Annotated in this window: 96 protein-coding genes, 1 pseudogene and 1 riboswitch (1 of these 98 running past the window's edge); of the genes and pseudogenes, 52 read left to right on the top strand and 45 right to left on the bottom strand. The window is 60.5% G+C overall.

Annotated features, from left to right (window positions below):
* Both bioF and bioB read right to left on the bottom strand, forming a co-directional pair.
* On the bottom strand, positions 1-183 hold the start of the coding sequence (gene bioF / locus ABIE16_RS25855; RefSeq protein WP_429522195.1) for an 8-amino-7-oxononanoate synthase. Its footprint begins 996 nt before the window's first position; 183 of the gene's 1,179 nt are visible here — the first part of the coding sequence; the start codon lies at positions 181-183; its stop codon lies off the left edge, out of view.
* 174 nt (positions 184-357) lie between these two features.
* On the bottom strand, positions 358-1,413 hold the full coding sequence (gene bioB / locus ABIE16_RS25850; RefSeq protein WP_057713026.1) for a biotin synthase BioB: 1,056 nt from the start codon (positions 1,411-1,413) through the stop codon (positions 358-360).
* A 93-nt stretch (positions 1,414-1,506) separates the two neighbouring features.
* Between bioB and ABIE16_RS25845 the strand changes: the two genes are divergently transcribed.
* From ABIE16_RS25845 to rarD, 5 genes are all read left to right on the top strand, one after another.
* Positions 1,507-2,247 carry a ComF family protein gene (locus tag ABIE16_RS25845; protein WP_218494745.1) on the top strand — a complete coding sequence of 247 codons (741 nt, stop codon included), beginning with the start codon at positions 1,507-1,509 and terminating at the stop codon, positions 2,245-2,247.
* Positions 2,248-2,310: 63 nt separating this feature from the next.
* The gene (locus tag ABIE16_RS25840; RefSeq protein WP_429522194.1) at positions 2,311-3,075 is read left to right on the top strand and encodes a TOBE domain-containing protein; all 765 of its coding nucleotides are present in this window, start codon (positions 2,311-2,313) and stop codon (positions 3,073-3,075) included.
* Between the two features lie 67 nt (positions 3,076-3,142).
* A complete protein-coding gene (locus ABIE16_RS25835) occupies positions 3,143-5,044 on the top strand; it encodes a PhoX family protein (RefSeq protein WP_429522193.1) in 1,902 nt (633 codons plus the stop codon).
* A gap of 196 nt (positions 5,045-5,240) precedes the next feature.
* A complete protein-coding gene (locus tag ABIE16_RS25830; protein ID WP_057713022.1) occupies positions 5,241-6,215 on the top strand; it encodes a serine/threonine protein kinase in 975 nt (324 codons plus the stop codon).
* Positions 6,216-6,422: 207 nt separating this feature from the next.
* Positions 6,423-7,310 carry an EamA family transporter RarD gene (gene rarD, locus ABIE16_RS25825; protein ID WP_218494742.1) on the top strand — a complete coding sequence of 296 codons (888 nt, stop codon included), beginning with the start codon at positions 6,423-6,425 and terminating at the stop codon, positions 7,308-7,310.
* A gap of 215 nt (positions 7,311-7,525) precedes the next feature.
* Here rarD and ABIE16_RS25820 read toward each other — a convergent pair whose 3' ends face one another.
* Positions 7,526-8,044, bottom strand: coding sequence for a glycine cleavage system protein R (locus ABIE16_RS25820; RefSeq protein WP_057713020.1), 519 nt, complete (start codon positions 8,042-8,044; stop codon positions 7,526-7,528).
* A 583-nt stretch (positions 8,045-8,627) separates the two neighbouring features.
* Between ABIE16_RS25820 and ABIE16_RS25815 the strand changes: the two genes are divergently transcribed.
* Positions 8,628-10,805, top strand: coding sequence for a malate synthase G (locus ABIE16_RS25815; protein ID WP_429522192.1), 2,178 nt, complete (start codon positions 8,628-8,630; stop codon positions 10,803-10,805).
* Positions 10,806-10,915: 110 nt separating this feature from the next.
* Here ABIE16_RS25815 and ABIE16_RS25810 read toward each other — a convergent pair whose 3' ends face one another.
* Complete coding sequence (locus tag ABIE16_RS25810; RefSeq protein ID WP_429522191.1) at positions 10,916-11,362, bottom strand: response regulator; 447 nt, start codon at positions 11,360-11,362, stop codon at positions 10,916-10,918.
* A gap of 253 nt (positions 11,363-11,615) precedes the next feature.
* Here ABIE16_RS25810 and ABIE16_RS25805 point away from each other — a divergent pair, with 253 nt between their 5' ends.
* The 8 genes from ABIE16_RS25805 to ABIE16_RS25770 all read left to right on the top strand — a co-directional run bounded on the left by ABIE16_RS25805 (position 11,616) and on the right by ABIE16_RS25770 (position 20,899).
* Positions 11,616-13,556 (top strand): putative nucleotidyltransferase substrate binding domain-containing protein, encoded by a 1,941-nt coding sequence (locus tag ABIE16_RS25805; RefSeq protein WP_057713017.1) that lies wholly within the window; start codon positions 11,616-11,618, stop codon positions 13,554-13,556.
* Complete coding sequence (locus ABIE16_RS25800) at positions 13,553-14,260, top strand: 3'-5' exonuclease (RefSeq protein ID WP_218494739.1); 708 nt, start codon at positions 13,553-13,555, stop codon at positions 14,258-14,260. Before ABIE16_RS25805 ends, ABIE16_RS25800 begins: the two co-directional genes overlap by 4 nt.
* Before the next feature lie 226 nt (positions 14,261-14,486).
* Positions 14,487-15,005, top strand: coding sequence for an RNA polymerase sigma factor (locus ABIE16_RS25795; RefSeq protein ID WP_090451802.1), 519 nt, complete (start codon positions 14,487-14,489; stop codon positions 15,003-15,005).
* Complete coding sequence (locus ABIE16_RS25790) at positions 15,002-15,976, top strand: FecR domain-containing protein (RefSeq protein ID WP_429522190.1); 975 nt, start codon at positions 15,002-15,004, stop codon at positions 15,974-15,976. The genes ABIE16_RS25795 and ABIE16_RS25790 overlap by 4 nt, the downstream gene beginning before the upstream one ends.
* 287 nt (positions 15,977-16,263) lie before the next feature.
* A complete protein-coding gene (locus ABIE16_RS25785; RefSeq protein ID WP_429522189.1) occupies positions 16,264-18,699 on the top strand; it encodes a TonB-dependent siderophore receptor in 2,436 nt (811 codons plus the stop codon).
* A gap of 72 nt (positions 18,700-18,771) precedes the next feature.
* Positions 18,772-19,902 carry a PepSY-associated TM helix domain-containing protein gene (locus ABIE16_RS25780; RefSeq protein WP_057716549.1) on the top strand — a complete coding sequence of 377 codons (1,131 nt, stop codon included), beginning with the start codon at positions 18,772-18,774 and terminating at the stop codon, positions 19,900-19,902.
* Complete coding sequence (locus ABIE16_RS25775; protein ID WP_085716476.1) at positions 19,899-20,078, top strand: hypothetical protein; 180 nt, start codon at positions 19,899-19,901, stop codon at positions 20,076-20,078. Before ABIE16_RS25780 ends, ABIE16_RS25775 begins: the two co-directional genes overlap by 4 nt.
* 191 nt (positions 20,079-20,269) lie before the next feature.
* Positions 20,270-20,899: a glutathione S-transferase family protein gene (locus ABIE16_RS25770; RefSeq protein WP_057716548.1), complete on the top strand. Its 630-nt coding sequence runs from the start codon at positions 20,270-20,272 to the stop codon at positions 20,897-20,899.
* A 181-nt stretch (positions 20,900-21,080) separates the two neighbouring features.
* Here ABIE16_RS25770 and creD read toward each other — a convergent pair whose 3' ends face one another.
* The 3 genes from creD to creB form a co-directional block, all read right to left on the bottom strand.
* Complete coding sequence (gene creD / locus ABIE16_RS25765) at positions 21,081-22,451, bottom strand: cell envelope integrity protein CreD (protein WP_429522188.1); 1,371 nt, start codon at positions 22,449-22,451, stop codon at positions 21,081-21,083.
* A 116-nt stretch (positions 22,452-22,567) separates the two neighbouring features.
* Entirely contained in the window at positions 22,568-23,986 is a 1,419-nt protein-coding gene (creC, locus tag ABIE16_RS25760) for a two-component system sensor histidine kinase CreC (RefSeq protein WP_429522187.1), read from the bottom strand.
* Positions 23,986-24,666: a two-component system response regulator CreB gene (creB, locus tag ABIE16_RS25755; RefSeq protein WP_218494818.1), complete on the bottom strand. Its 681-nt coding sequence runs from the start codon at positions 24,664-24,666 to the stop codon at positions 23,986-23,988. The genes creC and creB overlap by 1 nt, the downstream gene beginning before the upstream one ends.
* 200 nt (positions 24,667-24,866) lie before the next feature.
* Here creB and ABIE16_RS25750 point away from each other — a divergent pair.
* Positions 24,867-25,200, top strand: a pseudogene (locus tag ABIE16_RS25750) (RHS repeat-associated core domain-containing protein); the annotation flags it as partial.
* A gap of 448 nt (positions 25,201-25,648) precedes the next feature.
* Here ABIE16_RS25750 and ABIE16_RS25745 read toward each other — a convergent pair.
* The gene (locus tag ABIE16_RS25745) at positions 25,649-26,152 is read right to left on the bottom strand and encodes an ATP-dependent zinc protease family protein (RefSeq protein WP_429522186.1); all 504 of its coding nucleotides are present in this window, start codon (positions 26,150-26,152) and stop codon (positions 25,649-25,651) included.
* A 164-nt stretch (positions 26,153-26,316) separates the two neighbouring features.
* Between ABIE16_RS25745 and ABIE16_RS25740 the strand changes: the two genes are divergently transcribed.
* On the top strand, positions 26,317-27,204 hold the full coding sequence (locus ABIE16_RS25740; protein ID WP_429522185.1) for an acyltransferase: 888 nt from the start codon (positions 26,317-26,319) through the stop codon (positions 27,202-27,204).
* A gap of 1 nt (position 27,205) precedes the next feature.
* Here ABIE16_RS25740 and ABIE16_RS25735 read toward each other — a convergent pair whose 3' ends face one another.
* Complete coding sequence (locus tag ABIE16_RS25735; protein WP_429522184.1) at positions 27,206-27,760, bottom strand: DUF2780 domain-containing protein; 555 nt, start codon at positions 27,758-27,760, stop codon at positions 27,206-27,208.
* Between the two features lie 225 nt (positions 27,761-27,985).
* On the opposite strand from ABIE16_RS25735, the gene ABIE16_RS25730 reads away from it, so the two are divergent.
* Entirely contained in the window at positions 27,986-29,020 is a 1,035-nt protein-coding gene (locus tag ABIE16_RS25730; RefSeq protein ID WP_429522183.1) for an RHS repeat-associated core domain-containing protein, read from the top strand.
* A gap of 66 nt (positions 29,021-29,086) precedes the next feature.
* Here ABIE16_RS25730 and fdhA read toward each other — a convergent pair whose 3' ends face one another.
* The 8 genes from fdhA to ABIE16_RS25690 all read right to left on the bottom strand — a co-directional run bounded on the left by fdhA (position 29,087) and on the right by ABIE16_RS25690 (position 39,222).
* Positions 29,087-30,286: a formaldehyde dehydrogenase, glutathione-independent gene (fdhA, locus tag ABIE16_RS25725; RefSeq protein WP_090451825.1), complete on the bottom strand. Its 1,200-nt coding sequence runs from the start codon at positions 30,284-30,286 to the stop codon at positions 29,087-29,089.
* Positions 30,287-30,489: 203 nt separating this feature from the next.
* A complete protein-coding gene (gene purU / locus ABIE16_RS25720; RefSeq protein WP_007981374.1) occupies positions 30,490-31,347 on the bottom strand; it encodes a formyltetrahydrofolate deformylase in 858 nt (285 codons plus the stop codon).
* Between the two features lie 169 nt (positions 31,348-31,516).
* Positions 31,517-32,149, bottom strand: coding sequence for a sarcosine oxidase subunit gamma (locus tag ABIE16_RS25715; protein ID WP_150813795.1), 633 nt, complete (start codon positions 32,147-32,149; stop codon positions 31,517-31,519).
* A 156-nt stretch (positions 32,150-32,305) separates the two neighbouring features.
* Positions 32,306-35,323 (bottom strand): sarcosine oxidase subunit alpha, encoded by a 3,018-nt coding sequence (locus tag ABIE16_RS25710; RefSeq protein WP_429522182.1) that lies wholly within the window; start codon positions 35,321-35,323, stop codon positions 32,306-32,308.
* A complete protein-coding gene (locus tag ABIE16_RS25705; protein WP_057713000.1) occupies positions 35,320-35,649 on the bottom strand; it encodes a sarcosine oxidase subunit delta in 330 nt (109 codons plus the stop codon). The genes ABIE16_RS25710 and ABIE16_RS25705 overlap by 4 nt, the downstream gene beginning before the upstream one ends.
* Positions 35,650-35,663: 14 nt before the next feature.
* Positions 35,664-36,914 (bottom strand): sarcosine oxidase subunit beta, encoded by a 1,251-nt coding sequence (locus tag ABIE16_RS25700; protein WP_007907561.1) that lies wholly within the window; start codon positions 36,912-36,914, stop codon positions 35,664-35,666.
* A gap of 23 nt (positions 36,915-36,937) precedes the next feature.
* A complete protein-coding gene (gene glyA, locus ABIE16_RS25695) occupies positions 36,938-38,191 on the bottom strand; it encodes a serine hydroxymethyltransferase (protein WP_429522181.1) in 1,254 nt (417 codons plus the stop codon).
* A 314-nt stretch (positions 38,192-38,505) separates the two neighbouring features.
* Entirely contained in the window at positions 38,506-39,222 is a 717-nt protein-coding gene (locus ABIE16_RS25690; RefSeq protein ID WP_429522180.1) for a TraX family protein, read from the bottom strand.
* A 157-nt stretch (positions 39,223-39,379) separates the two neighbouring features.
* On the opposite strand from ABIE16_RS25690, the gene ABIE16_RS25685 reads away from it, so the two are divergent.
* On the top strand, positions 39,380-40,420 hold the full coding sequence (locus ABIE16_RS25685) for a low specificity L-threonine aldolase (RefSeq protein WP_090451829.1): 1,041 nt from the start codon (positions 39,380-39,382) through the stop codon (positions 40,418-40,420).
* Positions 40,421-40,613: 193 nt separating this feature from the next.
* Positions 40,614-41,438 carry an SDR family oxidoreductase gene (locus ABIE16_RS25680; RefSeq protein WP_429522179.1) on the top strand — a complete coding sequence of 275 codons (825 nt, stop codon included), beginning with the start codon at positions 40,614-40,616 and terminating at the stop codon, positions 41,436-41,438.
* A gap of 129 nt (positions 41,439-41,567) precedes the next feature.
* On the opposite strand, the gene gbcB is transcribed toward ABIE16_RS25680, so the two are convergent.
* Positions 41,568-42,668, bottom strand: coding sequence for a glycine-betaine demethylase subunit GbcB (gene gbcB / locus ABIE16_RS25675; protein ID WP_090451831.1), 1,101 nt, complete (start codon positions 42,666-42,668; stop codon positions 41,568-41,570).
* 282 nt (positions 42,669-42,950) lie between these two features.
* On the opposite strand from gbcB, the gene gbcA reads away from it, so the two are divergent.
* Complete coding sequence (gene gbcA / locus ABIE16_RS25670; protein ID WP_057712996.1) at positions 42,951-44,246, top strand: glycine-betaine demethylase subunit GbcA; 1,296 nt, start codon at positions 42,951-42,953, stop codon at positions 44,244-44,246.
* An 806-nt stretch (positions 44,247-45,052) separates the two neighbouring features.
* Here gbcA and ABIE16_RS25665 read toward each other — a convergent pair.
* The 8 genes from ABIE16_RS25665 to ABIE16_RS25630 all read right to left on the bottom strand — a co-directional run bounded on the left by ABIE16_RS25665 (position 45,053) and on the right by ABIE16_RS25630 (position 54,944).
* Positions 45,053-46,273 carry a retroviral-like aspartic protease family protein gene (locus ABIE16_RS25665; protein ID WP_429522178.1) on the bottom strand — a complete coding sequence of 407 codons (1,221 nt, stop codon included), beginning with the start codon at positions 46,271-46,273 and terminating at the stop codon, positions 45,053-45,055.
* Between the two features lie 163 nt (positions 46,274-46,436).
* Positions 46,437-47,003: a GNAT family N-acetyltransferase gene (locus ABIE16_RS25660; protein WP_154909895.1), complete on the bottom strand. Its 567-nt coding sequence runs from the start codon at positions 47,001-47,003 to the stop codon at positions 46,437-46,439.
* A gap of 149 nt (positions 47,004-47,152) precedes the next feature.
* A complete protein-coding gene (locus ABIE16_RS25655) occupies positions 47,153-47,923 on the bottom strand; it encodes an electron transfer flavoprotein subunit beta (RefSeq protein WP_429522177.1) in 771 nt (256 codons plus the stop codon).
* A 15-nt stretch (positions 47,924-47,938) separates the two neighbouring features.
* The gene (locus ABIE16_RS25650) at positions 47,939-49,159 is read right to left on the bottom strand and encodes an electron transfer flavoprotein subunit alpha/FixB family protein (RefSeq protein ID WP_340313376.1); all 1,221 of its coding nucleotides are present in this window, start codon (positions 49,157-49,159) and stop codon (positions 47,939-47,941) included.
* On the bottom strand, positions 49,159-51,108 hold the full coding sequence (gene dgcB / locus ABIE16_RS25645; RefSeq protein ID WP_057712991.1) for a dimethylglycine demethylation protein DgcB: 1,950 nt from the start codon (positions 51,106-51,108) through the stop codon (positions 49,159-49,161). Before dgcB ends, ABIE16_RS25650 begins: the two co-directional genes overlap by 1 nt.
* A 173-nt stretch (positions 51,109-51,281) precedes the next feature.
* Positions 51,282-53,342, bottom strand: coding sequence for a dimethylglycine demethylation protein DgcA (gene dgcA, locus ABIE16_RS25640; protein WP_429522176.1), 2,061 nt, complete (start codon positions 53,340-53,342; stop codon positions 51,282-51,284).
* Between the two features lie 15 nt (positions 53,343-53,357).
* On the bottom strand, positions 53,358-53,888 hold the full coding sequence (locus tag ABIE16_RS25635; protein WP_008048169.1) for a DUF5943 domain-containing protein: 531 nt from the start codon (positions 53,886-53,888) through the stop codon (positions 53,358-53,360).
* Between the two features lie 78 nt (positions 53,889-53,966).
* Entirely contained in the window at positions 53,967-54,944 is a 978-nt protein-coding gene (locus ABIE16_RS25630; RefSeq protein ID WP_032829497.1) for a dipeptidase, read from the bottom strand.
* Positions 54,945-55,180: 236 nt separating this feature from the next.
* On the opposite strand from ABIE16_RS25630, the gene ABIE16_RS25625 reads away from it, so the two are divergent.
* Complete coding sequence (locus ABIE16_RS25625) at positions 55,181-55,582, top strand: lysozyme inhibitor LprI family protein (RefSeq protein ID WP_218494728.1); 402 nt, start codon at positions 55,181-55,183, stop codon at positions 55,580-55,582.
* Positions 55,583-55,643: 61 nt separating this feature from the next.
* Complete coding sequence (locus ABIE16_RS25620) at positions 55,644-56,060, top strand: DUF3010 family protein (RefSeq protein ID WP_429522175.1); 417 nt, start codon at positions 55,644-55,646, stop codon at positions 56,058-56,060.
* Between the two features lie 139 nt (positions 56,061-56,199).
* Here the strand turns inward: ABIE16_RS25620 and ABIE16_RS25615 are convergent, their stop codons facing one another.
* A complete protein-coding gene (locus ABIE16_RS25615; RefSeq protein WP_057712988.1) occupies positions 56,200-57,144 on the bottom strand; it encodes a GlxA family transcriptional regulator in 945 nt (314 codons plus the stop codon).
* A 223-nt stretch (positions 57,145-57,367) separates the two neighbouring features.
* On the opposite strand from ABIE16_RS25615, the gene ABIE16_RS25610 reads away from it, so the two are divergent.
* The 6 genes from ABIE16_RS25610 to ABIE16_RS25585 all read left to right on the top strand — a co-directional run bounded on the left by ABIE16_RS25610 (position 57,368) and on the right by ABIE16_RS25585 (position 62,873).
* Positions 57,368-58,312, top strand: a complete 945-nt coding sequence (locus ABIE16_RS25610; RefSeq protein ID WP_340313386.1) for a choline ABC transporter substrate-binding protein — start codon at positions 57,368-57,370, stop codon at positions 58,310-58,312.
* 96 nt (positions 58,313-58,408) lie between these two features.
* Positions 58,409-59,296: a 3-keto-5-aminohexanoate cleavage protein gene (locus ABIE16_RS25605; protein ID WP_057712986.1), complete on the top strand. Its 888-nt coding sequence runs from the start codon at positions 58,409-58,411 to the stop codon at positions 59,294-59,296.
* Between the two features lie 144 nt (positions 59,297-59,440).
* Positions 59,441-60,406, top strand: coding sequence for an L-carnitine dehydrogenase (locus ABIE16_RS25600; RefSeq protein ID WP_429522174.1), 966 nt, complete (start codon positions 59,441-59,443; stop codon positions 60,404-60,406).
* A gap of 153 nt (positions 60,407-60,559) precedes the next feature.
* The gene (locus ABIE16_RS25595) at positions 60,560-61,036 is read left to right on the top strand and encodes a thioesterase family protein (protein ID WP_057712984.1); all 477 of its coding nucleotides are present in this window, start codon (positions 60,560-60,562) and stop codon (positions 61,034-61,036) included.
* 13 nt (positions 61,037-61,049) lie between these two features.
* Positions 61,050-62,213, top strand: a complete 1,164-nt coding sequence (locus tag ABIE16_RS25590; protein ID WP_340313391.1) for a gamma-butyrobetaine dioxygenase — start codon at positions 61,050-61,052, stop codon at positions 62,211-62,213.
* Between the two features lie 393 nt (positions 62,214-62,606).
* Positions 62,607-62,873, top strand: a complete 267-nt coding sequence (locus ABIE16_RS25585; protein WP_007995656.1) for a hypothetical protein — start codon at positions 62,607-62,609, stop codon at positions 62,871-62,873.
* Between the two features lie 95 nt (positions 62,874-62,968).
* On the opposite strand, the gene ABIE16_RS25580 is transcribed toward ABIE16_RS25585, so the two are convergent.
* Together ABIE16_RS25580 and ABIE16_RS25575 are read right to left on the bottom strand one after the other, a co-directional pair.
* Positions 62,969-64,072 (bottom strand): GlxA family transcriptional regulator, encoded by a 1,104-nt coding sequence (locus ABIE16_RS25580; protein ID WP_007975492.1) that lies wholly within the window; start codon positions 64,070-64,072, stop codon positions 62,969-62,971.
* A 539-nt stretch (positions 64,073-64,611) separates the two neighbouring features.
* Entirely contained in the window at positions 64,612-65,988 is a 1,377-nt protein-coding gene (locus ABIE16_RS25575) for an L-serine ammonia-lyase (RefSeq protein ID WP_429522173.1), read from the bottom strand.
* A 435-nt stretch (positions 65,989-66,423) separates the two neighbouring features.
* On the opposite strand from ABIE16_RS25575, the gene ABIE16_RS25570 reads away from it, so the two are divergent.
* From ABIE16_RS25570 to choV, 3 genes are all read left to right on the top strand, one after another.
* A complete protein-coding gene (locus ABIE16_RS25570) occupies positions 66,424-67,371 on the top strand; it encodes a choline ABC transporter substrate-binding protein (protein ID WP_057712981.1) in 948 nt (315 codons plus the stop codon).
* 66 nt (positions 67,372-67,437) lie between these two features.
* Positions 67,438-68,283, top strand: coding sequence for a choline ABC transporter permease subunit (choW, locus tag ABIE16_RS25565; RefSeq protein ID WP_057716544.1), 846 nt, complete (start codon positions 67,438-67,440; stop codon positions 68,281-68,283).
* Entirely contained in the window at positions 68,280-69,458 is a 1,179-nt protein-coding gene (choV, locus tag ABIE16_RS25560) for a choline ABC transporter ATP-binding protein (protein ID WP_047534342.1), read from the top strand. The genes choW and choV overlap by 4 nt, the downstream gene beginning before the upstream one ends.
* A 259-nt stretch (positions 69,459-69,717) precedes the next feature.
* On the opposite strand, the gene ABIE16_RS25555 is transcribed toward choV, so the two are convergent.
* The gene (locus tag ABIE16_RS25555; protein ID WP_224795436.1) at positions 69,718-71,658 is read right to left on the bottom strand and encodes a BCCT family transporter; all 1,941 of its coding nucleotides are present in this window, start codon (positions 71,656-71,658) and stop codon (positions 69,718-69,720) included.
* Positions 71,659-72,039: 381 nt separating this feature from the next.
* Between ABIE16_RS25555 and betI the strand changes: the two genes are divergently transcribed.
* From betI to yccS, 9 genes are all read left to right on the top strand, one after another.
* Complete coding sequence (betI, locus tag ABIE16_RS25550) at positions 72,040-72,633, top strand: transcriptional regulator BetI (RefSeq protein ID WP_007985937.1); 594 nt, start codon at positions 72,040-72,042, stop codon at positions 72,631-72,633.
* Between the two features lie 62 nt (positions 72,634-72,695).
* Positions 72,696-74,168: a betaine-aldehyde dehydrogenase gene (gene betB, locus ABIE16_RS25545; RefSeq protein WP_057712979.1), complete on the top strand. Its 1,473-nt coding sequence runs from the start codon at positions 72,696-72,698 to the stop codon at positions 74,166-74,168.
* A 204-nt stretch (positions 74,169-74,372) separates the two neighbouring features.
* Positions 74,373-76,073: a choline dehydrogenase gene (gene betA / locus ABIE16_RS25540; protein ID WP_218494726.1), complete on the top strand. Its 1,701-nt coding sequence runs from the start codon at positions 74,373-74,375 to the stop codon at positions 76,071-76,073.
* 284 nt (positions 76,074-76,357) lie between these two features.
* The gene (locus tag ABIE16_RS25535; RefSeq protein ID WP_429522172.1) at positions 76,358-77,800 is read left to right on the top strand and encodes a TldD/PmbA family protein; all 1,443 of its coding nucleotides are present in this window, start codon (positions 76,358-76,360) and stop codon (positions 77,798-77,800) included.
* Positions 77,800-79,137 (top strand): TldD/PmbA family protein, encoded by a 1,338-nt coding sequence (locus ABIE16_RS25530; RefSeq protein WP_429522171.1) that lies wholly within the window; start codon positions 77,800-77,802, stop codon positions 79,135-79,137. Before ABIE16_RS25535 ends, ABIE16_RS25530 begins: the two co-directional genes overlap by 1 nt.
* Before the next feature lie 169 nt (positions 79,138-79,306).
* Positions 79,307-80,734 (top strand): multidrug transporter subunit MdtD, encoded by a 1,428-nt coding sequence (gene mdtD, locus ABIE16_RS25525; RefSeq protein WP_057712975.1) that lies wholly within the window; start codon positions 79,307-79,309, stop codon positions 80,732-80,734.
* Between the two features lie 105 nt (positions 80,735-80,839).
* On the top strand, positions 80,840-82,177 hold the full coding sequence (dbpA, locus tag ABIE16_RS25520) for an ATP-dependent RNA helicase DbpA (RefSeq protein ID WP_235863953.1): 1,338 nt from the start codon (positions 80,840-80,842) through the stop codon (positions 82,175-82,177).
* 150 nt (positions 82,178-82,327) lie between these two features.
* Complete coding sequence (locus tag ABIE16_RS25515; RefSeq protein WP_223500963.1) at positions 82,328-83,506, top strand: NAD(P)/FAD-dependent oxidoreductase; 1,179 nt, start codon at positions 82,328-82,330, stop codon at positions 83,504-83,506.
* A 228-nt stretch (positions 83,507-83,734) separates the two neighbouring features.
* Positions 83,735-85,918, top strand: coding sequence for a YccS family putative transporter (gene yccS, locus ABIE16_RS25510; RefSeq protein ID WP_349736382.1), 2,184 nt, complete (start codon positions 83,735-83,737; stop codon positions 85,916-85,918).
* A 156-nt stretch (positions 85,919-86,074) separates the two neighbouring features.
* Here yccS and ABIE16_RS25505 read toward each other — a convergent pair whose 3' ends face one another.
* Positions 86,075-86,812 carry a substrate-binding periplasmic protein gene (locus ABIE16_RS25505; RefSeq protein ID WP_340312887.1) on the bottom strand — a complete coding sequence of 246 codons (738 nt, stop codon included), beginning with the start codon at positions 86,810-86,812 and terminating at the stop codon, positions 86,075-86,077.
* A 258-nt stretch (positions 86,813-87,070) separates the two neighbouring features.
* Between ABIE16_RS25505 and ABIE16_RS25500 the strand changes: the two genes are divergently transcribed.
* The gene (locus ABIE16_RS25500; RefSeq protein WP_057712970.1) at positions 87,071-87,523 is read left to right on the top strand and encodes a GNAT family N-acetyltransferase; all 453 of its coding nucleotides are present in this window, start codon (positions 87,071-87,073) and stop codon (positions 87,521-87,523) included.
* A gap of 126 nt (positions 87,524-87,649) precedes the next feature.
* Here ABIE16_RS25500 and ABIE16_RS25495 read toward each other — a convergent pair whose 3' ends face one another.
* From ABIE16_RS25495 to ABIE16_RS25485, 3 genes are read right to left on the bottom strand one after another with little or no spacing between them, the layout of a single operon-like run.
* Entirely contained in the window at positions 87,650-87,946 is a 297-nt protein-coding gene (locus ABIE16_RS25495) for a winged helix-turn-helix domain-containing protein (RefSeq protein WP_007894945.1), read from the bottom strand.
* Positions 87,947-87,983: 37 nt separating this feature from the next.
* Positions 87,984-88,472, bottom strand: a complete 489-nt coding sequence (locus tag ABIE16_RS25490; RefSeq protein WP_057712969.1) for a YgjP-like metallopeptidase domain-containing protein — start codon at positions 88,470-88,472, stop codon at positions 87,984-87,986.
* A 45-nt stretch (positions 88,473-88,517) separates the two neighbouring features.
* Entirely contained in the window at positions 88,518-90,641 is a 2,124-nt protein-coding gene (locus ABIE16_RS25485; RefSeq protein WP_429522170.1) for a putative bifunctional diguanylate cyclase/phosphodiesterase, read from the bottom strand.
* 323 nt (positions 90,642-90,964) lie between these two features.
* Between ABIE16_RS25485 and ABIE16_RS25480 the strand changes: the two genes are divergently transcribed.
* On the top strand, positions 90,965-91,633 hold the full coding sequence (locus tag ABIE16_RS25480) for a polysaccharide lyase family 7 protein (RefSeq protein WP_057712967.1): 669 nt from the start codon (positions 90,965-90,967) through the stop codon (positions 91,631-91,633).
* Between the two features lie 193 nt (positions 91,634-91,826).
* Here the strand turns inward: ABIE16_RS25480 and fba are convergent, their stop codons facing one another.
* The 6 genes from fba to tkt form a co-directional block, all read right to left on the bottom strand.
* Complete coding sequence (gene fba, locus ABIE16_RS25475; RefSeq protein WP_007981624.1) at positions 91,827-92,891, bottom strand: class II fructose-bisphosphate aldolase; 1,065 nt, start codon at positions 92,889-92,891, stop codon at positions 91,827-91,829.
* Between the two features lie 262 nt (positions 92,892-93,153).
* A complete protein-coding gene (locus tag ABIE16_RS25470) occupies positions 93,154-93,486 on the bottom strand; it encodes an MliC family protein (RefSeq protein WP_090451874.1) in 333 nt (110 codons plus the stop codon).
* Between the two features lie 56 nt (positions 93,487-93,542).
* On the bottom strand, positions 93,543-93,764 hold the full coding sequence (locus ABIE16_RS25465; protein ID WP_150813772.1) for a hypothetical protein: 222 nt from the start codon (positions 93,762-93,764) through the stop codon (positions 93,543-93,545).
* Positions 93,765-93,799: 35 nt separating this feature from the next.
* Positions 93,800-94,963: a phosphoglycerate kinase gene (locus ABIE16_RS25460; protein ID WP_057712964.1), complete on the bottom strand. Its 1,164-nt coding sequence runs from the start codon at positions 94,961-94,963 to the stop codon at positions 93,800-93,802.
* Positions 94,964-94,975: 12 nt separating this feature from the next.
* The gene (epd, locus tag ABIE16_RS25455) at positions 94,976-96,028 is read right to left on the bottom strand and encodes an erythrose-4-phosphate dehydrogenase (protein ID WP_057716543.1); all 1,053 of its coding nucleotides are present in this window, start codon (positions 96,026-96,028) and stop codon (positions 94,976-94,978) included.
* A gap of 189 nt (positions 96,029-96,217) precedes the next feature.
* Entirely contained in the window at positions 96,218-98,215 is a 1,998-nt protein-coding gene (tkt, locus tag ABIE16_RS25450; RefSeq protein ID WP_090451881.1) for a transketolase, read from the bottom strand.
* Positions 98,216-98,476: 261 nt separating this feature from the next.
* Between tkt and ABIE16_RS25445 the strand changes: the two genes are divergently transcribed.
* The 4 genes from ABIE16_RS25445 (at position 98,477) to ABIE16_RS25430 (ending at position 103,135) form a co-directional block, all read left to right on the top strand.
* Complete coding sequence (locus ABIE16_RS25445; RefSeq protein WP_429522169.1) at positions 98,477-99,472, top strand: ArsR/SmtB family transcription factor; 996 nt, start codon at positions 98,477-98,479, stop codon at positions 99,470-99,472.
* Positions 99,473-99,490: 18 nt separating this feature from the next.
* Positions 99,491-100,681: a methionine adenosyltransferase gene (gene metK, locus ABIE16_RS25440; protein ID WP_007975460.1), complete on the top strand. Its 1,191-nt coding sequence runs from the start codon at positions 99,491-99,493 to the stop codon at positions 100,679-100,681.
* Between the two features lie 283 nt (positions 100,682-100,964).
* The gene (gene ligB, locus ABIE16_RS25435) at positions 100,965-102,644 is read left to right on the top strand and encodes an NAD-dependent DNA ligase LigB (RefSeq protein ID WP_429522168.1); all 1,680 of its coding nucleotides are present in this window, start codon (positions 100,965-100,967) and stop codon (positions 102,642-102,644) included.
* Between the two features lie 95 nt (positions 102,645-102,739).
* A complete protein-coding gene (locus ABIE16_RS25430; protein ID WP_218494718.1) occupies positions 102,740-103,135 on the top strand; it encodes a DUF1090 domain-containing protein in 396 nt (131 codons plus the stop codon).
* Positions 103,136-103,302: 167 nt separating this feature from the next.
* On the opposite strand, the gene ABIE16_RS25425 is transcribed toward ABIE16_RS25430, so the two are convergent.
* Complete coding sequence (locus tag ABIE16_RS25425; RefSeq protein ID WP_057712959.1) at positions 103,303-103,752, bottom strand: c-type cytochrome; 450 nt, start codon at positions 103,750-103,752, stop codon at positions 103,303-103,305.
* 128 nt (positions 103,753-103,880) lie between these two features.
* Here ABIE16_RS25425 and mltA point away from each other — a divergent pair, with 128 nt between their 5' ends.
* On the top strand, positions 103,881-105,065 hold the full coding sequence (mltA, locus tag ABIE16_RS25420; protein WP_218494717.1) for a murein transglycosylase A: 1,185 nt from the start codon (positions 103,881-103,883) through the stop codon (positions 105,063-105,065).
* Positions 105,066-105,181: 116 nt separating this feature from the next.
* On the opposite strand, the gene ABIE16_RS25415 is transcribed toward mltA, so the two are convergent.
* Positions 105,182-105,565 (bottom strand): MAPEG family protein, encoded by a 384-nt coding sequence (locus tag ABIE16_RS25415; RefSeq protein WP_218494716.1) that lies wholly within the window; start codon positions 105,563-105,565, stop codon positions 105,182-105,184.
* A 31-nt stretch (positions 105,566-105,596) separates the two neighbouring features.
* The gene (locus tag ABIE16_RS25410; RefSeq protein ID WP_057712956.1) at positions 105,597-106,430 is read right to left on the bottom strand and encodes an EamA family transporter; all 834 of its coding nucleotides are present in this window, start codon (positions 106,428-106,430) and stop codon (positions 105,597-105,599) included.
* A gap of 317 nt (positions 106,431-106,747) precedes the next feature.
* On the opposite strand from ABIE16_RS25410, the gene ABIE16_RS25405 reads away from it, so the two are divergent.
* Positions 106,748-107,917 carry an MFS transporter gene (locus tag ABIE16_RS25405; RefSeq protein ID WP_218494715.1) on the top strand — a complete coding sequence of 390 codons (1,170 nt, stop codon included), beginning with the start codon at positions 106,748-106,750 and terminating at the stop codon, positions 107,915-107,917.
* Positions 107,918-107,920: 3 nt separating this feature from the next.
* On the opposite strand, the gene ABIE16_RS25400 is transcribed toward ABIE16_RS25405, so the two are convergent.
* Both ABIE16_RS25400 and ABIE16_RS25395 read right to left on the bottom strand, forming a co-directional pair.
* A complete protein-coding gene (locus tag ABIE16_RS25400; protein WP_218494714.1) occupies positions 107,921-108,817 on the bottom strand; it encodes a formate/nitrite transporter family protein in 897 nt (298 codons plus the stop codon).
* 154 nt (positions 108,818-108,971) lie between these two features.
* The gene (locus ABIE16_RS25395) at positions 108,972-109,373 is read right to left on the bottom strand and encodes an acyl-CoA thioesterase (RefSeq protein WP_008019918.1); all 402 of its coding nucleotides are present in this window, start codon (positions 109,371-109,373) and stop codon (positions 108,972-108,974) included.
* Positions 109,374-109,570: 197 nt separating this feature from the next.
* A riboswitch (S-adenosyl-L-homocysteine riboswitch) is annotated at positions 109,571-109,673 on the top strand.
* Positions 109,674-109,696: 23 nt separating this feature from the next.
* Between ABIE16_RS25395 and ahcY the strand changes: the two genes are divergently transcribed.
* The 4 genes from ahcY (at position 109,697) to ABIE16_RS25375 (ending at position 115,210) form a co-directional block, all read left to right on the top strand.
* Positions 109,697-111,106, top strand: coding sequence for an adenosylhomocysteinase (gene ahcY / locus ABIE16_RS25390; RefSeq protein WP_090451894.1), 1,410 nt, complete (start codon positions 109,697-109,699; stop codon positions 111,104-111,106).
* A 158-nt stretch (positions 111,107-111,264) separates the two neighbouring features.
* A complete protein-coding gene (gene metF, locus ABIE16_RS25385) occupies positions 111,265-112,110 on the top strand; it encodes a methylenetetrahydrofolate reductase [NAD(P)H] (RefSeq protein ID WP_150815197.1) in 846 nt (281 codons plus the stop codon).
* A 193-nt stretch (positions 112,111-112,303) separates the two neighbouring features.
* Positions 112,304-113,119, top strand: a complete 816-nt coding sequence (locus ABIE16_RS25380; protein ID WP_218494713.1) for a substrate-binding periplasmic protein — start codon at positions 112,304-112,306, stop codon at positions 113,117-113,119.
* Positions 113,120-113,341: 222 nt separating this feature from the next.
* Positions 113,342-115,210, top strand: coding sequence for a DEAD/DEAH box helicase (locus ABIE16_RS25375; RefSeq protein WP_090451898.1), 1,869 nt, complete (start codon positions 113,342-113,344; stop codon positions 115,208-115,210).
* Positions 115,211-115,343: the final 133 nt, after the last annotated feature.

Here is a 115,343-nt window from a genome sequence, read left to right as displayed (position 1 = left end):
ACGCCAGGCTTCGATCACTTGCGGATGATTGGCCAGGCCCAGGTAGTCGTTGTTACAGAACGCCAGCAACGGCTGGCCATCGACCACCACTTGCGGCCCCTGCGGGGTTTCAAGCAGCGGGCGCTGGCGGTAGAGGTTTTCGGCACGACGGGCGGCAAGGCGTGCGGCGAGATCGAAAGACATGCAGGCCTCGAAGTTCAGATCACAGAAATCAAAATGAATGCGATCCCTGTGGGAGCGAGCTTGCTCGCGATGGCGGCGTCACATTCAACATTGATGTCGACGGACCTGACGCAATCGCGAGCAAGCTCGCTCCCACAGTGTTTTGCATTCCAGCCAGAGAAGTCGGTGGAAGACTCAAACAGCCGCGTTGTAAAACTGCTCGCTGCTCTTCTGCTCCACCAACGCCTGCTCGATAGCTGCCTGATGCACCTCGTCGGCGTGCTCTTCGCGGGCTTCCGGCAGGATGCCCAGGCGCGAGAACAGTTGCATGTCCTTGTCGGCCTGCGGGTTGGCGGTGGTCAGCAGTTTTTCGCCGTAGAAAATCGAGTTGGCACCGGCGAAGAACGCCAGGGCCTGCATCTGCTCGTTCATGGCTTCGCGGCCGGCGGACAGGCGCACGTGGGATTGCGGCATCAGGATGCGCGCGACGGCGAGCATGCGGATGAAGTCGAACGGATCGACGTCGTCGGCATTTTCCAGCGGCGTACCGGCGACTTTCACCAGCATGTTGATCGGCACCGACTCCGGATGCTCAGGCAGGTTGGCCAACTGGATCAGCAGGTTGGCGCGGTCGTCCAGCGACTCGCCCATGCCCAGAATGCCGCCGGAGCAGATCTTCATCCCCGAATCACGCACGTACGCCAGGGTTTGCAGGCGTTCGCTGTAGGTGCGGGTGGTGATGATGCTGCCGTAGAACTCCGGCGAGGTATCGAGGTTGTGGTTGTAGTAGTCGAGGCCGGCCTTGGCCAGCGCTTCGGTCTGCTCCTGATCCAGGCGACCGAGGGTCATGCAGGTTTCCAGGCCCATGGCTTTCACGCCTTCGACCATCTTCAACACGTACGGCATGTCCTTGGCCGACGGATGCTTCCACGCCGCGCCCATGCAGAAGCGGGTCGAACCGATGGCCTTGGCGCGAGCGGCCTCTTCGAGGACCTTCTGCACCTCCATCAGTTTCTCTTTTTCCAGGCCGGTGTTGTAGTGACCGGACTGCGGACAATATTTGCAATCTTCCGGGCAGGCGCCGGTCTTGATCGACAGCAGGGTCGACACCTGGACGCGGTTGGCGTCGAAATGCGCACGGTGCACCGTCTGCGCCTGGAACAACAGGTCATTGAATGGTTGAACGAAGAGTGCTTTGACTTCGGCCAAAGTCCAGTCATGACGCAGGGTGGCAGTGGTGCTGGCGCTCATGGGCGTTTCCTTTGAATTATGCTTTGGCAGTCGGCTGGGTAATGGAGTTTCACAGCCGCTTCACAGATGTTTCGGCATATTTAAGGAAGAGCGATGCGCTGTCAACCACGATACGAAGGACAGGTTTACATCTGGTTAAAAAACAAACAATCATGCCTTTTGTGCGATGAAGCGGCCGACGGCATTCCTCCTGTCTGCACGGCCTGCGAAATCGAGTTGCCCTGGCTCGGTGATCACTGTCTGACCTGCGCCCTGCCGCTCCCGGCCGCGGGACTGACCTGCGGCCATTGCCTGAAGCAGCCACCGGCCTTCGAACAAGTGATTGCGCCCTGGACCTACAGCTTTCCGGTAGACAGCCTGATCACCCGCTTCAAACACAACGCCAAGTGGCCGTTTGGCCGCCTGCTCGCCGAACTTCTCGCTCAATACCTGCAACATCGCTTCGAAGACGATCTGCTGCGACCCCAGGCGCTGATCCCGGTGCCGCTGGCCAATCGGCGCCTGCGCCAGCGCGGGTTCAATCAGGCGGCGATGCTGGCTCACTGGTTGAGTGCGAGTCTCGATATCCCTTGCAACGAACGGTTGCTGCTGCGCACTCAAGACACCGACGCCCAACAGGCATTGAACGCCGAAGCCCGCCTAAGGAACCTGCGCAATGCTTTCGCCCTGGCACCCGGCGCGGTCGTCAAAGGCCGACACCTGGCTCTGGTCGACGACGTACTGACCACCGGAGCCACGGCCCAGGCCCTGGCTCGCCTGTTGATGGACGCCGGGGCGGCGAGGGTCGACGTCTATTGCCTGGCCCGCACGCCCAAACCCGGCGAGACACCCTGACTTGACTCGCGCGGCCCAAGCGACCAACGTCCTCACCATCGTCACCACCCAAAGCGACTTGTCATGTCTTTGCCAACCTTGCTGTCCCAGCACATTGTCCGCCGTCCGCAGCGCATCGCCCTGCTGCAGCACATCGCCGAACAAGGCTCGATCACCCGCGCGGCAAAAAGTGCGGGCCTGAGCTACAAGGCTGCCTGGGATGCGATCGATGAGCTGAACAACCTGGCGCAGAAGCCGCTGGTGGAGCGGGTTGTCGGCGGCAAGGGCGGCGGCGGTGCGCGCCTGTCCAACGAAGGTGAGCGGGTGTTGCGCCTGTATCAGAAGCTGCAAGCCTTGCAGGCCCAAGTGCTGGAAGCAACTGAAGACGCGAGCGATCTGGATCTGCTCGGGCGCCTGATGCTGCGCACCAGCGCGCGCAATCAGTTGCACGGCAAGGTGATTGCGATCGAACCTCAGGGACGCAACGACCTGATTCGCCTCGAAGTCGCCGAAGGCGTGATCGTCGCCGCGCAAATTACCCACGACAGCACCGAGCGCCTGGAACTGCAAATCGGCACTGAAGTCGTGGCATTGATCAAGGCCGGCTGGCTCGACGTGCTGCAAATCGACTCTGTCGAAACGCCTGAAAACAATTGCCTCAGCGGCATCATCGAAAAAATTCTCGACGCCGACGACGGTCCCAGCGAAGTGCGCATCACCCTGCCCAACGGCCTGACTCTATGCGCCTTGGCCGAACCGAGTCATCTGCAAGCATCGGGGCTGACGTGCGGCAAACCGGTGCGCGTGGAGTTTTCGCCGTCCAGGGTACTGCTGGGCACACCACTGTAAGCAGAACTGCAACAAAAGGTTCATGACTCATCATTAAGGTGTCTGCAAAATCCGCAGGGAGCCTGAAATGAGCCTATTAGAAGAAAACCAGTCCACCGACCTCGAAACCATGGTCGGCCTCAGCCGTCGCGGCTTCATCAGCGCAGGTGCCCTGTGCGGCGCGGCGATGTTCCTTGGCGGCAACCTGCTGAGCCGCAGCGTGATGGCCGCCAGTGTCAGTGCCGGCAACAGCCAGTTGCTGGGTTTCGACAGCATTGCCGCCGCCACCAGCGACACCATCACCCTGCCGCTGGGCTACAAGTCCTCGGTGCTGATCAGCTGGGGCCAGCCCCTGCACAAGGACGGTCCGGCGTTCGACCCGAGCGGCAACGGCAGCGCCGAACATCAGGAAGTCCAGTTCGGCGACAACAACGACGGCATGAGCCTGTTCGAGTTTCCGGGCGAAAAAGACCGGGCGCTGATGGCGATCAACAACGAATACACCAACTACCGCTACCTCTACGCCCACGGCGGCATGCCGCAATCGGCGCAAGAAGTGCGCAAGGCTTTGGCCTGCGAAGGTGTGTCGGTGATTGAAGTGCAGCGCAAGAACGGCCAATGGCAGTTCGTCCAGGGCTCACGCTACAACCGCCGCATTCACGGCAACGCACCGATCACCCTGAGCGGCCCGGCCGCCGGACATGCCCTGCTCAAAACCAGTGCCGATCCGCACGGCAAGAACGTCCTGGGCACCTTCCAGAACTGCGCCAACGGCAAGACGCCGTGGGGCACCTATCTGACCTGTGAAGAGAACTTCACCGACTGCTTCGGCAGCAGCAACGCCGAGCAGAAGTTCGACCCGGCGCAAAAACGCTACGGCGTGGTGGCCACCAGCAAAGAAATCAACTGGCACCAGCACGACGAGCGCTTCGACATGGCGAAGAACCCCAACGAGCTCAACCGTCACGGCTGGGTGGTGGAGATCGATCCGTTCGATCCGAAATCGACGCCGGTCAAACGCACGGCCCTGGGCCGCTTCAAGCACGAAAACGCCGCACTGGCCGAAACGGGCGACGGTCATGCCGTGGTGTACATGGGCGACGATGAACGCGGTGAGTTCATCTACAAATTCGTCAGCCGCGACAAGATCGACCACAAGAACCCCAAGGCCAACCGTGACATTCTCGACCACGGCACCCTGTACGTGGCGCGGTTCGATGCCGGCGACGGCAACGTCGATCACCCGAAAGGCCAGGGTGAATGGATCGAACTGACCCACGGCAAAAACGGCATCGACGCCAGCAGCGGTTTTGCCGATCAGGCCGAAGTTTTGATTCACGCGCGTCTCGCCGCCAGTGTGGTGAAAGCCACGCGCATGGACCGCCCGGAATGGATCGTGGTCAGCCCCAAGGATGGCCAGGTCTACTGCACGCTGACCAACAACGCCAAACGCGGCGAAGACGGGCAACCGGCGGGCGGGCCGAACCCGCGCGAGAAGAACGTCTACGGCCAGATCCTGCGCTGGCGCACCGAGCGTGACGATCACGGCTCGAAAACCTTTGCCTGGGACCTGTTCGTCGTCGCCGGTAATCCGGGGGTTCACGCTGGCACACCAAAAGGCGGATCGTCGAACATCACGCCGCAGAACATGTTCAACAGCCCTGACGGTCTGGGCTTCGACAAGGCCGGACGCTTGTGGATTCTCACCGACGGCGATTCGAGCAACGCCGGAGACTTTGCCGGCATGGGCAACAACCAGATGCTCTGTGCCGATCCGGTAACCGGCGAGATTCGTCGCTTCATGGTTGGCCCGGTAGGTTGTGAAGTGACGGGGATCAGCTTCTCGCCGGACCAGAAAACCCTGTTTGTCGGGATTCAGCATCCGGGTGAGAACGGCGGTTCTACCTTCCCCGAGCACCTGCCCAACGGCAAGCCGCGGTCTTCGGTGATGGCGATTTCGCGGGAAGATGGCGGGATCGTCGGCGCCTGACAACCCCTCATCGCGAGCAGGCTCGCTCCCACAGGATTGGCGCGATTTCATATCTGGCGCATGACCTGTGGGAGCGAGCTTGCTCGCGATGGCGTCAGCACATACAACGCACACCTCAAGCCCACCCCCTAAAGCCCCGCCGTCTGCGCTACCATGCCTGGCCGGACGCAGCAGCCTGCTGCGCGCAGGAGTCAGCATGGCCCACCCGTTTGAAACCCTCACACCAGACCTCGTGCTCGATGCCGTCGAAAGCATCGGCTTTCTCAGCGACGCGCGCATCCTGGCGCTCAACAGCTACGAGAACCGTGTCTATCAGGTCGGTATCGAAGACGCCGAGCCGCTGATCGCCAAGTTCTACCGGCCGCAACGCTGGAGCAACGAAGCGATTCTGGAAGAGCACCAGTTCACCGCCGAACTCGCCGACTGCGAGGTGCCGGTCGTGGCGCCGTTGATCCACAACGGTGAAACCCTGCACGAACACAACGGTTTCCGTTTCACCCTGTTCCCCCGCCGTGGCGGCCGAGCACCGGAGCCGGGCAACCTCGACCAACTCTATCGCCTGGGCCAGTTGCTCGGGCGCCTGCATGCGGTCGGCTCGACCCGGCCGTTCGAGCACCGTGAAGCGCTGGCGGTAAAAAACTTCGGCCATGACTCGCTGGCCACATTGCTCGACGGCAACTTCATCCCCCGCAGCCTGCTGCCGGCCTACGAGTCAGTGGCCCGCGATCTGCTCAAGCGTGTGGAAGATGCCTACAGCAACACGCCGCACCAGAACATCCGCATGCACGGTGACTGCCACCCCGGCAACATGATGTGCCGTGACGAGATGTTCCATATCGTCGACCTCGACGACTGCCGCATGGGCCCGGCAGTGCAGGACATCTGGATGATGCTCGCTGGCGATCGCCAGGACTGCCTGAGCCAGTTGTCGGAACTGATGGACGGCTACAACGAATTCCACGACTTCGATCCCCGTGAACTGGCCTTGATCGAACCGTTGCGCGCCCTGCGCCTGCTGCATTACAGCGCCTGGCTCGCCCGCCGCTGGGACGATCCTGCCTTCCCCCGCAGTTTTCCGTGGTTCGGCACCGAGCGTTATTGGGGGGATCAGGTGCTGGCGTTGCGCGAGCAGTTGGCGGCGCTCAATGAAGAACCGCTGAAACTCTTCTAACCCCACCCGAAACCCTGTGGGAGCGAGCTTGCTCGCGATGACGGCAGCAAATTCAACATTGATACAAGCTGATCCACCGCTATCGCGAGCAAGCTCGCTCCCACAGGTTGTCCGTGTTCACAAATGTCCTACCTATTCAGTCAGGACATTCGCAGACAAATCTCCTTACAATCCTCTCTTTGTTAGCTGCCTAAGCAAGGATTCTGCATGCAAGCCGCCAACCCGCGTCGCGGGTACATTCTGGGCCTGAGTGCCTATATCATCTGGGGGCTTTTCCCCCTCTACTTCAAAGCCATCGCCAGCGTGCCCGCAGTGGAAATCATCATCCACCGGGTGCTGTGGTCGGCGCTGTTCGGCGCCTTGTTGCTGATGGTCTGGAAGCATCCCGGCTGGTGGCGCGAGCTGCGGGAGAACCCCAAGCGACTGGCGATCCTGGCCCTGAGCGGCGCGCTGATCGCAGCCAACTGGCTGACCTACGTCTGGTCGGTGAACAACGGCCGCATGCTGGAGGCAAGTCTCGGTTACTACATCAACCCCTTGGTGAACGTGTTGCTGGGCATGCTGATCCTCGGCGAACGGCTGCGGCGCATGCAATGGATTGCCGTCGGCCTGGCGACGGTGGGTGTGGCGCAGCAGGTCTGGCAAGTCGGCAGTCTGCCGTGGGTGTCGTTGGTGCTGGCCCTGACCTTCGGCTTCTATGGCCTGATTCGCAAGCAGGCACCGGTCAAGGCACTGCCGGGGCTCGTGGTGGAAACCTGGATGCTGGTGCCGATTGCCCTTGGCTGGTTGCTGCTCAATCCGACGGCCAGCAGCGCCCAGGCCGAATTCTGGACCACGTCCCAGGCCTGGTGGTTGGTCGCCGCCGGCCCGATCACGCTGGTGCCGCTGGTCTGCTTCAACGCTGCTGCACGGCATTTGCCCTACACGACACTGGGGTTTCTTCAGTACCTGGCGCCAACCCTGGTTCTGCTGCAAGCCGTTCTGCTGTTTGGCGAGCACCTGTCGTCCAGTACCTTGGTAGCGTTCATGTTTATCTGGGCCGGTCTGGCGGTTTACAGCATCGATGCGTGGATAAGTTTGCGCCGCCGAAGCTGATCAAAAAACACACAAAAGCCTACAGGCCACGTCTCCCGTGGCCTGCATCATTCCTTCCCAAGGTTATCCACAGCGTGATCCCCGCCGATTGTGCGCAAGTGGCTGAAACTGCTGGTTTTTTGATCAGATCATGAAGAACCCCGGTCGGCGTGGCCTGGCGGGGTGTCTCTACAGGTTATCCACAGGCCGGTGCACGTTTAACTTGGATAACCTGATCAGGGATCACTGCGCAGCACCAACTCGACCATCAGATCGTCCGCCAGGGTTTCCAGGCGCGATTGCAGCACGTCCAGCGACAACGTCAGCGGGACGGCAAGAATCGCTTCGGCATGGAACAACGGTTCGCTGCTCATCGGGGCCGGGCGCACTTCGGTGACCAGCCGTTCCAGACTCACCCCCTGCTCGCTCAACAAGCGTGTGATGTCACGCACGATCCCCGGACGATCATTGCCCACCAGTTCCATGGCGATCGGCTTCCAGGTGCAGGATTGTTCGATGCTGCTTTCGGCGACCAACACGCGAATGCCCTGGGCGGACAGGCCCTGCAGGGCCGCGACCAATTCATCGTAGGCCTCGGCCGGCACGCCCACCCGCAGAATCCCGGCGAATTGTCCCGCCATGCGCGACATGCGGCTTTCCAGCCAGTTGCCGCCGTGCTCGGCAATGCATTGGGCAATGCGCTCGACTTGCCCGGGCTTGTCCGGAGCAAAAACAGTGAGTACGAGGTGGTCCATGGCGCAGCCCTCCAGTCATGACTTTTGTTATAGAGAACCAAGTATAGGCAAGGGGAACATTGTGGCGAGGGGGCTTGCCCCCGTTCGGCTGCGCAGCAGTCGCAAAATGAGCGGATGTAATTTTTCGTGGTACATGCACGGGAGCGGCTTCGCCACTCAACGGGGGCAAGCCCCCTCGCCACAAAAACAGGCACCCCATAGCAGAGCACCAAAGATAATGTGTACAACTTTTGATATTTAACTGGAACAATCCAATAGTTTTTTGAGAACATCACGCTCCCCGACGTGACCGCAATGCGTCATGGGGTCGCAGAACGACGTAATTAGTCTAATTTTCACAACCGCAATTCATCATGTAGTATGCCGCAGCGCGCACTACATAACGTTGGATCGATGTCTGCCGCAGGCACGTTCGCAACCCTGAAAGCCCTGTCAGCAAGGCCCCAAGCCGTTGATTGGTCCCAACCCAGCCGCCTGTCATGGGCATGTACTGGTAGAGGGGTTTGTGGTTTAAATGGCCAGAGGCTTCATTGTTAAATTGAAGAGCTGAAAAGCGAAATAGCTGAGCAGAGTGAGGCAAGCAATGACTGAACACGTTCAAGTCGGTGGCCTGCAGGTCGCCAAAGTCCTGTTCGACTTCGTGAACAACGAAGCCATTCCCGGTACCGGCCTCACCGCCGATAAGTTCTGGGCCGGTGCCGACAAGGTCATCCATGACCTGGCACCGAAGAACAAAGCCCTACTCGCCAAACGCGATGATTTCCAGGCTCGTATCGATGCCTGGCACCAGGAACGTGCAGGCCAGGCGCACGACGCCGTGGCCTACAAAGCTTTCCTGCAAGACATCGGTTATCTGCTGCCAGAAGCGGCCGATTTCCAGGCAACGACGCAAAACGTCGATGAAGAAATCGCCCGCATGGCCGGTCCACAACTCGTGGTGCCGGTGATGAACGCCCGCTTCGCTCTCAATGCTTCGAACGCCCGCTGGGGTTCGCTGTACGACGCGCTCTACGGCACCGATGCCATCAGCGAAGCTGACGGCGCGGAAAAAGGCAAAGGCTACAACAAGGTTCGCGGCGACAAGGTCATCGCCTTCGCCCGTGCGTTCCTCGATGAAGCCGCGCCATTGGCTGCCGGCACTCACGTAGACTCCACCGGCTACAAGATCGTCGACGGCAAACTGGTGGTCGCCCTCAAAGGCGGCAGCAACACCGGCCTGCGCAACGATGCGCAACTGATCGGCTTCCAGGGCGATGCCGCTGCACCGACCGCGATCCTGCTGAAAAACAACGGCCTGCATTTCGAAATCCAGGTCGACGCCAGCACCCCGGTCGGCCAGACCGACGCGGCCGGCGTCAAAGACATCCTGATGGAAGCCGCGCTGACCACCATCATGGACTGCGAAGACTCGGTTGCCGCGGTCGATGCCGATGACAAAGTGGTGATCTACCGCAACTGGCTCGGCCTGATGAAGGGCGATCTGTCGGAAGAAGTCGCCAAGGGCGGTCAGACCTTTACCCGCACCATGAACGCCGACCGCACCTACACCGCCATCGATGGCAGTGAACTGAGCCTGCACGGTCGTTCGTTGCTGTTCGTGCGCAACGTCGGTCACCTGATGACCATCGATGCGATCCTCGACAAAGACGGTAACGAAGTGCCTGAAGGCATTCTCGATGGCCTGGTGACTTGCCTGGCATCGATGCACAACCTGAACGGCAACACCTCGCGCAAAAACACCCGCACCGGCTCGATCTACATCGTGAAGCCGAAGATGCACGGCCCTGAAGAAGCGGCGTTCACCAACGAGCTGTTCGGTCGCATCGAAGACGTGCTGGGCCTGCCGCGCAACACCCTCAAAGTCGGGATCATGGACGAGGAGCGTCGTACCACGATCAACCTCAAGGCCTGCATCAAGGCGGCGAGCGAGCGCGTGGTGTTCATCAACACCGGTTTCCTCGACCGCACGGGCGATGAAATCCATACCTCCATGGAAGCCGGCCCGATGGTGCGCAAGGCGGACATGAAGGCGGAAAAATGGATCGGCGCCTACGAGAACTCCAACGTCGATATCGGTCTGAGCACCGGCCTGCAAGGTCGCGCACAGATCGGTAAAGGCATGTGGGCCATGCCGGACCTGATGGCGGCGATGCTCGAACAGAAAATCGCTCACCCGATGGCCGGTGCCAACACCGCCTGGGTACCCTCGCCGACCGCTGCTGCGCTGCACGCGCTGCACTACCACAAGGTTGACGTTTTCGCCCGTCAGGCCGAACTGGCCAAACGTGCCCATGCTTCGGTAGACGACATCCTGACCATCCCGCTGGCGGTCAACCCGCAGTGGACCGCCGAACAGATCAAGAACGAACTGGACAACAACAGCCAGGGCATTCTCGGTTACGTGGTGCGCTGGATCGACCAGGGTGTCGGCTGTTCGAAAGTGCCGGATATCAACGACGTCGGCCTGATGGAAGACCGTGCAACGCTGCGTATTTCCAGCCAGCACATCGCCAACTGGCTGCGTCACGGCATCGTCACCGAAGAGCAAGTGATGGAAAGCCTCAAGCGCATGGCGCCGGTGGTTGACCGTCAGAACGCCGGCGACGCGCTGTACCGTCCGCTGGCCCCGAACTTCGACAGCAACATTGCCTTCCAGGCGGCGGTCGAACTGGTGGTCGAAGGCACGAAGCAGCCGAACGGCTACACCGAGCCGGTCCTGCACCGTCGTCGTCGCGAGTTCAAGGCTGCCAATGGCCTGTAACTGAGCGTCTGCGCCGGACATGAAAAAGCCCTGATCGAAAGATCAGGGCTTTTTCTTTTTGGGCTGTCCGCGATCCCCCAGTCGAATAGCGCAGGGTTTACTGGCTGGAACTAAGGGTCCACCCCAAGTTCATGCTTGACCAGTTCCAGCAGCTTGCCGGCATCAATCGGCTTGAGCAGAAAGTCCACCACATTCAAATGCATCGCGGCGATCGCATCTTTCACGTCGGCATCACCCGAGACGATGATGATCGGCAACGCCGCCCGTACCGACTCGCGCACCTGTCGGATCAGGTCCAGGCCGTCGATGAGGCCCATGCGCAGGTCGGTAATCACCAGTCCGATCGAAGGTTTCTCCTCCAGCATCTTGAGTGCTGCTTCGCCACTGGCCGCCGTCATGCAGTGAATACCGTCAAGCGCCAGGATCTCTGACAACAGTTCCCTGGCGTCTTTATCGTCATCGACGATCAGCACCCGTTGTGGCGGCAGGTCAGGTTCCAGCATGACGGCGCTCAAGGCTTCGCGCTCGGCGTCGCTCAAAATATCGTGGTCGGACATGGCTTTCTCTACATGTTCAATTCATTTCCCTAGCACAGTGACGAGACATCGCTAAGCAGGCCTTAAATGTGCGCTTCGTCGGATATTTTTCCAATAGGGGGACGGAGAGGTTTTTCGCACAGTTGCGTAGGATTCTTCCGACATTTCAGCATACCAATCGCCTACCTAGACTTACGTCCAATGGGCACTCCGGCCACAGGGGTCGACCATGTCTGGGTCATCCGACAACAACAATTCAAAAAAGACTGCGGTAATGGTTATGAGTAAAGCGGACGCCTTCACACAGGCAGGGAAAACCGCGGTGTTGCAGAACATCCAGGGCACGTTGCAATTCCTCCAGCGCTTCCCGCCCTTCAATCAGATGGAACACGCTCACCTGGCGTATCTGGTCGAGCAATGTCAGATGCGTTTTTACGCCCCCGGCGAGAGCATCATCAAACCCGCTGACGGCCCGGTCGAGCACTTCTATATCGTCAAGCAAGGCCGGGTCGTGGGCGAGCGTCCGCATACGGTAAACGGTAGCACCGAAACGGTCTTCGAGATCACCACTGGCGAATGTTTCCCTCTCGCGGCGTTGCTGGGTGAACGGGCGACCCGCACCGAGCACCTGGCCGGCGAAGACACCTTCTGCCTGCAACTGAACAAGCCGGCATTCATCCGCCTGTTTTCGCTATCGGACACCTTCCGCAACTTCGCCCTGCGCTGCGTCAGCAGCCTGCTGGATCAAGTCAACCAGCAAGTGCAGCAAAAAGCCGTGGAAACCCTGGGCACCCAATATTCGCTCAATACCCGACTGGGCGAGTTGGCCATGCGCCACCCGGTGACATGCGCCCCGCAGACGCCATTGCGCGAAGCCGTGACGTTGATGCACGAACAACAGGTCGGCAGCATCGTGGTGGTCGATGAACTCAAGGCGCCACTGGGGATTTTCACCCTGCGCGACCTGCGCCAGACCGTGGCCAACGGCAGCAGTGATTTCAACGAGGCCATCGAAGGGTACATGACCCGGGCGCCGTTCTTCCTGTCGCCGGATCAGAGTGCATTCGACGCGGCGATTGCCATGACCGAGCGGCACATCGCCCATGTCTGCCTGGTCAAGGACCAGCGCTTGTGCGGCGTGGTTTCCGAGCGCGATCTGTTTTCCCTGCAACGGGTCGACCTGGTGCACCTGGCGCGCACGATCCGCAATGCCCAGAAAGTGGAAAACCTGATGGCGCTGCGGGGCGAAATCGGTCAACTGGTCGAGCGCATGCTGGCCCACGGCGCGTCTTCGACGCAGATCACCCACATCATCACCTTGCTCAACGACCACACCGTGTGCCGAGTGATCGAACTGACCCTCGCCGAAAAAGGCGACCCCGGCGTGCCGTTCAGCTGGCTGTGTTTCGGCAGCGAAGGCCGTCGCGAGCAGACCCTGCACACCGATCAGGACAACGGCATTCTGTTCGAAGCCAGGGATGCGGCCCATGCCGCCGAGATTCGCGGCAAGCTGCTGCCCATTGCCCAGCAGATCAACCAGAGCCTGGCGCTGTGCGGCTTCACCTTGTGCAAGGGCAATATCATGGCCGGCAACCCTGAGCTGTGCCTGTCCCGGGCCGAATGGGCGCGGCGCTTTGCGGCGTTTATCCGCGAGGCAACCCCGGAGAACCTGCTGGGTTCGAGCATCTATTTCGATTTGCGCGTGGTCTGGGGCAGCGAGCAAGGCTGTGAGCAATTGCGCCGGAGCATTCTCGACCAGGTCGGCGACAACCGCTTGTTCCAGCGCATGATGGCTGAGAATGCGTTGCGCAATCGCCCGCCCGTAGGGCGTTTCCGCGAGTTCGTACTGGCTCGAAAAAATGGCGAGAAGGCCACCCTGGACCTGAAGACTCAGGGTCTGACACCCTTTGTCGACGGCGCCCGGTTGCTGGCCCTGGCCCACGGTATCGAAACAAACAACACGCTGGAGCGTTTTCGCCAGTTGGTCGACAAGGAGGTCATCGATCCCCTGGACGGCGCCGCGTACGAAGAGGCCTATCACTTCATCCAGCAAACCCGCATGCAGCAACATCAACTACAGACCCGAGAGAATTTTCCTTACTCAAATCGGGTCGATCCCGACAGTCTCAATCATCTGGACCGGCGCATCCTGCGTGAGTCCCTGCGCCAGGCACAGCGCCTGCAAAGCAGCCTGACCTTGCGGTATCAGATATGAGCCTGTTTTCATGGCTGCGCCCGGCCGGCCCGAGCTTGTCCGCAGACCTGCAACAACGTCTTCAACGCCTGCCGACGGTCACCGGATTGAGTGAATGCAGCCTGCGCGAGCAGCGCTGGGTAGTGCTCGACCTGGAAACTACCGGGTTGAATATGAACAAGGACCGGGTACTGTCCATCGGCGCCGTGGTGATCGAGGATGGCGCGATCGATTTCAGTCGACAGTTCGAGCGAACCTTGCAATGCGGCGAACTCAAACTCGGCCCCAGTGTGCTGATTCACGGCTTGGGCCCCAGTGCAATTGCTGCCGGCAGCGATCCGGCCGAGGCGCTGCTCGAACTCATGGAGTTTGTCGGCGACAGCCCGGTGCTGGCCTTCCATGCGCCGTTCGACCAGCACATGTTGGCGCGCGCCCTGAAGGATCATCTGGGTTACAAGTTGCAGCATGCCTTTCTGGATGTGGCAGATATTGCGCCACTGCTATGCCCCCAGGCGCACATTCGCGAGGCCGGGCTGGACGATTGGATCGACTGGTTCAAGCTCGAAGTCTTCGAGCGCCACCACGCCAGCGCCGATGCCCTGGCCACCGCCGAACTGGCACTGATCCTGTTCAGCCGTGCGCGGCAGCAGCAGATTCATAGCCCGTTGAATTTGCAACAGCGCTTGAGTCAGTGGAAGCGCCGGCAACAGGCGCCTTCCTTCTGACCTTCAGGCCCCTCCTGTAGGAGCGAGCTTGCTCGCGATGGTCATGAACGGTGACGCGTGCTGTCTGGAAAAATGCGTCGCCTTCAAATTCATCGCGAGCAAGCTCGCTCCTACAGAGGCCTTCGCCAAATCCCCACCCGACCAACGCCAATTGCTTACCTCCCTCGCCTCTGCCACAATCGCGAACAATTCTCGTTAGTTAATACTTCCCAATCGGTGATGCGGCGTGTCGTCAGTCCCAAGCCCTCAAAGTGAGCTCGTCGGTGCGTTATATCGCGACCATCGCGGTTGGCTATTGGCCTGGCTTCGACGCAACGTCGCCTGCCCCCAGCGGGCCGAAGACCTGAGCCAGGACACTTTCGTGCGTTTGCTGGGCCGTGAAGAACTGAAGGCACCGCGCGAGCCGCGGGCATTCCTGGTGGCGATCGCCAAGGGCCTGCTGTTCGATTATTTCCGTCGCGCCGCGCTGGAACAGGCCTACCTCACCGAGTTGATGCTGATTCCCGAAGCCGAACAACCGTCGGCGGAAGAACAGCAAATGATCCTCGAAGACCTGAAAAACATCGACCGCTTGCTTGGCAAGCTTTCCAGCAAGGCCCGGGCGGCATTCCTCTATAACCGCCTCGACGGCCTCGGTCACGCGGAAATTGCCGAGCGCCTCGGTGTGTCGGTGCCGCGGGTGCGCCAGTACCTGGCCCAAGGCATTCGCCAGTGCTATATCGCGCTGTATGGTGAGCCGACATGAACCCGGTCAGTTCCAAACCGGTATCGGCCAGCGTGCTGGACGCGGCGATTGCCTGGCAGCTGTCCATGGACTCCGCCAACCCGGTAGAGCGCGAAGAGTTCGCCAAGTGGCACGCGGCCCATGAAGAACACGCCCGCGCCTGGCGCCAGCTGGGCATGCTCGACCAACGCTTCAGCGTGGCCAGCGGCCCGGCCCGCACTGCCCTGCTGCAATCGCGCGAAGGCATTCGCCGGCGAGTGCGCAAGCTTGGCAATGGTGTCGCCAGTATCGTTGCCGTGATCGGCCTGGCCCTGTTCGCCGGGGATCGTTACCTGCCGATCGACTATTGGCTGGCCGACCAGCGCACCGCCGTTGGCGAGCAGCGCACCCTGCGTCTGGCTGACGGCACGCTGATCAATCTCAACACCCACAGTGCGCTGGATGTGCGTTTCGATGAAAAGCAGCGGCGCATCGTGCTTCAGGAAGGCGAAATACTGGTTGAAACCGGCCATGGCGATCCCCGGCCGTTCATCGTCGAAACCCGCGAAGGCAGCGTGCGTGCGCTGGGTACGCGGTTTCTGGTCAAGCGCGAGGAAGACGGAACGCGCTTGAGCGTATTGCAGTCAGCAGTGGCGGTTCACCCTGAGTCCAACCCTGACGAAAAGATTCTGCGCGAAGGCCAGCAGGTACTGATCCGTAACAACGGCCTGGGCCCGGTTCTGGCCGTCAACCTCGGTACGGATGCCTGGACCCGCGGCATGCTGGTGGTGGACAACACACGGCTGGAAGACCTGGTGCATGAAATCGGCCGCTATCGAAACGGTTACGTCGGGGTCGCGCCGGAAGTGGCCGACCTGCGCATCACCGGCAGTTTCCCGCTGCGCGACACCGACCTGGCACTCAACGCCCTGCTGCCGACCCTGCCGGTGCAGATCGAACAGCACACACAGTGGTGGGTGAAGGTCGTGGCCAAGGCCGATACCAAGCCCTGAATCCGCACACAGAACCCTGTGGCGAGGGGGCTTGTCGGATCGCCGCACCGCCCCGTTGGGTCGCGAAGCGGCCCCCTGCATTTTTCTGACTGACTGTGTTCGCTGACGTCACGACTGCTACGCAGCCGAACGGGGGCAAGCCCCCTCGCCACAAAATGCGCATGCCTGAAGCTCCTCGATGTTTATTGAATAACTGAATCTAAATTATTTTCATCCAGCCCTATCACTTTTTGATTTTCGTACGGCACACAGGCAATTGAGAAATGTTTCCATTCAGGAGCCGCTGTATGCCTCGTTCGCTAGACTTCCTGTTACGCCGCAGTTTGCTGGCGGTTGCCATTGCCCTTTGCACCCCTTTGGCCAGCAGCCAACTGGTCGCCGCTGAACAGGCGTCCAACGTCCGCGCCTACAACCTGCCGACCGCTCCACTGGCCAACACCCTGAACCAGATTGCCAGCCAGGCCGGTCTGGCCCTGTCGTTGAACCCATCCCTGGCGGCGGGCAAGACCTCGGCACCGGTCAGAGGCCAGTTCGACGCAGCCGGCGCCCTGCGCGAAGCACTGCGTGGCACCGGGCTGCAACTGGAACAGAGCAGTGCGGGCACCTACAGCCTGGTGGCCGTGCCCGAGGGCGTGATGGACCTGCCGGTAACCAGCGTGATTGGTGTGCAAGACACTGAAAGCGCCTGGGGCCCGGCACAGGGCTACCTGGCCAAGCGCACCGCCGCTGGCACCAAGACCGACACCGCGCTGGTCGAGGCACCGCGTTCGATTTCGGTCGTCACTCGCGAGCAGATGGACGACCGCAACGCGCACACCCTCGACGATGCCGTGCGCTACTTGCCGGGCATCACCTCCAGCAGCTTCGGCAGCGACACCCGCGCCGACTGGTTGCGCGTGCGCGGTTTCGAGCCGACTCAATTCCTCGACGGCCTGCCACTGCCAAAAGGTGTGTACTCCAACCCTAAACAGGAAACCTGGAACCTCGACCGCCTGGCGCTGCTGCGCGGCCCAGCCTCCTCCGTGTACGGCCAGACCCCGCCGGGCGGCCTGCTGGACATGGTCAGCCGTCGCCCAAGCGCTGAAGCCAGCAGCGAGATCCAGCTGCAATACGGCAGCGACAATCATCGCCAGATCAACTTCGCCAGCACCGGCAAGATCGATGACGAAGGCCAGTTCCTTTACAGCCTCAGCGGCGTCCTGCGCGACGGCGGCACGCCCATCGACCACATCGATGACAAGCGCTACAACATTGCGCCCAGCCTGACCTGGAACATCGACGAAGACACCAAATTCACCCTGCTCACGCAGTTCACCCGTGACGATACCGGTATCACCAGTCAGTTCTATCCGATCCAGGGCACCAAGATCGACATGCCGTTCGGCGATATCTCCCACCACAAGAACCTGGGTGACCCGAACTACGACTTCTACGACCGCACCTACTACGCACTGGGTTATGCCTTTGAACACCGCTTGAACGATGTCTGGCAGTTCCGCCAGAACCTGCGCTACACCAAGTCGGAGCTGTCGTTCCAGGCCGTGACCGTCAATAGCTACGGCCCCTCTTACGGGTCTGTTGTTGACGATCAAGGCAACACCGGCCGTGGCACCACCAATGTCGACGAAGACATCGCCCAATTCGCCGTGGACAACAACTTCCAGGGCGACTTCGTCACCGGCGACGTCAGTCACACCTTGCTGATCGGCCTGGACCACCAGCGCAACACCACCAACTACCTCTCGATCTTCGGCACCGCGCCGGGCATCAACGTCAACGACCCGGTCTATGGCTTGCCGATCGAGCGTCCGGCACGCTCCACAGCCTTCTATGACTACGAACAGAAGACCCAGCAGACCGGCCTGTACATCCAGGACCAGATGGCCCTCGGCCAATGGCGCCTGACCCTCGGCGGTCGTGAAGACTGGGTCCACACCGGTACCACGTTCTTCAACAAGGGCGATGCCACCAACACCGAACGCGACAAGAACTTCAGCGGCAACGCGGCGATCAGCTACGTGTTCGACTCGGGCTTCGTGCCTTACCTGTCCTACGCCGAATCGTTCCAGCCGACCAGCAATGCCGTCGCCTCGCCGACCGAGTCGTTCAAGCCGACCGAAGGCAAGCAATGGGAACTGGGGATCAAGTACCAGCCACCGGGCAGCAACACCCTGCTGACCGCGGCTGTGTATGACCTGACCCAGAAAAACGTTTCCGTCACCAACAACGTGGGCAACGTGACAGTCACCAGCCAGACCGGCGAAGTGAAAGTCAAAGGCCTGGAGCTTGAAGCCGTTTCCGACGTGACCGAAAACCTCAAGGTCACCGCTGCCTACACCCTGGCCAAATCCGAAGTGCAAGAGGGCATCTACAAGGGCAATCGCCTGCAACTGATGCCTAACCAGCAAGCGTCGGTGTGGGGCGACTACACCTGGCACAACGGCGTGCTGGATGGCTTCGGCATCGGCGCCGGCGCGCGCTACACCGGCAATACCTATGGCGACCAGGCCAACACCTGGCTGGGCAAGGCCGACGCCTACACAGTGTTCGACGCCGTGGTTCACTACGACCTCGGTCGCCTGGACAACAGCCTCAAAGGCGCTTCGCTGGCCGTCAACGCAACCAACCTGCTCGACAAGGACTACATCTCGACTTGCGACAGCTACTACTGCTACTACGGCGACCAGCGCAGTGTCGTCGCCAGTGCAACCTACAAGTGGTAACGCTTTGAGCTGACACGCCCAATGACCAGGCCGTCCTTCGTGGGCGGCTTTGGTTTTTCTGAAGGCTATGAAATGAAAAGTAAAACAATTCGCCGCTGGTCCTTCGTCCACACCTGGTCCAGCCTGATCTGCACCGCGTTTCTGCTGATGCTGGCACTGACCGGCCTGCCGTTGATCTTTCACCACGAGATCGACCACTTGCTGGGCGATGCGCCTGAAGTGAAGGTAATGTCGGCGGACACCCCGCACCTGAATTTGCAGCAGTTGGTGGACGCGGCCGAGAAACATCGTCCCGGTGAAGTCATGCAGTACTTCGGCTTCGAGGACGATGAGCCCAACGCAGTGCTGACCATCATGGCCGCGACCGCAGGCACCGAGCCGAACTCGTCCCACACCTTCATGCTCGACGCCCGTACTGGCGAAGCGCTGGAAACGCCATCGGCCAACGGCGGCTTCATGATGGTCATGTTGCGCCTGCACGTGGACATGTTCGCCGGCTTGCCGGGCAAGTTGCTGCTGGCGTTCATGGGAATTGCGTTCGTGGCAGCGATCGTTTCCGGCACGGTGCTGTACTTGCCGTTCATGCGCCGCTTGAAATTCGCCACCGTGCGCCAGGACAAATCCACTCGCCTGCGCTGGCTCGACCTGCATAACCTGATCGGCGTCGTGACGTTGACCTGGGCGCTGGTGGTCGGCGTAACCGGCGTCGTCAGTGCCTGCGCAGACCTACTGATTGCCGCATGGCGCAACGACACACTGGCCGCGATGATCGCGCCGTATCGCGATGCACCTCCGCTGACTCAACTGGCGCCGGCCAACCGTTTGCTCGACATCGCCAAGGAAGTCGCACCAGGCATGCAGCCGGACTTCATCGCCTTCCCCGGCACACGCTTTTCCAGCGAGCACCATTACGCAGTGTTCATGAAGGGCAGCACGCACCTGACTTCGCACCTGCTGACGCCGGTTCTGATCGATGCCAGCACCCTGCAAGTCACCGCAGTGGTCGAACGCCCGTGGTACATGGACGTCATGGGCATGTCACAACCGCTGCACTTCGGTGACTACGGTGGCATGCCGATGCAGATACTCTGGGCGACCCTCGATGTGCTGACCATCATCGTGCTCGGCAGCGGGGTCTACCTGTGGGTGGTGCGGCGCAAGGCTGCCAGGCCTGTGCTGGAAAAAGCGGAGAGCGTGGCATGAAGCCCCGGCAGTCGAACTTCTGGAAAGTGTTTAGCACTCCAATCGTCATCGCCTTGTTCAGCGCGGCAGGGTTGTTTGCCGCGTTGCTCGGTGATGGTGTGTGGGATTCGCTGAGCTGGCTAGGCTTGGGCATCCCCGCCGCTGTTGCCCTGCGAGGCCTCCTGCAACGCCGCTAAAGCGACATCCCCCTGTAGGAGCGAGCTTGCTCGCGATGCACCCGAGAACTCCCCGGGGTGTCAGTCTTCCAACGTCATCGTTGACGACCATCGCGAGCAAGCTCGCTCCCACAAGGGGTCAAGCCATGATGCTTGAGCAATCAGACCAACGCGCTATGCTGCCCGACACTGCCACCGACCGAGACGCTGCCATGTCCGCCCCGAGCATGACCCTGTACCACAACCCGCTTTCCCCCTTCGTTCGCAAAGTCATGGTGCTGCTGCACGAAACCGGACAACAGAACCGCGTGGCGTTACAGACCAGCGTACTGACCCCGGTCAACCCGGACCTGACCCTGATCGATGACAACCCCCTGAGCAAAATCCCGGCCCTGCGCCTGGCCGATGGCAACATCATCCATGACAGCCGGGTCATCCTCGACTACCTCGACCACCAGCACGTCGGTAACCCGCTGATCCCCCGCGAAGGCTCGGCCCGCTGGCGGCGCCTGACCCTCGCTTCACTGGCCGACGGGATCATGGACGCGGCCGTGCTGGTTCGCTACGAAGTCGCCCTGCGTGCCCCGGAGAAACACTGGGACGAATGGCTCGACGGCCAGCGCGACAAGATTCGTCGCGCCCTGGCCTTGCTGGAAAAGGACGCGATTGCCGAATTGACCTGCCACTTCGACGTGGCGGCGATCAGCGTAGCCTGTGCATTGGGTTACCTGGACCTGCGCCATCCGGATCTGGACTGGCGCACAGCGAATCCGCAACTTGCGGCGTGGTATTTCGAGGTGAGCCAGCGGCCTTCGATGATTGCAACGATGCCGAAGGTTTAGAACTTCGCCGGCTGTACTGACCTCTTCGCGAGCAGGCTCGCTCCCACCTTTGACTGCGGTCCCATGTGGGAGCGAGCCTGCTCGCGATGGCACCACAACGGATCTAACGCAAACAACTCGGCAATCAGCGTCGCCAACACCCTCCCCTCCCGCTGATCTTCCCGCAACCCCACCGACCGGCTCATTGCACCGCTCCAATATCGAAGTTCAGCGGTTTCCCCGTTTTCTGCCCAACCCCATACCAATCCAGCTTCCGCGTCAGCACCATAAACACGCCGAGCAAACCGAACAGCAGCAGCGAGCCCATCAACAGCGCGTAATCCTCTGCACTCAACAGCCCGTAGAGCAGCCCATACAACGCCGCCAATCCCACAGAAAAACTCAAGCCGTGGCGCACGCTGCGCAACACGTGGCAAACGTAGAACCCGATCAACAACACACAACCGCTGGCGGACAACAGGTACGCCAGAGCAAAGCCGATGTGCTCGGACAACGACAGCAACAACAGGTAGAAGAACGCCAGCGCCACACCTACCAACGCATATTGCACCGGGTGCACCGCTAGGCTTTTCAGCACTTCGAACAGGAAGAAACCGGCAAAGGTCAGGACGATGAACAGCAGCGCATATTTGATCGCCCGGTCGCTTTTCAGGTACTGGTCCACGGGTTCGATGAAGCTCACGCCGAAGCTGCGACCGAACAACGCCTCACAGCCACCGCGGGACACGCAGCTGTTCAGCGTTTCTTGCAGGTTGGTGGAGAAAAACGAGGTCTGCCAATGGGCGGTAAAACCTTGATCAGTGATCTCGCGCTGGGCAGGCAGGTAGTTGCCGATGAAGCTTGGATGCGGCCAGTTGGCACTCAGCGAAACTTTGCTGGTCTTGCCCACCGGCAGGATTTGTAACTGGCCGGTGCCTTGCAGCTTCAGGTCAAAACCGAAGGCCAACTCCGTGGCCTGCTTTGTTTCCAACGCCGGCAGGGTCACGTGGACGCCTTCACCCAGCCAGCTCACTTGGCTGCCCGGAATGAAGTCCAGGTTCTGGCCGTTGAGTTCAAGCTTCAAAGCGTTTTCGATACCACGAATGTCGCTGATGCCAACAGCGAGGAACGGCTGGTCGAACTGGTAATCGGCAAAATCTTCCTTGATGCCCAGTTGAACCGGCAGGGAAAAGTGGCCGCTGATGCGGTTCTCTGCATGAAACAACCGCGCCTGGTAAATACCTCGGGAACGCAGTTCGGTCTGAACGTCTGCGTCGAGTTCGAAGCGCTCCGGCAGAAAATACAAACGACCGCGCTCTTCACCGATCTCCTGATAACGCTCGTTGGTTTTTTCGTGCGTCTTCCAGGTGCGCACGACTTTACGATACGGCACCACCATCAGCGGGCCGCTCAATTGCTGGCTGTAACTGGAGCTGCGGGCAATGTCTTCGAGCACACCGTCGCGCAGTTGCTGGCGCTCCTGGATCACGCCGTTGATCATCAGCAGTGGAATCAGCAACAACAGAATCAACAGGGCAATTGCCCCGAGTTTTAGGGTCAGGCTACGGTTCATGGGACTCTCCCTGTTTTGGATGGGGAGAGTCTGGATTCGGTATGTGGTGGGGCCATGGGGGGAATGTGGAGATTGTGTGGAGATTCAGCCTGCTCGCGATTGGCCGTAACTCGGTCTTAAGGCAGGTGTAACTTCACCTCCACTCCGCCGTCGACATTACCAATACTCATCGTACCGCCATGCAGCTTGACCACTTCCTCGACAAAGTTGAGCCCGAGCCCGGTGCTTTTGCGCCCACTGTCGGGACGTGGCAACGAGTAAAAACGCTCGCTCAAACGCGGCAGCGCGTAGTCGGGAATCGGCTCTGCCTGATTGAAAAGCTTGAACCCGACCTGCTCGCCTGTCCGTTCAGCGGTGAATCGCAGCACACCTTCAACAGGGGTGAAATCCAGCGCATTGTCCAGCAGATTACCCAACGCCTGACGCAGCAGAAATGGCTCGCCGATCAGCACCAGGTCCGATGGAATCGTTTGCTCTACGCGCAACTGCTTACCTTCGATTCGCGCAGATTGCGCGTTCAGCAGGCCATCCACCAAAGCCGCCAATGGCACCGCCACCCGCTGCTCCAGCCCTTGGCGTTGCTCGACCTGCGCCAGGTTCAAAAGCCGCTCGATCAACTGCTGCATGCGCGCACTTTCACTGTCGATATTGCCGACGAAACGTTGCCGCTGTGCCAGAGGCATATCGTCCTGCAACAGTTCCGCCGCGCCACGAATCGCCGCCAATGGACTCTTCAGCTCATGGGTCAAGGTGTGCACGTAACGTTCGACGTAGGCCTTGCCTTCAAGTTGCGTGCGCATCTGCTCCACTGCCGTGGCCAATTGCTCCAACTCACCGCCGCGATAATGCGGCACTTCAACCCGCCGGCCTTCACTGACGCCTTGGGCGTACGCCGTCAATCTTCGCAGGGCTCGGCTGAGCCACCAGGATAACAATGCACCTAACAGCAGACCGAGGCCGATCAGCCCGGCGCCGTACGCCAGCAACCGGCGTTCCGTGCGATCCACATAGGGCTGCAACGAGCTGTTGGGCTTGGCCACAGTGACCACGCCGATGATCTGGCCGTTGTCGCGAATCGGCGCACCGACGTGCATCACCGAAGACCCCGGATCGTTCGGGTCATTGCGCGTGGAGCGTGCGCCGTATTCGCCACGCAGGGTCAGGTAGACGTCGTTCCAGCGTGAGTAATCCTGCCCCACCGCCGTCCCGCTGGAGTCCAGCACGACGATGCCCTTGGCGTCGGTGACGTAGATGCGGTGGTTGACCTGATTCTTTGGCAAGCCCCAGATTTTCGCTCCGGGCTGTCGCTCACCATAGGCCTTGAGCAGTTCCGGCCAGCGGTTCTGGTTGAGGCTGCCGGCCTTGAAGTCGTCGCGCAGGATCTCGGCCATCAGGTTGGCGGTATCGACCAGGGTTTCTTCGGTGGACTGGCGCACGCCGGGGCGGATCTCCTGCATGACCGTGTTGAGCACAAAGTAGCCGGTCAGGCCGATGAACAGTGCGTAGACCAGGAAAATCCGGATTCCCAGCGGCATCAGCTTTGTCCCGGGTTGTAGCTGTAGCCGAGGCCGCGGTGGGTCTGGATCGGTTCGGCATCAGCCTTCACCAATCGCAACTTGGCGCGCACGCTCTTGATGTGGCTGTCGATGCTGCGCTCGTAACCGGCGTCGGCGGCCACACCCAGGGCATCGAGCAACTGTTCGCGGCTGAAGACTCGCTCGGGCTGCTCCAGCAGGCATTGCAGCAGACGGAATTCATGGCGGGTCAGGGTCAGCAGTTGACCGCGATAACTGATTTGCACACGTTCACTATCGATGCGAAACAACGTCGCCGACGGTTCACTGACCGTGCGGGGCGCCATGCGCTTGAGAATCACCCGGACCCGCGCCGCCACCTCCCGAGGGCTGAAAGGTTTGACCACGTAATCGTCGGCGCCGATTTCCAGGCCCACGACGCGATCGATTTCGCCATCCCGGGCGCTGAGGAACATCACCGGCACTTCGCTGAAGCGCCGCAGTTGCTTGCAGGTTTCGAAGCCGCTGATGTCCGGCAGGCCGATATCGAGAATGATCAGATCCGCCGGGGTCTGGCGCTGGTGCTCCAGCGCCGCCGCGCCCAGGCTCAGCCATGTGGTGGTGAAGCCCTCGCCTTGCAGGGCGAAAACCAGGGTATCGGCAATGGCCGCTTCGTCTTCGACAATCAGGATATGAGGCATGGCGTCCGAGCCCGGCAGTGATGTGGGCGAACGGTGACTCAAGGGGGAATCGGCGTCAATCAGGCTGTGTTAATTGGCGGCGAGGCCTGTGGTACCTAGCAGTTCTGCTAGTAGGCAATGGATGAAAAGAAGCTGATTCTGATAGCCCGTCTTTTTGGTACTGACACGGAGACCAGTCAATGCCTTCGCACTCTCGCAAAACGACTCTGCTGGCAACCGATCATCAGCGCTCGGTAATAAACGCCCTGGACGAGAATCGGCCACACCCCATCGCCTACACACCCTATGGTCATCGCCCAGCCGACATCGGCTTGCTCAGCCTGCTGGGTTTCAACGGCGAACGGCCGGACCCGCTGACCGCGCATTATCATTTGGGTAACGGATATCGGCAGTTCAATCCGGTGTTGATGCGGTTTAACAGCCCGGATAGCTGGAGTCCGTTTGGGGAGGGTGGGTTGAATGCGTATGGGTATTGCGACGGAGATCCCGTGAATCGGGCAGATCCAACGGGGCACGCCTGGGGACTTTTGAAAGCGCTGAGACGGATTAATATCCTCAAGAAGAAAACCAGAATCCCCAAAGAAATGGAAAATTACGCCTTCATCGAAAAACCAAAGACGTCGTTTGATAAAAAAGTAGCTAAACAAATCGATAAAGACTTCAGAAAAGGTAAACCGTCAGCCGAGAAAGTACAAAAACGAGAAGACCGTTATTGGAAAAAGGAAATACAAAAAACCGGTAAAAGACCAGATGAGCTAATTGCTCAAGCTAAGGAGAGGTTTGAAAAAAGTCGCCCACCTGATACCTCTCCCCCCTCCTTGACGCATGTAGTGCTCCCACCCAACTCGAGGGTAAAATCGATCGGTAACATAAACGATCAAAATAAGAAAACCGAACTCATTCGGACGGGCTCAAGTAGCGCTACCAACTAGGCAAGACAGCACTTGCGGTTGATTAGTTGTAGTGATTCGTGAGAAGTGAATCAACAGTCCGGCTTATCCGCCGTAAAACGCCGAGCCGGATTCACCGCCGCACCAAACTCACGCAAGGCCTTGGCGCCGATCAACAACGGGTAGTTGAAACTGCTGCGGTCAGTCAGGTTGACCTCGACCGTGCGCTTGACGTTGCCCAGACACAACTCCAGATCGACCACCGGACGCTTGGTCGGCGCGGCCACGTCTTCATCCTCGTCTTCTTCGGAACGAGTCTTGATCTTGCTGATGCGTGCGATCTTGTGCTCGTAGACCTTGTTGCTCGCATCCTTGGTCGCGAGGCGGAAACGCACCCAGTCTTCACCGTCGCGGGTAAAGGTCTCGATGTCCTTGGCCGACAGCGACGCAGTCAGCGCGCCAGTATCCATCTTGGCCTTTAGCACTTCGCCGCCGATTTCCGGCAGGGCGATGTATTCGTAACGACCATAGAGGGTCGGCTCGGCGGCCATGACCGGCAGGGCGATGAGGGAGAGCGCTGCAAGAAGGGATTTCACGTAATGGGTTTCCATGAGAGTGAGCAGTCGGATTTTAGACCGTCGTGCGCTTGATCGTTCCCACAAGGTTACCGCCCCAAAAGTGAAACATTCGTCAGCACCGATTTGGCCTGTCGCCCGAAGCTGCTTATCATGGCGCGCCCAACCGCTTCCACGAGTGACTTATGCGCCGCCTGCTCACCGGCTGTTTCGTGACCCTGCTGCTCCTGCTCAACACCTTGATCCTGATCGGACCGTTGATGGTGTTTGCCCTGCTCAAACTGATCCTGCCCGGCCGTTTTCGCGATTACGCCTCATGGTCGGTGATGTGGATCGCCGAGACCTGGTCCGAGATCGACAAGCTGATCTTCCGTGTCTGCATCCCTACCCAATGGGACATCCGTGGCGGTGACGATCTGCGTCGCGACACTTCATATCTGGTGATCAGCAACCATCAATCCTGGGTCGACATCCCGGCGCTGATCCAGACGCTGAACCGGCGCACGCCGTTCTTCAAATTCTTCCTCAAGAAAGAGCTGATCTGGGTGCCCTTCCTGGGCCTGGCGTGGTGGGCGCTGGATTACCCGTTCATGAAGCGCTACAGCAAGACGTTCCTGGCGAAATACCCGGAACTGGCCGGCAAGGATCTGGAAATCACCAGACAGGCCTGTGAATTGTTCAAGCGCCAACCAGTGACGGTGGTCAACTACCTCGAAGGCACCCGCTTCACGGCGGCTAAATGTGACCAGCAACAGTCGCCGTTCAATCACCTGCTCAAGCCCAAGGCCGGCGGGGTGGCCTTTGTGCTGGCGGCGATGGGTGAGCAGCTCGACGCGATTCTCGATGTGACAGTGGTTTACCCGCAGCAGACGATTCCGGGGTTCTGGGACTTGATCAGCGGCAACGTTCCGCGGGTCATCATCGACATCAAGACTCGCGAACTCGACCCGGCGCTGTGGCAAGGCGATTACGAAAACGACCCTGCGTTTCGCGAGAAGGTCCAGAATTGGGTCAACCAGCTCTGGATCGAGAAGGACCGGCGCATCGACGCGTTGCGCGCCGGGCGCCGCTGAATCAGCTACCGGTGCCGGTGCCCCAGATGCTGCCCAGGCTGCTCAGCAGCGAACCGCCGACGCCCTGCTGACCGAAGTATTGCAGGAGTACCGGGGCAAACTGGCCGATCATGCCGCTGTCCATGCCCAGGGCGCTGAAGGCGTTGTTCAGGTCGTTGGTGTCCTTGACGTTGCCCAAGGCGTTGTCCAGCCCTGCTGCTTTGCCGCTGGAGCCGAGCAGCCCGGCCAGTGCCCCCAACTCCCCGCCGCCCGAGAGCATGTCGATGCCCGGCACGCTTTTGGCCAGTTCCGAGTAGTCGGTCGAGCTCAACTGGTTCTTCGCCAGCCCCAGCATCGCCCCGGCGCCGCCAACGGCTTGCTCTGGGGTGATGTCCAATTCACTGAGGGTGCTCAGCAGGTTGGCGGTCTGCGGTGTCGGTGCAGCAGTCGCGGCCGCGTCATCGCCCTGCATGCCGGCAATGGCATTGACCGCATCGCCCAGATTGAACTGTGCGAAGACCGGGCTGGCAGTCAGGGTCAGGAGTGATGCCAGTGCAAAACCGCGTGAAATCTTCATTCAGACATCCTCTTGCGTCATGAAAAACGCCCGGCTTACGGGCGCAAAGCTGCCGATTTGACCGGGCAGACGCGGGCATGTTCCTCAGGCTTCCACCCATTTCCTATCCGCTCGTCATAAAGCATCCCTGAAGTCTGCGGCACTATCAGATCTGCTAGTAGGCGGCTCTGTTCGAATGCACCACAGTAAAAACCTGAATCGACACACTCATTCAGGAGGCTGGCCATGCTCCCCGCTCGAGAAACGCTGCTCTGCAGTTACCGCTACGACCCGCTGGATCGTCTGGTTGATTGCACGCCCTCTGCGCAGTCCCCCACCCGACGCTTTTACCTGAAAGATCGTCTGGCCACCGAGATTCAAGACGCGGTGCAGCGTTCGATCATGCAGCACGATGATCAACTGTTGGCGCAGCAACAGCGTCAGAGTGGGGCCGTGGAAGCGCGCTTGCTTGCCACTGATCAACAGCGTTCGGTGTTGAATGTACTTGATGTCGCTCGGCCACATTCCATGGCCTACACGCCTTATGGCCATCGCCCGGCGGAGAACGGTTTGCTCAGCTTGCTCGGCTTCAACGGCGAACGGCCGGATCCGGTGACGGGGTGTTATTTGTTGGGGAATGGTTATCGGGCGTTTAACCCGGTGTTGATGCGCTTTAACAGCCCGGACAGTTGGAGTCCGTTTGGGAGGGGTGGGTTGAATACGTATGCATATTGCGTAGGGGATCCAGTCAATCGGCAAGATTCATCCGGGCACTTCCCTCGATTCCTCAAGGGCTATAACCCTATCAAAGCACTCCAAAACAGGCTCGGACTCAGAATGCCTTCTGGTCAGAACGCACTTCCCAGTCGAGGATCAACCCCGGTGGGGTCAAATAGCTCTTCTACCGCTGAAGCTACTATTTCACAAGAAAGCATGGGCAATACAATCGCCTCCCAGCAAAGAACTATAGAGTCACAGCAAAAAATAATCGCATCCCAACAAAAACATCTTGACTCAGTAGAAATAAAAATAAAACAAGGACTAAGCATAATAAGTGATTACAAGACAACAATAATTCAACAGGAAGAATTAATCGCCGACCTGCAATCCAAAGTAATCAACCTAATGGACGATCTCGCTTTTTCTTTACATATAAATTCCACAGCTACAAAGACAGCAGCAGATGTTGCTGCCGCTTATGGCTCATATACACCACTACAACAACCTGGAACATCACAAATTCATATCCAGCAAAAAAGCACATCGATTCGAAATTCGTAGTTCTCCACATCAAAACAGGACAAAAAAAGGGCCGCCCACTGGCAGCCCTCCTCTAGCCTCGATCACTTACGCCGCACTAAACATCTTATGCGGATCAATCACAAACTTCTTCGGCACGCCCGCATCGAACTCGCCATAACCCTGCGGCGCCTGATCCAGGCTGATCACCTGCACGCCCACCACTTCGGCAATGTTGATACGGTCCCACATGATCGCTTGCATGAGCGCGCGGTTGTACTTCATCACCGGGGTCTGGCCGGTGTGGAAGCTGTGGGATTTGGCCCAGCCCAGGCCGAAGCGGATGCTCAGGCTGCCCATTTTCGCGGCAGCGTCGACAGCACCCGGGTCTTCGGTCACGTAGAGGCCGGGGATGCCGATCTTGCCTGCCACACGCACCACGCCCATCAGCGAGTTGAGCACGGTGGCCGGGGCTTCGTGTTTCACGCCGTCATGGCCATGGCCACGGGCTTCGAAACCAACGGCGTCGATGGCGCAATCCACTTCCGGCTCGCCCAGCAGTGCGGCGATCTGTTCGTGCAGCGGCGTGTCCAGGGACAAGTCGGCGATCTCGAAGCCCTGAGCCTTGGCGTGGGCCAGACGCACGGTGTTGACGTCACCGATGATCACCACCGCCGCGCCCAACAGACGAGCCGAAGCAGCCGCCGCCAAACCGACCGGACCGGCACCCGCGATGTACACGGTGCTGCCCGGGCCGACGCCAGCGGTCACGGCGCCGTGATAGCCGGTCGGCAGGATGTCGGAGAGGCAGGTCAGGTCACGGATTTTTTCCATCGCCCGGTCGCGATCCGGCAGTTTCAGCAGGTTGAAGTCGGCGTACGGCACCATGGCGTATTCGGCCTGGCCACCGGTCCAGTCGCCCATGTCGACGTAACCATAAGCACCGCCCGGACGCGCCGGGTTGACGCTCAGGCAGACGCCTGTGTGCATTTCTTTGCAGGAACGGCAGCGCCCGCAAGCCACGTTGAACGGTACGGACACCAGGTCGCCGATCTGCAGGTTCTCGACGTCGCTGCCCTTTTCGATCACTTCACCGGTGATCTCGTGACCCAGGACCAGACCGGTTTGAGCGGTGGTACGGCCGCGCACCATGTGCTGGTCGGAACCACAGATATTGGTGGAAACCACGCGCAGGATCACGGCGTGGTTAATTTTCCTGCCACGCGGGTCCTGCATTTTCGGATAATCAATACTCTGCACTTCGACCTTGCCAGCGCCGAGATACACCACACCACGATTGCCAGACATGCTTTCACCTCGCTGTTGTTTTTATGGAACCGCGTTGCCCAGGCAGGCAGCGCGTTAAATGCTCGGGTTATTGCCGTTGTCATTTGTGTTGCTTGTAAGGGCCTCATCGCGAGCAAGCTCGCTCCCACAGGTTTTTGTGTCGTTCACAAATCTTGTGTCCGCCCCCGATCCACTGTGGGAGCGAGCTTGCTCGCGATGGAGATTTAAAGAACGACCGTTCTGTTGGCGTTCAAAAACACTCTTCTCTCGATGTGATACCCAACCGCCCTCGCCAAAGTCAGCCCTTCGATATCCCGCCCCTTGGCAATCAGGTCTTCCGGATAATGGCTGTGGTCCACTGCCTCCACACCCTGGGCAATGATCGGGCCTTCATCCAAGTCGTTGTTGATGTAATGCGCGGTGGCGCCCACCAGTTTCACGCCCTTGTTGTAGGCCTGGTGGTAGGGCTTGGCGCCCTTGAAACCGGGCAGCAGGGAGTGGTGGATGTTGATCGCCTTGCCATCGAGCTTGCGGCACAGCTCCGGCGACAGCACTTGCATGTAGCGCGCAAGGATCACCAGTTCCGCACCAGACTCTTCAATGACCTGCCAGACCTGACGTTCCTGGGACGGCTTGTCGTTCGGATCCAGCGGGAAGTGGTAGTACGGAATCTGGTGCCAGTCAGCCAGTGGCTTGAGGTCCGGGTGGTTGGAGACCACGGCGGCCACGTCCATCGACAACTGGCCGATGCGCTGGCGATAGAGCAAATCGTTGAGGCAGTGATCGGCCTTGGAAACCATGATCACCACTTTCGGCCGGTAGTTCGGCGCGGTCAGTTCGAAGATCATGCCGAAGGCTTCACCGCGCTCGGCGAGGCCCGCGCGGAAGGACTGCTCGTCGAAACCGTCAGGCTGGCGGAATTCCACACGAATGAAGAAACGGCCCGAGAGTCGGTCATCGAAGGAATGGTGCTCGGTGACGTAGCAGCCCTGCTCGAACAGAAAGCGGGTCACCGCGTCCACGGTGCCGAGGACGCTGGGGCAGTCGGCGGTCAGAATCCATGTGTCTGGGGCGCGGCTCATGGTGCGGTGACTCCTGTGATATCTAAAGATGACGCGGCATCTTGTGGGAGCGAGCTTGCTCGCGATGGGCGTCAACGATAACGCGTACTTACTGGATCAACGCGTCGCCCTCAAGTCCATCGCGAGCAAGCTCGCTCCCACAAGTGATCGCCTCCATGGCGGGTGGTGATCAGGCCTGAACGCTGAGGCCGAACTCGGCAGAAGCATCCTGCAGCCACAACCACCAGTAATCCGAGAAGCTGCGACGAATCAGCAGTTCCCAGGTGTCTTCGGCGGTGTGACGGATCATCAATTGCGACTTGGCGAACACCGTGCCGACGGCTTTGCCCACCGGGAAGTTGTTCGGGTGCACGTCGTAGCTGGTGGACTTCATCAGTACCTGGCGCACGTTCGGGCCGCTCAGTTCGAGGAGTTGCTGGCCGCCGCTGACATTGACGATTGCAATGTGCAAATCGCCCAGTGCTGCGCGCAGTTTTTGCTCGGCGGCAAGTTCTTCACCGGTCGGCACGATCAGCAGCCACTCATCCGGCCCCATCCATTGCAGACTGGTTTCGCCTTTGACGATGACGCTCAGCGCGCCCGGCAACTCGATGCCCAGGGCCTTGTGCACGCCCGCGGCAAACGCGGCATCGTGGCCATCGCCGCGGATGGTCAGGTGGCCGAGGAGTTTTTTCTCACGCACGGTCACGCCGGCGTTCTTGCGACCCTTGCCCACCAGGCTGGCGAGGTCGGCGTGATGCAGCGACGACTCGGCCTTGGCCCCGGAGGTTGGGCGTTGTTGGTAAACATTGGCTGCGGTCATAAAGCACCTGTTTTGAATTCTGTTGGTTCTGGCCCTTGTGGTGGCTGTTCTATCGCCATCGCGAGCAAGCTCGCTCCCACAGGGGTTAGGCGATCTCCTGTGGGAGCGAGCTTGCTCGCGATGGCGGCAGCTCACACCCCACAGGACCCGAAGCCTTTACACGTTCTGGCGTTCGCCTTTCGGATCAAAGAACACCGAAGAAACGATTTCCGCCTCGATCACGCTGCCGTCCGCCAATGGCGCGAAGACACGCTCGCCCATGCGGTTCAGGCCGCCCTTGACCACGCCCATAGCGAACGAATAGCCCAGGGAGTTGTGCAGGTAACTGGAAGTCACGTGACCCACCATGGTCATCGGGATGGCTTGCTTGGTGTTGAACACCAGTTGCGCACCTTCCGGCAGCCACTTCGTCGGATCGATCGGCTTCAGGCCAACCAGCTGTTTACGCTGATCACGCACGCAGTCTTCACGGTTCATGCCACGCCAGCCGATCCACGAGAACGGTTTGGTGCGACCGACACACCAGCCCATGTTCAGGTCGTCCGGGGTCATCGAGCTGTCAGTGTCCTGACCGACGATGATGAAGCCCTTCTCGGCCCGCAGCACGTGCATGGTTTCGGTGCCGTACGGCGTCAGGTTGTACTTCTTGCCGGCGTCGACGATTTTTTCCAGCACGCCCATGGCGTAGTCGGCTTGCACGTTGACTTCGTACGACAGTTCACCGGTAAACGAAATCCGGAACACCCGCGCCGGCACACCACCGACCAGACCTTCTTTCCAGGTCATGAACGGGAAGGCTTCGCTGCTCAGGTCGATGTCGGTGACTTCAGCGAGCAGCTTGCGGCTGTTCGGCCCGGACAGGGTCATGGTCGCCCAGTGGTCGGTGACGGAGGTGAAGTACACCTTCATGTCCGGCCATTCGGTCTGGTGGTACAGCTCCAGCCACTGCAGCACACGAGCCGCACCGCCGGTGGTGGTGGTCATGACGAAATGGTTGTCGGCCAGGCAAGCCGTCACGCCATCGTCGAAGACCATGCCGTCTTCTTTGCACATCAGGCCGTAACGAGCCTTGCCCACATCGAGCTTGGTCCAGGCGTTGGTGTAGACGCGGTTGAGGAACTCACGCGCATCCGGGCCCTGGATGTCGATCTTGCCCAGGGTCGAAGCATCGAGCAGGCCGACGCTGTCGCGCACGGCTTTGCATTCGCGCTTCACCGCGGCATGCAGGTCTTCACCGGATTTCGGGAAGTACCAAGGACGCTTCCACTGGCCGACGTCTTCGAACTCGGCGCCGTTTTTCAGGTGCCATTGATGCAGTGCGGTGTAACGCACCGGCTCGAAGATGTGCCCACAGTGACGACCGGCCACGGCGCCGAAAGTCACCGGCGTGTAGTTCGGACGGAACATGGTGGTGCCCATCTGCGGGATGGTCACGTTCAGCGAGCGGGCAGCGATGGCCAGGCCGTTGACGTTGCCGAGCTTGCCCTGATCGGTGCCGAAGCCCAGTGCGGTGTAGCGCTTGACGTGCTCGACCGACTCGAAGCCCTCGCGGGTCGCCAGTTCGATGGCGGCGGCGGTGACGTCGTTTTGCAGGTCGACGAATTGCTTCGGCGCCCGTGCGGTGTTCTTTTCATGGGGCACCTGGAACAGCGCCAGAGTCGGCTCTTCGAGACGGCTCAAGGCTTTTGGCAACACACCTTCAACCGACTGGAAGCCAGCTTCGGCAGCAGCGCGAACGCCCCCTTCAAAACCGTCGGCCAGGGAATCGCCGAGGCCGTAGACGCCGTTGATGCCACCGACGCACACGCGTTTCTGCGGTGCTTCGCCCGGTACGAAACCGAGGATGTCTTCACGCCAGATCGGCTTGCCACCCAGGTGCGAAGCCAAGTGAACCACCGGGCTGTAGCCACCGGAGCTGGCGACCACGTCGCAGTCGAGCCATTCGCCAGGGCTGGTCACGGTGTGGGCTTTGACGTCGATGGCGGCCACACGGGCAGCGGTCACGTGCTTGCTGCCACGAGCCTCGATCACGGCACTGCCGGTGAGGATGCGGATGCCTTTCGCGCGGGCTTCTTCCACCAGCGCACCACGCGGATTGCTGCGGGCGTCGGCGATGGCCACCACTTGCAGGCTGGCATCGAGCCAATCCAGGGCAACGCGGTAGGCGTGGTCGTTGTTGGTCGACAGCACCAGCTTCTTGCCCGGTGCCACGCCGTAACGACGCACGTAGGTCGAGATGGCGCCGGCGAGCATGTTGCCCGGCACGTCGTTGTTGCCGTAGACCAATGGACGCTCGTGAGCGCCGGTTGCCAGTACCACGCGATTGGCGCGGACCCGGTGAATGCGCTGACGCACCTGGCCAATCGGTGCGCGGTCGCCGAGATGATCGGTCAGGCGCTCGTGAATGGTCAGGAAGTTGTGGTCGTGGTAGCCGTTGACGGTGGCGCGCGGCAACAGCAGCACGTCCGGGGTGTTCTTCAGCTCGTCGATGACGCTGGCCACCCACTCCATCGCAGGCTTGCCGTCGAGGCTTTCGCGGGAATCGAGCAGGCTGCCGCCGAACTCTTCCTGTTCATCGGCGAGGATCACCCGGGCGCCGCTGCGCGCAGCCGCCAGTGCCGCCGCCAGGCCAGCAGGGCCGGCGCCGACGATCAGCACGTCGCAGTGCTGGTTCATGTAGTCGTAGGTGTCCGGATCGTTCTCGGTCGGCGAACGGCCAAGACCGGCGGCCTTACGAATGTACTTCTCGTAGGTCATCCAGAACGATTGCGGGTACATGAAGGTTTTGTAGTAGAAGCCCGGCGGCATCAGCTTGCCGCCGACCTTGCCGAGAATCCCCATCATGTCGTTGTTCACGCTCGGCCAGCCGTTGGTGCTGGTGGCGACCAGGCCTTGATACAGCGCCTGTTGCGTGGCGCGCACGTTCGGGATCTGCGTGGCTTCGGTGGCGCCGATCTGCAGCACCGCGTTCGGCTCTTCGGCACCGGCGGCGAAGATGCCGCGCGGACGGGAATACTTGAAGCTGCGACCGATGATGTCAACGCCGTTGGCCAGCAGTGCAGCGGCCAGGGAATCGCCTTCGAAGCCTTTGTAGTTCTGGCCGTTGAAGGTGAAGGTCAAGACTTTGTTGCGGTCGATCCGTCCGCCGTTGGACAGGCGATTGATCTGGCTCATACCTTCTCTCCCAGAGCCGTGCTGGCCGCTTTCGGGCTATCGGTCTTGTCGGTGAATTGTGGCTTGGTGCCGATCTTGTAGGTTTCGAGAATCTCGTAGGTCACGGTGTCGCGGGTGACGTTGAAGTACTGACGGCAACCGGCGACGTGATCCCACAGCTCGTGGTGCAGACCACGAGGGTTGTCGCGGAAGAACATGTAGTCGCCCCACTCCTCGTCGGTGCAGCTGCTCGGGTCCAGTGGGCGCGGGATGTGCGCCTGGCCGGATGCATGGAATTCCTCTTCGGAGCGCAGTTCGCCGCAGTGAGGACAGAAGATATGCAACATAGGGATTTCTCCTGTTAGTGGGCGACTGCTGCAGCGCCGTGTTCGTCGATCAACGCACCGCTGTGGAAACGGTCGATGGAGAAAGGTGCGGCCAATGGGTGCATTTCACCCTTGGCCAGGCTTGCGGCAAACACGTTGCCCGAGCCAGGTGTTGCCTTGAAGCCGCCGGTGCCCCAACCGCAGTTGAAGAACATGTTCGGTACCGGGGTTTTCGAAATGATCGGGCAGGCATCCGGCGTGGTGTCGACGATGCCGCCCCACTGACGGTTCATGCGTACGCGCGACAGCACCGGGAACATCTCGACGATGGCCTGGATGGTGTGCTCGATCACCGGGTACGAACCACGCTGGCCGTAGCCGTTGTAGCCGTCGATACCGGCACCGATCACCAGGTCGCCCTTGTCGGACTGGCTGATGTAGCCGTGTACGGCGTTGGACATGATCACGCTGTCGATAATCGGCTTGATCGGCTCGGACACCAGCGCTTGCAGCGGGTGGGATTCGATCGGCAGGCGGAAACCGGCGAGCTTGGCCATGTGCCCGGAGTTACCGGCAGTCACTACGCCGACGCGCTTGGCGCCGATGAAGCCCTTGTTGGTTTCAACGCCGATGCACACGCCGTTTTCCTTGCGGAAACCGATCACTTCGGTCTGCTGGATCAAGTCCACGCCGAGGGCGTCGGCGGCCCGGGCAAAGCCCCAGGCCACGGCATCGTGACGGGCCACGCCGCCGCGACGCTGGACGGTGGCGCCCATCACCGGGTAGCGGGTGTTCTTGGAGCAGTCGAGGTACGGAATCTCGTCGGCAACCTGTTTGGCATCGAGCAGCTCACCGTCCACGCCGTTGAGGCGGTTGGCGCTGACCCGACGCTCGGAATCACGAATGTCCTGCAGGGTGTGGCACAGGTTGTAGACGCCACGCTGGGAGAACATCACGTTGTAGTTGAGGTCCTGGGACAGGCCTTCCCACAGTTTCATCGCGTGTTCGTACAGGTGCGCCGACTCGTCCCACAGGTAGTTGGAGCGAACGATGGTGGTGTTGCGCGCGGTGTTACCGCCGCCCAGCCAGCCTTTCTCGACCACGGCCACGTTGGTGATGCCGTGTTCCTTGGCCAGGTAGTAGGCCGTGGCCAGACCATGCCCGCCACCACCGACGATGACCACGTCGTAGACCTTTTTAGGGGTCGGCGTGCGCCACATTTTCTGCCAGTTTTCATGATGGCTGAGAGAGTGTTTGAAGAGGCCGAAGCCCGAGTAGCGTTGCATAGTCATTTACTCCAAAACCGCACTCAGCGATAAACCGGGAAGTCCGCGCACAGGGCTGCCACTTGCTCGGCGACATTGGCCTCGACATCGGCGTCGCCGAGGTTATCGAGGATGTCGCAGATCCAGCCGGCCAGCGTGACGCACTGGGTCACCTTGAAGCCGCGAGTGGTGACCGCCGGGGTGCCGATGCGCAGGCCGGAGGTCACGAACGGCGACTGTGGATCGTTCGGGACAGCGTTCTTGTTCACAGTGATGTGGGCGCGACCGAGTGCTGCATCCGCCTCTTTGCCGGTGAGGCCCTGACGGATCAGGCTGACCAGGAACAGGTGGTTGTCGGTACCGCCGGACACTACATCGTAGCCGCGTTTGATAAACACGCCGGCCATGGCCTGGGCGTTGTCGATCACTTGTTGCTGGTAAGCCTTGAAGCCAGGCTCCAGCGCTTCCTTGAAGCACACCGCCTTACCGGCGATCACGTGCATCAGCGGGCCGCCCTGGGCACCGGGGAAAACTGCTGCGTTGAGCTTCTTCTCGATTTCTTCGTTGGACTTGGCCAGGATCAGGCCGCCACGCGGACCGCGCAGGGTCTTGTGGGTAGTGGTGGTGACCACATCGGCGTAAGGCAGCGGGTTCGGGTACAGACCAGCGGCAACCAGACCAGCCACGTGGGCCATGTCGACGAACAGCAGTGCACCGACCTTGTCGGCGATCTGGCGGAAGCGCGGGAAGTCGAGGGTCTTGGAGTAGGCCGAGAAGCCGGCAACGATCATTTTCGGCTTGCACTCGACGGCCAGGCGCTCGACTTCGTCGTAATCGATCAGCCCGGTCTTGGTATCGATGCCGTACTGCACGGCGTTGTAAAGCTTGCCCGAGGACGAAACTTTGGCGCCGTGGGTCAGGTGACCGCCGTGGGCCAGGCTCATGCCGAGAATAGTGTCGCCGGCTTGCAGCAGGGCCAGGTATACGGCGCTGTTGGCCGAGGAGCCGGAGTGCGGCTGGACGTTGGCGTAATCGGCACCGAACAGTTGCTTGGCGCGCTCGATGGCCAGCGCCTCAACCTTGTCGACGTGTTCGCAGCCACCGTAGTAGCGCTTGCCCGGATAACCTTCGGCGTATTTGTTGGTCAGGCCACTGCCTTGCGCTTCCATGACGCGTTTGCTGGTGTAGTTCTCTGACGCGATCAGCTCGATGTGATCTTCCTGACGTTGCTCCTCGGCATTCATCGCCGCCAGCAGTGCATCGTCGTAACCCTGGATCTGGTCTTGCTTGCTGAACATCGCGTCTCTCCCAGCGGCGGCGGTGCGCCATTCGTCTCGGTGAGGCACTGGCTTTTCGGCAGTGCCCTTTGGTAGCGATGGTATGACTGGCTTGGAGTCGTCAAATGCCTACGGGCGCCACGCAAAGGTGCGTTTACGACATGGGAAGAAAAGGCTGGCCTGAGGATATCTCTGTGGCGAGGGGGCTTGCCCCCGTTCGGCTGCGAAGCAGTCGCAGTTTCAGCAGGTGCGGTTTATCTGAAAAACTGCCTTTTAAGCGTTTGGGGCCGCTACGCAGCCCAACGGGGGCAAGCCCCTTCGCCACAAAAGCAGGGTCAGGCGATAACCTGTCGCACTGCGAGCAACAGCAGAAAATGCAAGGGATAGAGCGCATACGCCCAGCGCCGCATCGGTGGTGGTTTTACGCCCTTTGCATGTCGCAACAAGAACAGCCCGAGCCATGGCGCAATCAGGCACGTGACGATGGCCGGAATTGCCGCGACATTGCCCAGGCGAGTGGCGTAATACAGCACCTGCCACTGATTGGCCGCCAGGCATACCAACCCCGCCAACAGCGCGAAATACCAGGGCCGTTGCAGTACCGGCAGCATCGCCAGCGGCAACAGAACGCCAAAGAAACCGAACATCAATCGCTGGGAGAAAAACCCTGCCAGCAGCAACGCGCCGACGGCCAGCAGGCGCGACGCAAGCACCGGCTGCTGCCAGCCACGAATCACCAGCAAGCCCAGGGCAAGGGTGGGCAGCACGTTCAAGGTGTCGGGATTGTGAATATACATCCGGTAAGGAATTTCACTCACCGCGCTAAACAGCAACAACCAGCCCAGATAGCGCCATTGCCCACCGTCCACCACAACAGGCTTTCGTGACAGATTGGCCGCCATTGCCAGACAGAACCACGGGAATGCCAGCCGCCCCGGCACATACAACAGATCGGCGGAATAACCGACATATCGCAGGTGATCGAGCACCATGCTTAAAAGCGCCAGCCACTTGAGCAGATCCAGTGCCCCGTCGCGCTGCTTTAAGTGCATGGTCTTGTGCATCGTCACGTGCATAATTGCCCTTCGACTGTGTATGTTCCCGACAGCGACATCCTGTGCACCTCCACCTGACGATCTTGGGTACAGTGCGCACCCTCATTGACCACGGGACGCTTCACCATAGGCATCTCGACCACGGAAGCAGGCCATGACCGACAAGAGCCAACAATTCGCCAGCGACAACTATTCCGGCATCTGCCCTGAAGCCTGGGCCGCCATGGAGCAGGCCAACCACGGCCACCAGCGCGCATACGGCGACGACGAGTGGACCGCCCGCGCCTCCGACGGATTCCGCAAACTGTTCGAAACCGACTGCGAAGTGTTTTTTGCCTTCAACGGCACCGCCGCCAACTCGCTGGCGCTGTCGTCGTTGTGCCAGAGTTACCACAGCGTGATCTGCTCGGAAACAGCTCACGTCGAAACCGATGAATGCGGCGCACCGGAATTCTTCTCCAACGGCTCCAAACTGCTGATCGCCCGTACTGAAAACGGCAAGTTGACCCCGGAATCGATCCGCGAGGTCGCGCTCAAGCGCCAGGACATCCACTACCCGAAACCCCGTGTGGTGACTCTGACCCAGGCCACCGAAGTCGGCAGCGTCTACACCCCGGACGAAATCCGCGCCATCAGCGCCACCTGCAAGGAACTGGGCCTGAACCTGCACATGGACGGCGCACGATTCTCCAACGCCTGCGCCTTCCTCGGCTGCACCCCGGCTGACCTGACCTGGAAGGCCGGCGTCGACGTGCTGTGCTTCGGCGGCACGAAAAACGGCATGGCCGTGGGCGAGGCGATTCTGTTCTTCAACCACAAACTGGCCGAAGACTTCGATTACCGCTGCAAACAGGCCGGGCAGCTTGCTTCAAAAATGCGCTTCCTGTCGGCGCCGTGGGTCGGGATCCTGGAAAACGACGCCTGGCTCAAATACGCCAACCACGCCAACCACTGCGCGCAATTGCTGGCTGAACTGGTCAGCGACATCCCCGGCGTGGAGCTGATGTTCCCGGTACAGGCCAACGGCGTGTTCCTGCAACTGTCGGAACCGGCCATCGCCGCACTGACCGCCAAGGGCTGGCGTTTCTACACCTTCATCGGCAATGGCGGCGCACGCTTCATGTGCTCGTGGGACACCGAGCAAGAGCGCGTGCGTGAATTGGCGAAGGACATTCGCGAAGTGATGTCTCACTAACACTCTAAACCCTGTGGCAGCGAGCTTGCTCGCGATGAGGTCAGCACATCCAGCATTGATGTCGACTGACACTCCGCTATCGCGAGCAAGCTCGCTCCCACAGGGTGTACCCACCTCTACGTCCGCACCTGAAGACTTCGTCTACATTGTTTGTCGAGCCTTTGCTCACATAACAACAATCAGGAGCGTACGCATGTCATTGCAAGGCAAAACCCTGTTCATCACCGGCGCCAGCCGCGGCATTGGTCGCGAGATTGCGCTGCGGGCCGCACGCGACGGGGCCAACATTGTGATCGCCGCCAAAAGCGCCGCCCCCCACCCCAAGCTGCCCGGCACGATTTTCAGCGTGGCCCAGGAGGTCGAAGCCGCAGGTGGCAAGGCACTGGCCCTGCAAGTGGATGTGCGCGATGAAGATGCCGTGCATCAGGCCCTGGACCAGGCCAACGAACATTTCGGTGGCATCGATGCACTGATCAACAATGCCGGGGCGATCAAGCTCACCGGGGTTCAACACCTCGAACTCAAGCGTTTTGACCTGATGCACCAGATCAACACCCGCGCCGTATTGCTGTGCAGCCAGGCAGCGTTGCCGTACCTGAAGAAGTCCAGCGGCCATATCCTCAACCTCTCGCCGCCGCTGAACCTGGCCGCCAAGTGGTTCGCCCAATACAGCCCCTATACCGTGACCAAGTACGGCATGAGCATGCTGACCCTGGGCATGAGCGAGGAATTCAGGAATTACGGGATCAGCGTCAACTCGCTATGGCCACAGACGATGATCGCCACCGCTGCCATCGAGTTTCAGTTGGGGTCGAGGGAATCGTTCAAGCATGCGCGCCTGCCTGCGATCATGGCGGATGCGGCGCATGTGATTCTGAGCAGCGCAAACCGCAGCCTGACCGGGCGCTTGCTGATTGATGAGGAGATTCTGCGGGAAAGCGGTGTGACGGAGTTCGAACACTATCGGTTCGCGCCGGACAGCAACGACAAGCTGATGACCGACTTGTTTATCGACTAAACACCCTCCCCTGTAGGAGCGAGCCTGCTCGCGATGAACCTGAGAACACCGCGGGGGGTCAGGTTGTCAGCGTTATCGTTGACGTCCATCGCGAGCAGGCTCGCTCCTACAGGGACTATTGCGCAACCATTAGAATTCGATGCGCACGTCGCCTTTAGGCACGCTGCAGCACGAAAGAATGAACCCTTCTGCTTCATCTTCCTCGGTGATCCCGCCGTTGTGGTCCATTTCCACTTCACCACCCAGCTTCAACACCTTGCAGGTGCCGCAGATACCCATGCCGCACGCTTTCGGAATCATCAGGCCGACCTTGGCCGCCGCCGCATGCACGGTCTCGCCCGGGGCCACACGAATGCTCTTGCCGGACGCCGTGAACTCCACCTGGTGCAGATCCGCCACGTCGACTTCCGGTGCCTCGGCCGCTTGCTCGGCGTGTTCCACGGCGTCGGCGCGCGCCTCTGGCGGGGTCGCACCGAAGGATTCTTCGTGATAACGCGACATGTCGAAGCCAGCGGCTTCCAGCAAGCGCTTGACCGCATTCATATACGGTGTCGGGCCGCAGCAGAACACTTCGCGCTCAAGGAAGTCCGGCGCCATCAATTCAAGCATTCTGTGGTTCAGGTAACCGCGATAACCGGCCCAGGGCTCACCCATACCGTGCTTCTCGCAGATCAGGTGCAGGCTGAAGTTGTCGATCCGCGACGCCATGTGTTCCAGCTCACGGTGGTAAATGATGTCCTTGGGCGAACGGGCGCTGTGGATAAACACCATGTCGACATTGCCGTTGGTGTCGTAGAACCAGCGCGCCATGGACATGACCGGCGTGATACCGACGCCGCCGCTGAGGTAAAGCACCTTTGGCGCGGTGAAGTCCATGGCATTGAACAGCCCGACCGGTCCGTGCACCGCCAGCTCCTGGCCTTCGTGCAGAGTGTCGTGCAGCCAGTTGGAGACCTTGCCACCCGGTACGCGCTTGATGGTCACCGAAAAGCTGTACGGCACCGATGGCGAGCTGGAAATGGTGTACGAACGCATGATCGGCTGGCCTTCAATCTCCAGCTCCAGGGTGACAAACTGCCCCGGTTTGAAGAAGAACATGATCGGCTGATCGGCCATGAAGCAGAAGGTGCGCACATCCCAGGTTTCCTGGATGACTTTGACGCAACGGACGATGTGCCGACCATTGGCCCAGGTCTGGGTGGTTACCGGATTCAGGAAACTATTGGACATGCTGATCTCCACGGCCGACTGCCGGCCTTCATGTTGGCGATTCTGCGTATAGCGCAGATCACCCATTTACCTATCTGCGACATTGACATGCTTATCGCGACCAGCCCCCAACGACTGGGGCTTGCGCGTCGGGAACAGATTGCACCATGTCGCCCATGGATAAGGTTCTGGCCTGCGCCGGCCCCACACTCGCCCCATACCAAGACACATTCTTTACACCTTGCGTAGCAACCCTGATCAGCCACTTTCGCGGCCACGCAGATGGCCTTGAGGAAATACACGATGGACGTCACTACTACCCTGAGCCTGGGCGATCCGCTGGAACCCGCACGCAAGGCCACCGCGCAGATGCTGCAGGAGCGCGAGCGCACGTTCTCGCTGCCGCAGCCGTTTTACTCCGACGAGCGCCTGTTTGATATCGACATGCAGGAAATCTTTCAGAAAGAGTGGTTGATCGCCGGCATGACCTGCGAGATCCCTACCAAGGGCAACTACCTGACCCTGCAGATCGGCAAGAACCCGATCATCGTGATCCGTGGCGCCGAAGGCGTGGTGCACGCGTTCCATAACGTCTGCCGCCACCGTGGCTCGCGCCTGTGCACCAGCGACAAGGGCAAGGTCGCCAAGCTGGTTTGCCACTATCACCAGTGGACCTACGAACTCGACGGCCGCCTGCTGTTCGCCGGCACCGAAATGGGTGCCGACTTCGACATGAACCAGTACGGCCTCAAGCCGGTGAACGTGAAGACCGCCGGCGGCTACATCTTCATCAGCCTGGCGGAGAACCCGCCGGCCATCGATGACTTCCTGTCGACGCTCAACCACTACATGGAACCGTACGACATGGAGAACACCAAGGTGGCGGTGCAAACCACCTTGATGGAAAAGGCCAACTGGAAACTGGTGCTGGAAAACAACCGCGAGTGCTACCACTGCAACGCGTCGCACCCGGAACTGTTGAAAACCCTGCTGGAGTGGGACGACGTCACCGACCCGCGCGCCGACCAGGCCTTCAAGGACCACGTAGCCGCCTCCGCCGCTGCCTGGGAAGCCGAGAAAATCCCTTACGCCCACGCCAGCTTCGGCCTGCGCAACCGCATCGTGCGCATGCCGCTGCTCAAGGGCACCGTGTCGATGACCATGGACGGCAAGCAGGGCTGCGCCAAGCTGATGGGTCGCATCAAGAACCCGGACCTGGGCTCGATGCGCATCCTGCACCTGCCGCACTCCTGGAACCACTGCATGGGCGACCACATCATCGTGTTCACCGTTTGGCCGATCAGCGCTCAGGAAACCATGGTCACCACCAAGTGGATCGTGCACAAGGACGCGGTCGAAGGCGTGGACTACGACGTGGAGCGCATGCGCCAGGTCTGGGACGCCACCAACGACCAGGACCGTCGCCTGGCCGAAGAAAACCAGCGCGGCATCAACTCCACCGCGTACCAGCCTGGTCCGTACTCCAAGACCTATGAGTTCGGTGTGGTGAACTTTGTGGACTGGTACAGCGAGCGCCTGCTGAGCAACTTGGGTGCCGAGCCTGCGCCTTACCTCAAAGGGGTTCCGGTTCAAGGCTGAAGCATGCCCCTGTAGGAGCGAGCTTGCTCGCGAAAAATCCAGGGGCACCGCTGGTCATCTGTCTTTTCGCGTCATCGTTCACGACCATCGCGAGCAAGCTCGCTCCTACAAGGGGCTTGCTCGCAACAGGTTTTCTCCCCGCTACACATTCCTCTAACTTTAGAACTGTACGAAATATGATCTATTTCGTTCAGAGCTATGCTGCGCACGCCTCCCAGCCTTCCGCAAACAAGTTATCCACATCTCCACCCACAGCTATTGGGGACAACTGTGGAAAGACTGCAAAATCTCTTCACAAAAACCAAAGAAAAAACGTGACTTATCCAGAAGCATGCTTCCACTGGCGCACTGGTCATTTTTTAACCAGAAGCCTGAAAGTCACGGACTGCAAGGCTTTCAGAGGATGGCAAACACCTTATCCACAGAAGCGCCAACAGACTTTGGGGTTAACTTCGCAGGGGCTGTGGAAAACCGCTAAAACCCGCAGGAACTCGGCGTTTGCGCGGAGGCTCACGACGCCAAACGGGCTTTTGATCATTTTATGATCAAAAGCCTACACGTCGCTGTTTATAAGGCCTGCAGCCGATAGCAAACATCTTATCCACAGAAGCGCCAACAGAGATTGGGGGCAAGTCTGCATCAGCAGCAGCACATATCCCCTTGAAAAAGCATGGAAAAACCACGAGCCAGGCTGGGTGTTTTTTGATCGACACCATGCAAGGCTTGATTTGTATGGGGTGTAGCGAGGGGCGAACATGTTATCCACAGAACCACCAACAGGGATTGTGGGTAACCGTCCAAGCTGTTCAGACTCTATTGAGGCATGAGCGACCTGAATCGAGATCCAGGTTCAATTCAAAGTCTTTGAAGGCACGCCATCCGAGTAATATCGACGGCACGTATTGTCCGTCCACCAACGACGGCGGGATGGTAAAGCCCGGGTAGTATTTGTAGCTGACCACCAAGGTGTCGCCTTGCAGGGCCAATACGCCGGTGAAGCGTTGAAAGTGCTTATTGTCGCCGTTGTAAACGTTCGAGCCTCCCGGTGTCAGCGCCTGCGCCACGCTGACGTGCCTGCCGGGCGACGCGGCCGTCAGGTAGTCGACATTTCCCGTATCGATGATGGCTTGCGTTGTCCGACGATCCAGCTGTGCGGCAACTACCAGCCGTTGGTTGAGATCCAGGCGGTTCAAGACAATTGGCGCATCACAGCGCCGGGCAGGTGGCGGATTAAGCTCCAGTGTTCTCCTGGTTATCTTCAAGCGCCCCAGCTTGCTGATCAGATCCAGCCCCAACAAATTATCCCGGTCGCTGACAAAGACCAGGACGTTCCTGAACTCACGGGTGCCGACTCTCAATGACCCGAGAATTCCCAACCTCGCGGCCAGGCCCCTTTCGCCATAAAACGTGCTGTAGCGATAATGAGCATCGGGCAACATCCTGATCCCCATCTGTTTCGCAGTTTCAATGTTGACCCGGGTTTGCGGTGCCCCCGTGTCCAGTACAAAACGCGCCGAGACACCGTTGGCCGTTCCGACCTCGATAAATGGCAGCGATTGTTCAGCGATGTAGAAGTCATTGGCATACGGATGGAGCTGCAGCACCTCATGTCGCGCAGATCCCTTGACCGAGAAATTGCCAGCCCCCGTCAGAATAGCCAGTGATTCGCTGCCAAACATGGAGAACAGGGCATTCAGGTCGGCATCGACCGCAATCGCCCGGGCATGCTTGCCCTTGATGGCCAGATAGTATTCAGGGATTTGGTTGGCGGCCTTGGCTTCAAGCATTCTGGCCAGGACCGTCACTGAACAGCTGAGGTGCTTATCGGCATCCAGTACCTTGTCGCACTGCTGCCGTAGCTGCGCCAGGGACGCGTCGCGCCCCTGCCCGGTCTCCAGCCATTGATAAAAGTCCTGATCAGCCACGGGCACGTTTGCCGGGACAGCAGACAGCAAGCCGGTGGATATCCACAGGGTCGATGCAAAAAGCGCCAGAAGAGCGAAAGTCTTCATGTTCAGGCCAGTCATAAAAACCGGATTTCATGAGTCAGCGCTGAACGTCTGAAAACTCCCGAAAGCGTGTCGCACTCTTGATCAGCGCATAGAAAACTGTAGCTCACCGCCCTCGTCAACGTGGGACGAGGGCGCGTGGCGTTGTGGATAACCTTCGCTGGTTAGAACCCCCGCAGATTCAGGGCCTGTGCATAAGATAGGCGTCACCGGTGACGCGGATCATGGGATGAGGGGTGACCTGGCAGGTCTTGATGATCTCGAAACCGTGCCGCTCGTAAAAGCGCCGGGCGCCAGTGTTGGCGGCATAGTCGATCAGGCTCAGGCCATTGAGCCCCAGTTGGTCGGCACGTTCTTGAGCATGGGCGAGAAACTGCACGCCCAGGCCCCGGTTGCGCCAGCCCTCGTGAAGGGCAAGGCTGGAGATATAGAGCGTGTCGGGCACTTCCATGTCGGCGTAAGGCGCCAGTACCGGGTCGGTCGTCGGCACCGCCAGTGGATCGTGGCGCATCACGTAGCTGTGCATCATGCCAATGACCTGGCCACCGGCCTCGGCAATCAGGCAGTTCTGGTAGGAGAAATCCACGTCGTCCCGGGCATACCGAATGGTGCCGACGTCCAACAGATCCTGGCCGGGCTCTGCGATCTGGCTCCAGATGTAGTCTGAAGCGCCTTCGGATGAAATCTGGAACAACCGCGCAATCTCACGCGCATCCGCGCGGACTGCCGAACGAAATTCAACAGCCATCGTTTCCTCACAATCTGGGGGGTTAACACAACCCAATGTGGGAGCGGGCTTGCTCGCGAAAGCGGTGTGTCAGGTAATCAGAATCTCGACTGACACGACGCCTTCGCGAGCAAGCCCGCTCCCACAGTGGACTTGCGGTGACTATGTGATTAGCGGACCACACCCTCTTCAATCAGCAGCTTGAGGATCGCTTCTGCCCCCGCTTGCGCCGTAACGCCCTTGAGCACTTGCCCACCGCCACCGCTGGCCTTGGCCGTCGCGGCTTTCATGCGATCGGCGCCGCTCTTGGCCTTGATTACCTTAAGGCGCTTGGGCCGTGGCTTGGCCGGCTGCAGGGTGGCGACCGCGAGCAGTTCATCGTCGATGACCTCGACGTCCTGTGCTTGCAGCACGCCGCGTCGGGCCGGGCCGTAGGCACTCTGCCGTGGCTTGGGCGCGGCGTTATCCACAGTTGCCAGGAACGGCAAGCGAACCTTCAAGCGACGACGCTGACCACGCGGCAACGCTTGCAGCACCAGCGCCGAACCGCCATCGATGGACTCGACTTGCGCCAACCCCACCACCAGCGGCCAGCCCAGGCTTTCAGCGAGGAGGAATGGCAACATGCCCGATCCTTCGCCGGTTTCCGCCTGGCTGCCGGTCAACACCACCTGGGCCCCGGCATCGCGCAGATAATCGGTCAGCGCCGGCAGCGCGTCGCCGCCTTGTGGTTGTTCCAGCACGTGCAGTTGTTCCAGGCCCATGCCCAGATACGCACGCAATGCAGGCTCGGTGATGTCGCCGGCATGCAGCACCTGCAAGTTATCCCCAGCCAATTGCAGGCCCAGTTCCACCGCCCGCGCATCCTGTTCCGCGCGACGCGGCCGACCGGACGTCGGGTGGGCGCCGATGGACACCAGGCTGATGATTTTCGTGCTCATAACCCTTTCCTTCCCTTAAGCCGCATCGCGCTTGGCGTCGTTGCGGTAAGCCGCTACCGCATCGATCAAGGCTTGAAGAATCTCGGCACTTTCGCCAATCACCGACAGGTCGGCCCGTTTGATCATGTCGCAGCCAGGGTCGAGGTTGATCGCCACCACCTTGTCGCAGGCACCAATACCTTGCAGGTGCTGGATCGCCCCGGAAATCCCCACCGCCACATAGACCCGTGCGGTGACCCAGGTGCCGGACGCCCCGACCTGACGGTCGCGGGCCATGAAGCCGTCGTCCACCGCCACCCGCGATGCGCCTTCGGTCGCGCCGAGGGCTTCGGCGGTCCTGTGGAAAAGTCCCCAGTCCTTGACCCCGTTGCCGCCGGAGAAAATGAACTCGGCTTCGGCCATGGGGATTGCCGCCGGATCGACGGCCACTGCGCCCAGATCTTCGATTCGCGACAGGCTGCGTGCCACGGTTGTGGATAACTCCACGGGCAGCGCTTCGTGACGGGTTTCGCTGACCGGCTCGGCGCACTCGGCAGCCGCCAGAATCAGTCGCGCCAGCGGACGGGCAAGGTCTTGCAGGCCAGCACCGGCGCGGCCGATGCACTCCTGATCCTTGACTTGCCAGACCCGCGTGGCCGGGCGCTCGCCCAGTGCTGCGGCAAAACGTCGGCCGAGTTCGCCACCACCACTGCGGCTGTCCGGCAGCAACCAGTGATGCGGGCTGAACTGGTTATCCACAGCCCGCAGGCCCTGGACCCGTTGTTCCGGTGCATAACCACTGAATTCTTCGCCTTCCAGCACCAGCAGGCGGTCGACGCCCGCCGTGGCGAAAGCGGTTTCCTTGTGTTCGCCGAACACCACGGCCAGCACAGCACCGTCCTTGCCGGCCAGTTGATGAGCCAGGCCCAGCAGGTCGCGGTCGTGGCTGCTCAAGCGGCCGCCGACCATGTCCGGCACCACGCTGATATAGAACGCAGGTGCAGCCACTTGATGCAGCGGCAATTGCACTTCAACCGCGGCCGAGCGTTTAGTCGCCCCGCCCTGCTGAGCGCCACTGCGGTCGATCCGTTTGATCCCATTGGGACCGATAAAACCGATCCCGTGAGGATTCTTGCGGATGACGCCGTTAGGCCCCATCCAGCTGTGTTGCGCTGGCTGCATGGCCGCGTGCAGCGGGTGCAGACGGTTGCGGGCGATCCATTCGGCGCGAGGGTCGCGGCGGATAATGTCACTCATCAATGCACCTCCGCAGGTTCACGTTTGGCCGGTGCCGAAGGCTTTCCCGGCGCGGCGTCTTCGAGCAACGCATCAGCCACTAGTTCGGCGATGTCCTTGATCAGCGGACGTGGTTCGACCACGCCTTCAAGCATCGCCGTGCACTGTGGACAACCCACGGCCACCAGTTCGGCGCCGGTTTCGCGGATGTCTTCCATGCGCATGTCGGGAATGCGCTGCTTGCCGGGAATGTCGGTGATCGGCGCGCCGCCACCACCGCCGCAGCAGCGGGAGCGGAAGCCGGAGCGCTGCATTTCTTTCACTTCAATCCCGAGAGCGCGCAGAACCTGGCGCGGTGCCTCGTATTCGCCGTTGTAACGGCCGAGGTAGCACGGATCGTGATAGGTCACGCTGTCGCCTTTGTGCTGGCCAAGATTGAGCGCGCCAGCATCGATGATTTCCGCCATGTAGGTGCTGTGGTGCTGCACCAGGTAGTTACCATCGAAGGCGCCGTACTCGTTTTTCAGCACGTGGAAACTGTGCGGATCGCAGGTGACGATACGGTTGAAACTGTATTTGGCCAGAGTCTGGATGTTGCGCTTGGCCAACAGCTGGAAGGTTGCTTCGTCGCCCAGGCGCCGGGCCACGTCACCGCTGTCGCGCTCTTCGAGGCCGAGCACGGCGAAGTCGATTTTCGCTGCCTTGAGCACTTTGACGAAGGCGCGCAGGGTGCGCTGGTTACGCATGTCGAAGGCGCCGTCGCCGACCCAGAACAGCACGTCGGTGGATTTCTTTTCGCTGAGCAGGTTGAGGTTCAGGTCCGCTGCCCAGTTCATCCGCCCGCCCGGCGCGAAACCGCCAGGGTTGTCGGTGGCGATCAGGTTTTCCAGGACTTCGGCACCTTTGTTCGGGGTCGCGCCTTTTTCCAGGGTCAGATGACGGCGCATGTCGACGATGGCATCGACGTGCTCGATCATCATCGGGCATTCCTCGACGCAAGCGCGGCAGGTGGTGCACGACCACAGCGTCTCGGCATCTACCAAACCGTTGACGATCGGCTGATGCGGATTGCCCGCGTGTTCGCCAATGGCTTTGCCTGGATACGGGCTGCCGGCGAACTTGGCATCGGTGCCACCGGCCAGGCCGACGACCATGTCCTGAATCAGTTTTTTCGGGTTCAGCGGCTGACCGGCGGCGAAGGCCGGGCACGCTGCTTCGCATTTACCGCACTGCACGCAGGCGTCGAAGCCGAGCAACTGGTTCCAGGTGAAATCCTTGGGTTTTTCCACACCCAGTGGCGCGGTCAGGTCGCTAAGATCCAGCGGTTTCAACCCCGTGGAACGACCACCACCAAAACGTTCGGCGCGGCGGTGCCAAGCCAGGTGCAAGGCACCGGCAAAGGCGTGTTTCATCGGCCCGCCCCAGGTCATGCCGAAGAACAGTTCCGACACGCCCCACAACACGCCAACCCCGAGAATCGCCGCCAACAGCCAGCCACCGAAATTTTCCGGCAGGATGCCCGCCACCGGCAGGGTCAACAGGAAGAACGAGGCCGAAAACGCCAGCAGGCTTTTCGGCAGGCGCATCCACGGGCCTTTCGACAGGCGCGACGGCGGATTGCGCCGACGCAGGTAAACGAAGATCGCACCAACGAACATCACCGCCGACATCAGCAGCAACGCATAGCCGAGGAAGCGGTTATGCAGGCCGAAACCATGCACCAGAATCGCCAGCACGATGGACGCCACCGCACCGCCAGCCGTGGCGACGTGGGTGTTGGCAATGTATTTGTCCCGCGCTACCACATGGTGCAAGTCGACCATGTAGCGCTTGGGCATGGCGAACAGGCCGCCGATCAGGTCGACCTTGGAGGCTCGGCCCCGGCGCCACATGGCCACCCGCCGCAACGCGCCCAGGACACCAAGGCCCAGGGCGGCGAACAACAGGATTGGAAGAAGGGTGTTCAACATGGTGAAGCTCCCAAAGACCTCGGGCTTAACTACCTGGATGCCTTGCTCGACTCCCCGTAGGAGCGAGCTTGCTCGCGAAAAACCTGAGAACGTCGCGTTAAATCAAACTCCCCGCGTCATCGTTCACGTCCATCGCGAGCAGGCTCGCTCCTACAGGGGTTATCCACAAGCTCTTAGAAATCCTTGCACAGCCGCAGCGCGTCGTAGATCGCCGCGTGCACGTTACGCTGGGCCACGCAGTCGCCGATGCGGAACAGCAGGTAGCCGTCGCCGCTCTGTTCCAGGCAAGGTTGCGGCTTGATCGCGAACAAGGCTTCGACGTCGATCTGGCCTTTGTTGCGCGAGCCTTCCTTCAGCGCGTAGTAGATTTCTTCGTCCGGACGCACGCCGTTTTCCACGACCACCTGGTCAACCACCCGCTCCTCTTTGGCGCCGGTGTATTCGTTTTCCAGTACCGCTACGAGCTTGTCGCCTTCGCGGTAGACCTTCTCCAGCATCATGTCGCCGGTCATGATCACTTCTTTCGGATACATGCTGCGGTAGTAAGTCGGGAACGACGTACCGCCAATCGCCACACCAGGCTTGATGTCGTCGGTCACGATCTCGACCTGGCTGCCCTTGTCGGCGAGGAAGTCGGCGGTCGACATGCCGGTGAACTCGCAAATGGTGTCGTAGACCAGCACGCTCTTGCCCGGTGCCACCTTGCCATCGAGGATGTCCCAGCTGCTGACCACCAGGCCTTCAGCCGCGCCCCAGTGTTCGTTCTGCTCGATGAACGGATGACCGCCGACGGCCAGCACCACCACGTCCGGACGCAGGTCCATGATGGTTGGCGCGTCAGCCGCGGTGCCCAGGCGCAGGTCGACTTTCAACCGCGCCAGTTCCAGTTGATACCAGCGGGTGATACCGGCGATCTGGTCCCGTTGCGGGGCTTTCGATGCGGTGGTGATCTGCCCGCCGATGAATTCCTTTTTCTCGAACAGGGTCACATCGTGGCCACGCTCGGCGGCCACGCGGGCGGCTTCCATCCCGGCAGGACCGGCGCCGACCACCACCACCTTGCGTTTCACGCCAGTGGTTTTTTCGATGATGTGCGGCAAACCCATGTATTCACGAGAAGTCGCGGCGTTCTGAATGCACAGCACATCCAGACCCTGATACTGACGGTCGATGCAGTAGTTGGCACCGACGCATTGTTTGATCTGGTCGATCTGCCCCATTTTGATCTTGGCGATCAGGTGCGGGTCGGCGATGTGCGCGCGGGTCATGCCGACCATGTCGACGTAACCGCCTTCCAGGATACGTGTGGCCTGGTTAGGGTCCTTGATGTTCTGCGCGTGCAGCACTGGAACCTTGACCACTTCCTTGATACCGGCAGCCAGATGCAGGAACGGTTCCGGCGGATAACTCATGTTCGGAATCACGTTGGCCAGGGTGTTGTGGGTGTCGCAACCCGAACCCACGACGCCGATGAAGTCGAGCATGCCGGTATCGTCGTAATACTTGGCGATCTGCTTCATGTCTTCGTGGGATAGACCATCCGGGTGGAACTCGTCACCGCAGATGCGCATGCCCACGCAGAAATCGTCACCGACCTCGGCGCGTACGGCTTTCAAGACTTCCAGACCGAACTTCATCCGGCCTTCGAAGGTGCCGCCCCATTCGTCGGTACGCTTGTTGACCCGTGGGCTCCAGAACTGGTCGATCATGTGCTGGTGCACGGCCGACAGTTCGACGCCGTCCAGGCCACCGGCCTTGGCGCGGCGGGCCGCTTGAGCGTAGTTACCGATCACCCGCCAGATCTCTTCCGGCTCGATGGTTTTGCAAGTGGCACGGTGCACCGGCTCGCGCACGCCCGACGGCGACATCAACGTCGGCCAGTTGAAGCCGTCCCAACGCGAGCGACGGCCCATGTGGGTAATCTGGATCATGATCTTGGCGCCGTGCTTGTGCATGGCGTCGGCAAGATTCTGGAAGTGCGGAATGATGCGGTCGGTGGACAGGTTCACCGAACTCCACCATTCCTGCGGGCTGTCGATGGCCACCACGGACGAACCGCCGCAAATCGCCAGGCCGATACCGCCCTTGGCTTTCTCTTCGTAATACTTGACGTACCGGTCGGTGGTCATGCCGCCGTCGGTGGCATAGACCTCGGCGTGCGCGGTGCTGAGCACGCGGTTGCGGATGGTCAGTTTGCCGATCTGGATCGGCTGGAACATTGCTTCGAAAGCCATGGCGGGTTCCTCGACTTACAACGGCTTGACGGTGAACAAGCCGTCTTCGTGGCCCTCTTCGGAGCCACCGTAGACTTGTTCGGCCACGGTGCGGATCTTGCTGCCGCGAGCGGCGAGGATCTGATCCATGGCCCCTGCAAACCAGCCAGTGAACATGTAGTCGACCTTGCGCCCGACCTTGCCGTACACGTAGACGAATGCCGAGTGTTCGAGCTTGACGCTGGCGGTGCCTTTGTCGAGGTCGATGTCCTGGATCTTGAACAGGCCCCAGCCGCGCTGCGACAGGCGCTTCATGTAGTGTTCGAACACCGCTACGCCTTCCAGACCGTGGCATTCGGCTTCTTTTTCACACCAGTGCCAGGCGGACTTGTAGCCGGCCTTGTAGAGGATTTCGGCATAGGCTTCAGCGCCCAGCACTTCCTCGATGCCCATGTGGTTGTTAACGAAGAAATGGCGCGGCACATACAGCATCGGCAGGGCGTCGGAGGTCCAGACACCGGTTTCGCTGTCGACTTCGATTGGCAATTGCGGGGCGATCTTGGCCATGGAAACTTAACTCCAGAAAAATTTTGGTGTTGCCCCCGGCGCGGGCGGCCGGGGGAAAGGATTCAGAGGTGCGGCGGCTTATTCGCCCCAGACATCTTTCAAGACGTTGACCCAGTTCTCGCCCATGATCTTGCGTACCACGCGCTCGGAGTGGCCGCGCTTGAGCAGGGTCTCGGTCAGGTTCGGGAACTCGCCCACGGTGCGGATGCCCAGCGGGTTGATGATCTTGCCGAAACTGGTCAGGCGGCGGGCGTAGCCCTTGTCGTGGGTCAGGTATTCGAAGAAGTCCTGGCCATGGCCCTGGGTGAAGTCGGTGCCGATGCCGATGGCGTCTTCGCCGACGATGTTCATCACGTACTCGATGGCTTCGGCGTAGTCGTCGATGGTCGAATCGATGCCCTTGGCCAGGAACGGCGCGAACATGGTCACGCCGACAAAGCCGCCGTGGTCGGCGATGAACTTCAGTTCTTCATCGGACTTGTTGCGCGGGTGCTCTTTGAGCCCCGATGGCAGGCAGTGGGAGTAGCAGACCGGTTTCTTCGACTCGAGGATGACTTCTTCGGAAGTCTTGGAACCGACGTGGGACAGGTCGCACATCACACCAACGCGGTTCATCTCGGCGACGATTTCGCGACCGAAACCCGACAGGCCGCCGTCACGCTCGTAGCAACCGGTGCCCACCAGGTTCTGGGTGTTGTAGCACATCTGCACAATGCCGACGCCCAGTTGCTTGAACACCTCGACATAGCCGATCTGGTCTTCGAAGGCGTGAGCGTTCTGGAAGCCGAACAGGATGCCGGTCTTGCCCTGCTCCTTGGCTTTACGGATGTCGGCGGTGGTGCGCACCGGGATCACCAGGTCGCTGTTCTCGCGAATCAGCTTCTGGCTCGCGGCGATGTTGTTGACGGTGGCCTGAAAGCCCTCCCACACCGACACGGTGCAGTTAGCCGCCGTCAGACCGCCCTTGCGCATGTCTTCGAACAGTTCACGGTTCCACTTGGCGATAATCAGCCCGTCGATAACGATGCTGTCGGCGTGCAATTCGGCTGGGCTCATCAGGCTGTCCCCTTGTTAGCGATTCATGCGCCGAATCGTGTGCCGGCGCTTTGGGGCCAGCATATGCCTCGGTGCAGGGGCAGCCGGGTGCAAAAACGACAGGGGGTTTGCCGAAAGCGTCAATCCGCGACAAAGGGTCGTCGCCAGGCACAATCATCGACCTGTTCAAGGCCCCTGGCTTGGGCCAGAATTCGCCGCATCACTGGATGCTTCACTGGACAAGAGCGGCGACGATAATGAAATCGATCATTCTGGCAATGGCACTGATTGCGACCGGCGTACACGCAGCGGAGGTGGCCGACGACAACCCGTGCGACAAAGTCGAAAACGACATCCAGACCCTCGAGTGCTCGGCCTTCAGCAAAACCTCCGCCGAAGACCTGCTCAAGGAAAACCTCCAGGGCCTGACCGAGCGCATGCAGTCGCAGTACGGCAAAAACCCGTCGCAACTGGCCGACATCACCGCCAAGATCAAAGCCGCCCAACAGCAATGGCTGAAGACCCGCGACGCAGACTGCGCCGTCGAAGCCTTCCCGGCCACCAACGGCAGCAAGGCGCTCACCATTGCCCAGAACGATTGCATTGCACGGATGAGCGACGAGCGGTCGGAGTTTTTGGAGTCGATTGGGCAGGAGTGATCCGTTCCCCAGCCAGCTTGAGCTGTAAGCTGCACACCCTCTGTCACTAATGGGATTGAACATGAAAGTCTGCGGCATCGAAATCAAGGGCAGTGAAGCGATCATTGCCGTGGCCACGCTGGACGGTCAGGCGCTGGGCCATGTCGCGCTCGCCACCAAGAAAATTGCCCTGGACGATGATGACGAAGCCGCCAACGTCAAAGTGTTTGCCGCTCAGGTCGCATCGTTTGTCCGTGAGAATTCCATCGACCGCATTGCGATCAAGAAACGCAGCAAGAAAGGCGAGTTCGCTGGCGGGCCAACGACCTTCAAGATCGAGGGGGTTTTCCAGTTGCTGGAGAATTGCGAGGTGACCTTGCTGTCGCCGCAGACCATCAATGCCCAAGCCAAAAAGCACAATTTCGAGCTGCCGGGGACGCTGAACAAGTATCAGCATGAGGCTTACAAGGCTGCGTGTTCGGCATTGGTGAAGAAGTAAATAAACTTCCGGAACACCAATAACCTGTGGGAGCGAGCTTGCTCGCGAAGGTCGTGAACGATAACGCTTAAAACCAGATACCCAGCGTCGTCCATAAGTTTTTCGCGAGCGAGCTCGCTCCCACAGGTTTCTCGGGTGATTATGCCTTGGCGGTGCGCCGATCCTCCCGCGGGCACCGCTCATACTTCGCCCGATAACTGCGGGTGAAATACGACGGCGATTCAAACCCGCAGGCAATGCTCACTTCCAGCACGCTCATGTCGGTCTGGCGTAGCAACTGCCGGGCCTTTTCCAGCCTTAATCGCAGATAGAAATTGCTCGGCGTGTCGTTCAGATGCAGGCGAAACAGGCGCTCCAGCTGCCGTCGCGTCACCTTGATCGATTCCGCCAGTTCCAGCGTGCTCAGCGGCGGTTCGCTGTGCTGCTCCATCTCGCCGATCACGTGAACCAGCTTCTTGTTGCTGATGCCATAACGGGTGGCGACTTCCATGCGCTGATGGTCTTTGCGCGGGCGGATGCGGCCAAGCACGAATTGCTCGCTGACCTGGATCGCCAGCTCTGGGCCATGGGCCTGGGCGATCAGATCCAGCATTAAATCAATAGAGGCGGTGCCGCCAGCAGAGGTGATGCGACGGCGGTCGATCTCGAACAGTTCCTGGGTGACGCTGAGCTGTGGATAAGATTCCTTGAACGCGTCGATAGCTTCCCAGTGCAGGGTCAGGCGATGGCCGTCGAGCAAACCCGCCTCGGCGAGGATGAAGCTGCCGGTGTCGATGCCGCCGAGAGTCACGCCTTCGTGGTCCAGGCGGCGCAGCCAGTGTTCCAGCGCCGGGGTGGTGAACTTCAGGGGCTCGAACCCGGCGACCACCAGCAGCGTCACGCCTTTTTTCAACGGTTCCAGCGCCGCATCGGCGTTGACCGACATGCCGTTGCTCGCCAGCACCGCCCCGCCATCGGCGCTCAGCACATGCCAGCGATACAGCTCGCCACGAAAGCGATTGGCCACCCGCAACGGCTCGATGGCCGAGATAAATCCGATGGCCGAGAAACCCGGCATCAACAAGAAGTAGAAATCCTGGGACATGGAGCGCACTCGCTTAGCAGGTAACAAGAGGCCAGGTAACGAGAGGGCGGGCAGCGTAGGGATGTTGATACGCCAGTTGCGAGCGGCATTCAAGAGCACAGGTCGCTGCAGTGCAAGAGCTGGTCGCCGCAGTGCGCTTTCATCGGTGCTTTGCTGCGTAACTTGGCATCACCGGCGCATCAGACACCGGAACTCACAATAACGAACTGCCGAGGAACCTGAGATGAAACGACTGATCAGCAGCTGTGTTCTTGCACTCAGTGGTACCGCGTTACTGAGCGCCAGTGTCATGGCCGCCGAACCCGCCGCGTGCCAGAACGTGCGCATGGGTGTAGTGAACTGGACCGACGTGATCGCCACCAGTGCCATGACCCAGGTATTGCTCGACGGCCTCGGCTACAGCACCAAACAAACCAGCGCCTCCCAGCAAATCATCTTCGCCGGGATCCGCGACCAGCGTCTGGACCTGTTCCTCGGTTACTGGAACCCGCTGATGACCCAGACCATCACCCCGTTCGTCGACGCCAAGCAGGTCAAGGTGCTTGATGCGCCAAGCCTGCAGGACGCCCGCGCGACCCTCGCCGTGCCGACCTACCTCGCCGACAAGGGCCTGAAAACCTTCGCTGACATCGCCAAATTCGAAAAAGAACTGGGCGGCAAGATCTACGGCATCGAGCCTGGCTCGGGCGCCAACACCCAGATCAAGGCCATGATTTCCAAGAACCAGTTCGGCCTCGGCAAGTTCCAGCTGGTCGAATCCAGCGAAGCCGGCATGCTCGCCGCCGTGGATCGCGCCGTGCGTCGCAACGAAGCCGTGGTGTTCTTCGGCTGGGCGCCGCATCCGATGAACGTCAACGTGAAAATGACCTACCTCACCGGCAGCGAAAACGCCCTCGGCCCGAACGAAGGCAAGGCCACCGTGTGGACCGTCACCGCACCGACATACGCCGAACAATGCCCGAACATCGGTCGCCTGCTGAGCAACCTGACGTTCACCGCCGAAGACGAGAGCCGGATGATGCAGCCGCTGCTGGATCACAAGGACGCTTTCGAGTCGGCCAAACAATGGCTCAAGGATCACCCGCAGGACAAAAAACGCTGGCTTGAAGGCGTCACCACCTTCGATGGCAAACCGGCGGCTGAAAACCTGAAACTGACCAGTAAATAAACCCGATAGAACCACCGGCTCGCAGCCCCCAACGGGCTGCGAACGGGATCACCACGCCCGGCCAAAACCAAAAACTCGCCTGTAAGGAACCGCCAAATGAACCACGACGTCATCATCACCTGCGCACTCACCGGTGCTGGCGACACGACCGCCAAGAGCCCACACGTGCCGGTCACCCCGAAACAAATCGCGGCTGCCGCCGTGGAAGCCGCCAAGGCCGGTGCCACCGTGGTTCACTGCCATGTGCGCGACCCGCAAACCGGCAAGTTCAGCCGTGATGTGGCGCTGTATCGCGAAGTGATGGAGCGCATCCGCGAGGCGGACGTGGACATCATCGTCAACCTCACCGCCGGCATGGGCGGCGACCTGGAAATCGGCGCTGGCGAGAACCCGATGGAATTCGGCCCGAATACCGACCTGGTCGGCCCGCTGACCCGCCTGGCCCACGTCGAAGAACTGCTGCCGGAAATCTGCACCCTCGACTGCGGCACCCTGAACTTCGGCGACGGCGACACCATTTACGTCTCCACCCCGGCCCAACTGCGCGCTGGCGCCAAACGCATCCAGGAACTGGGCGTTAAAGCCGAGCTGGAAATCTTCGACACCGGCCACCTGTGGTTCGCCAAGCAGATGATCAAGGAAGGCCTGCTCGACAACCCGTTGTTCCAGCTGTGCCTGGGCATCCCTTGGGGCGCGCCGGCGGACACCACCACCATGAAAGCCATGGTCGACAACCTGCCGGCCGACGCGGTCTGGGCCGGTTTCGGTATCGGTCGCATGCAGATGCCGATGGCGGCACAAGCAGTGTTGCTCGGCGGCAACGTGCGAGTCGGACTGGAAGACAACCTGTGGCTGGACAAGGGCGTGCTGGCGACCAACGGCCAACTGGTCGAGCGCGCCTCGGAAATCCTCAGCCGCCTCGGTGCCCGCGTCCTGACCCCGGCTGAAGGCCGAGCAAAAATGGGCCTGACCAAGCGCGGTTGACCCTTACACACTTTCCCCCTGTGGGAGCGAGCCTGCTCGCGATGACGTCGGTACATCCGAAGCATCATCTGCGGCAGGAATACCGCCATCGCGAGCAGGCTCGCTCCCACAGTTTTTTTTCCGAGCCAAATTCAGGAAATCGCCATGAGCTTTATCACCGAAATCAAAACCTTCGCAGCGTTAGGCAGCGGTGTCATTGGCAGCGGTTGGGTATCCCGCGCCCTCGCCCATGGCCTGGATGTAGTGGCCTGGGACCCGGCCCCCGGTGCCGAAGCGGCCCTGCGCAAGCGTGTCGCCAACGCTTGGGGCGCGCTGGAAAAACAAGGTTTGGCACCGGGTGCATCGCAGGATCGCCTGCGTTTTGTCGCGACCATCGAAGAGTGCGTGCGCGATGCCGATTTCATCCAGGAGAGCGCCCCGGAACGGCTGGAGCTGAAACTGGACCTGCACAGCAAAATCAGTGCGGCAGCCAAGCCCAATGCGTTGATCGGCTCCAGCACCTCTGGCCTGTTGCCGAGCGAGTTCTACGAGAGTTCGACGCACCCGGAACGCTGTGTGGTCGGTCACCCGTTCAACCCGGTTTACCTGCTGCCACTGGTGGAAGTGGTCGGCGGTAAAAACACCGCCCCTGAAGCTGTGCAAGCGGCCATGAAGGTCTATGAATCCCTGGGGATGCGCCCGCTGCACGTGCGCAAGGAAGTGCCGGGGTTCATCGCCGACCGCCTGCTCGAAGCACTGTGGCGTGAGGCGCTGCACCTGGTCAACGACGGCGTGGCGACCACCGGTGAAGTCGACGATGCAATCCGCTTCGGCGCCGGCTTGCGTTGGTCGTTCATGGGCACGTTCCTGACTTACACCCTGGCCGGCGGCGATGCCGGCATGCGTCACTTCATGGCGCAGTTCGGCCCGGCGTTGCAATTGCCGTGGACCTACCTGCCGGCGCCGGAGCTGACCGACAAACTGATCGATGATGTGGTCGATGGCACCAGCGATCAACTGGGCAAACACAGCATTTCGGCGCTGGAGCGCTATCGTGATGACTGCCTGCTGGCGGTGCTGGAGGCGGTGAAGACCACCAAAGAGAAGCATGGGATGGCCTTCAGCGAGTAAGCCCAAGCTTTGGGGCCAGCAGTGCTGACCCCATCGCGAGCAAGCTCGCTCCCACATTTGATCGCAGGTGTCTGATACAACTCCGTCACCTGTGGGAGCGAGCTTGTTCGCGATAGCGGCAGTCCGGTCACCACACAAATTGGATCAGAAACCATGCCCACCCTCACCACCTACCAAACCACCATCATCCCCGACTGGGTCGACTACAACGGCCACCTGCGCGACGCCTTCTACCTGCTGATTTTCAGCTACGCCACCGATGCCCTGATGGATCGCCTGGGCCTGGACAGCAACAGCCGCGAGGCCAGCGGCAACTCGCTGTTCACCCTCGAACTGCACCTCAATTACCTGCACGAGGTGAAGCTCGACGCCCAGGTCGAAGTGCACACCCAAATCATCGCCCACGACAACAAGCGCGTGCACCTCTATCACAGCCTGCATCTGGTGGGTGATGCCCGGGAACTGGCTGGCAATGAACAGATGCTGCTGCACGTGGACCTCGCCGGGCCGCGTTCGGCGCCGTTCAGCGAGCAGTCCTTGAGCCAGCTGCAAGCCATCGTCGCCGAACAGGCGGACCTGCCAGCGCCCGAGTACATTGGCCGAGTGATCGCATTACCCCCAAAAAAATAACAAGGAGATCGCCATGAACACCGCCGCTGCCTTTGCCGACTTTCGTACCTATCCGTTGATCAGCGCGCTGACTGCCGTGCAGACCCTGGCGGACCGTGTTCTGGTGAAGTGGGCCGACAATCGCGTCAGCCCCTTCCACCATCAATGGCTGAGAGACAATTGCCCGTGCCCCCAGTGCGTGTACACCGTGACCCGCGAGCAAGTGCTGGAAATCGTCGATACAGCTCAAGACTTGATCCCTGAGCAAGTGCACATCGACACCGAAGGTTGCCTGTCGGTTGATTGGCAGGACGGCCACAGCAGCCGCTTCGACCCCGGCTGGCTGCGCGCCCACGCCTATGACGACGAGTCCCGCGCCGAGCGCCAGGCACGCAAGCCAAAAGCCAGGCTTTGGCACAGTAATTTGCAGTTGCCGGTATTCGAGTATCAGGCGCTGATGAACGACTCCGACGCCTTGTTGCAATGGTTGTTGGCGGTACGGGATGTCGGATTGACCCAAGTCCGTGGCGTGCCCACCGAACCCGGCTCTCTGAAGCTGATCGCCCAACGGATTTCCTTCATCCGCGAGAGCAATTTCGGCGTGCTGTTCAACGTGCAATCCAAGGCCGACGCCGACAGCAACGCCTACACCGCGTTCAACCTGCCGCTGCACAGCGATTTGCCAACCCGGGAGTTGCAACCGGGGCTGCAATTCCTGCATTGCCTGGTCAATGACGCCGAGGGTGGCGAGAGCATTTTTGTCGATGGGTTTGCCATTGCCGACGCCTTGCGCCGGGAAGACCCCGAATCTTTCAAAAGCCTCTGCGAAATCCCCGTGGAGTTTCGCAACAAGGACCGTCACAGCGACTACCGCTGCCTGGCACCGATCATTGCCCTGGATACGTTGGGGCAGGTGTCGGAAATCCGCATGGCCAACTTTCTGCGCGGCCCCTTCGATGCATCGGTGGAGCAGATGCCCAAGTTGTATCAGGCCTACCGGCGCTTTATCGCGATGACCCGCGAGCCTCGATTCAGGTTGATGCAGCGGCTCAATCCCGGTGAGCTGTGGTGCTTCGACAACCGCCGCACCTTGCATGCGCGCAACGCCTTCGATCCCGCGACCGGCGCCCGGCATTTCCAGGGCTGCTATGTCGACCGGGATGAGTTGTTGTCGCGCATCCTCGTGTTACAGCGCTAGACCGCGTCATCGTTCATCGCGGGCAAGCCACGCTCCCACAGGTTTGGCGTCGTTCACCAAATCTGTGGTAACCCCGATCCTGTGGGAGCGTGGCTTGCCCGCGATGGCGCCAGTCCAGACACCGAATATTTCCCGGATTCACAAGTAAAAAAAACCCCGATCAAGCCGTGACAGGATCGAGGCAGAGGGTACTGTTGAGGAGCTGCCGTGCGAGGGTGACCAAACCTTCGTGAAGCGAGCTGAGTCCAGTGTGCCCCCTCCTTTGGCCGGCAAGTTGCCCGAAAACGACCTGTTCATAGCCAATGCTGCCATTGCGACAATTCGCCCTTGCCGACACCCGGCACCCCTACCAGAATCGAACCAAGACACCGTTCCCTGAAGAAGGATTGCGTCATGATGCACGCCGATTTGATAGACCAGGAAGACCTGTTGGGCCAGCTCAAGTCGTTGGGCTTCGAGGTGCCCACCGGCGCCACCGCCGAGCAAGCCTGCGAGTGTGCGGTACGAGGTTTGAACGATGTGCGGGCGATGACCCTGCGGACCATGGTCAAACAGATGTACACCAGCAGCGCGACCATCTTGCCGGCGGTGCGCCAGGCGATCGACAAGCAGTTGTTGCCGGCGCTGGCGGAGTATCAGCAGAGCCACACAGGCCGATAAACAGCCTTCGCGAGCAAGCTCGCTCCCACATTAGATCTGTGTCGTTCACAAAACCAATGTGGGAGCGAGCTTGCTCGCGATGAAGGCGCCTCGGTCTAGAGCCTTACACTGGCAAACGTAGACTCATTACGCGCCTGGCTCAGCGCCGACAACGGCCCGGACAACGGCGACAGCACCAGCGCTTGCGGCAACGGCATCATCGCCACTTGCTGGGTGGTGTTGGACCCTACGCGCTCGTCACGCGGCGGAATGCCGAAGTATTCGCGGTAGCACTTGGAGAAGTGCGGCGTGGACACAAACCCGCACACCGAAGCCACTTCGATGATCGACATCGGCGTTTGCTTGAGTAGCTGGCGCGCGCGGATCAGGCGCAGCTTGAGGTAGTAACGCGACGGCGAGCAGTGCAGGTACTTCTGGAACAGGCGTTCGAGCTGACGACGGGACACCGCGACATACACCGCCAGTTCGTCCAGGTCGATCGGCTCTTCAAGATTGGCCTCCATCAACGCGACGATTTCCTGCAACTTCGGCTGGTTGGTGCCGAGCATGTGCTTGAGCGGTACACGCTGGTGATCCTGTTCGTTGCGGATGCGCTCGTAGACAAACATTTCCGAGATCGCGGCGGACAGTTCACGCCCGTGATCACGGCTGATCAGGTGCAGCATCATGTCCAGCGGCGCGGTGCCGCCGGAGCTGGTGAAGCGATTACGGTCGAGGGTGAACAGGCGGGTGCTCATCGCTACACGCGGGAAAGCTTCCTGCATCGCCGCCAGGCATTCCCAGTGCACGCTGCAATCGAAACCATCGAGCAGGCCGGCGCAAGCCAGGGCCCAGCTGCCGGTGCACACCGCGCCGAGGCGGCGGGACTGGCGAGCCTGGCTTTGCAGCCATGACACGTGTTCCCGGGTAACGGTGCGCTGGATGCCGATGCCGCCGCACACGATGACGGTGTCCATCGGCGGGGCTTTGTGCATGGAAGCGTCGGGGGTGATTTGCAGACCGTCACTGGCCCAGACCTGGCCGCCATCGACGGTGAGGGTGGTCCAGCGATAAAGCTCGCGACCGGACAACTGGTTGGCCATGCGCAGCGGTTCCACTGCGGAGGCCAGAGAAATCAGCGTGAAATTGTCCAGCAGCAGAAAGCCGATGGATTGAGGCGCACGGTTCTGGGGTTGGGCCCCGGAGTTGAACGTCGTCATCGCGGTATCTCCTCACACAAAGCGGGTGATGGCCTCAGGCGGAGGCTCTTTTTATTGCCATCGTTCTCGCGTGGGAGACGGGCTTTGTAATGACAGAGCAATTGCCATGCCTAAATTTGAATGCGCGTTCAATAACTCCTAAAAACGACGTCGGAATGTGTCTATGTATGTCTTGCAAGGCGTGGGGATTTAAATGGCCATCAGGACTGGCAAGCGCCCCGGCCCACAAGCTGTGAGCAATTCGGTAGCACTTGTGGGAACGGCGTTTCGCCGCATCGCAGAGGAGTGTCACCGCAAGCACGGGTGACGGGCGGTCGAAGGCTGGCTGACCCTCGATCAGTGGCAAGACGATTTATCTGTAAGCGACGCACTAAAAGATGGCGCGACTTCGAGCGGGTGTTCACTTGGCGCGCAGTTTTGACTGGTCTACTGTGGCGAGGGGGCTTGCCCCCGTTCGGCTGCGTAGCAGTCGTAAAAGTTTTAGGGCCGCTACGCGACCCAACGGGGGCAAGCCCCCTCGCCACAGGGTCAACGCGGTCTCAACACTCCACCGCACTCACCGCCAACCCACCCCGCGATGTCTCCTTATATTTGTCATGCATGTCGGCACCGGTATCGCGCATGGTGCGGATCACCCGATCCAGCGAAATGAAGTGCTGACCATCACCGCGCAATGCCATTTGCGCGGCGTTGATCGCCTTCACCGCGGCAATTGCGTTGCGCTCGATGCACGGCACCTGGACCAGCCCACCCACCGGGTCGCAGGTCAGGCCGAGGTTGTGCTCCAGGCCGATCTCCGCCGCGTTGCACAGTTGCTCTGGCGTGGCGCCAAGGATTTCCGCCAGCCCGGCCGCCGCCATGGCGCAGGCCGAACCGACTTCGCCCTGGCAACCGACTTCGGCACCGGAGATCGAGGCGTTCTTCTTGCACAGGATTCCCACCGCCGCCGCGCCGAGGAAGTAATCGACGACATTGGCGTCGGTCACGGCCTCGCTGAATTTCATGAAGTAGTGCAGCACCGCCGGAATGATCCCCGCCGCGCCGTTGGTCGGTGCCGTGACCATGCGCCCGCCGGCGGCGTTTTCTTCGTTGACCGCCAGGGCGAACAGGTTGACCCATTCCATGGCGCTCAAGGTCGAGCCGATCACGTTGGGTTTATTCAGTTCCTGCAGGCTGCGATGCAGCTTGGCCGCACGGCGGCGCACGTTCAACCCGCCGGGCAGGATGCCTTCGTGTTTAAGGCCCTGTTCAACGCAATCCTGCATGGCGCGCCAGAGCTTCATCAGGCCGCTGCGGACTTCATCCTCGCTGCGCCACACCCTCTCGTTGGCCATCATTAACTCAGCCACGCGCAGGTTGTGTTTTTTACACAGTTCCAGCAGTTCGGCGGCGCTGGAAAAATCATAAGGCAACACAGTGCTGTCGAGGTCGACGACACCGCTGGAGGCCTGCGCTTCATCGACGACAAAACCGCCGCCGACCGAATAGTAGGTGTCGTGATGCAACTCGCCGTCATCACCCTCGACAATCAGGGTCATGGCGTTGGGATGGAATGGCAGGTTCTCGTCGATCAGGCGCATGTCCCGGCCCCAGATGAAGGGCACCGGCAAGCGACCGTCGAGCAGCAGCGTGTCGGTCTCGCGCAGGTTGGCGATACGGATGCCGATTTGCGACGGATCAATCGCATCCGGCCACTCGCCCATCAGCCCCATGATCACTGCATTGTCGCTGCCGTGGCCGATACCGGTGGCCGACAACGAGCCGAACAGCTGGACTTCGACACGCCGCACCTGCTCAAGCAACCCACGCTCGCGCAGGCCCTGCACAAACAACGCCGCCGCCCGCATGGGCCCCACGGTGTGCGAACTGGAAGGGCCGATGCCGATTTTGAACAGGTCGAAAACACTGATAGCCATTACTGCCGAACTCCTGGATGGGCCCACTGCGCACGCAAAAACGCACGGTGACGGAGCTGCTACGCTCAAGCTGCAATCCGCCGAGATGACCGCATCATCAAGCTTTTATCGTGTTGTTCGACGTCTCTAACCGACGCACTCATGCCCACCAGCGCCGCGTGTCTTTTACGCCGTGTTTTCGCCGTTTTTTTGCGGTTCAGAAGAGGAAAAGGGCCTGAAAAAATCTGTAAACGACGTCACCGACACTGGATGCGACCATCCCTGTACTGGATACGACGCACCCTGTAGGCGTCAGATTTTCACTGGTACATGATCATATCGACTCGATTGCAAGGCGCTGCGGTAGAGCTGTCTCCAGAACGCCATCCAACCGCAACCTATAAGTGCGGTGGTCCAGTCGGAACACTGCCAAAAAAAACACCAAGGAGTCCATCCATGAAAGGTTCCCCGTCGTTGTTGTTGGCCGCCATGCTTAGTCTGCCGGTTCTGGCGCAAGCCGCAGAACCGGCGCAGTGCAGTACCGTAAACTTCTCCGATGTCGGCTGGACCGACATCACCGCGACTACCGCGACCACCAGCGTCGTGCTCAACGCCCTCGGCTACAAGACCAAGACCACCATGATTTCCGTGCCCGTGACCTACAAGTCCCTGGCCGACGGCAAGAACATGGACGTGTTTCTGGGCAACTGGATGCCGACCATGGAAAACGACATCAAGGCCTACCGCGATGCCGGCACCGTGGAAACCGTACGCACCAACCTCAAGGGCGCCAAGTACACCCTCGCCGTCCCTCAGGCGCTGTACGACAAGGGCCTGCATGACTTCGCCGACATCGCCAAATTCAAGAAAGAGCTCGACGGCAAGATCTACGGCATCGAGCCTGGCAACGACGGTAATCGTCTGATCCAGAGCATGATCGACAAGGATGCCTTCGGCCTGAAGACCGCCGGTTTCAAAGTCGTCGAATCCTCCGAAGCAGGCATGCTGTCGCAGGTCGACCGCGCACAGAAACGCGACACCGCCGTGGTGTTCCTCGGCTGGGCGCCGCACCCGATGAACAAGCGCTTCAAAATTCAATACCTGACCGGTGGCGATGACTTCTTCGGCCCCGACTTCGGTGCCGCCACCGTGGCGACCAACACCCGCAAGGGTTACGCGCAGGAGTGCAGCAACGTTGGTCAGTTGCTGAAGAACCTGGAGTTCACCGTCGACATGGAAAGCGAACTGATGGGCAACATCCTGGACGACAAGATGAAGCCTGACGCGGCCGCCAAGGCCTGGCTGAAAAACAATCCACAGGTGCTCGATACCTGGCTCGCTGGCGTGACCACCATTGACGGTAAACCAGGCCTGGAGGCCGTGAAAGCCAAACTGGCCAAGTAATCGCTTATGCCGGGCGGCCTCGGCCGTCCGGGCTGTTTATTTCCTTGCATGCGGACGTTCACTACCATGCTGATTGATCAGAAAATCCCCTTAGGCCAGTACATCGCGGGCTTCGTTGAATGGTTGACGCAACACGGCGCCAACACCTTCGACGCCATCGCCGTGTCACTGGAAACGATGATCCACGGCGTGACGTTTGCGCTGACCTGGTTCAACCCGCTGGTACTGATCGGCGTAATCGCACTACTGGCACACTTCATTCAACGCAAATGGGGCCTGACAGCGTTTGTCGTTGCCTCCTTTCTGCTGATCCTCAATCTGGGGTACTGGCAGGAGACCATGGAAACCCTCGCCCAGGTGTTGTTCGCCACCCTGGTCTGCGTGATCATCGGCGTGCCGCTGGGCATCGTCGCCGCGCACAAACCGATGTTCTATACTTTAATGCGTCCGGTACTCGATCTGATGCAGACCGTACCGACGTTCGTGTACCTCATTCCTACCCTGACCCTCTTCGGGCTGGGTGTGGTCCCGGGTCTGATCTCCACGGTGGTGTTCGCGATTGCCGCGCCCATCCGCCTGACCTACCTGGGTATTCGCGATGTCCCGGAAGAATTGATGGACGCCGGCAAGGCCTTTGGCTGCTCGCGCCGTCAATTGCTCTCGCGAATTGAACTGCCTCATGCCATGCCAAGCATCGCGGCCGGCATCACCCAGTGCATCATGCTGTCGTTGTCGATGGTGGTGATCGCGGCACTGGTTGGCGCCGACGGTTTGGGCAAACCCGTGGTCAACGCACTGAATACCGCTGATATCGCCCTGGGCTTCGAAGCAGGTCTGGCGATCGTACTGCTGGCGATCATGCTCGACCGTATCTGCAAACAACCCGACGCCAAAGTAGGGGGTGACGCATGAGCATTATTCGCTTCGATAACGTTGACGTTATCTTCTCCAAGGATCCACGCGAGGCACTCAAGCTGCTGGATCAAGGCATGACCCGTAACGAGATCCTGAAAAAGACCGGGCAGATTGTAGGTGTTGAAAAAGCCAGCCTGGACATCGAAAAAGGTGAGATCTGCGTACTGATGGGCCTGTCCGGCTCCGGTAAATCCAGCCTGCTGCGTTGCATCAACGGCCTCAACACCGTCAGCCGCGGCAAGCTGTTCGTCGAGCACGAAGGCAAGCAGATCGACATTGCCTCCTGCACCCCGGCAGAACTGAAAATGATGCGCACCAAGCGCATTGCGATGGTGTTCCAGAAGTTCGCCCTGATGCCCTGGCTGACCGTTCGCGAGAACATCAGCTTCGGTCTGGAGATGCAGGGTCGTCCCGAGAAGGAACGCCGCAAGCTGGTGGACGACAAGCTAGAGCTGGTGGGCCTGACCCAGTGGCGCAACAAGAAACCCAACGAGCTGTCCGGTGGTATGCAACAACGCGTGGGCCTGGCCCGTGCCTTGGCGATGGACGCCGACATTCTGTTGATGGACGAACCGTTCTCGGCGCTCGACCCACTGATCCGCCAGGGTCTGCAAGACGAGCTGTTGGAACTGCAACGCAAGCTGAGCAAGACCATCGTATTCGTAAGCCACGACCTCGATGAAGCCCTGAAACTGGGCAGCCGTATCGCGATCATGAAAGACGGCCGGATCATCCAGTACAGTGTGCCGGAAGAGATCGTGCTGAACCCGGCGGACGACTACGTGCGGACCTTCGTGGCCCACACCAACCCGCTGAACGTACTGTGCGGCCGCAGCCTGATGCGCACCCTGGACAACTGCAAACGCATCAACGGTTCGGTGTGCCTCGATCCGGGCGGCGATTCGTGGCTGGACCTGGCGGAAGGCAACACTATCAAAGGGGCGCGTCAAAACGGTTCTGCTCTGGATCTGCAGAACTGGGTACCGGGTCAGGCTGTTGAAGGCCTGGGTCGTCGACCAACCCTGGTGGACTCGAACATCGGCATGCGCGATGCGCTGCAGATTCGTTATCAGACCGGCAACAAACTGGTGCTGCACGATAACAACCATGTAGTGGGGATTCTTGGCGACAGCGAGCTGTATCACGCACTGCTCGGCAAGAACCTGGGGTAAGGCAACAGACACAAAAACGCCGCGAGAGAATCGCGGCGTTTTTGTTTGTGGGGGTATCGGGTGACGCAGCTTTGTGGCCGATGGCCCCATCGCGGGCAAGCCCGTTCTCACATGGACGCAGAACAACCTGTGGGAGCGAGCTTGCTCGCGATGAGGGCTTAACATTCAACATGAGTGTTGACTGTCCCTCCGCTATCGCGAGCAAGCTCGCTCCCACAGGGGGTTGCGGAGCATTCACTGCACCGCAGTTCCTCACACCTTAGCTATAAACCCGGCCAAGGAGCTGCCGATGGCTTTCAAACTGATCGAGCACGTCACGGGTGATCTGATCCTGGGTGAAGCCCATCAAGTCGTAGTCCTGGCTACCGTTGTGCAGATACACCTCGGCACGATAGTAACGCTGACGCGCCTCATCGGACTGAGCCGATTCGGTTGGCGTGGCCAGGTAGCCATCCAGGCTGACTTCGTAGACAAACGGGTTGCCCTCTTCCATCTCGACCCGTACGCCCATGCAACGCTTGGACTTGCCCAGCAGCGTCTGAACCTCCAGACCTTGGGCACGCATTTGCGCCGTCGCATCTTCCAGCGCCGGAGTCACGTGCTTGTCCATGAAGCGCTGGACCACCGACTGGCTCGGTTGCAGGTCCAACTGGGTCAAACGCTCAGTGAAACCACGGCGACCACGTGCCGCCAGTTCCGCTTGCTCCTGTTCGATCTGCACGTCCTGGCGCATGGCCTTGTGCAAGCCGAACATGAAGAACACCAGCACCACCGAGAACGGCAGACCGGCCAGCACCACCATGGTTTGCATGGCTTCGAAGTTGCCGGCGAACAGCAGGCCGATGGTCACCAGGGTGATCACCGCCGACCAGAAGATCCGCAGCCAGTGCGGCGCGTCTTCGTCGACATTGCCGCCCTTGCACGAAAGGTTGGCCATCATCACCGCACCGGAGTCCGCCGGGGTCAGGAACAGCACGAAACCGACAAAGATCGACACGCCGATCACAACTTTCGACGCCGGGTAATGCTCAAGTAACTGGTAGATCGCCATGGACGGCTGTTCCAGCGCCGTCTTCCCGAGCTCCACCGCCCCATGGTTCATCACCAGGTCCAGGGCAGAGTTACCGAAGATCGACAGCCACGCCAGGGTGAAGCCCAGCGGAATCAGCAGCACGCCGGCCACCAGTTCGCGCACGGTGCGACCACGGGAAATACGCGCGATGAACATGCCCACGAATGGCGCCCAGGAAATCCACCAGGCCCAGTAGAACAGGGTCCACAGGCCCAGCCAGCGGTCGGACTTCTCACTGTCGCCTTCGTACACATACAGATCGAAAGTCTTCAGTACCACACCGTTCAGGTAGTCACCGACGTTCTGTACGAAGCCGTTGAGCAGGTGCAAGGTCGGGCCGAACAACAGGACGAAAATCAGCAGGCCGCTGAACAGCACGATGTTGAGGTTGGACAGACGGCGGATGCCGTTTTCCACGCCCGACACGGCAGCGATGGTCGCCACGGTGCTCATCACGATGATCACGATCAGCAGGTTGGTGTTGCTGTGCTCCATGCCGAACAGGTTTTCCAGCCCCGACGACACTTGCAGCGAACCGATCCCCAGGTTCGTCACCAGCCCCAGCAGGGTCACGAACATGCCGAAGCCGTCCACCGCGTGCCCGGCCGCGCCCTTGACCCAACGCTCTCCCACCAGCGGATACAACGCCGAACGCAACGCCAGCGGCTGGTTGTGCCGGTAGGCAAAGTACGCCACGGCCAGGCCGACCAGCGCGTAGATCGCCCAGCCATGCAAGCCCCAGTGCAGGAAGGTCAGTTGCACCGCCTGACGGGCCGCCAGGTTGCTGCCAGCCACGCCTTCCGGCGGGTTGAAGTAGTGGTCCAGCGGCTCGGACGCGCCGAAGTACAGCAGCGAAATACCGATACCCGAGGAGAACAGCATCCCCGCCCAGGCACCGTAGCTGAAGTCCGGGGTATCGTCTTTGCTGCCCAGCTTCAATTTGCCGTAGGACGAAAACGCCAGACCAACGACAAAAATCAGGTAGGCGGCGATCACCACCATGTAGTACCAGCCGAAGCTGCGGGACAACCAGGCTTGCGCCGTACCCAGCATTCTGCCGGCCTCTTGCGGGGCGATGATCAGAATGGCGGTCAACAACAGAATCAACGCGGTAGAGGTGTAGAACACCCAACCGTTGACCGTCACCTTCTCGGGTGGGGTCTTTATTAGCGAGGCAGAACTCATGGCACAGATGCTCCGGGCAGTGCGAGAGAAGAACGCAAGACAAACGAGTTACCCGACCAATCGGTTAGTGGGCAGCCGACCGGCGGGTGATATAAAGACAGCCCGAAAAAAGCCCGAAGCCCTTGAGACGCCGTGGCGTATAGGCTTCGAGCTATTTCGGATGTCGGTTTGCCGCCATTTACATGTAGGAAAAATCTGTAAGCAGCGACGATTTGTCGCAGATCTTATTCTTTGTTGATTGAACGTTCAATCAAAACAAAATAGACTGGCCCTCAAGCCGATGGACGTTCTGCGTCTGCGGGAAGGCCTAAGGAGATGTGCAAGATGCCCAAGGTCGGTATGCAACCCATCCGCCGCCAGCAATTGATCGAAGCCACTTTGCAGGCCGTCGATCAGGTCGGAATGGGGGACGCCAGCATTGCGCTGATCGCCCGTTTGGCCGGTGTCTCGAATGGCATCATCAGTCACTACTTTCAGGACAAGAATGGCCTGATCGCCGCCACCATGGGGTACCTGATGACCGTCCTGAGCGAGAACGTCACCCTGCGCCGACAGGCGCTGACAGATGACAGCCCGAGGGCTCATCTGCAGGTGATCATCGAAGGCAACTTCGACGCCAGCCAGGTCAATGGCCCGGCAATGAAAACCTGGCTGGCCTTCTGGGCCACCAGCATGCACCAGCCGTCTTTGCACAGGTTGCAGCGGATCAACGATCACCGTCTGTATTCCAACCTGTGCTGCCAGTTTCGCCGCGTGCTGCCGCTCAATGATGCGCGCAGTGCCGCCCGAGGCCTGGCAGCGTTGATCGACGGCCTGTGGTTGCGCGGCGCGTTGTCGGGAGATGCTTTCGACACCGAGCAGGCGCAACAGATTGCTTACGAATACATGGATACCCAACTGGCCAAGCGGGTGAGTTAGAGCACACATAAACGCTCAACCACCGAACCGCGCCAGCCACTTAATGCTCTTGCGAGGACTTTATGGCCCGTTTCGAACTGCAAAAACTCTACATCGATGGCGCGTACAGCGACGCCAGCAGCGACGCCACTTTCGAAGCCATCAACCCGGCTAACGGTGAAGTCCTCGCAAAAGTGCAACGTGCTACCAAGGAAGACGTCGAACGCGCCGTCGTCAGCGCCGAAAAGGGCCAGAAGATCTGGGCCGCCATGACCGCCATGGAGCGTTCGCGCATCCTGCGTCGCGCCGTGGAAATCCTGCGCGAGCGCAACGACGAACTGGCCGCCCTGGAAACCCTGGACACCGGCAAGGCCTACTCCGAAACCCGCTACGTCGACATCGTCACCGGCGCTGACGTGCTGGAGTACTACGCAGGCCTGGTACCGGCCATCGAAGGCGAGCAGATTCCGCTGCGCACCACTTCGTTCGTCTACACCCGTCGCGAGCCGCTGGGCGTCGTGGCCGGTATCGGCGCGTGGAACTATCCGATCCAGATCGCCCTGTGGAAATCCGCACCAGCCCTGGCGGCCGGTAACGCGATGATCTTCAAGCCAAGCGAAGTCACCTCGCTGACCACCCTGAAACTGGCCGAGATCTACACCGAAGCCGGCGTACCAAATGGCGTGTTCAACGTCCTGACCGGCAGCGGCCGTGAAGTCGGCACCTGGCTGACCGAACACCCGCGCATCGAGAAAGTCTCGTTCACCGGCGGCACCGATACCGGCAAGAAAGTCATGGCCAGCGCTTCGAGCTCTTCGCTCAAGGACGTAACCATGGAACTGGGTGGCAAGTCGCCGCTGATCATCTGCGACGACGCCGACCTCGATCGCGCCGCCGACACCGCGATGATGGCCAACTTCTACAGCTCCGGCCAGGTTTGCACCAACGGCACTCGCGTGTTCGTACCGGCTCACCTGAAGGCCGCTTTCGAAGCCAAGATCGCTGAGCGCGTTGCGCGCATCCGCATCGGCAACCCGGAAGACGAAAACACCAACTTCGGTCCGCTGGTCAGCTTTGCGCACATGGAAAGCGTGCTGGGCTACATCGCCAAGGGCAAGGAAGAAGGTGCCCGCCTGCTGTGTGGCGGTGAGCGCCTGACCGACGGTGAATTCGCCAAGGGTGCGTTCGTGGCGCCGACCGTGTTCACCGACTGCACCGACGACATGACCATCGTCCGTGAAGAAATCTTTGGCCCGGTGATGGCGATCCTCTCCTACGAAACCGAAGAGGAAGTGATCCGCCGCGCCAACGACACCGACTTCGGCCTGGCCGCCGGTATCGTCACCAAGGACCTGAACCGCGCCCACCGTGTGATTCATCAGCTGGAAGCCGGTATCTGCTGGATCAACGCCTGGGGCGAATCCGACGCGAAGATGCCGGTCGGTGGCTACAAGCAGTCGGGTGTCGGCCGTGAGAACGGCATCAGTTCGCTGAACAACTTCACCCGCATCAAATCGGTACAGGTCGAGCTGGGCGATTACGTCTCGGTGTTCTAAGTACTGCGAGGTCTCTGTGGCGAGGGGGCTTGCCCCCGTTGGGCTGCGAAGCAGCCCCCTCTCCAGACACCGCAAGTCTTCAGATTGAAAGCAGTCGCAGATTTTACGACTGCTGCGCAGCCGAACGGGGGCAAGCCCCCTCGCCACAGGTTGTGCAGTGTCCCAGCGACCGCGACCTGACCAACTTCAAAGAGGGTGCATTCAATGTCCCAAGAATTCGACTACATCATCATCGGTGCCGGCTCTGCCGGTAACACCCTGGCGACCCGTCTGACCGAAGACGCAGGCGTCACCGTCCTGCTGCTCGAAGCGGGCGGCCCGGACTACCGTTCCGATTTCCGCACACAGATGCCGGCCGCCCTGGCGTTCCCGCTGCAAGGCCGTCGCTACAACTGGGCCTACGAAACCGATCCGGAGCCACACATGGACGGTCGTCGCATGGAGTGCGGTCGCGGCAAAGGTCTGGGCGGTTCCTCGCTGATCAACGGCATGTGCTACATCCGCGGCAACGCCATGGACTACGACGGCTGGGCAAAATTGCCAGGCCTTGAGGACTGGTCGTACCTGGACTGCCTGCCGTATTTCCGTAAAGCGGAAACCCGCGACATCGGCCCTAACGACTACCACGGTGGCGACGGCCCGGTCAGCGTGACCACGCCGAAAGCCGGCAACAACCCGCTGTTCCACGCCATGGTTGAAGCCGGCGTGCAGGCCGGTTACCCGCGCACAGAAGACTTGAACGGCTACCAGCAGGAAGGCTTCGGCCCGATGGACCGCACCGTGACGCCGAAAGGTCGTCGTGCCTCCACCGCCCGTGGCTATCTGGACGTCGCCAAGAAGCGTTCGACCCTGACCATCGTCACCCACGCCCTGACCGACAAGATCCTGTTCGAAGGCAAGCGTGCGGTCGGCGTGCGTTACCTGGTCGGCGCTGCCGAGGAGCGCGTTGAAGTCAAGGCGCGCAAGGAAGTACTGCTGTGCTCCGGCGCCATCGCTTCGCCGCAGATCCTGCAACGCTCCGGCGTGGGCCCTGCCGAACTGCTGAACAAACTCGACATTCCGGTGGTCCACGATCTGCCGGGCGTCGGTGAAAACCTGCAGGATCACCTTGAGCTGTACCTGCAATACGCTTGCACCCAACCGGTCTCGCTGTACCCATCGCTGCTCTGGTACAACCAGCCGGCCATCGGTGCCGAGTGGCTGTTCAACGGCACCGGCATCGGCGCCAGCAACCAGTTCGAAGCCGGCGGTTTCATCCGTACCCGTCCAGAGTTCGAATGGCCGAACATCCAGTACCACTTCCTGCCGGTAGCGATTAACTACAACGGCAGCAACGGTGTGAAAGAGCACGGCTTCCAGGCGCACATGGGCTCCATGCGTTCGCCAAGCCGCGGGCGCATCCAGGCCAAGTCCAAGGATCCGCGCCAGCACCCGAGCATCCTGTTCAACTACATGGCCACCGAGCAGGACTGGCAAGAGTTCCGCGACGGCATCCGCCTGACCCGGGAAATCATGCAGCAACCTGCACTGGACGCCTTCCGCGGTCGCGAGATCAGCCCGGGCATCGAGGTGCAAACCGACGAGCAACTGGACAAGTTCATCCGCGAACACGCCGAAACCGCGTTCCACCCGTCCTGCTCGTGCAAGATGGGCACCGACGAAATGGCCGTGGTCGATGGCGAAGGTCGCGTGCATGGCATGCAAGGCCTGCGTGTGGTCGATGCGTCGATCATGCCGATCATCACCACCGGCAACCTCAATGCACCGACGATCATGATGGCCGAGAAAATCGCCGACAAGATCCGTGGTCGCAAGCCATTGCCGCGCAGCACCGCCACTTACTATGTGGCGGGTGAAGCGCCGGTGAAGGGCAAGCCGGTGCGGGAAGTGAGCCAGACTGCATAAGTCGCTACACCGCGTCACGGCCAATCGCGAGCAAGCTCGCTCCCACAGGTTTCGGGTTGGATTGCAGATTTGTGATCCAGCCCGGACTACTGTGGGAGCGAGCTTGCTCGCGATGGGGCCCTGACAACCAACACACATCTTCCGGCCGAACCCGATAATCCCTCTCTACACCGTTTCACCCTTGATCCTCCCCCCTCGCAGGCCTAATCTAGCGCCACGCAATCGTTTCACCTCTCCCCTCGCAGCACCGCTCCATCGCCACTCCATACCCAGGAGGTTCACGAATGTTCGATTTCTACCCCCAGCTCAAGCAGCGCTTCGCTGCCTTGCGCACGGGTGCTGAATTCTTTTCCCTGCGTTATGTGCGCGAATCCGGGCAGTACCTGTCGGTGCGCAAGAACGTCGCCGAACCACCGAGCCTGAGCCGTGACGAAGGGGCGATGCTGACCGTGCGGGTCAATGGCGTCGAGGCCTATGCGGCCACTAACGACCTGTCGCAACCGGGCCTGCAAGCCGCCCTCGAACGCGCCGAATTCCAGGCCCGTCGACTCAAGCCCCACGCCTTGCTGGACCTGCGCGAGCTGGCTGTTTCCAGCGACCGCGCCGATTACTTTTCACCCAACCTCGACCAGGCCTTCCCGTCCCTGAGCGACTGTTTCCAACTGCTTGGCACCGAGTCGGCCGCCGTGCCCAAGGACGAGCGCCTGGTGAACTGGCAGGTCAGCCTGGGTATCACCCACGTCGAGCAGATCTACCTCAACAGCGCCGGCGCCGAACTGCGCCAGGCCCAACGCTTTGTGTACCCCGGCCTGGACGTCACGGCCTACGACGGCAACGACAGCCAGACCCGCAGCCTTGGCCGCGAGAACTTCGGCCAGCAAGGCGCGGCGGACGTCATCAGCCGCTGCGGCCTGATCGGTGCCGGTGCCCAGGTGGCCGATCAGGCCCTGCAATTGCTCCTGGCGCCAAACACCCCGCAAGGCAAGCGCGACCTGCTGCTGATGCCCGACCAGATGATGCTGCAAATTCACGAGTCCATCGGCCATCCGCTGGAACTGGACCGCATCCTCGGCGACGAGCGCAATTACGCCGGTACCAGTTTCGTCAAAGCCAGCGATTTCGGCCACCTGCAATACGGTTCCGGCCTGCTCAACGTGACCTTCGATCCCGACATCCCCGAGGAACTCGCCAGTTACGGTCATGACGACGACGGTACGCCCGCCAGCAAACAGTTCCTGATCCGCGAAGGCCTGTTGCTGCGCCCGCTGGGCGGTGCATTGTCGCAATTCCGTGCCGGCATGGACGGCGTCGCCAACAGCCGCGCCTGCGGCTGGAACCGCCCACCGATCGACCGCATGGCCAACCTCAATATCGAGCCCGGCGATCAGTCCATCGAACAACTGATCGCTGGCATCGAACACGGCGTGCTGATGTCGACCAACCGCTCATGGTCGATCGACGATGCCCGCAACAAATTCCAGTTCGGCTGCGAATGGGGCCAACTGATCGAAAACGGCGAACTCAAGGGCGTGGTGAAGAATCCCAACTATAGGGGCATCTCCGCGCAGTTCTGGAAAAGCCTCAGCGCCGTCGGCGATGCCGGTACCCTCAAGGTCCTCGGCACACCGAACTGCGGCAAGGGCGAACCGAACCAGGTGATCCGCGTCGGCCACGCGTCACCGGCCTGCGTGTTCAGCAACGTTGATGTATTCGGAGGAGACGCCTGATGAATCCTTCAAACAGCCAGTCCGCGTCGTTCAAGGCGCTGGTCAACAGCCTGCGTGCAGCCCTGCAAGAGCCCGAGCAGTTCACCCTCAGCTACGCCGCCGAGTCGTCGGCCTTCGTGCGTTTCAACCACGCCAAGGTGCGCCAGGCCGGTCAGGTGCAGCAGGCGAGTATCGGCTTGAAGCTGATCAACGAAGGCCGTCATGCCGACCTGAACATCACCCTGGCCGGCGATCCCCAGGTTGATCTGCGACGGTTGACCGAAGGCCTGCAACAGCTGCGGGAAACCTTGCCGCTGCTGCCTCCGGATCCTTACTTACTGCTCAACCACAATGGCTGGCAGAGCAACAACGTGCAGTCGCATCCGCTGCCGGACACCGAACAGGTGGTCGCGCAAATCACCCAGGCCGCCGAAGGCCTGGATCTTGTCGGTTTCTACGCTGCCGGACCGATCAGTCGCGGCTTTGCCAGTTCTTCGGGTGCCTTCGGCTGGCATCAGGCCAACAGCTTCAATTTCGACTTCAGCCTGTTCCACGAGAATGGCCAGGCCGTGAAAGCCAGCTACGCCGGGCACGACTGGAACAGCGAAGGCTTTGCCAGACGCTTCCAGCAAGCCCGCGAGCAGCTTGAGTTTCTGGGCCGGCCGCTGCGCACTTTGGCACCCGGCCAATACCGCGCCTACCTGGCACCGGCGGCGCTGGAAGAAATCATGGGCATGCTGTGCTGGGGGGGATTCTCTGCACAGTCGATTGCCAGCAAAAGCAGCCCGCTGCAAAAGCTCTACGGTGGCGACAGCACCTTCAGCCCGCTGGTCTCGCTGGATGAAAAAGTCAGCGGCTCGCTGAGCCCGGCGTTTTCCGATGAAGGTTATCCACGCAGTGACCTGGGCTTGATCGTCGACGGCAAGGCCGGGGCACAACTGGTCAGCTCGCGCAGCGCCGCGGAATACGGCTTGACCGCCAATGGTGCCAGCGGCGGTGAATCACCGAGCGCGCTGAACATGAAAGCCGGGGCATTGCCTGACGCGGACATCCTCAAGCAACTGGGCACCGGGTTGTACATCAGCAACCTGTGGTACCTGAACTTCTCGGATCAACCGGCCGCCCGCCTGACCGGCATGACCCGGTTTGCCACGTTCTGGGTCGAAAACGGCGTGATTCAGGCACCGGTCAGCACCATGCGTTTTGATGACAGCGCCTTCAGCCTGCTCGGTTCGCAGTTGGAAGCGTTGACCCAGGAGCGGGAATTGTTGCTGTCGGCGAGTACGTACAGCCAGCGGGCGACGGCGTCGGCGTTGTTGCCGGGGGCGCTCGTAAACCGGCTCACATTAACGCTGTAACCACAAACTCCCGGAACACCGGGAACCTTGTGGGAGCGAGCTTGCTCGCGATGAGGCCATTTCATTCAACATCATTGTCGACTGATCTACCGCTATCGCGAGCAAGCTCGCTCCCACAATGACTGTGATCACAAATCATTTAGCATTGACTTCATCCACAAGAGGTCCCATGCCCAACCGCCCGCCTCTCGACGCTGTGACTGCCCGCTGGATACCCTGGGTCGTCGCCATTGCCTTCTTCATGCAGTCCCTCGACGGGACGATCCTCAACACCGCCCTGCCCGCCATGGCCCGGGACCTGGCCGAAGATCCGCTGCGCATGCAAGGTGTGATCATCGCCTACATGCTCACGGTCGCCTTGCTGATTCCCGCGTCCGGCTGGATCGCCGATCGCTTCGGCACCCGGAAAATCTTCTTCAGTGCGATTTTGCTGTTCAGCCTCGGCTCGCTGCTCTGCGCATTGTCGACCAGCCTGACCCAGTTGATCGGCTCCCGGGTGATCCAGGGCTTGGGAGGCGCGTTGATGCTGCCGGTCGGGCGGCTGGTGGTGTTGCGCGCCTACCCGCGCTCGGAGCTGGTGCGGATCATGGGTTTCATCACCATTCCCGGGCTGCTCGGCCCGTTGATCGGCCCGACCATGGGCGGCTGGATGGTGCAATACCTGACGTGGCACTGGATATTCCTGATCAACCTGCCGGTGGGGCTGGTCGGTTGCTACGCCGTGTGGAAGTTCATCCCGGACCTGCGCGGCACCGAGCGCACCCGTTTCGATAGCCTGGGCTTTGTGCTGTTTGGCGCGGCGATGATTCTGATCACCATCGCCATGGAAGGCCTGGGCGAACTGCACCTGCCGCACCTGCGGGTGATGTTGCTGCTGTTCGGCGGCATGGCATGCCTGGCGGCGTACTGGCTGCGTGCCGGGCATATCGAGAATCCGTTGTTTGCGCCGTCGTTGTTCAAGACCCGGACCTTTGCCGTGGGCATTCTCGGCAACCTGTTCGCCCGCCTCGGCAGCGGCGCCCTGCCCTTTCTGGTGCCGTTGCTACTGCAAGTGGCGCTGGGCTATTCGCCGTCCCAGGCCGGGATGAGCATGCTGCCGCTGGCGGCGGCGGCGATGATCGCCAAGTGGGTGGCGCGGCCGCTGATCGAACATCTGGGTTACCGCATCGTGCTCACCGGCAACACCCTGGCGCTGGGGATCATGCTGGCGAGCATGGGCCTGGTCAGCGAGCAGACGCCGTACTGGCTGCTGCTGTGCCAGCTGGCGATCCTTGGCGCGATCAACTCCTTGCAGTTCACCGCGATGAACACCGTGACCCTGATCGACCTCGACGATGCCAGCGCCAGCAGCGGCAACAGCCTGCTGTCGGTGGTCGCGCAATTGTCACTGAGTCTGGGGGTAGCCTGCGCCGGTGCATTGCTCGGCGGGTTCACGGCCGAGATCGGAAATGACGGCGTGGACACGGTGTTGGGCGCCTTTCAACTGACGTTTGTGACGGTTGGAATCATGGCAATGCTGGCCGCGACGATCTTTTCCCAGCTGTCACGGAATGACGGACGGCGTGTTAAACGTCCGGAAGAACACATAGAGCCTTAGGGCGAATGGCCACCGGACTGGTACACTGCGCGACATTTTGTTTTGCAGGCCAGTCCCGTGACCACCATCGCCACCGAATTTAATACTTTGCCGCTGTCCGCCGCCATGCTGGCTAACCTCGACTCCCTCGGTTATGCCCAGATGACGCCGATCCAGGCGCAAAGCTTGCCGGTGATCCTCAAGGGGATGGACCTGATCGCCCAGGCCAAGACCGGCAGCGGCAAGACCGCCGCGTTCGGCATCGGTCTGCTGAACCCGATCAATCCGCGTTACTTCGGTTGCCAGGCGCTGATCCTGTGCCCGACCCGCGAGCTGGCCGACCAGGTCGCCAAGGAAATCCGTCGCCTGGCCCGTGCCGAAGACAACATCAAGGTCCTGACCCTGTGCGGCGGCGTGTCCCTCGGCCCGCAGATCGCTTCGCTGGAACACGGCGCGCACATCATCGTCGGCACGCCGGGGCGCATCCAGCAGCACCTGCGCAAGGGCTCGCTGGTGCTCCACGGCCTGAACACCCTGATCCTCGACGAAGCCGACCGCATGCTCGACATGGGTTTCTACGATTCCATCGAAGAAATCATCATGCAGGCCCCGGAACGTCGCCAGACCTTGCTGTTCTCCGCTACCTACCCGGTAGGCATCAAGCAGTTGGCCTCGAAGTTCATGCGCAACCCGCAGCAGGTCAAGGCCGAAGCGTTCCACGACGACACGCAGATCGAGCAGCGCTTCTACGAGATTTCCCCGGACGACCGCATGAGTGCGGTGACCAAGGTGCTTGGCCACTTCCGTCCGGCCTCCTGCGTGGCCTTCTGCTTCACCAAGCAGCAAGTTCAGGAAACCGTCGATCACCTGACCGCCAAGGGCATCTCCGCCGTCGGCCTGCACGGCGATCTGGAACAACGTGACCGCGACCAGGTGCTGGCGATGTTCGCCAACCGCAGCACTTCGGTGCTGGTGGCAACCGACGTCGCAGCGCGCGGCCTCGATATCGATTCCCTGGACATGGTAATCAACGTCGAACTGGCCCGTGATTCGGAAATCCACATTCACCGCGTCGGCCGTACTGGCCGCGCCGGTGAGAAAGGCCTCGCGATCAGCCTGGTGGCGCCGTCCGAAGCACAGCGCGCCCAGGCTATCGAGCAATTGCAGAAGACACCATTGACCTGGGATCAGGTGGACAACCTCACCTCCAAGGGTGGTGGTCCGCTGTTGCCGCAGATGAGCACCCTGTGCATCGCTGGCGGCCGTAAGGACAAGGTTCGTCCGGGCGACATTCTTGGCGCACTGACCGGTGACGCCGGCATCCCTGGTGCCCAGGTCGGCAAGATCGCGATTTTCGACTTCCAGGCCTATGTGGCCGTGGAGCGCGGCGTCGCCAAGCAGGCCTTGCAGCGTTTGAACGACGGCAAGATCAAGGGCCGTTCGTTGCGCGTTCGCATCCTGTAACAACACGCACTTCCCCCTGTAGGAGCGAGCTTGCTCGCGAAAAACCTGAGCTCACCGCGGTGAGCCAGACTGCCAGCGTTATCGTTCACGCCCATCGCGAGCAAGCTCGCTCCTACAGGGACCGCAATAGTTTTTTGTGAGGACACCGTTTTGCGCTCTACCGAAGTCGTGATCATTGGCGCTGGCGCCGCAGGGTTGATGTGTGCGCTGACCGCCGCCGGGCGCGGGCGCAAGGTGTTGCTGCTCGACCATGCCAACAAGGCCGGCAAGAAAATCCTGATGTCGGGCGGTGGCCGCTGCAATTTCACCAATATGTACACTGAACCGAGCAATTTCCTCTCGCAGAACGCTCACTTCTGCAAATCCGCCCTGGCCCGTTATACCCAGTGGGATTTCATCGGCATGGTGGCCAAGCACGGCGTGCCGTACCACGAGAAAAAACTCGGCCAGTTGTTCTGCGATAACAAATCCAGTGACATTCTCGAAATGCTGCTCAACGAGTGCGATCAGGTCGGCGTCAGCCTGCACCTGGACACCTCGATCCAGACCATCGAGAGGCTTGAAAAAGGCTACTTGCTGGACACGACGCTTGACCAAATCACCTGCGAATCCCTGGTGATCGCCACCGGCGGCCTGTCGATCCCGACCCTGGGCGCCACCGGTTTCGGCTATCAAGTGGCCAAGCAGTTCGGCCACGAACTGCTGCCGACCCGCGCCGGCCTGGTGCCGTTCACCATTACCGATCAGCTCAAAGCCTTGTGCACCGAGTTATCCGGTACGTCGGTGGATTGCCTGGTGAGCTGCAACGACCAGAGCTTTCGCGAGAACATCCTGTTCACCCACCGCGGCCTCAGCGGTCCGGCGATTTTGCAGATCTCGTCGTTCTGGGAATCCGGCGACACCGTCGAGATCAACCTTCTGCCGGATCACGACGTACCGAGCTGGCTGCAACAGCAACAGGCCGAACGTCCCAACAGCGAGCTGAAAACCCTGCTCGGTGAAATCTTCACCAAGAAGATGGCCAATCTGCTGGCGGACAACTGGTTCGTCTCCAAACCGATGAAGCAGTACACCCACGCGGAACTGGCCGATATCGCGGAAAAACTGGCGAGCTGGAAAGTCGTGCCGGCGGGCACCGAAGGCTATCGCACCGCCGAGGTGACCCTGGGCGGCGTCAATACCAATGAAGTGTCGTCCAAGACCATGGAATCGCTGAAGAGCCCGGGGCTGTACTTCATCGGCGAAGTGCTCGACGTGACCGGGCATCTGGGCGGGTTCAACTTCCAGTGGGCGTGGGCATCGGGTTACGCGGCTGCGCAGTACGTCTGATTCAAAAATCAATACAACCCCTGTGGGAGCGAGCTTGCTCGCGATGAGGCCATAACATTCAACAGAGATGTTGATTGACAGGCCGCCATCGCGAGCAAGCTCGCTCCCACAGTGGTTTGTAGTGCCTGACAAGGAACAGATTTTGCTGTCTGATGTGATCGACGCCATTGCGTCGGCGTCATTAGTGGCTCAATTTAGCGTCATTGCCTCGGAAGGCCTTCGCATTTCATGTCATCGACTTCGTTCCGCCAGTCTCTGCGTCGCCTTTGGGCGCTGGATAAATTCAGCTACAGCGTGCGGGTATTCATTGCCCTGACCGGCACCATGGCGCTGTGTTGGTATCAGGATGAAATGGGCCTTCTGATCCCGTTGTTCCTGGGGATCATCGCCAGTGCCCTGGCCGAGACCGACGACAGCTGGCAGGGCCGTCTCAACGCACTGGCGGTGACGCTGGTGTGTTTCGCGGTCGCCGCCCTCTCCGTCGAACTGCTCTTCCCCTACCCCCCGCTGTTTATCATCGCCTTCGCCCTGGCCGCGTTCTGCCTGACCATGCTCGGCGCCCTCGGCGAGCGCTATGGCGCGATTGCCTCGGCGACGTTGATCCTTTCGGTCTACACCATGATCGGCGTGGACCAGCGTGGTGGTGCGGTCATCGACGTCTGGCACGAGCCGATGCTGCTGGTGGCCGGTGCCGCCTGGTACGGCTTGCTGTCGGTGTTGTGGCAGGCGCTGTTTTCCAATCAGCCGGTGCAGCAGAGCCTGGCGCGGCTGTTCCGCGAGCTGGGCTTTTACCTGAAGCTCAAATCCTCGCTGTTCGAGCCGATCCGGCAGATGGACGTGGAGGCGCGGCGCCTGGAGTTGGCCCAACAGAACGGCCGGGTGGTGGCGGCACTGAACGCCGCCAAGGAGATCATCCTGCACCGGGTCGGCAACGGGCGCCCGGGGTCGAAAGTCAGCCGCTACCTCAAACTGTACTTCCTCGCCCAGGACATCCACGAGCGTGCCAGTTCGTCGCACTACCCGTACAACGCCCTGGCCGACGCCTTCTTCCACAGCGACGTGCTGTTCCGCTGCCAACGCCTGTTGCGCCAGCAAGGCAAGGCCTGCCGGGCACTGGCCGAATCGATCCAGATGCGCCAGCCGTTCACCTATGACGCCAGTTTCGCCGAGGCCCTGAGCGACCTGGATGCCTCTCTCGAACACCTGCGCATCCAGAGCAACCCGGCCTGGCGCGGCTTGCTGCGTTCACTGCGGGCACTGGCGGCCAACCTCGGCACCCTCGACCGCCTGCTCAGCGATGCCAGTAACCCCGACGCCCTGGCCGACGCTACCGACAGCAGCCTGCTCGACCGTTCGCCGCGCAGCCTCAAGGACGTGTGGCTTCGCTTGCGCACGCAGCTGACGCCGACCTCGCTGCTGTTCCGCCATGCCCTGCGATTGCCCTTGGCCTTGAGCATCGGCTACGCCATGGTGCATTTGATTCACCCGTCCCAAGGCTACTGGATCATCCTCACTACGCTGTTCGTCTGCCAACCGAACTACGGCGCCACCCGCCGCAAACTCGGTCAACGGATCATCGGCACCGCCATTGGCCTGACACTGGCCTGGGCGCTGTTCGACCTGTTCCCGAACCCGCTGATCCAGTCATGCTTCGCCATCGCCGCCGGTGTGGTGTTCTTTACCAACCGCACCACCCGCTACACCCTGGCGACGGCGGCAATCACCCTGATGGTGCTGTTCTGCTTCAACCAGGTAGGTGACGGTTACGGACTGTTCCTGCCACGCTTGTTCGATACCTTGCTCGGCAGCCTGATTGCCGGGCTGGCGGTGTTCCTGTTCCTGCCGGACTGGCAGGGCCGACGCCTGAACAAAGTGCTGGCCAACACCCTGGCCTGCAACAGCATTTACCTGCGCCAGATCATGCAGCAATACGCTGCGGGTAAAAGCGACGACCTGGCTTACCGCCTGGCCCGCCGCAACGCGCACAACGCCGACGCGGCACTGTCGACCACACTGGCCAACATGCTGATGGAGCCGGGACATTTCCGAAAGGAGGCGGATGTGGGCTTCCGCTTCCTGGTGCTGTCACACACGCTACTCAGTTACCTGTCGGGCCTGGGCGCGCACCGGGAAACCCAACTGCCGACGGACGTGCGTGAACATTTGATCGAAGGGGCCGGAGTGAAACTGGCCGCCAGCATCGACGAGATCGCCCAAGGGCTGGCGAGCAAGTCTTCGATTGAAATTCAGAGCGATGAAGAAGAAGCACTGGCCAATGAACTGGAACAGATGCCTGATGAAATCGATGAGGGGCAGCGGTTGGTGCAGACGCAACTGGCGCTGATCTGCCGGCAGTTGGGGCCGCTGAGGACGTTGGCGGCACATCTGATCAAGGACACCAGTGAGGATTGAGATCTGTGGTGTCTGGGCGGGCCTCATCGCGAGCAAGCTCGCTCCCACAGGGGGCTCTGGTGTTCACAAAACTTGTGTCGACTGAAGATCTACTGTGGGAGCGAGCTTGCTCGCGATGAGGCCATCAGCAACAACACAGAAACTGGCTAAACCCACTCACATCCCATGCCGTTTCATCAACTTGTCATAACTCCCGTCCACCTTCATCGCCGCTATCTCGCGGTCGAAACCGGCGACGATCCGTGCATGCTCAGGATTCTTCAGGCTGACCATGATATGCAGGCTGTTCTCGCTCAATGGCTTGGGCAGGAACTCCACGGCGTTCCGCACCTTGGGTGACTCACGGGCCAGGTAGTAACGGGCGACGAATTCATCTTCCAGCGTCAGCTTGACCCGGTCGGCCGCGAGCATGCGCACCGCCATGGCGAAACTGTGCACAGGGACTTTCTGCAACGACTCGTCGTTGTCGAACGGGGGCGAATAGGCGTATCCACGCACCACGGCAATCGGATAGGTGTGCAATTGCTGCAGGTTATTGAATTCAATGGGCGCGTCCTTGCGCTTGAGAAAGCGCACGCGATTGAGCAGGTACTCGCCGGAGAACTGGCCAAGCCTGGTCCGCTCCTCCGAGTACCAGGCGTTGACCAGCACGTCGTATCGACCCTCGCCCAATCCCATCAAGGCCCTTGCCCAGGGCACCTGTTCGAACTCACTGGCGTAGCCAGCCCTGGCGAGCGCGGTACTGACAATATCCGTCGCCAGACCGCCGTTGACGAGCGTGGAATCGGTAAAGGGAGGCCAGGCATCAGCGACCAGCCGCAGTTTTTCTGCCGCAGCTCCCTGACCCAGCAACAGCAATCCAATCAAGGCCAAAGCTCGATGCAATCGCGGCATGCCAGAAAATCCTTAGCGGGCGGCTTGCCCGACGTGTTTTCAGCCAAAACCCCAAGGCCCCTGTACCGGCAAGGCCCGGGTACTCAACATTCGCTCATCGAAGCCATAGCACAGCGCTTCGATCCAGATTACACAAAGAAGACATCCGCGCGAAAAATGAATGATGGCATTTTGGCCTTTGTCACAGATTTTTCCGCCATAAAGACTTCTGGCGTGAGTGCGCTTAGTATCGGAACGACGTTTTCAGGGAATCAAAACATGACAGTCGACTGGATCTGCAAACACCACAGCGACCTGGGCAAGGAGCAGCTGTACGCCATTTTGCAGCTGCGTGCAGAAGTGTTCGTCGTTGAACAGAAATGCGTTTACCAGGATATCGATGGCCAGGATCTGGAAGGTGACACCCTCCACGTGATGGCCTGGGACGGTAACCGGCTGGTGGCTTACCTGCGGCTGCTTGACCCGCAATCACAGGGCGGCGACGTGGTGATCGGACGGGTGATCATTGCACCCCAGGCACGCGGTGCCGGGCTGGGGCATGAGCTGATGGAACAGGCACTCAAACAGATCGAAAAATACTGGCCCGGTCTGCCGGTCTACCTCTCGGCCCAGGCGCATTTGCAGGGGTATTACGGGCGGTACGGGTTTGTCGTGGCGGGAGAGGAATATGTCGAGGATGGCATTCCACACATCGGGATGCGTCGCCCTTAAGGACCTCTTCGCGAGCAAGCCCGCTCCCACATTTGAGATCTATCGCACACGAAACCTGTGTTCACTGCTGATCTAATGTGGGAGCGGGCTTGCTCGCGAAGGCGTCGGTTAAATCACTGAAAGATTTCAGGGATACTCCAACACCGCCTTGATCTGCCGCAGGTTACGCTCGATCCACCCGCGATCGATCGCACCCCACTCGCGAATCCGATAGCGCCCCGCATGGTTGCGCGCGCCCTCTTCCTGCTCGAACTCACACACAATATCCAGATCCGCCAAAGCCGCGATGGTGTCCTGTGCCGTGCGCCTGGGCATGCCGGTGACTTCGGTCAGCGCCGGGACGCTGCTGGCCAGCCCGCTGTCGATCAGGTACGCCACGTACAACCGGCGATAGAAGCTGCTCTTGGTCTTGCTCACGTCCATCCAATGCTCCTTAAAAGGTCGCAGCCTGCGGCAGCTCCTACAGATCCCGCCACGTCAGGTACACCCGCACATCAAATTCCACCTGGTGATAACCCGGCAGCATGTGTTCGCACAGTTTGTAGAATGCCTTGTTGTGGTCCGATTCCTTGAAGTGCGCCAGCTCATGCACCACGATCATTTTCAGGAACTCGCAAGGCGCTTCCTTGAACAGCGAAGCGATGCGGATTTCCTTCTTGGCCTTGAGCTTGCCACCCTGCACCCGTGAAATCGTGGTGTGCAGGCCAAGGGCACGGTGGGTCAGGTCCAGACGGTTGTCGAACAGCACCTTGTCGATGGCCGGAGCGTTACGCAAGTACTCCTGCTTGAGGTCCAGAGCATAGGTGTACAGCGCCTTGTCGCTCTGCACCCCGTGCTTTTGCGGGTAACGCTGGTTCAGGTAATCGCCCAGCCGACCGTCGGCGATCAGCTGGCGTACCTGGTCCTGCAAGGTGGCGGGATAGGCCTGGAGATATTTCAACACGGTCATCGGGGCGGCAATACAGGTCACTAAAAGGTCGCCAGTGTAGCGAATTCAGCGGGGCAGCGCGCTCCAGTCAAACGGCTGGACAAAGACCCCGGTGTCTTCGGCCATCATCGGCCGGGCCACCAGAAAACCTTGCACATACTCACAGCTGTTGGCTTGCAGCCATTCATACTGAGTGACGGTTTCCACCCCTTCGGCAATCACCAATATTCCGAACTGCTTGCACAGGTCGATCACACTGCGCACCAGCGCCGCATCCCTTGCCGAATCCGGCAACCGGGCGATCAAATGGCGGTCGATCTTCAGAGTATCCAGCGCCAGGTCGCGCAAGTGCGTCAGGGAGCAGGGTCCGACCCCGAAGTCATCCAATGCCACGCGTACGCCCAGGTTGTGCAGCAGGCGCAATTGCTTGCGGGTTTCTTCAGGGTTGCGCATCAAGGCCTCTTCCGTGACCTCGACTTCCAGGTGACGCGGTTGCAGGCCATGGCGCTCCAGCACCTGGCGCAACTCGGTGACCAGGTTGGGCATGCCGAACTGCGTACTGCTCAAGCTGACGCCGAGCACCAGGTCCTCGGCAAACAGGGACTCCCAGGCTTTGCGTTGCCCGGCGCCGCGATGGTAAATCCAGCTGCCCAGGCGACTGATCAGCCGCGCCTCCTCCAGCAATGGCAAAAACAGCCCCGGGGGGACATCGCCAACGCTCGGATGCTGCCAGCGCAACAAGGCCTCGAAGCCACGAATCCGCCCGTCGGCAATCGCAACCTGAGGCTGATACACCAGATTGAAATCCCGCTTCTCGATGGCCGTGCGCACACTTTCTTCCAGCATCAGCCGCGTGCGCGCCCGGCCGTTCATTTCATGATCGTAGAAGCGATATTGCTGGCGGCCGGCACGCTTGGCTTCGTACATGGCAATGTCGGCCGCCCGCATCATCCCGTCGAGATTGGCGCCACAATCAGGGAACGTGGCAATGCCGATGCTGGCACCCAGAGCGATATCGAGGCCGTCGATCTGCTGACAGATCGACACTCGCTCGATGAGCTTCTCGGCAATCTTCGCCGCCTGCTCGGGGAACTCCAGATCCAGCAGCGCGGTGAACTCGTCGCCGCCCATCCGCGCCAGAATGTCGAAGGGCCGCAGGCAAGCCTTCAACTGTTCGGAGACCCAGCGCAGCACCCGATCGCCGGCATCGTGCCCGAGCGAATCATTAACTCGCTTGAAGCCGTCGAGGTCCAGATACATCAAAACCCAGGAGCTGTCGGAACGCTCACCGCGCAACAGCAGGTTCTCTACGGTCTGGTAGAAACCCCGGCGGTTGAGCAATCCGCTCAGCGGATCGGTGACCGCCTGAAACTCCAGTTGCTGATGCAGATGGCGCACCACCGACATGTCCAGCACGGTCACGACCATCGCATGTTGCTCGGCGGGCAATGGCGCGCAGGACAAGGCCACCGGCACTTGCTGCCCGGGTGCCGTACGTAGCAGGGCATCGTGCAGGCGCAAGGTTTCGCCTCGTTTGTATCCGGCCAGCAACTCGGAGTCGGCCCAGATCGGGATATGCGGTTTTTGCAGGTAGTCCAGAAACTCCTTGCCTTGCAGTTCCTGCACCGGGGCATTGAGCAACCGTGAAATCGCCGGATTGGCAAAACGAATCAGACCGTCCTCACCCAATACCAGAATGCCTTCGGCTGCGTTTTCCAGCACCGACGCATTAAAGGCACGAGCCGCTTCCAGATCATGACTCAGGCGCTGCAAGGCCCGGCGGTTACGCTGGTGCTCGAGCAACGCCTGGACCTTGGGCGTAAAGACCTGTGGGTCGAACGGCTTGAACAGATAATCCACCGCACCACTGGCATAGCCCTTGATCACGGCATCCTGGGACTGTTCGTTGGCGGTCAGGAAAATGATCGGCGTCAGACGGGTCCGCTGGCTACCGCGCATCAGGCGCGCCACTTCATAACCGTCCATGTCCGGCATCTGCACGTCCAGCAGCACCAGGTCGATATCGTGTTCAAGTAACAAGCCGAGGGCCTCGAAACCCGAGGTGGCAGTAATGACCCGCCAGCCCTGGCGCTGTAACAACGCGCGCATGCTGATCAGGTTTTCGGGGTAATCGTCGACGACTAAAAGGGTTGAGCTGCCTTCTACTGGCGTGGGTTGCGCGCATTCCATGCTGCTTCTCTAATTGCGGGGTGTCAGGCCGGTTTCTCGTGAAAACCGGACAAATACTGCGTCTTCACTCTAGACCCGGTTCTGCAAAAGCAGAAGGTGTCAGTAAGCCATCATTTAATCATAGTGTCTTTTTACCGACTAACGGTCGATGGTTCAGGCGATGGAAACCGGGAAAGATGTCGCTTCGACAGGATGTTGACGTCAGCCACCCGTCAGACGGGCATTAACAAAATCTCCCGCTACGCTTATAAAGGCCGCCCCCGAAGGTGCGGGCTAGAGCTTCTGGCACGTCCGTGCAGCATGAATCAAGTGGAAGAACCGACATGATCGATCTTGCAACCTGGAACCTCAGCGTCCCCGTTGGCAGCCCGCCGTACACCGTCGAAACCGCCAAGCTGGTGGACGGTTTCAAGGATCAATACTTCCATTCAGACACAGGCACATTGTTTTTCTGGACGCCCGTGACCGGCTCCCGTACCGAAAACGCAATTTATCCACGTACCGAATTGCGTGAAACCTACAGCAACGGTACGTTGAAAAACTGGTATTACCCGGAAGCCGACAATTTGTTGTATGCCACTCTGGCAGTGAACCAGGTGCCGAGTTCCGGGAAAGTCGTCATCGGCCAGATCCATGCCTATCAAAGCCAGAAACCTCTGGTGAAGGTTGAATACCAATACAAAACCAGCACAGGCACCGGCAATATCGTCGCCAAGGTCCGGATGCATCCCGATGACGATACAGGCCGGGTGATCATCGTTGCGACGGGGGTGAAACTCGACCAGGAGTTCAACTACCTCATTCACCTCAGCCCCGGTGGCGCCTTGGGCATCAGTGCGGCAGGTTATCAATGGGATACGCAAATCAGCACGACCTGGCGTGACAAACCGCTGTATTTCAAGGCCGGGGTCTATGTACAGGACAACACCGGGTACACCACTGAAGGCGGCAAAGTGACCTTCAGCAAGCTGGATATCGATCACAACAATTGATATCGAGGCACTGTTGATCTTGTGGGAGCGGGCTTGCTCGCGAAGGCGTAATGTCAGACGACATTAATGTTGAATGACACACCGCTTTCGCGAGCAAGCCCGCTCCCACACTGACCGCGTCGATCCTGGATCATCGCCCACAAAAAACCCGCCTCTCGGCGGGTTTTTCATGAAGGCAATTTAACGCTCAGGCTTAGTTGACCTTGGCGTTCAACTCACCTTTCAGGTAACGCTGATACATGCCTTCCAGCGAGATCGCCTTGATCTTCGAAGCGTTGCCGGCAGTACCGAAGGCTTCGTAGCGAGCGATACACACGTCACGCATGGCGGTGACGGTGGCGCCGAAGAATTTACGTGGGTCGAACTCGCTCGGGTTGGTGGCCATCAGGCGACGCATTGCGCCAGTGGACGCCAGGCGCAGGTCGGTGTCGATGTTGACCTTGCGCACGCCGTGCTTGATGCCTTCGACGATTTCTTCAACCGGTACGCCGTAGGTTTCCTTGATGTCGCCGCCGTACTGGTTGATGATCGCCAGCCACTCTTGCGGAACCGAAGACGAACCGTGCATCACCAGGTGAGTGTTCGGAATGCGCTTGTGGATTTCTTTGATACGGTCGATGGCCAGCACGTCGCCGGTAGGCGGCTTGGTGAACTTGTAGGCGCCGTGGCTGGTGCCGATGGCGATGGCCAGGGCATCCACCTGAGTGCGTTTTACGAAGTCAGCGGCTTCTTCCGGGTCGGTCAGCATCTGGCTGTGATCCAGGACGCCTTCGGCGCCGATGCCGTCTTCTTCACCGGCCATGCCGGTTTCCAGCGAACCCAGGCAGCCCAGCTCGCCTTCTACCGAAACGCCGCAGGCGTGAGCCATGGCTACGGTTTGTTGGGTCACACGCACGTTGTAGTCGTAGTCGGTCGGGGTCTTGCCGTCTTCACCCAGGGAGCCGTCCATCATTACCGAGCTGAAGCCCAGCTGGATGGAGCGCTGGCAGACGTCAGGGCTGGTGCCGTGGTCCTGGTGCATGCACACCGGGATGTGCGGGAATTCTTCGATGGCTGCCAGGATCAGGTGACGCAGGAACGGTGCGCCGGCGTATTTGCGAGCACCGGCCGAAGCCTGGACGATCACCGGGGAGTCAGTCTTGTCAGCGGCTTCCATGATGGCGCGCATCTGCTCAAGGTTGTTGACGTTGAAGGCTGGAACGCCGTAGCCGAACTCGGCTGCGTGGTCCAGCATCTGGCGCATGCTGATAAGTGCCATTGTGTATATCTCTCCCGGTTGAGGGTCGTTAATCGTGCCAGCCTGCCGTAGCGGCGGCGGCTATTCAAGTTATTGCAGATCGGGGGTTGGGCCCGGCTGCGAATTCAGGTGTTACCAAAATCTTAAATACGACACAAAAACCCTGTGGGAGCGAGCTTGCTCGCGATGGGGGCGGCACATTCAGCATTGATGTGACTGTGATACCGCTATCGCGAGCAAGCTCGCTCCCACAATTGGATCTCTGTATACCAAATCAATCGTATTATTCAGCCTTACAGCCACGCCCAATCAAATCATTGGTGGCAACCCAGTAAACCAGGCCTTCCTCACCTTTTATGTGAAACGCCAGCATGTCATTGCTGTACAGCGAACCCGATGCACCCGGCTCCTGTTTCAAGCGGTAGACCTGATCGGCACCGCCCAGACGCACGTCGACTTCCCTAAGGCTGTCGTCGGTGTAGCGCCACAGCACTTTGGCCTGGCTGTCGCAGGTCCAGGTGGTCCAGTTATCCACAGGCGCGGACGACTGGAACGGGTTCAACTGAGCACAACCAGCCAACAGCGCCAGCGCCGTAACGGCGATAAAACCTTTCATCCATGTCCCTCGACTGACGGCACACGCCGCCAGCCCTGAGTAAAGAGTCAGACCCGTCAAGGGCAGCCATGTTCCTTGGCGGGTGCCCGGGTCTCGTATTTGTCCAGGCCCTCGGGCCCGGAGCGCTTGTTGAGCACCGGGTTGGTTTCCGCCTGCCAGTCGGCCTGATAACAGCCGTTGCGCGACGCAGGCGCCTCGGGTTCCGGCGTGGCTTTCGGGCTGCTCCCGCAAGCCGCCAGTGAACCCGCGACGATCAACAGCGCTAACGTCTTGACCATGTCAACACTCCCTTGCCTGGTCAAACGGGCGACCCTCAGGCCTTGGCCCGGCTTTCCAGGACTTCAACGGCTGGCAGGACCTTGCCTTCGACGAATTCGAGGAACGCACCGCCACCGGTAGAAATGTAGGAGATCTGCTCTGCCACGCCATACTTGTCGATGGCCGCCAGGGTGTCGCCACCGCCGGCAATGGAGAACGCCGCGCTGTCCGCGATGGCCTGGGCCAGCACCTTGGTGCCATTGCCGAACTGATCGAATTCGAACACGCCGACCGGACCGTTCCACAGGATAGTCTTGGACGACTTCAGCAGCTCGGCGAAATTCGCCGCGGTCTGCGGACCGATGTCCAGGATCATGTCGTCGGCAGCGACGTCAGCGATCAGCTTGACGGTCGCAGCGGCGCTTTCCGCGAATTCCTTGGCAACCACTACGTCCACTGGCAGCGGTACGCTGACCTTGGCGGCGATGGCGCGAGCGGTGTCCAGCAGGTCCGGCTCATACAGGGATTTACCGACCGGGTGACCGGCAGCGGCCAGGAAGGTGTTGGCGATGCCGCCACCGACGATCAACTGGTTGCAGATCTGGCTCAGGCTGTTCAGCACGTCGAGTTTGGTCGACACCTTGGAGCCGGCAACAATAGCCGCCATCGGCTGGGCCGGGGCACCCAGGGCTTTGCCCAGTGCGTCCAGTTCAGCGGCCAGCAGCGGGCCGGCAGCGGCGACTTTGGCGAACTTGGCCACGCCGTGGGTCGAACCCTCGGCACGGTGAGCGGTGCCGAAGGCGTCCATCACGAACACGTCGCACAGGGCGGCGTATTGCTGGGCCAGTTCGTCAGCGTTCTTTTTCTCGCCTTTGTTGAAGCGCACGTTTTCGAACAGCACGATGTCGCCCGCTTTCACGTCAACACCGCCCAGGTAATCGGCCACCAGCGGCACTTCACGACCCAGAGCACGGCTCAGGTAGTCGGCGACTGGCTTGAGGCTGTTCTCGGCCGAGAACTCGCCTTCGGTCGGACGGCCAAGGTGCGAGCAGACCATCACGGCCGCGCCTTTTTCCAGGGCCAGCTTGATGGTCGGCAGCGAGGCCAGGATACGCGCATCGCTGGTGACAACACCGTCCTTGACTGGAACGTTGAGGTCTTCGCGGATCAATACGCGCTTACCTTGCAGATCGAGGTCGGACATCTTCAACACGGTCATGGGTCGCACTTCCTACGGTTTTTTTGAAGTTGCTGTTTGCAGATAGTGTTCTGCAACGTCCAGCATTCGGTTGGCAAAACCCCATTCATTGTCGAACCAGGCCAGGATGTTCACCAGCCGAGGGCCGGAAACGCGGGTCTGACTGGCATCGACGATCGCCGAATGTGGGTCATGGTTGAAATCACAGCTTGCGTGGGGTAGCTCGGTGTAGGCCAGCAGGCCTTTGAGCGGGCCGCTGGTGGCGGCTTCGCGCAGGATCCGGTTGACCTCGGTGGCGTCGGTCGCGGTGGCGGTCTGCATCGTGATATCGAGGCAGGACACGTTGACCGTCGGCACCCGCACGGCTTTGGCCTGAATTCGTCCGGCAAGTTCCGGCAGCAGGCGTTCGATACCTCGTGCCAGACCGGTGGACACCGGAATCACCGACTGGAACGCCGAACGGGTACGGCGCAGGTCTTCGTGGTGATAGGCATCGATGACCGGCTGATCGTTCATCGCCGAGTGAATGGTGGTGATCGACACGTAGTCCAGACCAATGGCCTGATTCAGCAGGCGCAACAGCGGCACGCCGCAGTTGGTGGTGCAGGACGCGTTGGACACCAGCAATTCGTCGCCGGTCAGGCAGTCCTGGTTCACGCCGTAGACGATGGTCGCGTCAACGTCCGTCTCGCTGGCCATCGGCTGGGAAAACAACACACGCGGGGCGCCGGCGTCGAGGAAACGCTGGCCGTCTTCGCGAGTGTGATAAGCGCCGGAGCACTCCAGCACCAGATCGACGCCCAGGGACGCCCAATCGATGCCTTCGGGGGTGGCACTGCGCAGGACCTTCACGCAGTCGCCATTAATATGCAGACAATCGCCTTCGACCTTCACTTCACCGGGGAACCGGCCATGGGTGGAGTCAAAGCGTGTCAGGTATTCGATACTGGCCATGTCCGCCAGATCGTTGATCGCGACAATCTCGAACCCGGCCTTTTCGCCTCGCTCGAACAACGCACGCAAGACGCAACGACCAATCCGGCCGTAGCCGTTGAGTGCAACTTTGTAGGGACGCGGTTGAGGCATGGGGTTCTCGATAGACGTAGGCAAACGAATTCTCGTTAACAACACAACCCCCCTGTAGGAGCGAGCTTGCTCGCGATGGTGGCCCAGACAACGCGGGCATTCAGGCATCCAGCGTTATCGTTAACGACCATCGCGAGCGAGCTCGCTCCTACAGGGGGTTCGCGGTGGTCAGAAACCACCGCGTTGTGCTTAGTCTTCCAGCAGCTCTTCAGCCTGACCCAGGATGTTTTCCAGGGTGAAGCCGAACTCTTCGAACAAGGCCGGCGCAGGCGCCGACTCGCCGTAGGTGGTCATGCCGATCACGCGGCCTTCCAGGCCCACGTACTTGTACCAGTAGTCGGCGTGGGAAGCTTCGATGGCGATACGGGCGCTGACCTGCAACGGCAGGACCGATTGCTTGTAGCCGGCGTCCTGGGCATCGAACACGCTGGTGCACGGCATGGAAACCACACGCACCTTGCGGCCCTGCTCGGTCAGTTTGTCGAAGGCCTGAACGGCCAGGCCGACTTCCGAGCCGGTGGCGATCAGGATCAGCTCAGGCTCGCCTGCGCAGTCCTTCAACACGTAACCGCCACGCGCGATCTCTTCGATCTGAATCGCATTGCGGGTTTGGTGCTGCAGGTTCTGACGCGAGAAGATCAGGGCCGAAGGACCGTCCTTGCGCTCCAATGCGCACTTCCAGCTCACCGCCGATTCAACGGCGTCGGCTGGGCGCCAGGTATCGAGGTTCGGCGTGCAGCGCAGGCTGGCCAGTTGCTCGATTGGCTGGTGAGTCGGGCCGTCTTCGCCCAGACCGATGGAGTCGTGGGTGTAGACGTGGATCACCCGCTGTTTCATCAGGGCCGACATGCGCACCGCGTTACGCGCGTATTCCATGAACATCAGGAAGGTCGCGCCGTAAGGCACCAGGCCGCCGTGCAGGGCAACGCCGTTCATGATCGCGGTCATGCCGAACTCGCGCACGCCGTAGTACATGTAGTTGCCGCTGGCATCTTCGGCGGTAACACCTTTGCAACCTTTCCACAGGGTCAGGTTGGAACCGGCCAGGTCAGCCGAACCGCCGAGGAACTCAGGCAGCAACGGGCCGAACGCATTCAGGGCGTTCTGGCTGGCTTTACGGCTGGCGATGGTTTCGCCCTTGGCCGCCACTTCGGCGATATAGGCCGAGGCTTTTTCGCTGAAGTCAGCTGGCAGGTCACCGCTCAGACGACGCACCAGTTCGTTGGCTTCAGTCGGGAACGCGGCGGAGTAAGCAGAGAAACGCTGGTCCCACTCGGCTTCAACAGCGCGACCGGCTTCCTTGGCGTCCCACTCGGCATAGATATCAGCCGGGATTTCGAACGGGCCGTGGTTCCATTTCAGCGCCGCACGGGTCAGGGCGATTTCCGCGTCACCCAGCGGGGCGCCGTGGCAATCTTCCTTGCCTTGCTTGTTCGGAGAACCGAAACCGATGGTGGTCTTGCAGCAGATCAGGGTTGGCTGCTCGCTTTTACGTGCAGTGTCGATCGCCGTCTTGATCTCTTCCGGGTCGTGACCGTCGACATTGCGGATCACTTGCCAGTTGTAGGACTCAAAACGCTTCGGGGTGTCGTCGGTGAACCAGCCTTCGACTTCGCCATCAATGGAGATGCCGTTGTCATCGTAGAAGGCGATCAGCTTGCCCAGGCCCAGGGTACCGGCCAGGGAAGCGACTTCGTGGGAAATGCCTTCCATCATGCAGCCATCACCCAGGAACACATAGGTGTGGTGGTCGATAATGTTGTGACCAGGACGGTTGAACTGCGCAGCCATGACTTTTTCAGCCAGAGCAAAACCCACGGCGTTGGCCAGGCCCTGGCCCAGTGGACCGGTGGTGGTTTCTACGCCTGGGGTGTAGCCGAGTTCCGGGTGGCCCGGGGTGCGGCTGTGCAGTTGACGGAACTGCTTGAGGTCATCGATCGACAGGTCGTAGCCGGTCAGGTGCAGCAGCGAGTAGATCAGCATCGAGCCGTGGCCGTTGGACAGCACGAAGCGGTCACGGTCGGCAAACGAAGGATTGCTCGGGTTGTGCTTGAGGTAGTCGCGCCAAAGCACTTCGGCGATATCTGCCATACCCATAGGGGCACCGGGATGGCCGCTGTTGGCTTTTTGCACGGCATCCATGCTGAGGGCACGAATGGCGTTGGCACGCTCACGACGGCTAGGCATCGCTGTTCTCCTGGGGGCTTGATTAAAACGAAACGGAAAAAAGGCGAGCATTTTCCCTCACCGGGCCGCCTCGGGGCAATGACAGATAGTCATCTGAAGGCGTTTTTCCAATGGATAACGACGTATTCGCCTGGTGAAACCTTTCCGCCGTCCGATTGTTGACAAAAGCTAACGTCGAGAAGTGCCATCTATCGAGCAATATCAAAACTTTTTGATATTGCTCTTGCGATACCTTCGACCCGTGACTAGACTGCCGGCCTTATGAATTTACGCGTGCCCTCCATTCAACATGACGATTGCGATGAGCTGGCGGCCTTGTGCAAGGCTGGCGGCGATCCCCTGCGGTTGAATGTCTTGCGCGCACTGGCCAATGACTCGTTCGGCGTACTGGAACTGGCGCAGATCTTCGGCATCGGCCAGTCAGGCATGAGCCACCACCTCAAGGTACTGGCACAGGCCGACCTGGTGGCAACGCGCCGCGAAGGCAACGCGATTTTCTACCGTCGCGCGCTGCCCCACACCGAACTGCTGGGCGGCAAACTGCACGCAGCATTGCTCGAAGAAGTGGACAACCTGACGCTGCCGACCGACGTACAGTCGCGCATCACCCAGGTCCATGGGCAACGTGCGGCGGCCAGCCAGGATTTTTTCTCAAGGGTTGCGGAGAAGTTTCGCGCCCAGCAAGACTTGATCGCCGGCCTGCCGCAATACCGCGAAAGCGTGGTGGCCCTGCTCGAGAAGCTGAGCTTCGACAAAGACGCCACGGCCATTGAAGTCGGCCCCGGCGATGGCGCATTCCTGCCGGACCTGGCGCGCCGCTTCGCGCAAGTCACGGCGCTGGATAACAGCAGCGCGATGCTCGAACTGGCGCGCCAGGTCTGCGAACGCGACAAGCTGACTAACGTTAGCCTGCAACTGGCCGATGCATTGAACGGCGTCAGCCTCAAGGCCGATTGCGTGGTACTGAACATGGTGCTGCACCATTTTGCCGCACCGGCCGATGCGCTCAAGCACATGGCCCATTTGCTGCAACCAGGCGGTAGCCTGTTAGTGACAGAGTTATGTAGCCACAACCAGAGTTGGGCCAAGGAGGCCTGCGGTGATCTCTGGCTGGGGTTTGAACAGGACGATCTGGCCCGTTGGGCCACCGCTGCGGGACTCGTTCCCGGGGAAAGCCTCTATGTAGGCTTACGTAATGGTTTCCAGATCCAGGTCCGCCATTTTCAGCGACCGGCTGGCGACACTCACCATCGGTAATTTCAGGAAAACATCGAGATGAGCGAATACTCCCTTTTCACCTCCGAGTCCGTGTCTGAAGGGCATCCGGACAAAATCGCCGACCAGATTTCTGATGCGGTGCTGGACGCCATCATTGCTGAAGACAAGTTCGCCCGTGTGGCGTGCGAGACTCTGGTGAAAACGGGCGTGGCGATCATCGCCGGCGAAGTCACCACTTCCGCCTGGGTTGATCTGGAGCAGATCGTTCGTGACGTGATCACCGACATCGGCTACACCAGCTCCGACGTTGGCTTCGACGGCGCGACCTGCGGCGTGATGAACATCATCGGCAAGCAGTCCCCTGACATCAACCAGGGTGTCGACCGTGCCAAGCCTGAAGATCAGGGCGCCGGCGACCAGGGCCTGATGTTCGGCTACGCCAGCAATGAAACCGACGTGCTGATGCCTGCACCGATCACCTTCTCGCACCAGCTGGTGCAGCGCCAGGCTGAAGCCCGTAAATCCGGCCTGCTGCCTTGGCTGCGCCCGGACGCCAAGTCGCAAGTGACCTGCCGTTACGAAAACGGCAAGGTTGTCGGTATCGACGCTGTTGTTCTGTCGACCCAGCACAACCCGGAAGTGTCGTACAACGACCTGCGCGAAGGCGTGATGGAGCTGATCGTCAAGCACGTGCTGCCTGCCGAACTGCTGAGCAAGGACACCCAGTTCCACATCAACCCGACCGGCCAGTTCATCATCGGCGGCCCGGTGGGTGACTGCGGCCTGACCGGTCGCAAGATCATCGTCGACAGCTACGGCGGCATGGCCCGTCACGGCGGTGGCGCGTTCTCCGGTAAAGATCCATCGAAGGTTGACCGTTCGGCGGCCTACGCCGGTCGTTACGTGGCCAAGAACATCGTTGCCGCCGGCCTGGCCGAGCGTTGCGAGATTCAGGTGTCCTACGCCATCGGTGTTGCCCAGCCGACTTCGATCTCGCTGAACACCTTCGGCACCGGCAAGATCAGCGATGACAAGATCGTCAAACTGGTCCGTGAAGTGTTCGACCTGCGTCCATACGCGATCACCACCATGCTCGACCTGCTGCACCCGATGTATCAGGAAACCGCTGCCTACGGCCACTTCGGTCGCACCCCGGCGACCAAGACCGTTGGTGACGACACCTTCACCACGTTCACCTGGGAAAAAACCGACCGCGCCGACGCCCTGCGTTCTGCTGCCGGCCTGTAAGGTTCCCCCCGCAACACCCGAAGCCCCGCACGGTTCGCGCCCTGCGGGGCTTTTTATTGCCTTGTGCTTGAGACCGCGTGGCCGCCTTCGCGAGCAGGCTCGCTCCCAGAGTTGATCTTTGGTGTGACAAAGACCCGTGGGCAAACGCAAATTCCCTGTGGGAGCGAGCTTGCTCGCGATGAGGCCAGCACAACCACCAGAAATACCCGGCAAAACACCCCCTCGCTGCGCCAACTGATACTGACCTAGCCTTCACGCACCTCACCGAGCAAGGACGCTCAAGATGCTTCCCGACCTGCGCCTGTTTTTCGCCGCTCTACTGACCTTTGCCTACCTGACCGCCAGCGCCGCCGAGTGCCCGGAATGGCCAGCCGAACGCGCCCGGAACGAAGTCGGCAAACTGCAACAACAAATCGACCTCTGGGACGACAACTATCACCGCCAGGGACGCTCACTGGTCGCCGATGAACTCTACGACCAGTCCCGCGCGCGACTCACCCAATGGCGCCACTGCTTTAACCTGAGCCCACCCGCAGACCCCTTGCGCACTGCGCGCGGCACGCTGCCCCACCCCATCGCCCACACCGGCCTGGACAAACTGCACGATCAGCCCGCCGTGGAAAAATGGCTGCGTGACCGGGTGGACGTCTGGGTCCAGCCTAAAATCGATGGCGTGGCGGTGACCCTGGTTTACCGCAGCGGCCTGTTGGCCCAGGCAATCAGCCGCGGCGACGGCCAAAGCGGCCAGGACTGGACGGTTCCTGCACGGCAGATTCCGGCCATCCCGCAACGGCTATCGCATGCCCGGGACTTGATCGTGCAAGGCGAACTGTATTGGCGCCTGACCGATCACGTGCAGGCCCGAGCCGGTAGCCTCAATGCTCGTGGCTCGGTAGCCGGTCTGATGGCACGCAAGGTCTTGAGCGCCGAACAGGCCGCCGGCATCGACCTGTTTGTCTGGGACTGGCCCCAAGGACCGGCGAGCGTACCCGAGCGTGCCGCGGCGCTGACTGCGCTGGGCTTCCCGAGTACCACGGCATACAGCCAGCCCATCGCCTCCGTCATTGATGCCGAACGCTGGCGCGAGCACTGGTATCGTTCCCCCTTGCCCTTTGCCAGCGACGGCATCGTCCTGCGCCAGAATCAGCGCCCAGCCGCCGAACGCTGGCAGGCCAGGTCACCCTACTGGGCCATCGCCTGGAAATACCCCTTCGCCCAGGCACTGGCCGAAGTCCGCCAGGTTCACTTCAAAATCGGCCGGACCGGGCGGATCACTCCGGTTCTTGAACTGACCCCGGTAAAGCTCGATGACCGGCAGATCAAGCACGTCAGCGTCGGTTCGTTGCAACGCTGGCAGACGCTGGACATCCGCCCGGGTGACCAGGTCGCCATCAGCCTGGCCGGGCTGACCATTCCCAGGCTCGATAGGGTTGTATTGCGCAGCAGCGAACGCGCCGAATTGAACGCGCCGCGGGCAGAGGACTTTCATTCATTGAGTTGCTGGCAACCGACTCCGGGCTGTGAGAGCCAGTTTCTTGCGCGCCTGACCTGGCTCAGCAGCAAACAAGGCCTGGCGCTGCCCAATGTGGGTCCGGGCACCTGGGAAAAACTTCTTGCAACAGGTCGGCTGAACGGTCTGTTGGATTGGTTGACCCTCGATGCCCAAGAGCTTGCTACCATTGACGGTTTCGGCGAGCGCAGCGCGGCTCGTCTTGCAGACAGCTTCAACCGAGCCCGGCAACGCCCGTTCGCGCACTGGCTGAAAGCCTTGGGATTACCGCCGACAGGTCAGGCGCATCTCGGCGATTCATGGCTGGTACTGGCGCAGCGAGACATCGAACAATGGCGGGCCGAGGCCGATATCGGGCCAGGGCGCGCGGCGCAACTGAGCGCTTTTTTCCGCGATCCGCAGGTACTGGGCTTGAGTGAAACGTTACGTGATGCGGGGATTGACGGCTTTTAGTTGTCGGCCCTGCGCCCAGCGGGAACCACAAGGGACCGCTGGGCTCCAACAGCCATTGCCACAGTGGTCTGCTTGCTTTCCTACATGGAGCTTTTATGAAATTTCTTTCACCGCTCGCCCTGTTGACCCTTTGCAGCGTGCTGGCCACCCCGTTGATGGCGGACGAGGAAGCGCCGGGGCTGACCGGTTGCGCCGCCAAGAAGCAAGGCATCGTCAACCAGATCGAATTGGCCAAGGTCCGCGGCAACGCCGACCAGCAGGCAGGCCTGGAAAAGGCCTTGAGCGAAGTCGAAGCGAACTGCACCGACGCCTCGCTGAAGAAGGAACGGGAAAACAAGGTGCTCGACGCCAAGCACGAAGTCAGCAAGCGTCAGGCAGACCTCGACAAGGCCATGAGCAAAGGCGATCCCGACAAGATCAACAAGCGCAAAGACAAACTCGCCGATGCCCGCAAGGAATTGCAGAACGCACTCGATGAGTTGGATAAGTAACGCAGCAGTTTTTTTGTGGCGAGGGGGCTTGCCCCCGTTGGACTGCGAAGCAGTCCCAAAATCGCTGAACCGAACTCAGTCAGATATACCTGACAGTTCAAACAAACGACGGCTACGCCGTCGAACGGGGGCAAGCCCCCTCGCCACAGGTCATGCGTAGCGCCGAATCAATGATCCCGAAACGCCTTATGACAAGCACTGCAAGCATCTTCGACTTTCTGTACCGCCGGCCCCAGGTTGCTGGCCTTGTAGGGTTGGACCTGGCTGGCGATCACCAATTCACCGGTGGCGCTTTCAAGGTCGCGGGCCATTGCCTGAAAGCGTGTCTGTTGCTCCCAGACATCGCTCTTGGCGCTGGTGTGATCCTCCTCGCGCACTTGCGGAAAATGCTGCCACGGCTCACGGGACAACGCATCGAGTTTCACCGCACCTTCGGCGAACTTCGGGCCATCGAAGGCAATGCGCCCACGCAACATACCGCCCAGGTCTTCGCCAGTCTTGAGCATCTGCTTGAAAATGGCCTTGCGCTGGCCGAGCGGCGAGTTGGGGTCGATACCGCCACAAGCGGACAGCGTCAGGCAGGCCAGCAATACAACAGAAAGTCTTTTAAGAGTCATGGTGGCTTCAGGTCACGGGAAACGGCGGCCAGTATCCTCGCGTCATCGGCAAAGACCAATAGCCCTATTATCAATAAGGGTTGCTTGAGCGCATGGAGCGCTCAAGCAACCGGCAAAGGAACCACTCCATGAACAGCCGTTTCAAGGCATGGCGTCACAGCCTGGCCTGGACCCTGCCGATGGTGGCCCTGCTCGCAGGCTGCACCGGTGGCGACAGCCAACAACCGAAAACCCACGCCCTGGCCACCTACTCCAGCGCCACATGGGAAGCGCTGCCGGCAGTGTCCGACAGCGACCTGGTCGCCGGTTTCGGTTCCTGGCGCAGCGCCTGTACCCGACTCAAGGCCGATCCGGTCTGGGGTGGCACCTGCGCAGCGGCTGTCAACGTGCCGCAAACCGCCAGCGACATTCGCGGTTTTCTCAAACAGAACCTCGATGTCTATGGCCTGCGCGCCGCCAACGACAACCCCAACGGCCTGATCACCGGCTACTACGAACCGGTCTATCCCGGGAGCCTGACCCAGACCAGCGCTGCCAATGTCCCGGTCTATGGCGTCCCCGAGGACATGATCATCGTCGCCCTCGACAGCATTTACCCGGAACTCAAGGGCAAGCGCCTGCGCGGTCGACTCGAAGGTCGCGTGCTCAAGCCATACGACGATGCGGCAGCCATCGAAAGCAAAGGGGTCAATGCGCCGGTCGTGGCCTGGCTGACCGATCCGATGAACCTGCAGTTCCTGCAAATCCAGGGTTCGGGTCGTATCCAGCTCGACAATGGTCGCCAGTTGCGCATTGCCTACGCCGATCAGAACGGCCACCCGTATCGACCGATCGGCCGCTGGCTGGTGGAACAGGGCGAACTGAAAAAAGAAGACGTGACCATGGGCGCCATCAGCACCTGGGCCAAGGCCAATCCATCGCGGATCCCCGAACTGCTCGGCAGCAACCCCAGTTATGTGTTCTTCACCCGCAACCCGGACAGCAACGAAGGTCCGCGCGGCTCGCTGAACGTACCGTTGACCGCCGGTTACAGCGCGGCGGTGGATCGCAAGGTGATTCCGCTGGGCAGCCTGTTGTGGCTGTCCACCACCAGACCGGACGGCACGGCCCTGGTTCGCCCCGTGGCAGCACAGGACACCGGCGGCGCCATTGCCGGCGAGGTTCGGGCGGATCTGTTCTGGGGCACCGGGGATGCGGCCGGGCAACTGGCCGGGGACATGAAACAGCAGGGGCAGATCTGGATGCTCTGGCCCAAAGGCGCGACGTTGCCGCAAGTGCCGCAGGTGGCGGATGCCGAGAAGACCAAGCCCTGAGGCGAGTGTTGACCGTTAGATAGCTTTCGCGAGCAGGCCCGCTCCTACACTGGAACGCACACTCCTGTGGGAGCGAGCTTGCTCGCGATGAGGCCGGCAAAAACCCTGAAGATCTGTCAGGCTGACACCACAAAGAAACTCACGATCAACCCCATCCCCACGAACCACATCAACGACCGCAGCGTCGCCCAGTCCGCCAGGTAGCAAATGATGTAGAGCAGCCGGCTGGTAATGAACAGCACGGCCAGCACATTGATCGTCACCAGTTCGGCATTGCCGACCAGATGCGCCACGATCACCGCCGCAGCGAACGCCGGGGTCACTTCAAAGCTGTTCAGTTGCGCCGCATTCGCGCGCCTGCCCAAGCCTTCCAGCGAATCGAGAAAGTCCCGGGGATCATGGTTGTCTCTCAACCTGAACCCGCCACTGATCTTGGCCACGCCCACACACACATACGGCAGGAAAATCGCGATCAAAATGCACCACAGAGCAACCGTCATAAAGCAGTCCCTTCTTCACGTTTCAGAACAGTCAAAATTTCATGACCAATATACCGATCAGCACCAGCCCACAGGCCAAGAGGCGTGGCCCGCCAAAAGGCTCTTTCAGGTAACGCATGCCAAACAGCACCACCAGAATTACGCTGATCTCGCGCAACGCCGCCGCTTCTGCAATCGAGCCCAGCTGCATCGCCCACAGCACCAGAGCGTAGCTGAACAACACGCAGAACCCGACGGCCAGGCCCAGTCGCCACTGCTCGCGCCAGAACAACATGAACGCGGGTCGTTTGCGCACCAACGCCAACAGCGGAAACGGCCAGGCACTGAGCAAGGTGACCCAAACCAGATAATCCAGTGGATGGGACCAGCGTCGCAATGCCTGCCCGTCAATGTAGGTGTAGCAACCGATGCACAGGCCGATCAGCGCCACCACCGGCAACATCGACCAGGGCAAACGCGCACCGCCGCCGCCCTGCCAGAGCAGGCACAGCATGCCGAACGGGATCAGCAGGATTCCGAAAATCTGCTGATGGGTCAGCACTTCCCCGGCAAAGATCAGCGTCAGCGCCAGCACCACCAACGGTGACAGGCCACGCATCAATGGATAGACCAGCCCGAGGTCGCCGACCCGATAGGCCTGGATGAGCAAATAGCGATAGAGCAACTCGAACGCCGCCGACGCCAGGATCCACGGCCAGATCTCCAGTGGCGGCACGCTCAGGAACGGCAGCATCAGCACGACAAAGAGCAGCGCCACGCTGTCCATGCAGGCCACCACCAACAGCCGCTCCGCACTGAACTTGATCAGGGTATTCCACGCCGCATGCAACAGCGCCGCCACCAACACCAACGCCGTCGCAAGCACGGCCTACTCCTTTTGTTGTCTCCACGATCCCCGTAGGAGCGAGCTTGCTCGCGAAAAACGTGAGGACAACGCGCTCAATCAGCGAGCACCCGTCTTCGTTCACGTCCATCGCGAGCGAGCTCGCTCCTACAGGGGCCGGGTAGAGAATTGATTCGCCATATTTCACTGTCTGTTTATACTGCAAGCGACCACGCCGCACTCAGTTGCGCACAAACTTATTCCAATAAAAATCCTGCCCGGCCCGCTCTCGTCGAGAACGGTCGTCGGCCTGCGTATGCCTGATCACAGCGTCAAGACTACCGACAGAGACCTTGCGCATGCCACTCGCTTTGCTTGCCCTCGCCGTTGCCGCCTTCGGCATCGGCACCACCGAATTCGTCATCATGGGTCTTTTGCCCGATGTCGCCCGCGACCTCAGCGTGAGCATTCCCGACGCCGGATTGCTGATCACCGGCTACGCCCTGGGCGTGGTATTCGGTGCACCGATCCTCGCGGTCGGCACCGCCAACATGCCGCGCAAGGCCACGTTGTTGGGCATGACGCTGATGTTCATCCTCGGCAACATGCTCTGCGCGCTGGCGCCAAACTACGCCACGTTGATGGCCGCGCGCGTGATCACGGCACTGTGCCACGGCGCATTTTTCGGCATTGGTTCGGTGGTGGCCGCCGGGCTGGTGGCCCCCAACAAAAGGGCTCAGGCGATTGCCATGATGTTCACCGGCCTGACCTTGGCCAACGTGCTCGGCGTGCCACTGGGTACCGCACTCGGGCAATACGCAGGCTGGCGCTCGACCTTCTGGGCGGTGTCGGTGATCGGGGTGCTGGCGGCGATTGCGCAATGGGTCTGGCTGCCGAAAAACATCGCGATGGATAAAGCCAACCTGGCCAGCGAGTTCAAGGTACTGGGCAAGGCCAACGTACTGCTGGCCCTGGGCATGAGTGTACTGGCCTCGACCAGCCTGTTCAGTGTGTTCACTTACATTGCGCCGATCCTGCAAGACATCACCGGTGTCAGCCCCCACGGCGTCACCCTCATGCTGCTGTTGTTCGGCGTTGGCCTGACCGCCGGCAGCATGCTCGGTGGTCGTCTGGCGGACAGCCGTTTGCTGCCTTCGCTGGTGGGCATGGCGCTGGCGGTGCTGGTGGTACTGGCGGCATTCACGCAAACCAGTCACTCGGTCATCCCGGCGGCCATCACACTGGTGTTGTGGGGGACGTTTGCCTTTGCCTTGTGCCCGATCCTGCAACTGCTGATCATCGATCAGGCCTTTGAGGCACCAAACCTGGGTTCGACCTTGAACCAGAGCGCCTTCAACCTCGGCAACGCCGCCGGGGCATGGATTGGCGGGCTGGTTGTGGCCAGCGGTGCCGATCTGGCGGACTTGCCCTGGACCGGTGCACTGGTCAGCGGGCTGACCGTGCTGACCGCACTGTTTTTCATCTATCGCCAGCGTCGCGGTGCGGCTGCGCTTGATGCGGTGGGCTGAGGATCAGCTTGATGGTTTTTTGATTTTCTGCGGATCGGGCGCTTCGCTCTGATCCGCAGATTTTTTCGGCGGCCCGCTTTCGCTGCGAATCTGCGCATGGCTGATCAGCGCGAAAATAAAACTGCCACCGATGATGTTCCCCGCCAGCGTCGGCCCGGCGAACACCAGCCAGAAATCACTCCACGGCAACTCGCCGGCAAATACCAGATACGAAACCTCCAGCGAACCGACCACGATGTGGGTGAAATCCCCCAGCGCCATGAGGTAGGTGATGAGGATGATGATCCACATCTTGGCGCTCTCCATGGACGGGATCATCCAGACCATGGTGGCGATCATCCATCCGGAAATGATGCCCTTGGCGAACATCTGGCTGGCGTGGTTTTCCATGACCTTGCGGCCGATATCGAGGAAGGCGACATCGGTCTTGCTGTCGAAAATCGGCAGTTCCAGCATCACGTACGCCACCAGCAAGGTGCCACAGAGGTTGCCGACCAGCACCACCGTCCACAGCCGTAGCAGCCGGCCGAAGTTGGCCAGCGTCGGTTTGGTCATTACCGGCAACACGGCGGTCAGGGTGTTTTCGGTGAACAGTTGCTGGCGAGCGAGGATCACCGCGAGGAAACCGGCGCAATAACCGAAACTCGCGATCACCTTGAATCCTTCGCCATCCGGAAGACGTGAATTGAGCAAGCCCATGCCCATCAGCGACAGCCCCATGGTCAACCCCGCCGCGAGCGCCGACCACCACAACGCGGCAATGCTGCGCTCCAGCTCCTGGTCGCCCTGGGTACGGATGATCTCGTGCAGCACCGCGGCACGGGGTGGCTGGCTCTTTTCGACTTCGTGCTCTTCTTGCGCCGAAAGGTTCGGGGTCTTGCCGTCTTGTGCCGAGTTCATGGGATGCGCAACCGGTGGCGGGCTATTCAGCTATGACCTGTGCAGCGGGGATTCCGTTCTGTAGGAGCGAGCATGCTCGCGATGGACTTGAGAGCACCACTGGGTGTCAGGTACCCAGTGTTATCGTTAACGACCATCGCGAGCAGGCTCGCTCCTACACGCTGGCGTCGTCCTTGAACTGGTCCTTGACGTACTTGATCTCGGTCCGGCCGTGAGGCGCCGGCAAGCCGTCTTCACCGAGGTTCACGAACACCATTTTTTCAACGGTGAGGATGCTCTTGCGGGTGATCTTGTTGCGCACCTCGCACGTCAGGGTGATCGAAGTGCGGCCGAACTCGGTCGCCGTGATGCCCAGTTCGATGATGTCGCCCTGGCGCGAGGCGCTGACGAAATTGATTTCTGAAATGTACTTGGTGACCACACGCTGGTTGCCCAACTGAACGATGGCGTAGATCGCCGCCTCTTCGTCGATCCAGCGCAGCAGGCTACCGCCGAACAGCGTGCCGTTAGGGTTGAGGTCTTCGGGTTTTACCCATTTGCGGGTGTGGAAATTCATGTTCACTCCTGAGCGTCTTGCCGAATGATGCCGACCATCATGGCAGAGCCCGACCTAGAGCTCTATTGAGCATCGTCTATGGTCTCGATTACCGTTCGGACATTGACCGACAGAAACGCTTTGGAAGATCGGCATAGCCCGCTATAATCGCCACCGTTTCAAAACGGTCATCTTCAATTGCTACCGTTTCCCGCCACCTGTCCGAGGGGCGCTGCAGCAGGTTCGACCTGTCAGGCTCGGATGGGGCGTTGCCTGGCCTTCACTGGCTGGACACTAAACGCACAACGGCGCCCATTCGCATACATTACGAATGGAGGCTCTTCATGAGCGCTGTTATCACGCCTGCAGATTTTAACGATTACAAAGTTGCCGACATGTCCCTGGCTGCCTGGGGCCGTCGCGAAACCATCATCGCCGAATCCGAAATGCCAGCCCTGATGGGTCTGCGCAACAAGTATTCCGCCGAGCAACCGCTCAAGGGCGCGAAGATCCTCGGCTGCATCCACATGACCATTCAGACTGCCGTGCTGATCGAAACCCTGGTTGCCCTGGGTGCCGAAGTACGCTGGTCGTCCTGCAACATTTTCTCGACTCAGGACCAGGCTGCTGCTGCCATCGCCGCTGCCGGCATCCCGGTTTTCGCCTGGAAAGGTGAAACCGAACAAGAGTACGAGTGGTGCCTGGAGCAGACCATCCTCAAAGATGGCGCGCCTTGGGATGCCAACATGATCCTCGACGACGGCGGTGACCTGACCGAGCTGCTGCACAAGAAGTACCCACAGGTTCTGGACCGCGTCCACGGCGTGACCGAAGAAACCACCACCGGCGTTCACCGCCTGCTGGACATGCTGGCCAAGGGCGAGCTGAAAATCCCGGCCATCAACGTCAACGACTCGGTGACCAAGAGCAAGAACGACAACAAGTACGGCTGCCGTCACAGCCTGAACGATGCGATCAAGCGCGGCACCGACCACCTGCTGTCCGGCAAGCAAGCGCTGGTCATCGGCTACGGCGACGTGGGCAAGGGTTCGGCCCAGTCCCTGCGTCAGGAAGGCATGATCGTCAAGGTTTCCGAAGTCGACCCGATCTGCGCCATGCAAGCCTGCATGGACGGTTTCGAAGTGGTTTCGCCGTTCATCGACGGTATCAACAACGGAACTGAAGCAAGCATCGACAAGGCATTGCTGGGCAAGATCGACCTGATCGTGACCACCACCGGTAACGTCAATGTTTGCGACTCGAACATGCTCAAGGCCCTGAAGAAGCGTGCCGTTGTCTGCAACATCGGCCACTTCGACAACGAAATCGACACCGCTTTCATGCGCAAGAACTGGGCATGGGAAGAAGTGAAGCCGCAGGTTCACAAGATCCACCGTACCGGCGCTGGCGATTTCGACCCACAGAACGACGACTACCTGATCCTGCTGGCCGAAGGCCGTCTGGTTAACCTGGGTAACGCCACCGGCCACCCGAGCCGCATCATGGACGGTTCGTTCGCCAACCAGGTTCTGGCCCAGATCTTCCTGTTCGGCCAGAAGTACGCCGACCTGTCGCCAGCCCAGAAAGCCGAGCGCCTGACCGTTGAAGTACTGCCGAAGAAACTCGACGAAGAAGTGGCCCTGGAAATGGTCCGTGGCTTCGGCGGCGTAGTGACTCAACTGACCAAGACCCAGGCCGACTACATCGGCGTGACCGTTGAAGGTCCGTTCAAGCCGCACGCCTACCGCTACTGATAGACCGGCTTTTCCTGTGTAGGAGCGAGCTCGCTCGCGATGGACGTCAACGATAACGCGTGCTGTCTGGATGAACGCGTTGCCTTGATGTTTTTCGCGAGCAAGCTCGCTCCTACAGGGGGCCAGCGTCCGCCTTATGAGTTTCCAAGGATATGACCATGTCCCAAGATCGTCGCTACAGCTTCGAGTTCTTCCCTACGAAGACCGATGCTGGGCATGAAAAGCTGCTCGCCACTGCTCGCCAGCTGGCCATCTACAACCCCGATTTCTTCTCCTGCACCTACGGCGCCGGCGGTTCGACCCGCGATCGCACGCTGAACACCGTGCTGCAGCTCGAAAGCGAAGTCAAAATCCCTGCCGCTCCGCACCTGTCCTGCGTAGGCGATAGCAAGGACGACCTGCGCGGCCTGCTGGCCCAGTACAAGGCTGCCGGCATCAAGCGTATCGTCGCCCTGCGCGGTGACCTGCCTTCGGGCATGGGCATGGCCAGCGGTGAGTTGCGCCACGCCAATGACCTGGTTGAATTCATTCGTGAAGAAACCGGTGATCATTTCCACATCGAAGTCGCCGCTTACCCGGAAATGCATCCGCAAGCGCGCAATTTCGAAGACGATGTGGCCAACTTCGTGCGCAAGGCCAACGCTGGCGCCGACAGTGCGATCACCCAGTACTTCTTCAACGCCGACTGCTATTTCTACTTCGTCGAACGCGTGCGGGCGCTGGGCGTGAACATCCCGATCGTGCCGGGCATCATGCCGATCACCAACTACAGCAAGCTGGCGCGCTTCTCCGATGCCTGCGGTGCGGAAATCCCGCGCTGGATCCGCAAGCAACTGGAAGCCTATGGAGACGACACCCAGAGCATTCAGCGCTTTGGCGAACAGGTCATCACCGAGATGTGCGAACAACTGCTGCAGGGTGGCGCTCCAGGGCTGCACTTCTACACGCTGAACCAGGCTGAAGCGAGCCTGGCGGTGTGGAACAACCTGAAGTTGCCGCGTTAAAAAGTCGTTGAAGCACAATTAAAAGATCGCAGCCTGCGGCAGCGCCTACAACGGAATGTTAAATCCCGTAGGCGCTGTCGCAGGCAGCGATCTTTTTGCTTTCAACGCACTATTAATGTGCAGCAATCCACGGAGTTAGAGCATCTGCGGTCAGTTTCTGGCTCTTTCCGGTTTCTCGTCGTAATCTCAGCCTATGCCTTTGATCACGCAGTTAATCGCCGTGCTTGTCTTCACTTGCCTGAGCTTCGCCGCCCGGGGCGAGAAGCTGCGCATTGTCACGGAGCCTTGGGCGCCCTATGTGTACGAAGACAACGGCAAATCCCTGGGCCTGGACTACGAAACCACCGCCATTGTCTTCAAGCGCCTGGGCATCGAAGTGGAGTGGCAGTTCCTGCCATGGAAACGCTGCTTGTCGATGCTTGAAACAGGCCAGGCCGACGGCGCCCTGGACATCTTTCACAGCGACGAACGCGAAGCGACGCTGCTCTACCCCAGCGAACCGCTCTCGGAAGTCCAGTTCGTGATGTTCTACGCCAATGACCGGCCCCACCCGTTTCGCAGCCTCGAAGACTTGCGCGGCCTGACCATCGGCACCTCGCCGGGTTACCTGTACAGCAAGGACTTCAGCGATTCGACGCTGTTCACCCGCGAGCCGGCCCCCACCCATGAAGCCAACTTCGGCAAACTGGTACGCGGGCGAATTGACCTGCTGATCACCGACCGCCGGGTCGGCCAGCATTTGCTCGACGAACTGGGCATCCGCGACAAGATCACCGAAAACCCCACGGTCATCAGCCAGCAAAGCCAGTTTCTCGCGGTGCGGCGCAATGCGGGCATGGATCTGCTGGTGCAACGTTTCGGCGCCGAACTCAAGCGCTTCAAGCGCGAGCCCGCCTACGCTGAACTGAGCGCCCGCTACGGCGCGGAACCGGCAGCCAGCGTGAAGTCTGAAAAGGCCACGGCCGCCACGGAAAAAACCGTTGAGCAGCAGGAAAGCGGCGCGCAGTGATAGCTCTGTTATACTCCGGCCTTCCCGCCAGGCTCACGCCCGGACGCTCGGAATCGTTAAAGGCATCTCAACCCCGCTACTGCGCAGCTTTCAGCCCGCGCGAGCGCTTGCAGACGAGCCTTCGAAACCCAGCAGGACCGGACGGGATTGCGTCCTCTTAAACGCCATTCGCGCCAGGCAAGACTCCCATTGGGCCAAGCCCTAACTAGAACAGGATTACTCATGTCCTTTGCTTCCCTCGGTCTCTCCGAGGCTTTAGTCCGCGCCATCGAGGCGGCGGGCTATACCGAGCCTACTCCGGTGCAACAGCGGGCCATTCCCGCCGTGTTGCAAGGTCGCGACCTGATGGTCGCGGCACAGACAGGTACTGGTAAAACCGGCGGTTTCGCCCTTCCGATCCTGGAGCGGTTGTTCCCCAACGGTCATCCGGACAAGTCCCAACGTCACGGCCCGCGCCAACCGCGCGTACTGGTCCTGACCCCGACTCGCGAACTCGCCGCGCAAGTGCATGAAAGCTTCAAGGTCTATGCCCGTGACCTGAAGTTCGTCAGCGCCTGCATCTTCGGCGGTGTCGGCATGAACCCGCAGGTTCAGGCCATGTCCCGCGGCGTAGACGTGCTGGTGGCCTGCCCTGGCCGCCTGCTCGACCTGGCCGGCCAAGGCAGCGTCGATCTGTCCCACGTGGAAATCCTCGTGCTGGACGAAGCCGACCGCATGCTCGACATGGGCTTCGTCCATGACGTGAAAAAGGTCCTGGCCCGTCTGCCGGCCAAACGCCAGAACCTGCTGTTCTCGGCGACCTTCTCCAAGGACATCACCGACCTCGCCGGCAAGCTGCTGCACAACCCGGAACGCATCGAAGTCACGCCGCCAAACACCACGGTCGAGCGTATCGAACAGCGCGTATTCCGCCTGCCGGCCAGCCACAAGCGCGCCTTGCTGGCCCACCTGATCACCGCTGGCGCCTGGGAACAGGTACTGGTGTTCACCCGCACCAAGCACGGCGCCAACCGCCTGGCCGAGTACCTGGACAAGCACGGCCTGAGCGCCGTCGCGATCCACGGCAACAAGAGCCAGAACGCCCGCACCAAAGCCCTGGCCGACTTCAAGGCCGGCACTGTGCGCATCCTGGTGGCCACCGATATCGCCGCCCGCGGCCTGGACATCGACCAGTTGCCACATGTGGTCAACTTCGAATTGCCGAATGTCGATGAAGACTACGTGCACCGTATCGGTCGTACCGGCCGTGCCGGTCGTTCGGGCGAGGCGATTTCGCTGGTAGCCCCGGACGAAGAAAAACTGCTGAAAAGCATCGAACGCATGACCAAGCAGAAAATCGCCGATGGCGACCTGATGGGCTTCGATGCAAGCACCATCGAGGCGGAAAAGCCTGAAGTGCGCGAGCGTCCGGACATGCGCAACCCGCGCAATCCACGTGGCCCGCGCGGCGACGGTCCGAACGGCAGCGGTGGCGGCGGTGGTCGCAAGGACAAAGGCAAGGACAAGGGCAAGGAAAAACCGGCCGGCGAACGCGGCGAGCGCCCGGCCCGTCAGCAGAAACCACGTGAAGGCACTCCGGCTCGCGAACAGCGTCCGTCGCAGCCTCCTCGTGCCGCCGCTGACCGCGCCCCGGACGAGTTCCTGGACGACGATATCGATAACTTCGGTAACCGCGTCGACTACGTGCCGCAACAGAAGCCCGCGCAAGGCCGTGGCCGTCGCCCGGGTGCTCCGGCGCAAGGCACCGCGGCAGGTTCGGGTGCTCCACGTTCCGGCAAGCCACAAGGTCGCCAGAACGGTCCCCGCAACAGCGATGGCGCCAGCACCGGCACTCCGCCAGCCAAGCGTAACGGCCCTCGCAGTGGCGCACCGCGCGACGGCCAGGCCCGTCGCGAAGATTCGCGCAATCGCCGGCCGGCCCGTGACGACCAGCCACGTTCGGAACCTGCCGTACAGAACCCGCGTGGCCCGGCGCCGAAGATCATGCACAAGGAGTCGAAGGCGGATCGCTTCCCGACACCTGAGCAGCTGGATCAACTGCCAAGCCGTCCTCGTGGCGAGAAACCAGCGCTGCTGACCCGCAATCGCTGAGTTATCGCTGCAATGAAAAATGCCCCGGTTCGAAAGAGCCGGGGCATTTTTTTGATCAGTGCAAAAACCTGTGGGAGCGAGCTTGCTCGCGATGGTCGTCAACGATAACCCTGGAAGCCTGATGCTCCGCGGC

The sequence above is a fragment of the Pseudomonas sp. 2725 genome (assembly GCF_050434585.1).
GTDB classification, from domain to species: Bacteria; Pseudomonadota; Gammaproteobacteria; order Pseudomonadales; family Pseudomonadaceae; genus Aquipseudomonas; species Aquipseudomonas jessenii.
The sequence above is the reverse complement of the archived record's forward strand: the minus strand, read 5'-3'. Positions and strand labels throughout refer to the sequence as shown.

What these genes read in the sequence shown, in the direction of transcription:
- bioB (WP_057713026.1), bottom strand. Translation starts at nt 1,413, where the DNA reads ATGAGCGCCAGCACCACTGCCACCCTGCGTCATGACTGGACTTTGGCC.
- ABIE16_RS25845 (WP_218494745.1), top strand. Translation starts at nt 1,507, where the DNA reads ATGCGCTGTCAACCACGATACGAAGGACAGGTTTACATCTGGTTAAAA.
- ABIE16_RS25840 (WP_429522194.1), top strand. Translation starts at nt 2,311, where the DNA reads ATGTCTTTGCCAACCTTGCTGTCCCAGCACATTGTCCGCCGTCCGCAG.
- ABIE16_RS25835 (WP_429522193.1), top strand. Translation starts at nt 3,143, where the DNA reads ATGAGCCTATTAGAAGAAAACCAGTCCACCGACCTCGAAACCATGGTC.
- ABIE16_RS25830 (WP_057713022.1), top strand. Translation starts at nt 5,241, where the DNA reads ATGGCCCACCCGTTTGAAACCCTCACACCAGACCTCGTGCTCGATGCC.
- rarD (WP_218494742.1), top strand. Translation starts at nt 6,423, where the DNA reads ATGCAAGCCGCCAACCCGCGTCGCGGGTACATTCTGGGCCTGAGTGCC.
- ABIE16_RS25820 (WP_057713020.1), bottom strand. Translation starts at nt 8,044, where the DNA reads ATGGACCACCTCGTACTCACTGTTTTTGCTCCGGACAAGCCCGGGCAA.
- ABIE16_RS25815 (WP_429522192.1), top strand. Translation starts at nt 8,628, where the DNA reads ATGACTGAACACGTTCAAGTCGGTGGCCTGCAGGTCGCCAAAGTCCTG.
- ABIE16_RS25810 (WP_429522191.1), bottom strand. Translation starts at nt 11,362, where the DNA reads ATGTCCGACCACGATATTTTGAGCGACGCCGAGCGCGAAGCCTTGAGC.
- ABIE16_RS25805 (WP_057713017.1), top strand. Translation starts at nt 11,616, where the DNA reads ATGGTTATGAGTAAAGCGGACGCCTTCACACAGGCAGGGAAAACCGCG.
- ABIE16_RS25800 (WP_218494739.1), top strand. Translation starts at nt 13,553, where the DNA reads ATGAGCCTGTTTTCATGGCTGCGCCCGGCCGGCCCGAGCTTGTCCGCA.
- ABIE16_RS25790 (WP_429522190.1), top strand. Translation starts at nt 15,002, where the DNA reads ATGAACCCGGTCAGTTCCAAACCGGTATCGGCCAGCGTGCTGGACGCG.
- ABIE16_RS25785 (WP_429522189.1), top strand. Translation starts at nt 16,264, where the DNA reads ATGCCTCGTTCGCTAGACTTCCTGTTACGCCGCAGTTTGCTGGCGGTT.
- ABIE16_RS25780 (WP_057716549.1), top strand. Translation starts at nt 18,772, where the DNA reads ATGAAAAGTAAAACAATTCGCCGCTGGTCCTTCGTCCACACCTGGTCC.
- ABIE16_RS25775 (WP_085716476.1), top strand. Translation starts at nt 19,899, where the DNA reads ATGAAGCCCCGGCAGTCGAACTTCTGGAAAGTGTTTAGCACTCCAATC.
- ABIE16_RS25770 (WP_057716548.1), top strand. Translation starts at nt 20,270, where the DNA reads ATGTCCGCCCCGAGCATGACCCTGTACCACAACCCGCTTTCCCCCTTC.
- creD (WP_429522188.1), bottom strand. Translation starts at nt 22,451, where the DNA reads ATGAACCGTAGCCTGACCCTAAAACTCGGGGCAATTGCCCTGTTGATT.
- creC (WP_429522187.1), bottom strand. Translation starts at nt 23,986, where the DNA reads ATGCCGCTGGGAATCCGGATTTTCCTGGTCTACGCACTGTTCATCGGC.
- creB (WP_218494818.1), bottom strand. Translation starts at nt 24,666, where the DNA reads ATGCCTCATATCCTGATTGTCGAAGACGAAGCGGCCATTGCCGATACC.
- ABIE16_RS25740 (WP_429522185.1), top strand. Translation starts at nt 26,317, where the DNA reads ATGCGCCGCCTGCTCACCGGCTGTTTCGTGACCCTGCTGCTCCTGCTC.
- ABIE16_RS25735 (WP_429522184.1), bottom strand. Translation starts at nt 27,760, where the DNA reads ATGAAGATTTCACGCGGTTTTGCACTGGCATCACTCCTGACCCTGACT.
- ABIE16_RS25730 (WP_429522183.1), top strand. Translation starts at nt 27,986, where the DNA reads ATGCTCCCCGCTCGAGAAACGCTGCTCTGCAGTTACCGCTACGACCCG.
- fdhA (WP_090451825.1), bottom strand. Translation starts at nt 30,286, where the DNA reads ATGTCTGGCAATCGTGGTGTGGTGTATCTCGGCGCTGGCAAGGTCGAA.
- purU (WP_007981374.1), bottom strand. Translation starts at nt 31,347, where the DNA reads ATGAGCCGCGCCCCAGACACATGGATTCTGACCGCCGACTGCCCCAGC.
- ABIE16_RS25715 (WP_150813795.1), bottom strand. Translation starts at nt 32,149, where the DNA reads ATGACCGCAGCCAATGTTTACCAACAACGCCCAACCTCCGGGGCCAAG.
- ABIE16_RS25710 (WP_429522182.1), bottom strand. Translation starts at nt 35,323, where the DNA reads ATGAGCCAGATCAATCGCCTGTCCAACGGCGGACGGATCGACCGCAAC.
- ABIE16_RS25705 (WP_057713000.1), bottom strand. Translation starts at nt 35,649, where the DNA reads ATGTTGCATATCTTCTGTCCTCACTGCGGCGAACTGCGCTCCGAAGAG.
- ABIE16_RS25700 (WP_007907561.1), bottom strand. Translation starts at nt 36,914, where the DNA reads ATGCAACGCTACTCGGGCTTCGGCCTCTTCAAACACTCTCTCAGCCAT.
- glyA (WP_429522181.1), bottom strand. Translation starts at nt 38,191, where the DNA reads ATGTTCAGCAAGCAAGACCAGATCCAGGGTTACGACGATGCACTGCTG.
- ABIE16_RS25690 (WP_429522180.1), bottom strand. Translation starts at nt 39,222, where the DNA reads ATGCACTTAAAGCAGCGCGACGGGGCACTGGATCTGCTCAAGTGGCTG.
- ABIE16_RS25685 (WP_090451829.1), top strand. Translation starts at nt 39,380, where the DNA reads ATGACCGACAAGAGCCAACAATTCGCCAGCGACAACTATTCCGGCATC.
- ABIE16_RS25680 (WP_429522179.1), top strand. Translation starts at nt 40,614, where the DNA reads ATGTCATTGCAAGGCAAAACCCTGTTCATCACCGGCGCCAGCCGCGGC.
- gbcB (WP_090451831.1), bottom strand. Translation starts at nt 42,668, where the DNA reads ATGTCCAATAGTTTCCTGAATCCGGTAACCACCCAGACCTGGGCCAAT.
- gbcA (WP_057712996.1), top strand. Translation starts at nt 42,951, where the DNA reads ATGGACGTCACTACTACCCTGAGCCTGGGCGATCCGCTGGAACCCGCA.
- ABIE16_RS25665 (WP_429522178.1), bottom strand. Translation starts at nt 46,273, where the DNA reads ATGACTGGCCTGAACATGAAGACTTTCGCTCTTCTGGCGCTTTTTGCA.
- ABIE16_RS25660 (WP_154909895.1), bottom strand. Translation starts at nt 47,003, where the DNA reads ATGGCTGTTGAATTTCGTTCGGCAGTCCGCGCGGATGCGCGTGAGATT.
- ABIE16_RS25655 (WP_429522177.1), bottom strand. Translation starts at nt 47,923, where the DNA reads ATGAGCACGAAAATCATCAGCCTGGTGTCCATCGGCGCCCACCCGACG.
- ABIE16_RS25650 (WP_340313376.1), bottom strand. Translation starts at nt 49,159, where the DNA reads ATGAGTGACATTATCCGCCGCGACCCTCGCGCCGAATGGATCGCCCGC.
- dgcB (WP_057712991.1), bottom strand. Translation starts at nt 51,108, where the DNA reads ATGTTGAACACCCTTCTTCCAATCCTGTTGTTCGCCGCCCTGGGCCTT.
- dgcA (WP_429522176.1), bottom strand. Translation starts at nt 53,342, where the DNA reads ATGGCTTTCGAAGCAATGTTCCAGCCGATCCAGATCGGCAAACTGACC.
- ABIE16_RS25635 (WP_008048169.1), bottom strand. Translation starts at nt 53,888, where the DNA reads ATGGCCAAGATCGCCCCGCAATTGCCAATCGAAGTCGACAGCGAAACC.
- ABIE16_RS25630 (WP_032829497.1), bottom strand. Translation starts at nt 54,944, where the DNA reads ATGAGCCCAGCCGAATTGCACGCCGACAGCATCGTTATCGACGGGCTG.
- ABIE16_RS25625 (WP_218494728.1), top strand. Translation starts at nt 55,181, where the DNA reads ATGAAATCGATCATTCTGGCAATGGCACTGATTGCGACCGGCGTACAC.
- ABIE16_RS25620 (WP_429522175.1), top strand. Translation starts at nt 55,644, where the DNA reads ATGAAAGTCTGCGGCATCGAAATCAAGGGCAGTGAAGCGATCATTGCC.
- ABIE16_RS25615 (WP_057712988.1), bottom strand. Translation starts at nt 57,144, where the DNA reads ATGTCCCAGGATTTCTACTTCTTGTTGATGCCGGGTTTCTCGGCCATC.
- ABIE16_RS25610 (WP_340313386.1), top strand. Translation starts at nt 57,368, where the DNA reads ATGAAACGACTGATCAGCAGCTGTGTTCTTGCACTCAGTGGTACCGCG.
- ABIE16_RS25605 (WP_057712986.1), top strand. Translation starts at nt 58,409, where the DNA reads ATGAACCACGACGTCATCATCACCTGCGCACTCACCGGTGCTGGCGAC.
- ABIE16_RS25600 (WP_429522174.1), top strand. Translation starts at nt 59,441, where the DNA reads ATGAGCTTTATCACCGAAATCAAAACCTTCGCAGCGTTAGGCAGCGGT.
- ABIE16_RS25595 (WP_057712984.1), top strand. Translation starts at nt 60,560, where the DNA reads ATGCCCACCCTCACCACCTACCAAACCACCATCATCCCCGACTGGGTC.
- ABIE16_RS25590 (WP_340313391.1), top strand. Translation starts at nt 61,050, where the DNA reads ATGAACACCGCCGCTGCCTTTGCCGACTTTCGTACCTATCCGTTGATC.
- ABIE16_RS25585 (WP_007995656.1), top strand. Translation starts at nt 62,607, where the DNA reads ATGATGCACGCCGATTTGATAGACCAGGAAGACCTGTTGGGCCAGCTC.
- ABIE16_RS25580 (WP_007975492.1), bottom strand. Translation starts at nt 64,072, where the DNA reads ATGACGACGTTCAACTCCGGGGCCCAACCCCAGAACCGTGCGCCTCAA.
- ABIE16_RS25575 (WP_429522173.1), bottom strand. Translation starts at nt 65,988, where the DNA reads ATGGCTATCAGTGTTTTCGACCTGTTCAAAATCGGCATCGGCCCTTCC.
- ABIE16_RS25570 (WP_057712981.1), top strand. Translation starts at nt 66,424, where the DNA reads ATGAAAGGTTCCCCGTCGTTGTTGTTGGCCGCCATGCTTAGTCTGCCG.
- choW (WP_057716544.1), top strand. Translation starts at nt 67,438, where the DNA reads ATGCTGATTGATCAGAAAATCCCCTTAGGCCAGTACATCGCGGGCTTC.
- choV (WP_047534342.1), top strand. Translation starts at nt 68,280, where the DNA reads ATGAGCATTATTCGCTTCGATAACGTTGACGTTATCTTCTCCAAGGAT.
- betI (WP_007985937.1), top strand. Translation starts at nt 72,040, where the DNA reads ATGCCCAAGGTCGGTATGCAACCCATCCGCCGCCAGCAATTGATCGAA.
- betB (WP_057712979.1), top strand. Translation starts at nt 72,696, where the DNA reads ATGGCCCGTTTCGAACTGCAAAAACTCTACATCGATGGCGCGTACAGC.
- betA (WP_218494726.1), top strand. Translation starts at nt 74,373, where the DNA reads ATGTCCCAAGAATTCGACTACATCATCATCGGTGCCGGCTCTGCCGGT.
- ABIE16_RS25535 (WP_429522172.1), top strand. Translation starts at nt 76,358, where the DNA reads ATGTTCGATTTCTACCCCCAGCTCAAGCAGCGCTTCGCTGCCTTGCGC.
- ABIE16_RS25530 (WP_429522171.1), top strand. Translation starts at nt 77,800, where the DNA reads ATGAATCCTTCAAACAGCCAGTCCGCGTCGTTCAAGGCGCTGGTCAAC.
- mdtD (WP_057712975.1), top strand. Translation starts at nt 79,307, where the DNA reads ATGCCCAACCGCCCGCCTCTCGACGCTGTGACTGCCCGCTGGATACCC.
- dbpA (WP_235863953.1), top strand. Translation starts at nt 80,840, where the DNA reads ATGCTGGCTAACCTCGACTCCCTCGGTTATGCCCAGATGACGCCGATC.
- yccS (WP_349736382.1), top strand. Translation starts at nt 83,735, where the DNA reads ATGTCATCGACTTCGTTCCGCCAGTCTCTGCGTCGCCTTTGGGCGCTG.
- ABIE16_RS25505 (WP_340312887.1), bottom strand. Translation starts at nt 86,812, where the DNA reads ATGCCGCGATTGCATCGAGCTTTGGCCTTGATTGGATTGCTGTTGCTG.
- ABIE16_RS25500 (WP_057712970.1), top strand. Translation starts at nt 87,071, where the DNA reads ATGACAGTCGACTGGATCTGCAAACACCACAGCGACCTGGGCAAGGAG.
- ABIE16_RS25495 (WP_007894945.1), bottom strand. Translation starts at nt 87,946, where the DNA reads ATGGACGTGAGCAAGACCAAGAGCAGCTTCTATCGCCGGTTGTACGTG.
- ABIE16_RS25490 (WP_057712969.1), bottom strand. Translation starts at nt 88,472, where the DNA reads ATGACCGTGTTGAAATATCTCCAGGCCTATCCCGCCACCTTGCAGGAC.
- ABIE16_RS25485 (WP_429522170.1), bottom strand. Translation starts at nt 90,641, where the DNA reads ATGGAATGCGCGCAACCCACGCCAGTAGAAGGCAGCTCAACCCTTTTA.
- ABIE16_RS25480 (WP_057712967.1), top strand. Translation starts at nt 90,965, where the DNA reads ATGATCGATCTTGCAACCTGGAACCTCAGCGTCCCCGTTGGCAGCCCG.
- fba (WP_007981624.1), bottom strand. Translation starts at nt 92,891, where the DNA reads ATGGCACTTATCAGCATGCGCCAGATGCTGGACCACGCAGCCGAGTTC.
- ABIE16_RS25470 (WP_090451874.1), bottom strand. Translation starts at nt 93,486, where the DNA reads ATGAAAGGTTTTATCGCCGTTACGGCGCTGGCGCTGTTGGCTGGTTGT.
- ABIE16_RS25465 (WP_150813772.1), bottom strand. Translation starts at nt 93,764, where the DNA reads ATGGTCAAGACGTTAGCGCTGTTGATCGTCGCGGGTTCACTGGCGGCT.
- ABIE16_RS25460 (WP_057712964.1), bottom strand. Translation starts at nt 94,963, where the DNA reads ATGACCGTGTTGAAGATGTCCGACCTCGATCTGCAAGGTAAGCGCGTA.
- epd (WP_057716543.1), bottom strand. Translation starts at nt 96,028, where the DNA reads ATGCCTCAACCGCGTCCCTACAAAGTTGCACTCAACGGCTACGGCCGG.
- tkt (WP_090451881.1), bottom strand. Translation starts at nt 98,215, where the DNA reads ATGCCTAGCCGTCGTGAGCGTGCCAACGCCATTCGTGCCCTCAGCATG.
- ABIE16_RS25445 (WP_429522169.1), top strand. Translation starts at nt 98,477, where the DNA reads ATGAATTTACGCGTGCCCTCCATTCAACATGACGATTGCGATGAGCTG.
- metK (WP_007975460.1), top strand. Translation starts at nt 99,491, where the DNA reads ATGAGCGAATACTCCCTTTTCACCTCCGAGTCCGTGTCTGAAGGGCAT.
- ligB (WP_429522168.1), top strand. Translation starts at nt 100,965, where the DNA reads ATGCTTCCCGACCTGCGCCTGTTTTTCGCCGCTCTACTGACCTTTGCC.
- ABIE16_RS25430 (WP_218494718.1), top strand. Translation starts at nt 102,740, where the DNA reads ATGAAATTTCTTTCACCGCTCGCCCTGTTGACCCTTTGCAGCGTGCTG.
- ABIE16_RS25425 (WP_057712959.1), bottom strand. Translation starts at nt 103,752, where the DNA reads ATGACTCTTAAAAGACTTTCTGTTGTATTGCTGGCCTGCCTGACGCTG.
- mltA (WP_218494717.1), top strand. Translation starts at nt 103,881, where the DNA reads ATGAACAGCCGTTTCAAGGCATGGCGTCACAGCCTGGCCTGGACCCTG.
- ABIE16_RS25415 (WP_218494716.1), bottom strand. Translation starts at nt 105,565, where the DNA reads ATGACGGTTGCTCTGTGGTGCATTTTGATCGCGATTTTCCTGCCGTAT.
- ABIE16_RS25405 (WP_218494715.1), top strand. Translation starts at nt 106,748, where the DNA reads ATGCCACTCGCTTTGCTTGCCCTCGCCGTTGCCGCCTTCGGCATCGGC.
- ABIE16_RS25400 (WP_218494714.1), bottom strand. Translation starts at nt 108,817, where the DNA reads ATGAACTCGGCACAAGACGGCAAGACCCCGAACCTTTCGGCGCAAGAA.
- ABIE16_RS25395 (WP_008019918.1), bottom strand. Translation starts at nt 109,373, where the DNA reads ATGAATTTCCACACCCGCAAATGGGTAAAACCCGAAGACCTCAACCCT.
- ahcY (WP_090451894.1), top strand. Translation starts at nt 109,697, where the DNA reads ATGAGCGCTGTTATCACGCCTGCAGATTTTAACGATTACAAAGTTGCC.
- metF (WP_150815197.1), top strand. Translation starts at nt 111,265, where the DNA reads ATGTCCCAAGATCGTCGCTACAGCTTCGAGTTCTTCCCTACGAAGACC.
- ABIE16_RS25380 (WP_218494713.1), top strand. Translation starts at nt 112,304, where the DNA reads ATGCCTTTGATCACGCAGTTAATCGCCGTGCTTGTCTTCACTTGCCTG.
- ABIE16_RS25375 (WP_090451898.1), top strand. Translation starts at nt 113,342, where the DNA reads ATGTCCTTTGCTTCCCTCGGTCTCTCCGAGGCTTTAGTCCGCGCCATC.